Origin of the sequence: Streptomyces roseirectus (assembly GCF_014489635.1) — a bacterium.
Classification (GTDB): Bacteria; Actinomycetota; Actinomycetes; order Streptomycetales; family Streptomycetaceae; genus Streptomyces; species Streptomyces roseirectus.
The window spans coordinates 515,370-630,712 of record NZ_CP060828.1; the positions used below are offsets into that span (position 1 = coordinate 515,370).

At 72.3% G+C, this 115,343-nt stretch carries 77 protein-coding genes and 2 pseudogenes (2 of these 79 cut by a window edge); 43 read left to right on the forward strand and 36 right to left on the reverse strand.

Annotated features, from left to right (window positions below; genetic code table 11):
• On the forward strand, positions 1 to 96 hold the end of the coding sequence (locus tag IAG44_RS01985) for a winged helix-turn-helix transcriptional regulator (RefSeq protein WP_246561377.1). Its footprint begins 252 nt before the window's first position; the window shows 96 of its 348 coding nt (coding positions 253-348); the start codon falls outside the window, past its left edge; the stop codon is at positions 94 to 96.
• Between the two features lie 32 nt (positions 97 to 128).
• On the opposite strand, the gene IAG44_RS01990 is transcribed toward IAG44_RS01985, so the two are convergent.
• The 6 genes and pseudogenes from IAG44_RS01990 to IAG44_RS02015 all read right to left on the reverse strand — a co-directional run bounded on the left by IAG44_RS01990 (position 129) and on the right by IAG44_RS02015 (position 26,080).
• Positions 129 to 509 carry a hypothetical protein gene (locus tag IAG44_RS01990; protein WP_187745404.1) on the reverse strand — a complete coding sequence of 127 codons (381 nt, stop codon included), beginning with the start codon at positions 507 to 509 and terminating at the stop codon, positions 129 to 131.
• Positions 510 to 593: 84 nt separating this feature from the next.
• Positions 594 to 1,433, reverse strand: coding sequence for a carboxymuconolactone decarboxylase family protein (locus IAG44_RS01995; RefSeq protein ID WP_246561379.1), 840 nt, complete (start codon positions 1,431 to 1,433; stop codon positions 594 to 596).
• Positions 1,434 to 1,509: 76 nt separating this feature from the next.
• Complete coding sequence (locus IAG44_RS02000) at positions 1,510 to 1,677, reverse strand: MerR family transcriptional regulator (RefSeq protein WP_187745405.1); 168 nt, start codon at positions 1,675 to 1,677, stop codon at positions 1,510 to 1,512.
• Between the two features lie 85 nt (positions 1,678 to 1,762).
• A pseudogene (locus IAG44_RS44665) lies at positions 1,763 to 1,906 on the reverse strand (IS5/IS1182 family transposase); the annotation flags it as partial.
• 112 nt (positions 1,907 to 2,018) lie between these two features.
• Positions 2,019 to 5,513: an ACP S-malonyltransferase gene (gene fabD, locus IAG44_RS02010; protein WP_187745406.1), complete on the reverse strand. Its 3,495-nt coding sequence runs from the start codon at positions 5,511 to 5,513 to the stop codon at positions 2,019 to 2,021.
• Positions 5,510 to 26,080: a non-ribosomal peptide synthetase gene (locus IAG44_RS02015; RefSeq protein WP_187745407.1), complete on the reverse strand. Its 20,571-nt coding sequence runs from the start codon at positions 26,078 to 26,080 to the stop codon at positions 5,510 to 5,512. Before IAG44_RS02015 ends, fabD begins: the two co-directional genes overlap by 4 nt.
• 727 nt (positions 26,081 to 26,807) lie before the next feature.
• Between IAG44_RS02015 and IAG44_RS02020 the strand changes: the two genes are divergently transcribed.
• The 7 genes from IAG44_RS02020 (at position 26,808) to IAG44_RS02050 (ending at position 39,158) form a co-directional block, all read left to right on the forward strand.
• Positions 26,808 to 29,147 carry a helix-turn-helix transcriptional regulator gene (locus tag IAG44_RS02020; protein ID WP_281404265.1) on the forward strand — a complete coding sequence of 780 codons (2,340 nt, stop codon included), beginning with the start codon at positions 26,808 to 26,810 and terminating at the stop codon, positions 29,145 to 29,147.
• 68 nt (positions 29,148 to 29,215) lie between these two features.
• A complete protein-coding gene (gene car, locus IAG44_RS02025) occupies positions 29,216 to 32,713 on the forward strand; it encodes a carboxylic acid reductase (protein ID WP_187745409.1) in 3,498 nt (1,165 codons plus the stop codon).
• A 465-nt stretch (positions 32,714 to 33,178) separates the two neighbouring features.
• Positions 33,179 to 34,015, forward strand: a complete 837-nt coding sequence (locus tag IAG44_RS02030; protein ID WP_246561381.1) for a 2-keto-4-pentenoate hydratase — start codon at positions 33,179 to 33,181, stop codon at positions 34,013 to 34,015.
• The gene (locus tag IAG44_RS02035) at positions 34,012 to 34,950 is read left to right on the forward strand and encodes an acetaldehyde dehydrogenase (acetylating) (RefSeq protein WP_187745410.1); all 939 of its coding nucleotides are present in this window, start codon (positions 34,012 to 34,014) and stop codon (positions 34,948 to 34,950) included. The genes IAG44_RS02030 and IAG44_RS02035 overlap by 4 nt, the downstream gene beginning before the upstream one ends.
• Positions 34,951 to 34,952: 2 nt before the next feature.
• Positions 34,953 to 35,972 (forward strand): 4-hydroxy-2-oxovalerate aldolase, encoded by a 1,020-nt coding sequence (dmpG, locus tag IAG44_RS02040; RefSeq protein WP_187745411.1) that lies wholly within the window; start codon positions 34,953 to 34,955, stop codon positions 35,970 to 35,972.
• Positions 35,973 to 36,215: 243 nt separating this feature from the next.
• Positions 36,216 to 38,291 (forward strand): GMC family oxidoreductase, encoded by a 2,076-nt coding sequence (locus IAG44_RS02045; RefSeq protein WP_187745412.1) that lies wholly within the window; start codon positions 36,216 to 36,218, stop codon positions 38,289 to 38,291.
• A gap of 54 nt (positions 38,292 to 38,345) precedes the next feature.
• Positions 38,346 to 39,158, forward strand: a complete 813-nt coding sequence (locus tag IAG44_RS02050; RefSeq protein WP_187745413.1) for an MBL fold metallo-hydrolase — start codon at positions 38,346 to 38,348, stop codon at positions 39,156 to 39,158.
• 121 nt (positions 39,159 to 39,279) lie between these two features.
• Here the strand turns inward: IAG44_RS02050 and IAG44_RS02055 are convergent, their stop codons facing one another.
• Positions 39,280 to 39,768 (reverse strand): MarR family winged helix-turn-helix transcriptional regulator, encoded by a 489-nt coding sequence (locus IAG44_RS02055; protein ID WP_246561383.1) that lies wholly within the window; start codon positions 39,766 to 39,768, stop codon positions 39,280 to 39,282.
• Between the two features lie 155 nt (positions 39,769 to 39,923).
• Between IAG44_RS02055 and IAG44_RS02060 the strand changes: the two genes are divergently transcribed.
• The 3 genes from IAG44_RS02060 to IAG44_RS02070 all read left to right on the forward strand — a co-directional run bounded on the left by IAG44_RS02060 (position 39,924) and on the right by IAG44_RS02070 (position 41,835).
• Entirely contained in the window at positions 39,924 to 40,565 is a 642-nt protein-coding gene (locus IAG44_RS02060) for an FMN-dependent NADH-azoreductase (RefSeq protein WP_187745414.1), read from the forward strand.
• A 100-nt stretch (positions 40,566 to 40,665) separates the two neighbouring features.
• Positions 40,666 to 41,430, forward strand: coding sequence for an IclR family transcriptional regulator (locus IAG44_RS02065; protein ID WP_187745415.1), 765 nt, complete (start codon positions 40,666 to 40,668; stop codon positions 41,428 to 41,430).
• 144 nt (positions 41,431 to 41,574) lie between these two features.
• A complete protein-coding gene (locus IAG44_RS02070; protein WP_187745416.1) occupies positions 41,575 to 41,835 on the forward strand; it encodes a hypothetical protein in 261 nt (86 codons plus the stop codon).
• A gap of 228 nt (positions 41,836 to 42,063) precedes the next feature.
• On the opposite strand, the gene IAG44_RS02075 is transcribed toward IAG44_RS02070, so the two are convergent.
• Positions 42,064 to 43,149 carry an amidohydrolase family protein gene (locus tag IAG44_RS02075; RefSeq protein WP_187745417.1) on the reverse strand — a complete coding sequence of 362 codons (1,086 nt, stop codon included), beginning with the start codon at positions 43,147 to 43,149 and terminating at the stop codon, positions 42,064 to 42,066.
• A gap of 59 nt (positions 43,150 to 43,208) precedes the next feature.
• Here IAG44_RS02075 and IAG44_RS02080 point away from each other — a divergent pair, with 59 nt between their 5' ends.
• From IAG44_RS02080 to IAG44_RS02100, 5 genes are all read left to right on the forward strand, one after another.
• Entirely contained in the window at positions 43,209 to 44,387 is a 1,179-nt protein-coding gene (locus IAG44_RS02080; RefSeq protein ID WP_187745418.1) for an FAD-dependent monooxygenase, read from the forward strand.
• Positions 44,384 to 44,614 carry an aromatic-ring hydroxylase C-terminal domain-containing protein gene (locus IAG44_RS02085; RefSeq protein WP_187745419.1) on the forward strand — a complete coding sequence of 77 codons (231 nt, stop codon included), beginning with the start codon at positions 44,384 to 44,386 and terminating at the stop codon, positions 44,612 to 44,614. The genes IAG44_RS02080 and IAG44_RS02085 overlap by 4 nt, the downstream gene beginning before the upstream one ends.
• 29 nt (positions 44,615 to 44,643) lie before the next feature.
• The gene (locus IAG44_RS02090; RefSeq protein WP_187745420.1) at positions 44,644 to 45,531 is read left to right on the forward strand and encodes a VOC family protein; all 888 of its coding nucleotides are present in this window, start codon (positions 44,644 to 44,646) and stop codon (positions 45,529 to 45,531) included.
• A 27-nt stretch (positions 45,532 to 45,558) separates the two neighbouring features.
• Positions 45,559 to 46,425, forward strand: coding sequence for an alpha/beta fold hydrolase (locus IAG44_RS02095; protein ID WP_187745421.1), 867 nt, complete (start codon positions 45,559 to 45,561; stop codon positions 46,423 to 46,425).
• A 180-nt stretch (positions 46,426 to 46,605) separates the two neighbouring features.
• Entirely contained in the window at positions 46,606 to 47,589 is a 984-nt protein-coding gene (locus tag IAG44_RS02100) for an aldo/keto reductase (RefSeq protein WP_187745422.1), read from the forward strand.
• A 101-nt stretch (positions 47,590 to 47,690) separates the two neighbouring features.
• Here IAG44_RS02100 and IAG44_RS02105 read toward each other — a convergent pair whose 3' ends face one another.
• Complete coding sequence (locus IAG44_RS02105; RefSeq protein WP_187745423.1) at positions 47,691 to 49,058, reverse strand: L-serine ammonia-lyase; 1,368 nt, start codon at positions 49,056 to 49,058, stop codon at positions 47,691 to 47,693.
• Positions 49,059 to 49,257: 199 nt separating this feature from the next.
• Between IAG44_RS02105 and IAG44_RS02110 the strand changes: the two genes are divergently transcribed.
• Positions 49,258 to 50,004: an IclR family transcriptional regulator gene (locus tag IAG44_RS02110; RefSeq protein WP_187752456.1), complete on the forward strand. Its 747-nt coding sequence runs from the start codon at positions 49,258 to 49,260 to the stop codon at positions 50,002 to 50,004.
• A gap of 29 nt (positions 50,005 to 50,033) precedes the next feature.
• Here IAG44_RS02110 and IAG44_RS02115 read toward each other — a convergent pair.
• Both IAG44_RS02115 and IAG44_RS02120 read right to left on the reverse strand, forming a co-directional pair.
• Positions 50,034 to 50,805, reverse strand: a pseudogene (locus IAG44_RS02115) (molybdopterin dinucleotide binding domain-containing protein); the annotation flags it as partial.
• A 52-nt stretch (positions 50,806 to 50,857) separates the two neighbouring features.
• Positions 50,858 to 51,025 (reverse strand): hypothetical protein, encoded by a 168-nt coding sequence (locus IAG44_RS02120; RefSeq protein ID WP_187745424.1) that lies wholly within the window; start codon positions 51,023 to 51,025, stop codon positions 50,858 to 50,860.
• Between the two features lie 99 nt (positions 51,026 to 51,124).
• Between IAG44_RS02120 and IAG44_RS02125 the strand changes: the two genes are divergently transcribed.
• Entirely contained in the window at positions 51,125 to 51,760 is a 636-nt protein-coding gene (locus tag IAG44_RS02125) for a histidine phosphatase family protein (protein ID WP_187745425.1), read from the forward strand.
• Between the two features lie 69 nt (positions 51,761 to 51,829).
• Here IAG44_RS02125 and IAG44_RS02130 read toward each other — a convergent pair whose 3' ends face one another.
• Both IAG44_RS02130 and IAG44_RS02135 read right to left on the reverse strand, forming a co-directional pair.
• Positions 51,830 to 52,705 (reverse strand): S1 family peptidase, encoded by an 876-nt coding sequence (locus tag IAG44_RS02130; RefSeq protein WP_187745426.1) that lies wholly within the window; start codon positions 52,703 to 52,705, stop codon positions 51,830 to 51,832.
• A gap of 332 nt (positions 52,706 to 53,037) precedes the next feature.
• Entirely contained in the window at positions 53,038 to 54,153 is a 1,116-nt protein-coding gene (locus IAG44_RS02135) for an FAD-dependent monooxygenase (protein WP_187745427.1), read from the reverse strand.
• Positions 54,154 to 54,234: 81 nt separating this feature from the next.
• Here IAG44_RS02135 and IAG44_RS02140 point away from each other — a divergent pair, with 81 nt between their 5' ends.
• Positions 54,235 to 54,792, forward strand: a complete 558-nt coding sequence (locus IAG44_RS02140; protein WP_187745428.1) for a TetR/AcrR family transcriptional regulator — start codon at positions 54,235 to 54,237, stop codon at positions 54,790 to 54,792.
• Positions 54,793 to 54,817: 25 nt separating this feature from the next.
• Here IAG44_RS02140 and IAG44_RS02145 read toward each other — a convergent pair whose 3' ends face one another.
• On the reverse strand, positions 54,818 to 55,630 hold the full coding sequence (locus tag IAG44_RS02145; protein WP_187745429.1) for an MHYT domain-containing protein: 813 nt from the start codon (positions 55,628 to 55,630) through the stop codon (positions 54,818 to 54,820).
• A gap of 120 nt (positions 55,631 to 55,750) precedes the next feature.
• Complete coding sequence (locus IAG44_RS02150; protein ID WP_187745430.1) at positions 55,751 to 56,740, reverse strand: LacI family DNA-binding transcriptional regulator; 990 nt, start codon at positions 56,738 to 56,740, stop codon at positions 55,751 to 55,753.
• Positions 56,741 to 57,046: 306 nt separating this feature from the next.
• Between IAG44_RS02150 and IAG44_RS02155 the strand changes: the two genes are divergently transcribed.
• The 5 genes from IAG44_RS02155 to IAG44_RS02175 all read left to right on the forward strand — a co-directional run bounded on the left by IAG44_RS02155 (position 57,047) and on the right by IAG44_RS02175 (position 64,600).
• Positions 57,047 to 57,973: a carbohydrate ABC transporter permease gene (locus IAG44_RS02155; protein WP_187745431.1), complete on the forward strand. Its 927-nt coding sequence runs from the start codon at positions 57,047 to 57,049 to the stop codon at positions 57,971 to 57,973.
• Positions 57,974 to 57,979: 6 nt separating this feature from the next.
• Positions 57,980 to 58,903, forward strand: a complete 924-nt coding sequence (locus IAG44_RS02160) for a carbohydrate ABC transporter permease (RefSeq protein ID WP_187745432.1) — start codon at positions 57,980 to 57,982, stop codon at positions 58,901 to 58,903.
• Between the two features lie 80 nt (positions 58,904 to 58,983).
• Complete coding sequence (locus IAG44_RS02165) at positions 58,984 to 60,321, forward strand: ABC transporter substrate-binding protein (RefSeq protein ID WP_187745433.1); 1,338 nt, start codon at positions 58,984 to 58,986, stop codon at positions 60,319 to 60,321.
• Positions 60,322 to 60,406: 85 nt separating this feature from the next.
• A complete protein-coding gene (locus tag IAG44_RS02170) occupies positions 60,407 to 62,434 on the forward strand; it encodes a beta-galactosidase (RefSeq protein WP_187745434.1) in 2,028 nt (675 codons plus the stop codon).
• Positions 62,435 to 62,563: 129 nt separating this feature from the next.
• The gene (locus tag IAG44_RS02175; RefSeq protein ID WP_187745435.1) at positions 62,564 to 64,600 is read left to right on the forward strand and encodes an RICIN domain-containing protein; all 2,037 of its coding nucleotides are present in this window, start codon (positions 62,564 to 62,566) and stop codon (positions 64,598 to 64,600) included.
• Positions 64,601 to 64,652: 52 nt separating this feature from the next.
• On the opposite strand, the gene IAG44_RS02180 is transcribed toward IAG44_RS02175, so the two are convergent.
• The 5 genes from IAG44_RS02180 to IAG44_RS02200 form a co-directional block, all read right to left on the reverse strand.
• Entirely contained in the window at positions 64,653 to 65,093 is a 441-nt protein-coding gene (locus tag IAG44_RS02180) for a hypothetical protein (protein WP_187745436.1), read from the reverse strand.
• Positions 65,094 to 65,416: 323 nt separating this feature from the next.
• A complete protein-coding gene (locus tag IAG44_RS02185; protein WP_187745437.1) occupies positions 65,417 to 65,695 on the reverse strand; it encodes a DUF3040 domain-containing protein in 279 nt (92 codons plus the stop codon).
• Positions 65,696 to 65,742: 47 nt separating this feature from the next.
• Positions 65,743 to 67,002 carry a cation:proton antiporter gene (locus IAG44_RS02190; protein WP_187745438.1) on the reverse strand — a complete coding sequence of 420 codons (1,260 nt, stop codon included), beginning with the start codon at positions 67,000 to 67,002 and terminating at the stop codon, positions 65,743 to 65,745.
• A 193-nt stretch (positions 67,003 to 67,195) separates the two neighbouring features.
• Positions 67,196 to 68,836 carry a phosphoglucomutase (alpha-D-glucose-1,6-bisphosphate-dependent) gene (pgm, locus tag IAG44_RS02195; protein ID WP_187745439.1) on the reverse strand — a complete coding sequence of 547 codons (1,641 nt, stop codon included), beginning with the start codon at positions 68,834 to 68,836 and terminating at the stop codon, positions 67,196 to 67,198.
• Positions 68,837 to 69,001: 165 nt separating this feature from the next.
• Positions 69,002 to 72,376 carry a pyruvate carboxylase gene (locus tag IAG44_RS02200; RefSeq protein WP_187745440.1) on the reverse strand — a complete coding sequence of 1,125 codons (3,375 nt, stop codon included), beginning with the start codon at positions 72,374 to 72,376 and terminating at the stop codon, positions 69,002 to 69,004.
• A gap of 122 nt (positions 72,377 to 72,498) precedes the next feature.
• Between IAG44_RS02200 and IAG44_RS02205 the strand changes: the two genes are divergently transcribed.
• Both IAG44_RS02205 and IAG44_RS02210 read left to right on the forward strand, forming a co-directional pair.
• The gene (locus tag IAG44_RS02205; RefSeq protein ID WP_187745441.1) at positions 72,499 to 74,025 is read left to right on the forward strand and encodes a serine/threonine-protein kinase; all 1,527 of its coding nucleotides are present in this window, start codon (positions 72,499 to 72,501) and stop codon (positions 74,023 to 74,025) included.
• 20 nt (positions 74,026 to 74,045) lie between these two features.
• The gene (locus tag IAG44_RS02210) at positions 74,046 to 74,693 is read left to right on the forward strand and encodes an HAD family hydrolase (RefSeq protein ID WP_187745442.1); all 648 of its coding nucleotides are present in this window, start codon (positions 74,046 to 74,048) and stop codon (positions 74,691 to 74,693) included.
• Here IAG44_RS02210 and IAG44_RS02215 read toward each other — a convergent pair.
• The gene (locus IAG44_RS02215; RefSeq protein ID WP_187745443.1) at positions 74,666 to 75,658 is read right to left on the reverse strand and encodes an MASE1 domain-containing protein; all 993 of its coding nucleotides are present in this window, start codon (positions 75,656 to 75,658) and stop codon (positions 74,666 to 74,668) included. The genes IAG44_RS02210 and IAG44_RS02215 overlap by 28 nt on opposite strands.
• 103 nt (positions 75,659 to 75,761) lie before the next feature.
• The gene (locus IAG44_RS02220) at positions 75,762 to 76,562 is read right to left on the reverse strand and encodes a PP2C family protein-serine/threonine phosphatase (RefSeq protein WP_187745444.1); all 801 of its coding nucleotides are present in this window, start codon (positions 76,560 to 76,562) and stop codon (positions 75,762 to 75,764) included.
• Between the two features lie 264 nt (positions 76,563 to 76,826).
• Here IAG44_RS02220 and IAG44_RS02225 point away from each other — a divergent pair, with 264 nt between their 5' ends.
• Positions 76,827 to 81,947 carry a family 43 glycosylhydrolase gene (locus tag IAG44_RS02225; RefSeq protein WP_187745445.1) on the forward strand — a complete coding sequence of 1,707 codons (5,121 nt, stop codon included), beginning with the start codon at positions 76,827 to 76,829 and terminating at the stop codon, positions 81,945 to 81,947.
• 226 nt (positions 81,948 to 82,173) lie between these two features.
• Here IAG44_RS02225 and IAG44_RS02230 read toward each other — a convergent pair whose 3' ends face one another.
• Positions 82,174 to 83,166, reverse strand: a complete 993-nt coding sequence (locus tag IAG44_RS02230; protein WP_187745446.1) for a helix-turn-helix domain-containing protein — start codon at positions 83,164 to 83,166, stop codon at positions 82,174 to 82,176.
• An 8-nt stretch (positions 83,167 to 83,174) separates the two neighbouring features.
• Entirely contained in the window at positions 83,175 to 85,223 is a 2,049-nt protein-coding gene (locus IAG44_RS02235) for an MFS transporter (protein ID WP_187745447.1), read from the reverse strand.
• A gap of 56 nt (positions 85,224 to 85,279) precedes the next feature.
• On the opposite strand from IAG44_RS02235, the gene IAG44_RS02240 reads away from it, so the two are divergent.
• From IAG44_RS02240 to IAG44_RS02250, 3 genes are read left to right on the forward strand one after another with little or no spacing between them, the layout of a single operon-like run.
• A complete protein-coding gene (locus IAG44_RS02240) occupies positions 85,280 to 85,858 on the forward strand; it encodes a CGNR zinc finger domain-containing protein (RefSeq protein WP_187745448.1) in 579 nt (192 codons plus the stop codon).
• 10 nt (positions 85,859 to 85,868) lie between these two features.
• Complete coding sequence (locus tag IAG44_RS02245) at positions 85,869 to 86,618, forward strand: class I SAM-dependent methyltransferase (RefSeq protein WP_187745449.1); 750 nt, start codon at positions 85,869 to 85,871, stop codon at positions 86,616 to 86,618.
• A 34-nt stretch (positions 86,619 to 86,652) separates the two neighbouring features.
• Entirely contained in the window at positions 86,653 to 87,066 is a 414-nt protein-coding gene (locus tag IAG44_RS02250) for a hypothetical protein (RefSeq protein ID WP_187745450.1), read from the forward strand.
• Here the strand turns inward: IAG44_RS02250 and IAG44_RS02255 are convergent.
• The 7 genes from IAG44_RS02255 to IAG44_RS02285 all read right to left on the reverse strand — a co-directional run bounded on the left by IAG44_RS02255 (position 87,063) and on the right by IAG44_RS02285 (position 95,871).
• Positions 87,063 to 87,659: a GTP-binding protein gene (locus IAG44_RS02255; RefSeq protein WP_112476885.1), complete on the reverse strand. Its 597-nt coding sequence runs from the start codon at positions 87,657 to 87,659 to the stop codon at positions 87,063 to 87,065. The two genes, IAG44_RS02250 and IAG44_RS02255, sit on opposite strands and share 4 nt — an antisense overlap.
• A complete protein-coding gene (locus tag IAG44_RS02260) occupies positions 87,640 to 88,014 on the reverse strand; it encodes a DUF742 domain-containing protein (RefSeq protein ID WP_187745451.1) in 375 nt (124 codons plus the stop codon). The genes IAG44_RS02255 and IAG44_RS02260 overlap by 20 nt, the downstream gene beginning before the upstream one ends.
• Positions 88,007 to 88,441, reverse strand: a complete 435-nt coding sequence (locus IAG44_RS02265; RefSeq protein WP_187745452.1) for a roadblock/LC7 domain-containing protein — start codon at positions 88,439 to 88,441, stop codon at positions 88,007 to 88,009. Before IAG44_RS02265 ends, IAG44_RS02260 begins: the two co-directional genes overlap by 8 nt.
• A 30-nt stretch (positions 88,442 to 88,471) precedes the next feature.
• Complete coding sequence (locus IAG44_RS44160; protein WP_187745453.1) at positions 88,472 to 90,919, reverse strand: sensor histidine kinase; 2,448 nt, start codon at positions 90,917 to 90,919, stop codon at positions 88,472 to 88,474.
• 228 nt (positions 90,920 to 91,147) lie between these two features.
• Positions 91,148 to 92,332 (reverse strand): FAD-dependent oxidoreductase, encoded by a 1,185-nt coding sequence (locus IAG44_RS02275; RefSeq protein ID WP_187745454.1) that lies wholly within the window; start codon positions 92,330 to 92,332, stop codon positions 91,148 to 91,150.
• A gap of 75 nt (positions 92,333 to 92,407) precedes the next feature.
• Positions 92,408 to 93,925 (reverse strand): amino acid adenylation domain-containing protein, encoded by a 1,518-nt coding sequence (locus tag IAG44_RS02280; RefSeq protein ID WP_187745455.1) that lies wholly within the window; start codon positions 93,923 to 93,925, stop codon positions 92,408 to 92,410.
• Positions 93,922 to 95,871, reverse strand: coding sequence for a beta-ketoacyl synthase N-terminal-like domain-containing protein (locus IAG44_RS02285; RefSeq protein ID WP_187745456.1), 1,950 nt, complete (start codon positions 95,869 to 95,871; stop codon positions 93,922 to 93,924). Before IAG44_RS02285 ends, IAG44_RS02280 begins: the two co-directional genes overlap by 4 nt.
• A 673-nt stretch (positions 95,872 to 96,544) precedes the next feature.
• On the opposite strand from IAG44_RS02285, the gene IAG44_RS02290 reads away from it, so the two are divergent.
• Complete coding sequence (locus tag IAG44_RS02290) at positions 96,545 to 97,585, forward strand: GAF domain-containing protein (RefSeq protein ID WP_187745457.1); 1,041 nt, start codon at positions 96,545 to 96,547, stop codon at positions 97,583 to 97,585.
• 49 nt (positions 97,586 to 97,634) lie between these two features.
• Here the strand turns inward: IAG44_RS02290 and IAG44_RS02295 are convergent, their stop codons facing one another.
• A complete protein-coding gene (locus IAG44_RS02295) occupies positions 97,635 to 98,087 on the reverse strand; it encodes a flavodoxin family protein (protein ID WP_187745458.1) in 453 nt (150 codons plus the stop codon).
• A gap of 62 nt (positions 98,088 to 98,149) precedes the next feature.
• Entirely contained in the window at positions 98,150 to 100,672 is a 2,523-nt protein-coding gene (locus IAG44_RS02300; RefSeq protein WP_187745459.1) for a glycoside hydrolase family 127 protein, read from the reverse strand.
• A 404-nt stretch (positions 100,673 to 101,076) separates the two neighbouring features.
• On the opposite strand from IAG44_RS02300, the gene IAG44_RS02305 reads away from it, so the two are divergent.
• The 6 genes from IAG44_RS02305 to IAG44_RS02330 are packed head-to-tail and all read left to right on the forward strand — an operon-like array spanning position 101,077 to position 106,914.
• Positions 101,077 to 103,116 carry an ATP-binding protein gene (locus IAG44_RS02305; protein ID WP_187745460.1) on the forward strand — a complete coding sequence of 680 codons (2,040 nt, stop codon included), beginning with the start codon at positions 101,077 to 101,079 and terminating at the stop codon, positions 103,114 to 103,116.
• Positions 103,113 to 103,538, forward strand: coding sequence for a roadblock/LC7 domain-containing protein (locus IAG44_RS02310; protein WP_187745461.1), 426 nt, complete (start codon positions 103,113 to 103,115; stop codon positions 103,536 to 103,538). The genes IAG44_RS02305 and IAG44_RS02310 overlap by 4 nt, the downstream gene beginning before the upstream one ends.
• Positions 103,535 to 103,897 carry a DUF742 domain-containing protein gene (locus tag IAG44_RS02315; RefSeq protein ID WP_187745462.1) on the forward strand — a complete coding sequence of 121 codons (363 nt, stop codon included), beginning with the start codon at positions 103,535 to 103,537 and terminating at the stop codon, positions 103,895 to 103,897. Before IAG44_RS02310 ends, IAG44_RS02315 begins: the two co-directional genes overlap by 4 nt.
• Positions 103,872 to 104,468 (forward strand): GTP-binding protein, encoded by a 597-nt coding sequence (locus IAG44_RS02320; RefSeq protein WP_187745463.1) that lies wholly within the window; start codon positions 103,872 to 103,874, stop codon positions 104,466 to 104,468. The genes IAG44_RS02315 and IAG44_RS02320 overlap by 26 nt, the downstream gene beginning before the upstream one ends.
• Positions 104,465 to 105,703 (forward strand): cytochrome P450, encoded by a 1,239-nt coding sequence (locus tag IAG44_RS02325; protein ID WP_187745464.1) that lies wholly within the window; start codon positions 104,465 to 104,467, stop codon positions 105,701 to 105,703. The genes IAG44_RS02320 and IAG44_RS02325 overlap by 4 nt, the downstream gene beginning before the upstream one ends.
• Positions 105,700 to 106,914 (forward strand): cytochrome P450 family protein, encoded by a 1,215-nt coding sequence (locus IAG44_RS02330; RefSeq protein ID WP_187745465.1) that lies wholly within the window; start codon positions 105,700 to 105,702, stop codon positions 106,912 to 106,914. Before IAG44_RS02325 ends, IAG44_RS02330 begins: the two co-directional genes overlap by 4 nt.
• Before the next feature lie 108 nt (positions 106,915 to 107,022).
• Here the strand turns inward: IAG44_RS02330 and IAG44_RS02335 are convergent, their stop codons facing one another.
• On the reverse strand, positions 107,023 to 108,492 hold the full coding sequence (locus tag IAG44_RS02335) for a helix-turn-helix domain-containing protein (protein WP_187745466.1): 1,470 nt from the start codon (positions 108,490 to 108,492) through the stop codon (positions 107,023 to 107,025).
• Between the two features lie 114 nt (positions 108,493 to 108,606).
• Here IAG44_RS02335 and IAG44_RS02340 point away from each other — a divergent pair, with 114 nt between their 5' ends.
• The 3 genes from IAG44_RS02340 (at position 108,607) to IAG44_RS02350 (ending at position 111,082) form a co-directional block, all read left to right on the forward strand.
• Positions 108,607 to 109,227, forward strand: a complete 621-nt coding sequence (locus tag IAG44_RS02340; RefSeq protein ID WP_187745467.1) for an L-threonylcarbamoyladenylate synthase — start codon at positions 108,607 to 108,609, stop codon at positions 109,225 to 109,227.
• 65 nt (positions 109,228 to 109,292) lie between these two features.
• Positions 109,293 to 110,048 carry a dienelactone hydrolase family protein gene (locus tag IAG44_RS02345; protein ID WP_187745468.1) on the forward strand — a complete coding sequence of 252 codons (756 nt, stop codon included), beginning with the start codon at positions 109,293 to 109,295 and terminating at the stop codon, positions 110,046 to 110,048.
• A gap of 197 nt (positions 110,049 to 110,245) precedes the next feature.
• Positions 110,246 to 111,082: an MHYT domain-containing protein gene (locus tag IAG44_RS02350; protein ID WP_187745469.1), complete on the forward strand. Its 837-nt coding sequence runs from the start codon at positions 110,246 to 110,248 to the stop codon at positions 111,080 to 111,082.
• A gap of 546 nt (positions 111,083 to 111,628) precedes the next feature.
• Here the strand turns inward: IAG44_RS02350 and IAG44_RS44165 are convergent.
• Positions 111,629 to 111,751, reverse strand: a complete 123-nt coding sequence (locus tag IAG44_RS44165) for a hypothetical protein (RefSeq protein ID WP_281404266.1) — start codon at positions 111,749 to 111,751, stop codon at positions 111,629 to 111,631.
• Positions 111,752 to 111,938: 187 nt separating this feature from the next.
• Here IAG44_RS44165 and IAG44_RS02355 point away from each other — a divergent pair, with 187 nt between their 5' ends.
• The 3 genes from IAG44_RS02355 to IAG44_RS02365 all read left to right on the forward strand — a co-directional run bounded on the left by IAG44_RS02355 (position 111,939) and on the right by IAG44_RS02365 (position 115,143).
• A complete protein-coding gene (locus IAG44_RS02355) occupies positions 111,939 to 112,496 on the forward strand; it encodes a M15 family metallopeptidase (RefSeq protein ID WP_187745470.1) in 558 nt (185 codons plus the stop codon).
• Positions 112,497 to 112,560: 64 nt separating this feature from the next.
• On the forward strand, positions 112,561 to 114,066 hold the full coding sequence (locus IAG44_RS02360) for a metallophosphoesterase family protein (RefSeq protein WP_187745471.1): 1,506 nt from the start codon (positions 112,561 to 112,563) through the stop codon (positions 114,064 to 114,066).
• Between the two features lie 51 nt (positions 114,067 to 114,117).
• Complete coding sequence (locus tag IAG44_RS02365) at positions 114,118 to 115,143, forward strand: LLM class flavin-dependent oxidoreductase (protein WP_187745472.1); 1,026 nt, start codon at positions 114,118 to 114,120, stop codon at positions 115,141 to 115,143.
• A 41-nt stretch (positions 115,144 to 115,184) separates the two neighbouring features.
• Here the strand turns inward: IAG44_RS02365 and IAG44_RS02370 are convergent, their stop codons facing one another.
• A protein-coding gene (locus tag IAG44_RS02370) for a TauD/TfdA dioxygenase family protein (protein WP_187745473.1) crosses the window boundary here: on the reverse strand, positions 115,185 to 115,343 show its final stretch. Its footprint extends 768 nt past the window's final position; only the last 159 of its 927 coding nucleotides appear in the window; its start codon lies beyond the right edge, outside the window; the stop codon is at positions 115,185 to 115,187.

A 115,343-nucleotide genomic window follows, 5' to 3' on the forward strand; every position in this document is an offset into this window, starting at 1 on the left:
TACGCCCTCACTCCAGAGGCCGAAGAGCTGATCGCCGCCCTTCGGCCTCTGTCGCACTGGAGCGAACGCAATCTCCCCGCGCACAGCGAGGAGTGACGAGGCCGTTCCGCCGGCCTACGCACCCGGCCTCAGCAGGTGATCGACTTGGTGGGGCCGGTCCTGCTGTCGGTCTTCTCCCCGTCCAGCCACACCCGCCAGGTGTGCGTACCGCTGCACCTGGCCGGCAGGGAAATGTTGCCGGAGCTGTCGCCGCTGGCGTTCCAGCCGTCGTCGTTCACGGTGTCCCAGATCCCCAGGACCTTGCGCTGAATCTTGATCTTCATGTAGCCGCAGCCGCTGCCGGTCCAGGCACCGTATCCGGTGACCTGGCCGCCGCCGGTCTTGAGCACATTGCCGGCCGTGATGCTGCAGGAGGCCGCCGCAGCCGGTGACCCTCCCGCGACGAGGAGCCCTCCGGCCATGACACCACCGAGCACAACGGACACAGTCCTGTTCTTGAAGTTACGCATGGTGGCAGTCTGCGAAGCTTCCGGCCCAGGGGGTACCTGCAACGTTCCAGGTTGTGGCGTGACGGATCTCAGCCGGGCGCCCCGTCAGACGGGGCGGATTCCGCGTTCCTCGAAGACCTCGCGCAGGACACCGACGGCGTTGAGCGCGCGGGGGAAGCCCGTGTACGGGACGGCCTGGATGACCGTCTCGATCACCTGCCGGGGTGCGAGTCCCACTCTGAGCGCGGCGTTGAAGTGGACCTTCTGCTGGGGTGCCGTGTCACCGAGGGCGATCAGTCCGCCCAGGGTGACGAGTTGCCGTTGCCGCAGGTCGAGCCCCGGTCGCGGGTAGATGTCCCCGAAGGCGAACTCGACGATGTACCGGCCGAGATCCGGCGCCACGTCGTTCAGGGACTCGATCACCTCGATGCCGTGCTCGCCGTCGACCTCGCGGAGTTTGTCCTCGCCCCGTGCGTAACGGTTCCCGCCGGGCTCCACCTCGATCGGCTCGACGCGCACCCCTCGTTCCTCGAAGACGGCGCGTGCGGCGGTCAGCGCGTTGAGCGTCCGCGGGAACCCCGCGAAGGGGACCAGGTGGATCAGCGCCTCCACCACCTGCGCCGCGTCCAGTCCGACATGCAGCGCCGCGCCGATGTGGAACCGTAGCTGAGGGGCGGTGTCCCCGGCGGCGGTCAGTGCGCCGATGGTCACCAACTGCCGCTGCCGCACGTCGAGTCCGGGCCGTGCGTGCACGTCCCCGTACGCGAACTCGACCACGAAGCGCCCCAGATCCGGGGCGATGTCCTCCAGCGCCTCCACCGTGGCGAGGGCGTCCTCGCCGGCGATCTCCTTCATCCGGGCGGCGCCCCGCGCGTACCGCTCGGACGGGCCGCGCTCCGCGCTGTCGGCCACCGCCACGCCCGGCCTCGTCAGGGGTGCCGCCATCGCGCCGACCCCTCCCACGGCTCCGTACCGCAGCAGGGCCCGCCTGCCCCTGCCCGCCTCGCCCCTCCGCCGCGCGTCACGCCTGTCGTCCGCCGTCCCCATCCCGTTCCTCCAGCAGTCCCTCGTAGTGCGCGATCTTCTTGTCGATGGCGTCGAGGCTGCGCATGACGGCCTCGTACCGCCTGCTGACCTGTTCCTGGTGTCTCCGCAGCAGGAACGCCGTCGATCCGCTCGGTCGCCACACGACGACCGTACGAGTTGAAGCGCGCTTCAACGCAAGGGAGTCGGAACCGGGAGACGGTCCCGCTGGATGTGAATGCCTCGGTGCGCAGCCGTCGGTGCAGGTGGCCGTAGTCGGAGCCGTTGTCCGTGTAGGGCTTGGCGGGCCGTCGTCCGCGCGGTCCGTGGCGGGAGCGGATCGGCGGGATGCCGCGCACGGGCGGTTCGAGTGCCCGGCTGTCGTGCGGCTTCGCCCGGACCCGCGCGGCGCTCCGCTCGGTGAAGCGCCGGTGCGCGGTCGGTCCCGACGGACCGAACACCGGCGGCGACTCAGGACGTGCGCCGCATGTTACGGGGGCGTAGGCCCTAGCTTTTGAAGGCCCCGCAGCGTTCCTCGATCAGTTGGGCGGTGGCGGTCATGAGGCGGTCGGCGACGGTGTCGACGTTGCGGGCCTGCCAGGGTTCGAGGCTGGTGCCCTTGACCCAGTGGTTGAAGGCGCCCATCGCGGGGCCGGAGTGGACGAGGTAGTCAACTCGGCGTCCGGGGGCGCCCGTTCGGGCCAGGGTGAAGCCGTCGGCGAGGTAGGTGCGGAACGCCAGCGCCAACTTCCGCTTCGCGTCGGGTTCCTGGGTGCCGTGGTGGGCCGTGCGCCATGCCTCCTCGAAGGGGCGGCACAGGTAGGTGTCCTCGATCTGGCGGCGGGTGGCGGCGTCGATCTCGTCGAACGAGGCGTGGGTGCGCCAGAGTTGGTAGAGGCGGTCGGCGCGGGCCGGGAGGAAGACGCCGCGTTTGACCGCCCTCGCGCGGACGCCTAGTTCGAACTGCTCGGCCCAGGGGGCGGGCTCGGTGTCATGGACGTCCGACGCCTGGAGGAGGTCCTTGGCCTCGGGGCTGGTCCCGGCCTCCACCGTGCACTGGTTCACGGACCCGGTGACGAGGAATTCCGCGCCGAGCACCAGGGCCGCCGTCGCCGCCTCCGGTGTGCCGATGCCGCCGGCCGCGCCGACGTGGACGCGGGCCCCGCCGCTCGCCAGGGTGTCGCGCAGGCGGACGACGGTCGGCAGCAGCGTCGCCAGGTCCGCCGCGCCGTCGAGCCAGCCACCGCCCGCCTCGACGCACAGGTCGTCCGCCATGGGGACGCCGGCGGCGCGCGCCGCCTCCTCCTCGGTGACATCGCCGCACGCGACAAGGCTGCGGACGACGTCGGCGGGGGCCGGGCGCAGGAACGCCTCGGCGGTGTCCGTGCGGGAGACCTTGGCGATGATCCGGCCGCCCTTCAGGCGGTACTTGACCAGCGCCGGGGTGAGCCGCAGGAACCCGGACGCCTCGACCGTGCCGACCCCGAGCCGGAGCAGGAGGTCCACGAGAGCGCGTTCCTCCTCCGGGTCGGCGTGCCGGTGCAGGAGGTTCGCGCCGAAGGGTCCGTCGGGCCCCAGCGCGCCCCGCACACCCCGGATCCCGGCCTCGACGTCCGCGAGCGACAGCCCGCCGGTCCCGAGGAACCCCATCGCCCCGGCCTTGGCGATCCGCACGACCAGCGCCTCGGAGGAGATGCCGCCGTACATGCCGCCCGCGAGGTAGGCGAGGCGCAGGCCGTAACGGGCGCGGAAGGTGTCGGCCCCGAGGTCTTCGGCGGAGAGGGGACGGCGGGGGACGGGGGTGGGGGCGGGAAGGGGGGACGGCTCGACGCGGGCCGTGGGCGGTTGGACGACGGCCGGTTCCGTGACGGGGGCGGCCTGGGCCATCGTGCGAGCCGGGGCCGGCGTGACTGCCGGCGTGCGGGGCTCGGCCGGGGTCCCGACCACACCGCGCTCACCGATGAGTTCGGTCACCCGCTCCGATGCCGGAACCTCGGCACGGTCCGCCACAGGCAGGCCCGACGTGCCTGGCGCGGACGGCGTGGCGGCCCCGGCCGGAGCCGACGGGGCAGCAGGCGAAGCCACGACGGCAACGTCCGCCACCCCCGCGACTCCCAGCGCCACAGCCCGCCCAGCGCCCCGCCCCGTCTCCTCCCCCTCCCCGTCCCGCCCCGCCAACTCCTCCCCCGACATCGGCTCAACCGCCGCGCGAATCTTCGTCACCATCTTCTGAAGCGTCCGCCCCGGCCCCAGCTCGACGAACTCGAAATCACCGAGGGCCATCAGCCGCCGCACGGTGTCGACCCAGCACACCTGGCCGGTGATCTGGGCGGCGAGGGTGTCGCGGATGCGGCCGGGAGCGTAGGGGCGGGCGTCGACGTTGGCGATGACGGGGATGCGGGGCGGCCGGAACTCGGTGGCGTCGAGGAGTTCGCGGAACTCGTCGGCGGCGGCGCGCATGTAGCGGGAGTGGAAGGGCGCGCTGACGTTGAGGACGACGACCTGGGCGCCCCGGTCCTCGAAGACGGCGCGGACGCGGTCGACGTCGGCTTCGGGGCCGGCGACGACGATCTGTTCGGGCCCGTTGTGGTTGGCGATGTCGATGCCGGTGAGCCCGGCGTCGGCGAGGCCCGCCTCGACGGTGGCGCGGTCGAGGCCGAGGACGGCGGCCATGCGGCCCCCGCTCGCGCGGCCCATGAGCGCCCCGCGCCGGGCGACGAGGCGCAGCCCGGTGGCGAAGTCGAAGACGCCGGCGGCGAAGAGGGCCGCGTACTCACCGAGGCTGTGGCCGACGAGGCAGTCCGGCGGGGTGGGGTCCTCGCGGGTGCGCCGGAGGTAGGTGAGCGCTTCGACGGCGTACAGCGCGGGCTGGGTGAACTCGGTGAGTTTCAGGCGGCCTTCGGGGTTGGTGAGGCACAGCTCGCGCAGGGAGTAGCCAAGGATCTCGTCGGCCTGGGCGACGAGGTCGGGGTACTCGTCGAAGAGGTCGGCGCCCATGCCCTTGACCTGGGAGCCCTGCCCGGGGAAGCCGAACACTTTCACGTTGCTGCCGCCTTTCGCTGGGGCGCGGTCCCTCACGAGGGCCAACTGCCGGGTGTCGCGGGTGAACGGGGTGAGCAGCGCCATCGACTCGGAGCCCGTGCCGGGGCGGGCCGCGAGGTGGGCGCGGACGAAGTTGTGGAGCGTGCCGGAGGGCCCGGCGTCGAGATAGAGGCACGGCCCGCCCCTCTCCAACTCCCCTACGGTGGCCGCGAATTCGATGGGTTCGCGGGCGACGCGCCACAGGTGTCCGGCGGTGACCTCGGTGAGCGGCCCGGCGGTGGCGCTGGAGACCAGCGGGATACGGGGCGCCCGGAACTCGGCGTCCGCCCACACCGCGTCGAAGGCGTCCCGGGAGGGGTCCATCAGGCGGGAGTGGAAGGCGTGGGCGACCGGGACGCGCTGGTGGGCGATGTCCCGTGCGGCCAGCAGCGCTTGGGTGCGGTCGAGGGCGTGCAGGGGTCCGGAGACGACGTAGTGGGCGTCGTAGTTGTGCGCCGCCAGCTCCAACTCGCGGTGCAGTTCGGGGTCTTGGTGGAAGAGGTCGGGTGCGGTGAGGACGGCCAGCATGCCGCCGGGCGCGGACGCGTCCGCCGTGCGGGCCATCCGGACGAGCCTGCGCAGGCAGTCGCCGGGTTCGAGGACGCCGGCGAGCACGGCGGCCGTGAACTCGCCGAGGCTGGCGCCGAGGAGGACGTCGGGGGTGACGCCGTGCGCCAAGAGGGTTTCGGCGAGGGCGAATTCGACCATGACGATCGCCGGGTGGGTGACGGCGGTGTCGGTGAACGGTTCGGAGACGCGGCGGGCGGGGTCGTAGAGGCGGGCGAGGACGGAGGTGTCCAGTTCGGCGTCGAGCCGGTGCAGGGCGTTTTTGAACACCGGTTCGTGGTCGTACAGTTCGCGGCCCATCTGGTAGGTCTGCGAGCCCTGGCCGGAGAACATGAAGACGGTCCGCACGGTCATCGGCCTCCGTCCACGCCGGGGTGCCAGTGGCGGTCGCGGGCGAACGGGTACGTCGGCAGCGGCACCCGGCGCGGTCGCGGGCCGGGCCACAGGCGCCGCCAGTCGAGGGCGCCGCCCGCCGCCCAGTGGCCGGCCAGCTCGGTCAACCGGCGTTCTTCCAGCCAGAGTTCGACGGTCTCGGCGCTCGCGGTCGTGGCCCCGCCGAAGGCCCAGGGGTCCACGGGTGCGGTGAGGTACTTCGCCAGCGCGTCCCGCAGTTCCCCGAGGTCCCCGGCGACGAACGCGACCCGGGCGGCCATCTCGACGCGCCCGGTCTGCAAGGTGTGGGCCAACTCGGCGAGATCCGGCGTCCGTTCGGCGCCGAGGAAACCGAGCAAGCGCTCGACCGCCTCCCTCAGCCGGTCGTCGTCCCGCGCGGAGAGCGGCACGATCTGCGGCCCGCTCACCGCGACCCCCTCGGGCGGCGTGTACTCCTCCAGCACCACATGGGCGTGGGACCCGGTGGCCCCGTAGGAGCTGAGCCCCGCCCGGCGCGGGGTGCCCGGCTCCGGTGCGGGCCAGGGCCGCAGGTCGTGCTGGAGCCGGAAGGGCGTGTTCTCCAGGTCGAGGAGCGGGTTGACGGTGCCGGAGTGCAGGGTGGGGACGAGGGTGCGGTGGTGGAGTTGCAGGACCGCCTTGGTGAGCCCGGCGACGCCGCCCGCCGACTCGGCGTGCCCGATGTTGGACTTCACCGAGCCGAGCGCGCAGAACCCGGTGTCGTCGGTGTCCCTGCGGAACGCCCGTACGAGGCCCTGGAGTTCGATCGGGTCGCCGAGTTTCGTGCCCGTGCCGTGCGCCTCGACGCTGCCGATGGTCCGCGCGTCGACCCCGGCCTTCGCCAGCGCCTCGGTGACGACGGCGGCCTGCGCGACCGGGCTCGGCACGGTGAGGGCGCTGCCCGCGCCGACGTGGCTGACGGCCGTCGCGCGGATCACGGCGTAGATGTGGTCGCCGTCGCGCTCGGCGGCGTCCAGCGGTTTGAGGACGACGGCGCCGACGCCCTCGGCGGAGACCCAGCCGTCGGCGTCCGCGCCGAACGAGCGGGAGCGGCCGGTGGTGGAGTGCATGTCGACGGCGCCGTAGGTGTGGTACTTCGCGGGGTGCAGCGACAGGTTGACGCCGCCCGCGAGCGCCACCTCGCTCTCGCCCCGGGCCAGGCTCTCGACCGCGAGGTGCACGGTCGTCAGCGAGGAGGAGCACAGGGAGTCGACGGCCATGCTGGGGCCGTGGAAGTCGCAGAAGTAGGAGACCCGGTTGGCGATCATGCCCTGGTTGAGGCCGACCGGCAGCGGACGGCCGTCCACCGGGGCGGCCTGGGCGCCGATCAGGGAGTAGTCCTTGTGCATCGCCCCCGCGAACACGCCCACCGCGCGCCGCCGTTCGGGTCCCCGGGGTTCGACCAGGGTGGCGGGCGTGTAGCCGGCGTCCTCGATGGCCTCCCAGCACGTCTGGAGGAACAGCCGCTCCTGCGGGTCGGTGATCTCCGCCTCGGCGCGGGGGATCCGGAAGAACTCCGCGTCGAACCGGTCGGCGTCCGCCACGAACCCGCCCCACCGCGACGGCGTGGGCTCCGCCCGCCACTCCCAGCGCCCGGCCGGGATCTCGGTGACGGCGTCGTGCCCGTCGACCAGGTTGCGCCAGAACGCGGTCACGTCCTCGGCGCCGGGGTAGCGGCCGGCGAGCCCGATGACGGCGACGGGGCTCGCCGGGGCGGTGTCGCGGCGCCCGGGATCGTCGTCACGGCGTCGAAGGGCCTCCGGCGTCCCGAGCGTGCGCCGCGCCAGCTCCGGCCGTCGCAACGCCGCCCGCCCCTCCCCCGTCCCGCCCGTCCCGTTCCAGCCCTCCACCACCGCATGCGCGTTGGTCCCGCCGTCCGCGAAGCAGCTCACCGCCGCGACGAGCGGGGCGTCCGGCCACGGTGTCGTCTCGCGTGCGAAGGTGAACGGCGTGGCCGCCAGGTCGAAGTGGTCCGGCGGCTCCTGCCCGGACAGGAACGGCACCACCTGCCGTTCCCGCAGCATGAGAACGACCTTGATGAATCCGGCGATGCCCTCCGCGCACTGCGGGTGCCCGATGTTGGGCTTCACCGAGCCGAGACTGCACGGCACGTGCGAGCCGTCCCGGTACACGGCCTGGATCGCCTTGAGTTCGACGAGGTCGTGGACGGCGGATCCGGCCGCGTTGGTCTCGATGTGCGTGACGTCCCCGGGCCCGCGCCCGCTGCGCGCGAGCGCCTTCGCCATCACCGCCCGCTGCGCGACCGGATTCGGCGACGCGGGCCCGGCCGTCCGCCCGTCGTTGTTGACGGCGATCCCCTTCAGCACCGCCTGCACCCGGTCCCCGTCGGCGAGCGCCCGCTCCAGCGGTTTGAGGACGACTACCCCGGCGCCCTCCGCGAGGACGGTCCCCCGGGCGCGCCGGTCGAACGCGTGGAACGCGGGTTCGGGGCTCAGCACCCCGCGCTGCTCGAACAGCCGGTGCCCGGCGTCGTCCGCGAGCAGGGTGATCCCGCCGACGACGGCCGCCTCGGCGTCGCCGTCCCGCAGCGCCTGCGCGGCGGAGTGCAGGGCGACGAGCGCGGAGGAGCACGCCGTGTCGACGACGACGCTGGGGCCGCGCAGGTCGAAGAAGCGGGAGACGTTCGCGGCGAGGTAGTTCTGGCCGACGGCCATGATCGGGTTCCTGGTGCGGCTCAGCGTCTCGTCGTCGGGGAGGTGCCGGCTGCGCGCGCCGACGTACACGCCGACGTCCCGCCCCTTGACGTCGTCCGGCCCGTACCCGGCGTCGGCCAGCGCGAACAGGGTCTCCTCCAGGAGCACCAGCGCCTGCGGGTCCATGGCCCGCGCGTCCTCGTCGGACAGCAGGAAGCGGGCGGGGTCGAAGCCGCCCCGGTCGAGGAGACCGGCGACGAGTCCGCCGTCGCCGCCCCAGCGGTCCGGCGGGACGGGGGCGATGGCCGAGCGGCCCTCGATGAGCAGGGTCCAGTAGGCGTCGAGGTCGGGGGCGCCGGGGAAACGGCAGGACATGCCGATGACGGCGATGTCGTGGGGCTTGGCGGGGGGAGGCGGGGTGTGCTGCTCGGCGGGGGCTGCCACGTCGGCGGAACGGTCCGGCGCCGAAGTGCCCTCAGGGCCGTCCGCGCCAGCGCCGTCCGCCCCGGCCGTCCCGCTCCCGAACGCCGCCGCGAACTCCCCCGGATGCTCCGCCGCCAGCCACGCCACGAACCCCTCGACCGTCGGGTGCTCGATGAACGCGGTCGGATCGGGCTCCACCCCCAGCCGGCTCCCGACCTTCCGCAGCAGTTGCACCATCACGATCGAGTCCGTCCCGAAGTCCTCGACCGGGACGTCGACGGCGAGCTTGGCGGCGTCGAAGTGGAGCTGGTCGGCGATGAGGCCGAGGAGCCAGGCGGCGGCGTCCGCTCGCGCGGTGTCGGCAGCCGCTGTCGGCAGGGCCCCGGCAGGCTCACTCACGGGCGCCCGCCCGGGATCGCCCGGTGTCCGCGCCGCCGTCTCCCCCGGGCCCGCGTCGATCCGCCGCCGGATCAGCGGCTCGGGGCTCCACCCGGCGTCATGGACGATCGCCGGCAGGACGACGGGCCCCGCCCCCGTCCGCAGCAGGTGGTCCAGCAGCGCCGTCCCCTCGGCCTCCGTCACGCTGCCGAGGCCGGTGCGCAGGTAGCCGGGGCCGGGGCGCTCGTCGCCCATCCCGACCCCGCTCCACGACGGCCACTGCACGCTCAGCAGCGGCAGCCCGTGCGGGCGGACGGCGGCCACGTAGTCGGCGTAGGCGTTGGCCATGGCGTAGTCGCTCTGCCCGACGGCCGCGCTCGGCACGGCGGCGGCGACGGACGAGCAGATCGCGAAGAACCTGAGGGGGTGCCCGGCGAACGCGTCCACGAGCGCGTCGAGCCCGCCGACCTTCGGATCGACGACGGCCCGCACGGCGTCGGCCGGCTTGCCGACGAAGGCGAGGTTGTCCCGGTCGGCGACCCCGGCGCAGTGCAGCACCCCGCCGACCGGCCCCGACTCCCGTACCTCGCGCACGAGTTGCCCCAGCGCGGAGTCGTCCAGGGGCAGCGCCAGCACCCGCACCCGCGCCCCGGCCCGCTCCAGGTCGATCAGCGCGTCCAGCGTGGGGTCCTCGGCGCGCCGGGACTCCCACTCGGTGCGGTCGGGCAGCCTGCGGCGGCCGGTGAGGACGAGCCGGCGGACTCCCCAGTGCCGGACGGCGTGCCGGGCGAAGGCGAGCCCGAGGCCGCCGGTGCCGCCGGTGATCCACAGTGTCTCGTCGGCGGCGAACTCGCCGGTGAACGGCGGGAGTTCACCAGCGCCGGGGCTCTCCTTGAGTACCGCCCGCTGCCGCTGTCCGCCGTGGTGGCGGACCTCGGACTCCTCGCCGCCGTCGGCGAGTTCGGCCAGGAGCTGCCGGGCGGCGGTCCGGTCGTCGTCGAGCGGGTCGAGGTCCACGTGGCGGGAGCGGACGTTCGTGTACTCGCTCTGCAGCATCCGGTACAGGCCGACGCGGTCGGCGCCCGCGAGCTGGGTGCGCCCCTCGCTCTCCAGGCCACGGGTGACGCCGAGCAGGACGACCGGCTCGGCGGCCAAGGCGCCGGCCACCAGGCGCTGGATCCAGGGCAGCCACTCGTACAGACCGGCGTGCGTGCCGGGTCCGGCGTAGGCGCAGCCGGTGAGGTCGACGCAGGCCCGGTAGCGGTCGGGGCGTCCGGACAGGTCGGTGACGACGTCGGCGTCCGGGAGTTCACGGGCGAGGCGGGCGGCCAGGTCGAGGGTGTCCGGGGTGGCCAGCACGGCGACGGGCGTGGGGAGTTCGCCGGGGATCGCCGGGGCCGGTGCCCAGTCCTTGGTGAGGAGCCGGGTGCCGCGCGGGGCGCGTATGCCGGGGTGTCGCTCGTCCAGGTGGGCGGCCAGGTCGCGGATCGTCGTGTACTCGAAGAGCAGCGTGGGCGGGAGGCTCGTGCCCAGTTCCGCCTCCAACGTGCCGACGAGGTCGAGGACGTTGACGGAGTCGATGCCCAACTCGTAGTAGCCGACGGTGGGATCGAGGCCGTCGGCGTCGCGGTTCAGGGCGTCCGCGATGAGGCGGCGTACGCGGTCCTCGGTGGCCGTCAGCGAGGGGCCGGCCTGGAGCGAGGTGCCGCCCCGGGACGCGGGCGCCACGCGGGTCGCGGGTGTCTCGGGCCGGATCAACTTGCTGGCCATCCCCCGCAGTTCGGCCAGTACACGGCCGTCCCGGGACAGGAACTCCACGGTCAGCCGGGCGATCTCGTCGCGCCGACCCACCGACGACCGCGCCACCCGCGCCGTGCACGGCCCGTTCAGCGGGGCCGCCGCGCGGAACGACTCCACGTACATCGGCAGGAAGAACCCGTCCTCGTCCCCGGCGACGTCCGCCAGCAGCGTGCCCGCCGCGACCGCGCCGCCGAGCATCAGCCCGGGATGGAAGAGGTGCCCGCTGCTCGCGGCGCCGGGCGGCGGGGTGAGTTCGGCGATCACCTGCTCGGCGTCCCGCCAGACGTGCCCGGCGGCGCGCACGGCACCGCTGTAGACCTGGCCGAGGTCGCCGTCCCGGTCGTACACCGCGTCGAGGTCTTCGCCGACGGCCGAGGGCGCGGGGGCGGCGGGCCGGCGGGGCGGGTCGAACCGGACGGGGTCCGTCGTCACCAACTCGGCGGTGGCGTAGGGCTGTCCGTCGAGGCCGGCGACACGGATCGACCAGCGGTCCTCGGCGACCGGGTCGGCGTCCAGAGTGATCCGGACGGGGGTCTCGGGGGTGACCGCGAGGGGGCGCAGGGCGGTGAGGTCACGCAGTTCTAGGCCGTCGTGGGCGTGTCCCCGCTTGCGGAACGCCTGGTGGACGAGGTCGATGTAGGCGAGGGCGGGGAGCAGGAGGCGGCCCGCGACGCGGTGGCCCGCGATGACGGGGGTGTCGGAGGTTAGGGTCAACTCCTCGTGGATACGCGGTACTTCGGGCGCTTCGGTGACCGCCGGTGACTCGGGCGCTTCGGTCGCTTTGGTCGATTCGGTGACCGCCGGTGCCTCGGCGCTCCGGTACCAGCACCGCTCCCCCGCGAACGGATACCCCGGCAACTCGGCCCGCTGCGGCGGGACGTCGTACAGCACACGCCAGTCGACCGGCTCCCCGGCGACCCAGGCGGCGGCGAGCTCACGCGGATCCGTGGCCGCCTCGCCCGGCGCCCGCGATCCACGGCGTACGACTCCGGTCCACACCCCCGGCGCCTCACCCCGCCCGTGCGCCTCCAGTCGCGCCAGCAGTTCGGCGTGGTCCTCGTACACGACGGCCACCCGATGCGCCATCGCCTCGCGCCCCGTCTGGAGCGTGTACGCGAGCGACGCAGGATGGACGTCCGCGCCCTCGGCACGGAGAAAGTCCGCCAACTGACGAACCTGCGACCCGAGTTGGTCCGCGTCACGCGCCGACAGAGTCGCCACGTACGGAGTGCGTCCGCGCGGAGCCGGATGGGGCCGCCCCGGCACGTACTCCTCCAGCAGAACATGGGCGTTGGCCCCGCCCGCACCGAACGCGCTGACCGCTGCGGTGAGCGGCAGTGCCTCACCCCCGGCGTCCAACCGGGGTGTCCACGCCGCGAGTTCACGCTGCACCCGCAGCGGAGCGGTCTCGAAGTCGATGTGGGGATTGAGCGTGTCGGCGTGCAGCGAGGGCGCCAGCTCGCGGTGCCGGAACTGGAGCAGCACCTTGGTGACGGCGGCCATGCCCGCCGCCGACTCGGCGTGTCCGATGTTGGACTTCACGGACCCGATCGGGATCTTCCGTCCGCCTTCCAGCGACTGCCCGCCGAACGCCCGGACGAGCCCGGTGACTTCGATGGGGTCGCCGAGGGACGTCCCGGTGCCGTGGGCCTCGATGTAGTCGAGGTCGGCGGCCGTCCACCCGGCGCGCTGGAGCGCGGTGGCGATGAGGTCGCCCTGTGCGCGGGCGTTGGGCACGCTGAACCCCTTGCCCGCGCCGCCGTGGTTGACGGCGGACGCCTTGACGACGGCGAGGATCCGGTCCCCGTCCCGCTCGGCGGCCGACCGGCGTTTCAGCAGGACCGCGCCGGAGCCCTCGGCGGGCACGTACCCGTCGCCGTCCGCGCCGAAGCTGCGGCAGCGGCCGTCGGTGGAGAGGAAGCCGCCCCGGCTGAGCTGGAGGTACTTCAGCGGGTGGCTGGAGATGTTGACGCCGCCGGCCACCGCCGTGTCGCAGTCCCCGGCGCGGATCGCCTGCGCGGCCAGGTGGATCGCCGTCAGCGACGACGAGCACATGGTGTCCAGGCCGACGCTGGGCCCGTCGAGGTCGAAGAAGTAGGAGACGCGGTTGGCGACGGACGCGTACGAGGAGGAGGTCGCGGCGCCCTCGCCGCGCAGGGTCTCCTCGACGCCGTGGAGCTGGTAGTGGCCGTACATCATGCCGACGAACACGCCGGTGCGGCTGCCGGCCATCGTCTCGCGGGTGACGCCCGCGTCCTCCAGGAGGTGCCAGACGGTCTCCAGGAAGATCCGCTCCTGCGGGTCGATGTGTTCGGCCTCCACCTGGGACATGCGGAAGAACAGCGGGTCGAACCGGTCGACGTCCTTGAGGAAGCCGCCCCATTTCGCGTACGCCTTGCCGGTGGCGTCGCGGTCGGGGTCGAACCAGCGTGTGTGGTCCCAGCGTTCGGCGGGGATCTCCTCGACGGAGTCGACGCCGTCGCGGAGGTTGCGCCAGAACGCGCGGGGGTCGTCGGCGCCGGGGTAGCGGCCGCTGACGCCGATGATGACGATGTCGTCGTCGGGAACGGGGAGTTGGGGCGCCGTCGAGACGCCGGGTGCCTCGGTGGCGGGCCTGGACTCCCTGGACTCCTGAGGGCCGGCGCCTGTCAACTCCGCCAGTTTCGCCCCGTGTTGCTCGACGAAGTACCCGGCCAGCTCCGACACGGTGAAGTACTCGAAGAACAGCGTCTTCGACAACTCCCCGAACTGTGCCTCCAGTTCCCGCGTGAGGCTCAGGACGAGCAGCGAGTCGATCCCGTACCGGTCGAACTGCTCCTCCGGGTCGATGTCCGCCACCGGCATCTTCAGCTCGGCGGAGAGGAGTTCGCGCAGATACCGCTCGGCCGCCTCCCGTAGACCGGGCGACGCCGGAGCCGCCTCAGCAGCGGGCGACGCGGCTCGTGGCGTCATGTGCTCGGCGTCCAGGGCCCGTTGGATGAGTCCGGCGTCCCCGGTGGCGAGCAGCAGCCGGGGCGCGGAGCCGGTGAGGGCCCGCTCAAGTCCGTCCAGCGCGACGCCGGTAGGCAGCGGTCCGAACCCCAACTCCCGGCGCATCGCCTGCTGCGTGGCGGGGTCCATGGTCATCCCGCCGCCTTGCCACAGCGGCCAGTTGACGGCGAGGCTGTGCCCGGACCGGCGTCCCTGTTCGCGCAGTCGCTCGCGGCGCAGCACGAAGTGGTCCAAGTAGGCGTTGGCGTAAGCGTAGTCGGACTGGCCGACGCTGCCGAGCGCGGCGGCCGTGGAGGAGAACGCGGCGAAGTAGGCGAGCTGTTCGTCGCGCGTCTCCTCGTCGAGCCAGCGTGCGCCGAGCACCTTGGGGGCGAGGACCGCGTCGGCCTCGGCGCGGGACTTGCGCAGGACGAAGCCGTCCCGCAGGATCCCGGCGGCGTGCAGCACTCCCGCGATCCGCCCGGAGTGCTCACGGGCGGTGTTCACCAGGGCGGCGACGTCCTCGCGGCGGGTGACGTCGGCGCGGACGTGCAGGACGCGCGCGCCCGTGTCCGCGAGCCGTGCGATGCGGTCGACGGCCTCGGGTGTGGGCGCGGTCCGGGAGGCGAGGACGATGTCGGCGCCGTGCGCGGCGAGGCGTTCGGTGAGGTGGAGCCCGATGCCTCCGGTGCCCCCGGTGACGAGGTGCGCGCCGGGCAGCGCGAACGGCGACGTGGGCGCCACAGCGGGCAGTTCGGCCGGTTTCCAGGCGCCGGCCAGCCTCCGCGTCCCGTCCGTCCACACCTCGACAGGGCTGTCGGTGAAGGCGAGTTCGGCCGAGGCGGCGTCGGCGGGGGCGGTGTGTGCCGGGTGGGCCACGGTCGTCATCCGCAGCCCCGGGTACTCCGCCCGCACCGCGCGCGCCAGCCCGCTGACGGCCGCGTGCTCGGGCTCGCCCTCGGGGTGGACGTACAGGTAGCGGGCCTCCCCGGCGCTGCGGGCGATCCAGTCGCGGCAGAAGGCGAGCGCGGTGTGGAACCCGTCGCGTTCGCCGGGGAGTTGGACGACGGCGACGGGAGCGGTCAGGCCGGAGAGGTCGAGTTCGGCGCCGGGGTCCACGGTGACGATCCGCGCGCCGGTGCATGAGGCGAGCCGGGCGCCGATCTCCCGACGGGCCCCGTCGAGCAGCACCAGCGTTTTCACCGGGTGCGCGGCGGGGCTCGCGCTCTCCCGCCAGTAGGGCTCGAAGGCGACCAGCGGTTCGTCGCCCTGCGGGGATCCGGGCAGCGCGCGCAGCGTGAACCGCTCGATCCGCGCGACCACCGCCCCCTCGTCGTCGGTCAGTTGGATGTCGAAGACCTTCACGCCGGGCGTCGAGCCGTCGTCGGTGCGCCGCGCGTGGGCGTGGCAGGTGTCCGGCAGCCGGTCGGCGGTCAGTTCCACCACGCCGACGGAGTAGGGGAGGTGAGCGGGGGCGTGCGGGTCGTCGCCGGTGGCGACAGCTCCGGCGGTCTGGAGCGCGGCGTCCATCAGCGCGGGGTGGAACCGGTAGCCGTCGCCCAGGTCGGCGGGTGTCACCAGGCGTGCCAGTGCCTCTCCGGTACCGGTGGCGATCCATTCGACGGCGCGGAAGGACGGCCCGTAGTGGAAGCCGGTCGCCTCCACGCGCCGGTAGTAGTCGGTGCCCGAACTCCGGTCGGGGCAGCGGTCGTTGAGGGCGGCGAGGTCGAGGGTGCGCCGTTCGCCCCGGGTTCCGGCGACGGCCGTCCCGGTCGCGTGCGGCCGTCCGGTGCCGGTGAGCACTTCGAAGGCGGTGCGTCCGGCCTGCCGGTCCAGCCGGATCCGTACGGTGACGTCGCCGTTCGCGGTCTGCACGGGCGCGGCCCAGGTGACGTCCTCGACGCGGTTCACCGGCCGGCCGTCGCCGCGTCCGAGTTCGTCGGCGGCGCGGGCCATCTCCAGGAGGACGACGCCGGGCAGGATCGGGGTGCCGTCGGCGACGTGGTCGCGGAGGTAGAACTCCCGGCCGGTGAGGCGTTTGGTGGACTCGTGGGGGCCGATGGTGTCGAGCAGGGGGTGGGCGGGGCTCTCGACCCAGTGCCGGGTGCGGTCGAAGGGGTAGGTGGGGATGCGGACGCGGCGGGCGTCGCCGGTGAGGCCGTGCCAGTCGAACTCCTCGCCCTCGGCCCAGAGTTCGGCGAGTTCCGCGAGGGCGCGGTCGCCGATCAGGGAGTCGAGGTGGCGCTGCCAGGAGGCGCTGCGGGGGCGCCCCTTGCCGGCGCGTCCGCTGTGTGTGCCGGACGGCTGCGCGCCTGCGGCGAACGCGTCGAGCACGGTCAGCGCGTGCTGCCGGTCGGTGGCGACGAACGCGAGGCGGTGCGGCATGGGTTCGCGGGCGACGCGCAGGGTGTGGGCGACGTCGGTGAGGGCGGTGCGGCCTGCGCGGAGGTGGGTGGCGAGTCGTCCGGCACAGGCGGTGAGGGCGGTCCTGCTGCGGGCGGAGAGTACGAGCAGGTGCGGCCCGCTTCCGTCGGACACCGTGCCGCCGTCGTCCTGCGGCGCCTCCTCAAGGACCAGGTGCGCGCCCGCCCCGCCGAACCCGAACGAGCTGAGCCCGGCCCGCCGGGGCAGGTCCCCGGCGCGTTCCCACGGGGTCGCCTCGGTGACGATCCTGAACGGGCCGCCGTCCAGGTCGAGATAGCGGTTCTCCTCGACGACGTGCAGGCTCGCCGGGATCGTCGCGTGGCGCATCGCGAGGACGACCTTGAAGAGGCCCGCCATGCCGGCGGCGGCCTCCAGGTGGCCCACGTTGCTCTTGACCGAACCGAGCCCGACGGCCGGTGAGTCGGGCACCGGGCGTCCCGCTTCCTCGTACAACTGGGTGAAGGCGGTGCGCAGTCCGGTCACCTCGATCGGGTCGCCGAGGGCGGTGCCGGTGCCGTGGGCCTCGATGTAGCCGACGGCGGCGGGGTCGGTGCCGGCGGCGCGGTGGGCGCGGGCGATGACCTCGGCCTGCGCGTCGGGGCTGGGCGCGGTGAGGGAGTTGGTGCGCCCGCCGTGGTTGACGGCGGAGCCCCGGATCACGGCGTGCACGGGGTCGCCGTCGCGCCGGGCGGCGTCAAGTCCCTTGAGGACGACGGCTCCCACGCCCTCGCCGCGTACGTAGCCGTTGGCGCGGCTGTCGAACGCCTTGCAGCGGCCGTCCTCGCTCAGCATCTCGTTCCGGCTGAGGGCGACGTACAGGGCGGGGTCGAGGATGAGGCTGACGCCGCCCGCGATCGCGAGGTCGCAGGAGCCGTCGCGCAGGGCGGTGAGGGCCTGGTGGATCGCGGTGAGGGAGCTGGAGCAGGCGGTGTCGAGGGCAAGGCTCGGGCCGCGCAGGTCGAGGAGGTAGGAGACGCGGTTGGGGATGATCGACAGGGCGGCGCCGGTGATGGTGTGGGGTCCGGTCTCCTGGCCGGCCGTCCGCTGGACCTCCAGGTAGTCGGAGTTGGTGACGCCGAGGAAGACGCCGACCCTGCGTCCGGCGAGTTCGGACGGCCGGATCCCGGCGTCCTCCAGGGCCGTCCACACCGTTTCGAGGACCAACCGCTGCTGGGGGTCCATGAGTTCGGCCTCGCGGGGGGAGATCCCGAAGAACGCGGCGTCGAAGCGGTCGACGTCCGGGACGAAGCCGCCCCAGCGGGAGCGGGCGGGCACCGAGCGCCAGTCCCAGCGGTCGGCGGGGATCTCCTGGATCAGGTCGTCGCCGTCGGCGAGGTGCTGCCAGAAGGCGTCCAGGTCGGGCGACTGCGGGAGGCGGCCCGCCATGCCGACGACGGCGACACCGGTGTCCGCGCCGGGGCGGGCGGTCTCTGCCTCCGGGCGCGCGGCGGCCGTGGTCCGGGTGCCGTAGCGGGTCCTCAACTCCGGGTGGGTGTGCAGGAGATGGGCGGCCATGCCGGTGACGGTCGGGTACTGGTAGAAGGCGGTCGGGTAGACCTCGACGCCGAGGAGTGTGCCGATGCGGGTGCTGAGGGTGGTGAACCCGACGGAGTTCAGGCCGAGTTCGCCGAGCGGCCGGTCCCTGGGCACGCGGTCTTCGGTCACTTCCGCGACCTCGGCGACGAGGCGGGCGAGTTCGTCGGCGAGGGGGTCGGGGCCGTGCTCGTCGGGCGCGGGGCCCATCTCGCCGTACGCGGCGCGCAGTTCGTCGAGCGGCGCCGAACCGAGCCGCACCCGGTCGGTCTTGGCGTTGAGGGTCTGCGGGAACTCCCGCAGCGGGACCAGGACGTCCGGGACCATGTACGCGGGCAGCCAGGCGTGCAGCGGCGCCGGGTCGACGGGTTCGCCGGTGCCGGTGTAGAAGCCGCGCAGCATGACGCCGTCGACGGCTGTCGCGGGGACGACGACGGCCTCGGTGACCCCGGCCAGGCGGCGCAGCGCGGCCTCGACCTCGCCGGTCTCGACGCGGTGGCCGCGCACCTTGACCTGGGTGTCGGCGCGCCCGAGGTAGACGAGGGCGCCGTCGGGCAGGGCGCGGACGAGGTCGCCGGTGCGGTAGAGGCGGGCGGAGAGTTCGGGGGCGACGGGGTTGGGGACGAAGCGTTCGGCGGTGAGGTCGGGGCGGTTCACGTAGCCGGTGGCGAGCCCGTCGCCCCCGATGTGGAGTTCGCCGGTGACGCCGGGCGGGACCGGCCGGCCGTGCGCGTCGAGGACGAGGAGCTGGGTGTTGGCGACGGCCCGGCCGAGGGTGACCCGGCCGCCGGGGGTGAGGCGGGCGACGGCGGACCAGATGGTCGTCTCCGTCGGGCCGTACAGGTTCCAGGCGGCGCGGGTGCGCTCGACCAGGGCGTCGGCGGTGTCCTGGTCGAGCGCCTCTCCCCCGCACAGGGCCGTCAGCGCCGGGTCGCCCGGCCAGCCCGTCGCGAGGAGCATCTTCCATGTGCTCGGCGTGGCCTGCATGACGGTTGCGCCGCGACTCGCCAGGTGGCGGCGGAGTTTGACGCCGTCCTTGGCGACGTCGGCGGGCGCGATGTCCACCCGGCCGCCGGTGATCAGCGGCAGGTACAGCTCCAGGGCGGCGATGTCGAAGCAGACGGTCGTCAGGGCGAGCAGCGTGTCGTCCTCGCCGAAGCCGGGCTCGTCCTTCATCGAGGTGAGGAAGTTGACGAGGGCCCGGTGCGGGACGGCCACGCCCTTGGGGCGGCCGGTCGAGCCGGAGGTGTAGATGACGTACGCGGTGTCGTCGGGGCCGGCTGCCGGGCCGTCGGGACGTGTGGGGCCCGCGAGTTGGTCGAGCCTCAGCCTCGGGACGGTCATGCCGCCGAGGGCGCTCTCGGCGGTGCCGGTGGTGAGGACGAGGTGCAGTCCGGCGTCGTCGGCCATGTAGGTGAGCCGGTCGACGGGGAACGTCGGGTCCAGCGGGACGTAGCTCCCGCCCGCCTTGAGGACGGCGAGCAGGGCGACGGGGAGGTGTCCGCGCTCGACGAGGACGCCGACAGCACGGCCGGGGCGGACGCCCTCCGCGCGCAGGTGTCCGGCCAACGTGTCGATGCGCTCGGCGAGTTGACGGTATGTCAGGGACCCGGTGTCGCTGGTGACGGCGAGTGCGTCGGGGCGGCGGGCGGCCTGTTCCTCGACGAGGTCGGGGAGGGTCCGTTCGCGCGGGTAGGGGCGGCGGGCGTCCTGCCAGCGCTGCTCCATCCGGCGGCGTTCGGCGTCGGTCAGCAGGGGCAACCCGCCTACGGGGCTGGTGGGTTGGGTGAGGGCGGACCTCAACAGGGCCTGGAAGTGGTCGCCGAGGCGGCGGACGGTCGTCTCGTCGAAGAGGTCGGGGTCGTACTTGAGGGTGTACGCGCAGTCGGTGGCGCCCTCGACGATCTCCAGGGTGACGTCGAACTCGCCTTCCTGGTGCACCCCGTGGAACACCTCGCGGACCGGGTCGCGGTCGCCGGGCTCCACCCAGTTCTGGAAGTAGAACGCGGTGCGGAACAGGTCGGCGGTGTCGGCGCGGCCCGCCTGGCGCAGGGCGTCGGTGAGGGTGATCAGCGGCAGATGGGCGTGTTCGAGGGCGTCCAGGACCGTGCGGTGCACCTGTGCGGCCAGCGCGGCGAAGTCCTTCCCGGGGTCGACGTCGGCCTCCAGGACGACCATGTTCATGAAGTAGCCGAGGGTGTCCTCGAATTTCACGGCCGGGCGTCCGGCGGCCGGGGTGCCGACCCTGATGCCGCGCTGCTGGGTGTAGCGCTGGAGCAGGGTGAAGTAGCCGCCGAGCAGGACGGCGAACAGCGAGGTCCGCTGCTCGGCCGCGAACTGGCGTGCCAGGCTGACGAGTTCGGCGTCCATGCGGCCCTCGACGGCGGCGCCCCGGTGGCCCGGGACCCGGGGGCGCGGGCGGTCGTAGGGCAGGGCGAGGGGTTCGGTCCCGGCGTCGAGGCGGCGCAGCCAGTAGGCGCGCAGCCTCTCGCCCTCGGGGCTGGCGAGGAGTTCGCGCTGCCAGGCGGTGAAGTCGGCGAAGGTCGCCTCGACGGGGGCGGTGTCGGGAACGCGTCCGGCGCGCAACTCGCGGTACGCGGTGGCCATTTCACGCAGGAACGCGGCGATGGACACGCCGTCGAAGACGATGTGGTGGAAGGCGAGGAGCAGGACCTGTCCGCCGTCGCCCTGGGTGAAGAGGGTGACACGCAGGAGGGGGCCGTGCTCCAGGTCGAAGGGGCGGCGGGCCTCCTCGCGGACGCGGTCACGGACCGCCGTCTCCTCGGTGACCGCCAAGTGGCGCTGCTGGAAGTGGAGTTCCTGCCAGGCGGCGACCGTGCGGACGGGGCCGTCGTCGGTGGTGCGGATCGCGGAGCGGAGGCTGTCGTGGCGGTCGACGAGGTGCTGGAGGGCCAGACGCAGGGCGCCGACGTCGGTGGCGGGGTCGAGACGGAAGGCGAGGGGGAGGTTGTAGGCGTAGGTGCCGGGGTTCATCCGCTCGATGACCCACAGGGCGCGCTGGCCTTCGGAGAGGGGGCGGTCGACGGAGGGGCCGTCCGCGATGACGACCGGGGGCAACGGCGCCCTGACGGGTACCGGCGCGGGCGCCTGTTCCCCTTCGACCGCCCCCAGCGTCCCCGACTCCGCGTAGTACAGGGCGAGTTCACGCAGCGTCGGATGGTCGTAGAAGTCCCCCAGCGACACGGTCACGCCGAACGCGTCGGCGATCCCGGCCACGATCTTCATGCCGGTGAGGGAGTCGAACCCGTACGACGCGAGCGGCTGGTCGGGGTCGATGTCCTCGTCGAGCTTCAGGCACCGGGCGACGATCTCCGCGAGCCGGGTCTGCAACTCCCCGGAGGGCGCCGCGTGCACGGCGGCGGGTTCCTCCTCCGGCGCGGCGGCGGCCTGAATCGTGAGGGGTCGTAGTCCGTCGCTCTCGCCGATGATGACGTGCTGCCCGCGCGCCCGCCCGTCCGCGCCGGCGCCCCCGGTGACGGTGACGTCGCCGAAGCCCTGTTCCCGCAGCAGCCTGCGCCAGGTCTCCGGGTGCGCCAACGGCGAGTCGGGCAGGCGGAGTTCGCCGTCGTCGAAGAGCCACCAGCCGTCGAGGACGCCGCCCACGACGGTCGTCGAGTCGCGGACCTCGGTCAGTTCGTTGAGGACGAGCCAGCCGCCCGGCCGCAGCAGGTCCTTCGCCTTGCCGAGGGTGGCGCGCAGGTCGGCGGTGGCGTGGACGACGTTGGTGGCGAGGACGATGTCGAAGGTGCCGGGCTCGAACCCCTGCTCCTGGTGGCCGCGTTCGAGGTCCAGGACCCGGAAGTTCAGGAACCCGGGAGTGCTGTACCGGGGGCGCAGGCGGGCCTCGGCGTGGTCGAGGAAGTGCGGGGAGATGTCGGTGAACCAGTAGGAGACGCGGTCGGCGTGGGGCGCGAGGACCGGCAGGACCGCGTCCGTGGTGGCGCCGGTGCCGGCGCCGAACTCGACGACGCGCAGCCGTTCGCCGGGCGCGAGGCGGGCGACGCGCTGTTCGAGGTGGACGCTGACGGCGTCGCGCACCAGTTCGTTGAACGAGTCGGTGAGCGGGTTGGCCTTGTAGAAGTCGGCGACCAGGGCCATCGAGGAGCCCGGGAACATGATCTCGGTGGCGCGGATCTCGCCGCGCAGGATCTCGGCGTAGGCGCGCAGGAACAGCCGGGTCAGGGTGACGGTCGGCGCGAGGTCGGGGTGGTCGGCGGCGATCCGGTCGAAGCGGGGTTCCAGCGCCTCGGCCGAGTACGCGCCGGCCGGGCCCGCCGTGTGCGGGAGGCGGACGCGGGCGCCGTCGAACTCGACGTACCCGTTGTCCCGGAGGATGTTGAGCAGCGCCTCGTACAGGCGGCGGAACTTGGGCAGGACGCCGAGCCGGTCGGCGAGTTCGTCCCGGTCGTGGCTCTCGCCCGGGACGGTGAGGACGCCCATGCCCTGGAGGACGCCGAGGACGGCCGGGCGGCAGACCTCGGTGAGCTGTTCGTAGCCGGTGATGACGCTGTGGACGCCGGGGGCGTCGTCGGCGCGCGGGCGCAGCAGGAGCGGGGCGGCGTCGCGGAGGGTGGCGGGAGCGGCGGTCTCGGTCTGCCGGGCGGGCGGGGCCACGGCGGCGCCGAGCGCGGTGAGGGCGGTGTCGTCCGCGTTGATCGGCAGGAGCCGCGGCAGCCGTCCGGCGAGGGCCGCGCCGATGGCGGACAGGCCGTCGGCGATGGTGAGTTCGCCGATGCCGAGGCCCTGGAAGATCTCCCGCAGCCCGGGGCGGGCCCCGGAGCCGACGGGGCCCCAGTAGCCCCAGTCGATGACCCGCACGGGGTAGGGGCGGCGGTGGGCCAGGTGGAGCGCGTAGGCGTCCTGGAGGGCGGCGGCGCAACTGTAGGCGCCGTTCCCGGCGGTGCCGACGAGGGCGCCGACGGACGAGAAGAACGCGAGGAAGTCGAGGGGTTCGGCGCCGAACGCCTCGTCGGTGGCGACGCTGCCCTCGGCCTTCACGGCGAGCGCGGCCGCGAACTCCCGTTCCCCGAGCGCCGCCAGCGGGCCGGGGTCGAAGGTCATCGCCGCGTGGACGACGCCGTGGATCGCCCCGAACCTCGCCCTCGCCTCCCGCGCGGCCCCCTTCAGCGCCTCGGCGTCGCGGCAGTCGGCGCGCAGGTGCAGCACCTCTCCCCCGAGCGCCCTCGCCCGCTCGGCGCAGGCCCGCTGCTCCTCGTCGAGCGGGCTCCGGCTGATCCACACGACCTTCGCGCGATGGTGTTCGGCGAGGTGCAGGGTGAGTTCGCGGCCGATGCCGCCGGTTCCGCCGACGATGACGTACACGCCGTGCTCGCGGTAGGGCGCCTCGGCCGGGGGCGGGAGTTCGAGGGGTTGCAGCGCCGGGGTGTAGCGGGTGCCGTGGCGCAGGAGGACCGTCTTGCCGGTGGAGTCGCAGGGTTCGTCGAGGACGGCGGTGATGAGGGCGTCCGGGGTGGGTTCGGTGTGCGTGAAGTCCAGGCAGACGGCCCTGATGTCGGGGTGTTCCTTGACCAGCACCCGGGTCAGGCCGTGGAGTCCGGCGGCGAAGGGGTTGGTGACGGGGGCGCCGAAGGCGTCGGTGGCGTCGTTCGTGACGACCGTGAGGTGGGGGCGGGTCCGCTGGGCGGCGAGGTGCCGGGCGGTCGTGAACAGGGCGAGGACGCCTCGGTGGTGACTGGTCGTCAGGTCGCCGGGGTCGCTCTCGTCGGCTGCGGGGCGGATGCCGCCGAGGTGGTAGACGCGGTCGACCTGGCCGGCTTCGGTGAGGGCCGCGGTCAGGTCGTCGTGGTCCAGGTCGACGATGCGGGTGGTGCCGTGGCGGTGGTGGTGGGCGATGCCGTGCGCGAGGGGGGTGGCGTCGGAGGTGGTGAGGATGAGGACGTTGCCGAAGCGGGTGGGGGTCGCTGCCGGGCGGGGGGCGGGGAGCCAGGTGGGGCGGTAGTAGGCCATGCCCTGGCGGGCCATACCTTGGTGAGCCATATCTTGGGCGGGCTCAACTCGCTGTTCCGCGCGTCCAGTTGGGGCGATCGCCTTGGCGCTGGGGGTCGGCAGCCAGTACCGCTTGCGGGCGAACGGGTAGGTCGGCAGGCCCACTCGGCGGGCGCCGCTCGCGGGGAGCCTGGTCCAGTCGACGTCGGTGCCGCGCACCCAGTGTTCGGCCACCACGCGCAGGTCGCCCTGCTCCAGGGCGCGTTGGAGCGTGGCGTCCGGTGCGACGCGGTGGGCCGGGGCCGTGCCGGTCAGCAGCGCGGCGGCCGGCTCGCCATCGGCGTACGCGCGCAGGAGTTCGCGGGCCTCGGTCATGTCCCGCGCGGGGAAGGCGAGTCGGGCGGGAAGTTCCTCGCGGCCGGTCTGGAGGGTGTGGGCCAGGTCGGCGAGGGTGACGGCCGGGGTCGCGGACGGGGGCGGCGGGGTGAGGTCGCGCGGGGTGCCGGCGCCGGTGAGGTCGCGCGGAACGCCGGCGTCCGCGAGGTCGCGCAGGGTGCTGGCGCCCGTGATGACGTGCGGGGTGCCGGCGCCCGTGGGGCGGACGTCCGCCCCGAACTCCGCGTCGAGTTCTTCCGCCAGCCGCGTCAACTCGGCGGCTCCGCAGCCGTATTCGTGCAGCGGGGTGACCAGGTCGAGGTCGTCGACGCGGACGCCCAGCACCTCGGCGGCGAGGCGCAGGCAGGTCGCCTCGGCCGTCGTCGGGTCGTGGTCCGGGGTGGCGGCGCCCAGCGTGGCGGCGTCCGGGATGGCGTCCGGCGTGGCGGCGTCCAGGAAGTCCGCGAGGCGTCCCGCGTACGCGCGCAGCCGTTCCTCGTCCCGCGCCGACAGCACGACGAGACGTGGACCGGTCGCGGGCGGCGGGGCCGTATCGGCGACGTACTCCTCCACGACGACGTGGGCGTTCGCCCCGCCCCCGCCGAAGGAGCTGACCGCCCCGCGCCGGGGCAGTTCGGCGCGCCGTCCGTCGACGTGCACGGCGAGGGGCCGTTCCCACGCCACCGCCTCCTGCGGGACGAAGAACGGCGTGCCGGTGAGGTCGATGTCCGGGTTGAGTTCGCCGGAGTCCAGGGACGGCGCGATGGTGCCGTGCTTCAGCTGCATCAGCATCTTGGTCAGGCCCGCGATGCCGGCGGCGGACTCCAGGTGCCCGATGTTGGACTTGACCGAGCCGACGGCGCAGCGGTCCACGGCGTGGGCGAGGGTGTCGTCGAGGTGGTCGGCGAACGCCTCGCGCAGGCCGGCGATCTCGATGGGGTCGCCGAGGGGGGTGCCGGTGCCGTGGGCCTCGACGCAGCCGATGGTGCGGGGGTCGATCGCGGCCTTGCGCAGGCTCGCGCGGATGACGTCGGCCTGGGCCTGAGGGCTGGGGACGGTGTAACCGCCGGTCTTGCCACCGGAGTTGACGGCGGAGGCGCGGATGACGCCGTAGATCCGGTCGCCGTCGGCTTCAGCCTGTGCCAGGGGTTTGAGGAGGACGGCGCCGACGCCCTCGCCGTCGACGAATCCGTCGGCGCCCTTGCCGAAGCTGCGGCAGCGGTCGCCGGGCGAGGTCATGCCGTTGTCGGCGAGGGTGCGCAGGTGGGACTCGTGGAGGATGAGGTTGACGCCGCCGGCGACGGCGATCGCGCAGTCCCCGGCGCGCAGGGACTCGCAGGCGAGGTGGACGGCGGTGAGGGAGGCGGAGCAGGCGGTGTTGACGGTGAGGCTGGGGCCGCGCAGGTCGAGGGTGTAGGAGACGCGGTTGGCGATGGACCAGTGGCTGGACCGGGCGGCGTTGGGGGCGCCGAGGGCAGTGGCTGAGCCACTCATCCACTCGTAGTCGCTGTTCATGACCCCGGCGAAGACGCCGACGGGGTTGTGTTCGCGCGCGAGGCGGCGCGGCGGGTAGCCGGCGTCCTCCAGAGTGGCCCAGACGGTTTCGAGGAAGACGCGTTCCTGGGGGTCGATGCTGTCGGCGTCGACGGGGGCGATGCCGAAGAAGAGGGGGTCGAAGGCGTCGGCGTCGTCGATGAGTCCGGCCCAGCGGGGGGTCGCGGAGGGTTCGCCGCCGGGGAAGCGGTCGTCGGGGACACGGCTGACGCAGTGTTCGCCGTCGCGGGTGCGGGCCCAGAGTTCGTCGGGGGTCGCGGCGCGCGGGTAGCGTCCGGCGAGACCGATCACGGCGATACCGGCCGGCGGGGCCGGCTGTCCGGCGCCGCGCTCCGCGTCTTTCGCCTGTGCCTCGCGCAGGAGTCGCAGCAGTGCCGTGCGCTTGTGGTCCATGTCCCTGCCCTTGCCTGCCGTCCCGGGCCGTGCGCCGGCCGCGTCCGCTGTGGTCGTCATTCCGTCACCGTCCGGCCGTGGGGGCTGTGGGCCGAGAACTCCGTCAAATCGGCGGCCGGGAAATTGACGGAGCCGTGCACCGAAAGGGGGACTACGGATTTCCGTAGTCCTGTGTGCGGATCCAAGCGTGCCGAACCGGGCCAGGACGGACTTCCCACGCGGTGAAGCCTGTGACCCAGGTCATGATCGCGGAATATGCGTTCACCGAACTCGGCGCCAATCTGAGCATCGCTCAGGATTGTCGAACTGTGAGTCACGACACCATTCAGGAATGCCGGGTACGGTGTCGCTTCGCACGGACTTCGCCCTCTCGAAGATCGAATACTCGGCGGTGGACCCTGGAGGGGCGCCGCTTCCCCGGCATCCACCTTCACGGCCGGATCCGGCCAGTGTCACCACCTGAGCAGGTAGGTTTGCCCAGCCAGGCCACTCCGGGGGCTACTCAAGCGGGTAGGACCGTGCGGGAGTCGGCTCCGGCCGGGGTGACGGCGGTCCGCCCCCGGCACCTTCTGACACCCTGTCCGCCGTTTCCGTCCATTCACGGAGTTTTCGCTTCCCGAGGGTAACGGTCAGGCCAAAAAGGCGTGTTAATCTTCAAGGGACCGTATTAACCTTCAAGAACTCCCCCCGCACCCTTTTTGAAGGATCGTCAGCCCCCACGATTCCTCAGGTACGGGACCCACTTTCGTTCGATTCTCTGCCCCGGACATGAACTACGTGAGGTCACGTGTCACACAGCCCCCTGCGCGGCCGGTCACCGGAAATGAGTCTCATCCTCCAGACATTCGCCGAAGCGGAGTCCAGCCGCGGCGGCGTGATATTGGTCTCAGGCGAGGAGGGATTCGGTAAATCCCGGCTCGTCCACGAGGTCAGCCGCATCGCCGAGGAGCACGAATTCGCCCTCGTCCGCGCCGACGACGAGACCCGTCCGCCCCGGGCCGACGACCGTCCGACACTGACCGTCCTCGACGACTTGCACGTGTACACCGACAGGTCGTTGCTGCGCCGCCTCACCGCCGACCTGCCCTCCCTGCGCACCCGCCCGCACGTGTGGCTCCTGACCCTGCGCGACCAGACGTACGGCCTGGACGTGCACCGTTTCGTCAGGGCGCTCGACGAGTGGGGGTGCACGCGCGTCGCCCTGGGCCGGCTCTCCCCGGACGCGGTGCGGGAACTCCTGACCGACGTGCTGGGCGCGGTGCCGGACGCCGGTCTGCTGGCGCTCGCCGGCGAGGCCGCCGGCCACCCCCTGCTGACGACGGCTCTGGCGACGGGCCTGCGTGAGGAGGGCCAGGTGCGGGTCGTGGGCCGCCGGGCCACGCTGACCTCCCGCACCGTGCCCGCGCGCCTGCGTTCCACCGTCAACTGCCTGCTCCAGGAGCACGGCGAGCAGGTCCAGCGCGTCCTGCGGACCGCCGCCGTCCTGGGCCCGGAGTTCGGGCTCGCGGACCTGCGCGCCGTCCTCGTCGACGTCTCCCCCGTCACGCTCGCCGCCCACGTCCAGCGGGCCGTCGACGCGGGGATCCTGGACTGCGACGACGACGGCCGGCTCGGCTTCCGGTACGAGCTGCTGCGCCGCACGATCGTCGACGGCACCGCGCCGGGCGTGCGCCAGGTGCTGCTGGACGCCGCCTGCCCGACCGCTCCCCCGGCGCCGGCGCCCGCCGCACGGGAGGAGAACGTGATGCTGCTGTACGCGCGCGCCGTCTCCTACCTCAACGAGGGCCGCACGGACCGCGCCCGCCAGTCGGCGACCGCCCTGTTCCACCATCGCGCGCACGCGGGCGACACGTCGGGGCAGGCGTTCGCGCTGATGCTCCGCTCGTCCTGTGCTCGGATCGAGGGACGGCCCGCCGAGGCGCTGCGGCTGAGCCGGGAGGCGGCGACGCACGTCCCGCCCGGCAAGTCGGACTGCGTCGAGGAGCTGATCACCCACGGGGTGGCGCTCGAACTGACGCTGCTGGGCGAGCCGGACGAGGCGGAGCGGCTGCTGCGCCGGGCCGAATGCTGGTCGGGGCCCGGCGGCACGCCGCCCGGCGGGCTCGCGATGTCGATGGCCGCCGCGCGGGTCCTGAGCGCGAAGGGCCGGCACCGGCGGGCCGCCCAGTGGGTCGACGCGGCGCTGTCGGTCGTCCACCGGCCCGACCGGACCCTGCTGCCACTGGCCACCGCCGTCCAGGCGCTCGCCGCGCTGCGGGGCGGTGACCTCCCGGCGGCGGAACGGCTCGTGGCCCGCTCCGACGCCGAGCGTGAGGCGTGCCTGTTCCTGCACTGCGCGCAGCCCGACTGGGTCGCGCTCCAGGTGGCGGCCGAGCGGCACGGCGCACAGCACACCGTGCGGCTGCTGGCCGACCGGTACGCCGAGCTGATCACCGGGCCGCTGCTGTTCATCGAGGAGCCGGGCGCCGCGCCCTGGCTGGTGCGCACGGCGCTCGCCGGGCACGCGCCGCACCTGGCCGAGCAGGTCGTGCGGACGGTCCGCGCGCTCGCCCGTGACAACGCGGACTTCCAGCCGCTCGCCGTCTCCGCCGTCCACGCGGAGGGGCTGCTGAGCCAGGACGAGGGTGCGCTGGCCCGTGCGCGCCGGGAGCACCGGGACACGTGGGCCGCCGCCGGGGCCGCCGAGGACCTGGGGCTGCTGCTCGGCCGGGCCGGCGGACAGGGCTTGGCGCACCGGCAGTTCGCCACGGCGCGGGAGCTGTACGAGGAGGCCGGTTCGGTGCGGGACGCCGGCCGGCTCGCGGCGCGGCTCGACGTGCCGCCGGTGCCTTCGACGCCGCCCTCGGAAAACCGACCGGTTGGTCCGGAACAGGAGTTGACGCACTCGGAGCGGGCGGTCGCGGAGCTGGTCGTGCTGGGCATGACCAACCGGCAGGTCGCCGGGAAGCTGCACCTGTCCTCGTACACCGTCAACTACCACCTGCGGAACATCTTCCGGAAGTTCGGCATCAAGTCCCGGGTGGAGCTGGCGCGTTGCTACCAGGACGGCGCCTCGGCGACGGAGCTGGTGGTGCGCGTGGGCTCCCGCCCGGCGCCCTCGTTACGCCCGAGCGCCCGCCCGGCGTAACCCCCCTTTCCGGCGTAACAGCACCTCACCCCCTTTTTCCGCCCCGCACTCCGAAGCAGGTGACGGTCATGCCCGCGAAGCCCTCCACCGACGTCTCCCCCGGCGACCGGGCAGCCCGCCTCGTCGCCCACCTGTCCGCGCACGATCCGCAGTACCGCGCGGCGATGCCGCTGCCCTCGGTCCGCGAGGCGGTCCGACTGGCCGCGCGCGAGCAGGTGTTGTCGCGGACCGTGGCGACGGTCATGGAGGGGTACGCGGACCGTCCGGCCCTGGCCCGGCGTGCGACGGAGCCGGTCACCGACCCGGCCACGGGGCGGACGTCGCTGCGGCCGCTGCCCGCGTTCACGACCGTCAGCTACGGCGAGCTGTGGGAGCGGGCCGGCGCGGTCACGGCCGAGTGGGCGGCGGACGTGCGCGCGGGGGACTTCGTCGCGCTCTACGGCTTCACCAGCGGCGACCATGTGACCCTCGACCTGGCGTGTCTGCGGCACGGCGTGGTCACCGTGCCGCTCCAGACCGGGGCGCCGGTCGCCACGCTCACGCCGATCCTCGCGGAGACCGCGCCGAAGGTCCTCGCGTCGAGCCTCGAACTCCTGGACCGGGCCGTCGAGTTGGCGCTGTCCGCCGAACCGGCGCCGCGTCTGGTGGTGTTCGACTTCCACCCGGCGGACGACGCGCACCGCGAGGCGTTCGACGCGGCGTCCGCACGGCTGACGGCGGCCGGTCACGCCGCCCCGCTGTCGCTGGAGGCGGTGATCGAGCGCGGGCGCGCCCTGCCGCCGGCCCCGCTGTTCGTGCCGGGGCCCGACGAGGACCCGGTCCGGCTGCTGATCTACACCTCCGGCAGCACGGGCACGCCCAAGGGGGCGATCCAGACGGAGCGGATGCTGCACCGGGCGTGGGCGGGCGCGGTGCCCATCCCGGACGGTGTGGCCTCGATCGTCGTCAACTACCTGCCGCTGAGCCATGTCGCGGGCCGCTCCTCGCTCGTGGAGACGCTGCGCCGGGGCGGGATCTCCTACTTCACGGCGCGCAGCGACCTGTCGGCCCTCTTCGAGGACATCGCCCTCGCCCGGCCGACGGCGCTGCTGTTCGTGCCCCGCGTCTGCGACACCCTGTTCCAGGAGTACCAGTCCGAACGGGCGCGCCGCGCGGGCGAGTTCACCGACCCGCAGGCGCTGGACGCGGCCGTGAAGGCGGACCTGCGGGAGCGGCTGATCGGCGGCCGGCTCATCCAGGCCCTGTACGGCAGCGCGCCCCTCTCCGCCGAGCTGCGGGAGTTCATGCGCACCTGCCTCGACCTGCCCGTCCTCGACGGGTACGGCTCCACCGAGACCGGCTCCGTCCTGCTCAACACCCGCGTCCAACGCCCGCCCGTCCTCGACGTGAAGCTCGTCGACGTCCCCGAACTCGGCTACTTCCGCACCGACTTGCCGCACCCGCGCGGCGAACTGGTCCTCAAGTCAGCGACCCTCACGCCCGGTTACTACAAACGCCCCGAGGAGACGGCGGCCGCCTTCGACGTGGACGGCTTCTACCGCACCGGCGACATCATGGCCGAGGTCGGCCCCGACCAGTACGTGTACGTGGACCGCCGCAACAACGTCGTCAAGCTCGCCCAGGGCGAGTTCGTCGCCCTGTCGCGGCTCGAAGGGGTCTATGTCACGCATCCACTGATCCGGCAGATCTACGTCTACGGCAACAGCGAGCGCGCCCACCTCCTCGCGGTGATCGTGCCGACCGAGGAGGCGCTGACCCGCCCGGACGTCCACGGCGCGCTCACCGAGGCGCTGCGAGAGGCCGCGCGGGACGCCGAGTTGAACGCGTACGAGATACCGCGCGCCTTCCTGATCGAGACCGAGCCGTTCTCCCTGGCGAACGGGCTGCTGTCCGACACCCGCAAGAACCTGCCGCCGCGCCTGCGCGCCCGGTACGGGGAGCGGCTGGAGGAGCTGTACGGGCAGCTCGCGCGGGCGCGGGAGGAGGCGGTGCGCGCGGTGCGTGAGGAGAGCGCCGGGCGGCCGGTGCTCGAGACGGTCGGACGGGCCGTCCAGGCCCTGCTGGGGAGTGCGGCACAGCCCGGGGCGCGGTTCACGGAGCTGGGCGGTGACTCGCTGTCGGCACTGTCGTTCTCGACGCTGCTCACGGAGGTCTTCGGGGTGGAGGTGCCGGTCGGCACGGTGCTGAGCCCGGCGCACGATCTGCGCGGGCTCGCGGGGCACATCGAGGCGCGGCTCGCGTCGGGGGCGGGCCGTCCGTCGTTCGCCTCCGTGCACGGGGCGGGCGCCACGGTCGTCCGCGCGGCCGATCTGACGCTGGACCGGTTCCTCGACGCCGGGACGCTCGCCGCCGCCGCTGAACTCCCCGCGCCGGACGGGGCGTTGCCGCGCCATGTGCTGCTCACCGGGGCGAACGGCTACCTCGGCCGGTTCATGTGCCTGGACTGGCTGGAGCGGCTGGCCGGGGGCGGGGGCCGGCTCGTGTGTGTCGTGCGCGGGACGGACGACGCGGACGCGCGGGCCCGGCTGGACGCCGCGTTCGACACCGGTGACGCGGACCTCCTGCACCGGTACCGGGAGTTGGCCGACGGGCGGCTCGACGTGCTGGCCGGGGACATCGGGGCGGAGCGGCTGGGGCTGGCCGAGGAGACGTGGCTGCACCTCGCCGCCGAGACCGACCTCGTCGCGCACCCCGCCGCGCTGGTCAACCATGTCCTGCCCTACGAGCAGTTGTTCGGGCCGAACGTGGCGGGCACGGCCGAGCTGATCCGCCTCGCCGTCACGACGCGCATCAAACGGTTCGTCCACGTCTCCACCACGGCGATCTCCCCCGCCCTCGACGAGACGACGGACCTCGCCGAGCTGATCCCCGAGCGCGCCCTGAGCGACGCGTACGCCTCGGGGTACGCGACGAGCAAGTGGGCGAGCGAGATCCTGCTGCGCGAGGCCCACGCCCGCTTCGGCGTCCCCGTGACCGTCTTCCGCTCGGACCTGATCCTCGCCCACCCCCACCACACCGGCCAGCTGAACCCGGCGGACGTCCTCACCCGGCTCCTCTTCAGCGTCCTGCGCACCGGCCTCGCGCCGGAGTCCTTCTACGCGGGCCCCGGCCGCGCCCACTTCGACGGCCTCCCGGTCGACTTCACGGCGGAGGCAGTCAACGCCCTTGGTTCGCAGGCGAGTTCGGGTGGGGCGCAGGCGAGTTCGGACCACCGCACCTACAACGCGGTCAACCCCCATGACGACGGCATCTCCCTGGACACATTCATCACCTGGCTGGAAGAAGCGGGCCACCGCTTCCAACGCCTCCCCCACGCAGACTGGTCCCCCCGCCTCGCCACCGCCCTCCGCGCGCTCCCCGAACATCACCGCACCCACTCCCTCCTCCCCCTCCTCCACGCCTTCACCACTCCCCAACCCCCCACCCCCACCTCACCAGTTACCGCCGACCGCTTCCGCGCCGCCGTCCGCGAAGCGGGCCTCGGCCCGGACAAGGACATCCCCCACCTGTCCCGCGACCTGATCGTGAAGTACGCGAACGACCTGCGCGCCCGGGGCCTGTTGTAGGCGGCGTTCGGTGACACGTCCCGTCAGCACGCGATGACGTCGACGGCGAGCCCGCCGCGCGCCGTCTCCTTGCAGAGCAGGGACTTCTCAGGGACATCGCATCGGGTTCAGGCGGCTGCCGTGAAGCGTTCGTGTTCCGGCACCGCTGCTCCGCGGCGGTTTCGGCGGGTGAGGCGGCGGGCCATGAGGGTGATGAACGCCCACGAACCCCGGTGACAACACCCTCGCGTGCCGTCAACTCACCTTGGAAACCCTCCACTTCGCACCATCCGACCGCCTCGCCCCACGCCGCTACCCGCGGAAAGAGGATGTGACACAGGCTCCCGGCTTGGTCCCGCATCGGCGGCGACAGCCGTCGTCACCGCCCCTGGTGTTCCGCGTCCCGGAACAAAAAGTGGCCCGTCACGGCGGTGATGTCTAAACCGGTGTGCAACCGCCGCTCCCGTTTCCCTCTGGAGGTAACCCGTGTCGACCAGGCTCGACAACGCAAGCCCGGACACCGTGCCACCAGCGGTGGCCGAGGCAGCCGACCTGCTGGCGGAAGCCGCCCGTACCGGGGCCGCTTGTCCGCCGGTGCGCACGCTGTTCGACGAAGGGGGCGATCTGGAGACCGCGTACGCCGTGCAGCAGCTGAACGTCCGGCGCGCCCAGGCCGTCGGCCGCCGGATCGTGGGCCGCAAGATCGGCCTCACCTCGATGGCCGTGCAGCGCCAACTGGGCGTGGACCAGCCCGATTTCGGCGCGCTGTTCGCCGACATGGCGGTGACCGACGGCGGCCGGGTGCCGGCCGGACGGTTGCTGCAGCCCAAGGTGGAGGCCGAGGTCGCGCTGGTGCTCGGCCGCGATCTGCCGCAGCGCGAGTGCACCGTGGTGGACGTGCTGCGCGCGGTCGACTTCGCACTCCCCGCTCTGGAGATCGTGGACAGCCGGGTACAGGGGTGGGACATCACCCTCGTCGACACGGTCGCCGACAACGCCTCCAGCGGTCTGTACGTCCTCGGCGGCGCCCCGCTGTCGCTCACCGGCGTCGACCTGCGCGCCGTGACGATGACCATGACCCGGAACGGCGAAACCGTCTCGGAGGGCACCGGTGCCGACTGTCTCGGCAGCCCGCTGAACGCAGCCGTCTGGCTCGCGTCCGCCCTGGCCGAGCGGGGCGACCCGCTGCGCGCCGGAGATCTGGTGCTCACGGGGGCCCTGGGGCCGGTCGCTCCCGCCGTCCCCGGTGACCGGTTCGAGGCGTCCATCAGCCACCTGGGCACCGCAGGTGTCGAGTTCACGAGTGAGAAGAACGCGGCATGAGTACACGGACCAAGGTCGCCGTCATCGGCTCGGGCAACATCGGCACCGACCTGATGATCAAGGTGCTGCGGCTGTCGGAGACCCTTGACATCGCGGCGATGGCAGGCATCGACCCGGACTCCGACGGCCTGGCCCGCGCCCGCCGGCTGAAGGTGGCCACGACTCACGAGGGCGTCGAAGGACTCGTCCGGCTGGACGAGTTCGCGGACGTCGAGATCGTCTTCGACGCCACGTCGGCCGGCGCACACCGGCACCACGAGGACAGGCTGCGCCCGCTCGGCCGCACCCTCGTCGACCTCACTCCGGCCGCGATCGGCCCGTACGTGGTGCCGCCCGTCAACGGCGACGTCCACCTCGACGCACCGAACGTCAACATGGTCACCTGCGGCGGCCAGGCCACCGTCCCGGTCGTCGCCGCCGTCGGCGCGGTCACCCCCGTGCACTACGGCGAGATCGTCGCCTCCCTCTCCTCCCGCTCCGCCGGACCCGGCACCCGGGCGAACATCGACGAGTTCACCGAGACCACCGCCTCGGCCATCGAGCGGGTCGGCGGCGCCCGGCGCGGCAAGGCGATCATCATCCTCAACCCGGCGGAACCTCCGCTGATCATGCGGGACACGGTGCACTGCCTGGTCTCCGACTGCGCCACCGAGTCCGTCGCGGCATCGGTCGAGGAGATGGTCGCGCGTGTGCGGGAGTACGTGCCCGGCTATCGGCTCAAGCAGAAGGTGCAGTTCGCGAAGGTGGCGGCCGACGACCCACTGCGCACCCTCGCCCCCGACGCGGGCGAGGTCCTCAAGGTCTCGGTCTTCCTGGAGGTCGAGGGCGCCGCCGACTACCTCCCGGCCTACGCAGGAAACCTCGACATCATGACCTCGGCCGCGCTGCGCACCGCGGAACGCATGGCCGCTCACCGTGCCACGGAGGTGGCCTGAAGATGACCCGCCTGTACGTCCAGGACGTCACCCTGCGGGACGGCATGCACGCTGTCCGGCACCGCTACACCGTCGGCCAGGCCGCCACGATCGCCGCCGCCCTGGACACCGCCGGGGTGACCGCCGTCGAGATCGCCCACGGCGACGGTCTGGCCGGCTCCAGCGTCAACTACGGCGTCGGCGCCCACACGGACTGGGAGTGGATCGAGGCGGTGGTGGGCGCCGTGCGCCGAGCCGTCCCCACGACTCTTCTCCTGCCCGGCATCGGAACGGTCCACGACCTCAAGCAGGCGCACTCCCTGGGCATCCGCTCGGTGCGCGTCGCCACGCACTGCACCGAGGCCGACATCTCCGCCCAGCACATCGCCGCCGCGCGGGAGCTGGGGATGGACGTCGCCGGGTTCCTGATGATGTCCCACCTGGCCGAACCGGCCGAACTCGCCCGCCAGGCGCGGCTCATGGAGTCGTACGGCGCGACGTGCGTCTACGTCACGGACTCCGGCGGCCGGCTCACCATGGACGGTGTCCGCGACCGCTTCCGCGCCTACCGTGACGTCCTCGACCCGGCCACGGAGCTGGGCGTCCACGCCCATCACAACCTCGCCCTGGGCGTGGCGAACACCGTCGTCGCCGTCGAGAGCGGTGCCGTGCGCGTCGACGCCTCGCTCGCCGGGCAGGGGGCGGGCGCGGGCAACTGCCCCCTGGAGGCGTTCATCGCGGTCGCCGACCTGATGGGCTTCGAGCACGGATGCGAGCTGTTCCCGCTGATGGACGCCGCCGACGATCTCGTACGTCCGCTGCAGGACCGCGAGGTGCGGGTGGACCGCGAGACGCTCAGCCTCGGCTACGCGGGCGTGTACTCCAGCTTCCTGCGCCACGCCGAGACCGCCGCCGCGCGCTACGGCCTGGACACCCGCGGCATCCTCGTCGAGGCCGGCAGACGGCGCATGGTCGGCGGCCAGGAAGACATGATCACCGACATCGCGCTGGACCTGGCCGCGCGGGCGGAGACCGCTGCCTGACGTGCGGAGTCGAGGAGGAGCCGGTGCGCCGTCGCCGCACCGGCCGCTCCTGTATGCGAGGCGTCCGAGCACGCTGCGCGGGGTCCATTGCCAGGGGCCCCAGGTAGGCGCGCGATCCTCCGGGGGGGCGTCTTCGTGGCCTCGGCCGCCCGGGCCAGGTCGTTGTCCAAGGCAAGACACTCGGGGGCGCTCTCGCTCCGCAATGGCGCAGGTGCCCCCTGTTCACCGAAAGCTTGTTTCCCCATGACTTCCAAGTCCATCGAAGCCGATTTCATCGTGATCGGCGGCGGGTCCGCGGGCTGCGTCCTGGCCAATCGTCTGAGTGAAGACTCGACGAGCCGTGTTCTTGTTCTCGAGGCAGGTGACGACTGGCGCCCCGGCGAAGCCCCGAGGGCCGTCCGGAGCGCCAATGGATGGCGTCCCCTTGAGGATCTTGAGGCGGCGCGTTTCCAGTGGGCGGATCTGCAGGCGCGCAGAACGCGTGTCCAGCCTCCGCGACCATACATTCGCGGTCGTGGCCTGGGCGGTTCATCGCTGATCAACGGGTTGGCGGCCATGCGCGCCATGCCGGATGACTACGATCGCTGGGCGGAAGCAGGGTGCGTCGGCTGGTCCTACGACGAGATGCTCCCCTACCTCCGCCGCCTGGAGAACGACGCCGACTTCGGCGCAGAGCCCCATCACGGCGACAACGGTCCGATTCCGGTGGCTCGCCTCCCTCGCGGCGAGTGGAGCAGCCTCGACGAGGCGTTCGCCGAGACAGTGCTGGGACGCGGGCAGCCGTGGTGCGAGGACTGCAACTCGCCCAACGGCACGGGTCTTTCGCCGACGCCGCTCAACATCCGCGACGGCCGACGAGTGACGACCAATGACGCTTACCTGGAGCCGGCGCGTGAGCGCTCGAACGTCGAGGTCATCTGTGGAGCGACGGTGGACCGCGTCCTGATGGAGGAGGACCGGGCTGTGGGAGTGCGGTTCCATCGTGAGGGCGTCGCTGTCAATGCCTACGCGAACGGCGTCGTTCTCGCAGCCGGGGCCCTGCACTCGCCGGCGATCTTGATTCGCTCGGGCATCGGTCCCACAGCACCACGCTTTCGGCTTCCCGTCGGCGAGGGACTACAGGACCACCCACTTGCCACCGTCTGGCTGCGTCACCGAACCGACGCGCTGAGGAGCCCAGTAGACGGGCGCCACGTCAACACCTGTTTGCGTTACTCGTCGGGACACGAGGAAGCAGGCGAGAACGACATGCTGATGTCAGTGACCAACCAGGCGCCGCGCTTGTCTCGCGAAGTGAAGAACACCATGGTGAAAGAACGCGCGACCGGTACGTGGGGCGGGGGTGGCCTGAGCCAGGGCAACCTCGGCCAAGGCCCGATGGAGAACCCGTTCGGCCTGGCGATCGTCTGGGCGAACCAAGTCTTCTCGCGAGGCGCACTCACGCTCTCATCAATGGACCCCTTCGCGGCGCCGCGGATCGAGCACCGGCAACTGGAAGAGCGCGCGGACCTCGTTCGTCTGCGCGACGGGATTCATCGAGTGCGCGAGTATCTCGCGACGGGACCCATGCGCAGAGTCGTGGAAAGCGCTGCTGTCGACCCGGCGGGGACGGATATCTCCACGCTGGAGAACGACGAGGCGATCGAGCGATGGCTGCTCGAATCGGTGGGAGACATGTCCCATATCTGCGGGACCGCCCGCATGGGTTCACCTGAGGACCCTCGCTCGGTGGTGGACCCCCAGGCGCGGGTGCTCGGGGTCGAAGGGCTCTGGGTCGGGGACGCGTCCATCTTCCCCACCATCCCCCGCGGCCTGGTAGCGCTTGGTACGGCGGCCGCGCCCAGCTGGTCAGGGCGCTCGCTCATACGGTGGAAGCGCGGTGACGTGTGTGCGTTGGGCCTGCCTTTTTCAGGGGGTCGGGTGGGTGGTGTGGGTGTGTCGGTGGTGGGCGTAGTCGCTGGTGTGTTCTTCGGCCCAGTTCTGCAGGTGTCGCAGTGCGGTGGTGGCGCCGCGGGCGAGGTCGGTCAGGGCGTACTGCACCGCCGGTGGGCGGCTGGTGTGCACGGTGCGGGTGATCAGTCCGCCGGTTTCGAGGTCGCGCAGGGTCTGCGCGAGCATCTTGTCGCTGACGCCGCCGGCCCGTCGGCGCAGCTCGGACCAGCGTTGCGGGCCGTCCATGAGATCCACCAGGACCAGGGCGGCCCATCGGGCGGTGACCAGGTCGAAGAGCTGCCTGCCGGGGCAGGCGGGATTGCGGACGTTGCCTCGCGTGCTTTCCTGCACGTGCTCACCTCACCTGAAGGTATGTACTTCCCCTGAGAAAGTAACTCGGTCAGAGTGAGGGGACCACCCCCTGATCGTCAAGGAGTACCCGTGGCAACCGACGATGCCGTGACCCGTGAAGCGAACACCGTGACGGTGCTCGGCGGCCCCACCGCGCTGATCCGCCTGGCCGGCTGGACGCTGCTGACCGACCCGACCTTCGACGCCGCCGGCACCGAATACCGGGACGGCCCGGTCCCGGTGCGCAAGACCGCCGACCCGGCGCTGAAGCCCGGGGAACTGCCCGCCCTCGACGCGGTCCTGGTCAGCCACACCGGGCATCTGGACAACCTCGACACCGCCGGGCGTGCGGTGGCCTCCGGCGCCTCGCAGGTGTTCACCACCGTCGCCGGCGCCACCGATCTCGGGGGAGCGGCCGTCGGCCTGGAGCCCTGGCAGACCCGGACCCTGTCGATACCGGGCCGCACACCGCTGAACATCACCGCGGTCCCCGCCCGCCACGGTCCCGTCGGCACCGAGGCCATCACCGGTCCGGTCACCGGCTTCCTCCTGCACACCGACGACGCCTCCACACCGAGCGTGTACGTCTCCGGTGACACCGTCGACCTGGACGCGATGAGCGCCCTGGCCGGCCGGTACCGCATCGACGTGGCACTGCTGCACCTGGGCGCGGCCGGCTTCGAGGAGCTCGGTGACATACGACTGTCACTGACCGCAATCCAGGCCGTCGAGGCCCGCCGCCTGCTCGGCGACCCCCTCGTGGTCGCCGTGCACGCCGAGGGCTGGGCCCACTACACCGAAGACCGCAACCACATCCAGCAGACCTTCGCCGCCACCGGCACCCCCCTGCAGTGGCCCACCCCGGGCGAGCCCATCACACTGCCCGCCCCACACACCCACTGACACCTCAACACCACTTGGCTCACAGAACCGGCGACCCGCCACCCACCACAACGCGGACAAGACCACGAAACGATCAGAAAGCATCACGGAACGAAACCGACTCGGAGGACAAATGTCAAGCTCAGCCCTTGGCAGTGCTCCGCTGGGCGGTGAGCGCGACGCGGGTCAGGAGGTCTCGGAACTGGGTCCGCTGTGCGTCGTCCAGTTCCGCGAGCAGGTGTTCTTCGGCGGCTGCGACGTCGGTTCGCATGCGCAGCAGTTGGGATCGGCCTTCGCCGGAGAGGATCACGTGGCGGGCCCGCCGGTCCTTCGGGTTCGGGCGCCGTGACAGGAGGCCCTGTTTTTCCAGGTCGTCGAGGAGGTAGGTCATCACGGTCCGGTCGAGGCCGACCTGGCCGGCGAGTTCGAGTTGGGTGGGGGGTGTGTCCCCGGCCTCGGCCAGTGCCACGAGCACCAGGTAGGCGCGTGATCCGCCGGGCAGGGTCTCGGAGGCGTCGGCCGCGGCGCGCCGGAGGGCTCCCGAGATCATGCGGATGGCCCAGACCAGGTCGTTGTCCAGGGCGAGGCACTCGGTGCTGCTGTTCGCTCGGTCGCGGGGTGCGGAGGGCATCCCGTCACCGTAGCACTTTCCCACACCACGGCAGATGGTCTGACATCCAGAACATCTCTCCCGCATGGCGTTGCCCGGAGGTTCTTTCTTGTCAGTAGATGTTCTGCTGTGCATACTATCTGCATCACGGCAGAACTACCGGAGGTACCCGCACCATGAAGCTGTTCCGTCTCGACGCGAGCATCCGCACCGAAGGCTCGATGAGCCGCGCCCTCGCCGACACCGCCGAACAGGCGTGGCTCACCCAGCACCCGCACGGCACCGTGATCCGGCGCGACCTCGGCGTCCAGCCGCTGCCCGGCGACACATGGACCCTGCTCGCCCACGAAGTCGTCAACCCGGACGCACCCGCCCCGCGCGAGGCGCACGAACTCCTCGACCGGCTCGGCACGGAACTCCTCGAAGCCGACGCGTTCCTGTTCGCGGTACCGATGTACAACTGGAACGTCCCGGAACAGGTCAAGACCTGGATCGACCTGATCCTGAAGCACCCCGTGGCAGGGGTGCACGGCAACTGGCCCCTCACGGGCAAGCCCGCGATCCTCACGCTCAGCCGGGGCGGCGGCTACGGCCCCGGCACCCCGAAAGAGGGCTGGGACCACGCCACCCCCTACCTGCGCCGGATCCTGGCCGACGTCCTCGGCCTCGACCTGCACATCGCCGAGGCAGAACTGACCCACGCGTTCTGGGACCCGAAGATGGAGTCCCTGCGAGAACTGGCCGAACAGTCGATGAAGACAGGCCACGAACAGGCCGCCGAACACGGGACACGAGCCGCCCAACTGACCGGGGCCTGACCACCCCCGGGCCCGTCCCGCAGATCACCGCACCCCCGCACCGATCTGCGGGACAGACCCGAGAACAGTCGTTCCCGAGGCGTTCTGGAAAGGACTGCACATGGTCGAGGGAGCCGCAGTGCGGGAGACGGCCGGTCCGTCGTCGGTCATGCAGAAGGCGTTCGACCTGCTGAACGTGTTCCGTAACGGCCGCGTGCTGACGCTGAGTGAGGTGGCGCGCCGCGCCGGGCTGCCGAAGTCGACGGCCTACCGCGTCCTCGGGATGCTCGTCCGGGTGGGGGCGGTCGAACACGAGGGCACCGGGTACCGGGTCGCGTTCCGGATGATGGCCCTCGGTGCGGCGTCGCCCGAAGGAGCGGTCCGCCACGTCGCGCTTCCGTACCTGCTGGATCTGCACCGGGCCGTCGGGCACACCATCCATCTGTGCGTCCTGCGCGGCCCGGAGGTCGTCTACGTGGAGAAGCTGTACACGCCGCGGGCGCGGTTGTTCGCCACGGAGGTCGGGATGGCTCTGCCCGCTCACTGCACGAGTGTGGGCAAGGCTCTGCTGGCCCATACGGACCCCGACCTGGTCGAGTCGACCACCACGGGCCGGCTGCGCGCGCTCACCGCGGCCTCGGTACGGGATCCGGCGCTGCTCCGTCGTGAGTTGCGGCGGGTCCGGCAGCGTGGGGTCGCCACCGACGTCGAGGAGGCGGTGCCCGGACGGTCGTGTGTGGCCATGCCGATCGTCCTCGGCGGCGAGGCGGTGGCGGCGGTGTCGATCGGTTTCCCCACAGAACACGGGCCGAATGATGTGTTCGTGCCACCCCTGCGGCGGACGGTGTCGTCGATCGCCAAGGCACTGCCCGGTGCCCTGACCTGACAGCGGATCAACGTTGGGGCGTACGACCCGGTGTGTCGACAGGGAGTCCACTCCCTGCCCGCCAAGCCGCAGTCCGGACGGCGCGTGCTTGCAAGCCGTGCTCGTCGCACGACAGCTGACGAGCCACTTCGAGAGGAATACCCCATGTATATGTCACGCATCCGCTCCAGGGTGGTCGCCCTGGGCGTCATAGCGACGGGCGTCGTCGCGCTCAGCGCTGCGACGGCTCTCCCCGCCGACGCGGCAACCAGGTACTGGACGGTCCAGGGGACCGGACATACGCCGGCCGCGGCCAAGAAGGACGCCGACAACAAGTGCACCAGGGCCGGGGGTCACCCGGACCCGTGGGCAGGCTATGTGCAGAAGTCCGGCGGCTGGACCGCGATTGAGCAGTGCTCCGCGTAGGAGCGCGGTTGACATCGGTCCGCGGGGTTCTGTAGCCCGCGCGCCCCGCGCTTCCTCACGCGCGCTGGTCGCATGCGGAATCCACACACAGAGCGGCACTGGACTCACGAAAGCGCGGGTCCAGTGCCGTTTTGTCAGTTCTCGAACTTGAGCGGTGCGGTGCGCGGGTGGGCCTGACTCGCCGTCACTGTCTGTACGCCTCTCGCCCCGCCACCCGCACGACCCCTCTCACGAGACCGCCTGCTCGGTCGGAGCCAGCCGGGCGGCGGCGCGCGGGAAGACCGCATGCGCGTGGCGTCCCACACCGGCCGCGACATCGGGGGCGAGCACGCCACCGGTCAGCAACGAGGTCATCGTCTGCCGCAGCACAGGCTCGCTCGCGCAGGGGGCGCCGAAGTCCGAGCCGTACACGATGTGGTCGGGGGAGGTGACGGCCAGGGCGGGGCCGAGCGCGTTCGGCGTGCCCGCCATCGCGGTGTCGTAGTAGAGACCGGCGAGGGCTTCGCGCACCGTCTCCGGGGTGACTCCTTCGTGGGGTACCCAGTCGGCGTCGGACAGCAGTGCTACCCGCCCGGCGAGCGCGGGCAGGGCGCCGCCCGCGTGCGCGAGGACGACGCGGACGTGGGGAGCGGTCCGCGTGACGCCGCGCCACACCATGTCCACCACGGTCCGCGCGGTGTCGAAGGTGACCTCGAAGAAGGGCCGCGGCAGGTCGAGAGCCGCTGCCCCGAACGGCGAGGGGTGTATGAAGACTCCGGCCCCGATCGCGTCGAGCGCCCGCCATACCGGGCGGAACCGTTCGGCGCCGAGGAAGTCGCCGTCGTAGGTGGCGCACAGCGCGAACCCATCGGCGTCCAGGTGCTCGTGCGCGTAGTCGATCTCGGCCAGTGCGGCGTCCACATCGGACAGCGGAAGGGCCGCGAGAAGACCGAAACGGGACGGATACCGCCGGACGACGGAGGCGCCGTGTTCGTTGGAGGCGCGGACGTCGGCGGGAGCGGTGACCGTGACATCGGACAGCAACTGCATGTCGATGCCCAGCCGGTCCGTGTGGTCCAGCGCGGACAGGGGGTCCCAGGCCGTCGGGGCGCCGGGAAGTGCGAAATGGGCGTGGACGTCGATCCAACCGATCCGGTGCGTGGAAGGGCCCTCTCCATAGTCGTTGAGGTGGCGGGGAGAGAGTAGGTCGCGGTCCGGCTCACGGCGGAACGGTTGTGCCGGTTCCCGGAACACGCGCAGGGCCGGCAGAAACGCTGTGCCGGTTCCCGGAACACTCGCTTCGTCGGTGCGGCCCCCCGCCCTAGCGTCTCCCATGCCACCAGCTCAGTCGGCGCCCTTGAATCGATCGGCGCGCCGCTCGACGAGGAGACGAGATGGCCACTGACGCCTTTCCCTCCCCTGCCCAAGCTCCGGAACGAGCCCCCGTACTGATCGTCCTCACCCGGCACCCGGGGCTCGCGCACACACCGCGCGCCCACATCACCGACCAGCGCACGCTGGAGTTCCTCCTGACGATGGAGGGCCCGGAGGTCGCCCGTACGACCGCCTGGGGTGCGGGTCTGAAGGACCAGACCCGGTACCGGCGGGCGAGCCGGCGCCTGCCGCTGAACCTCTTCCAGCACGAGCTGGAGCCGGTCCTGGCACAGGCCGCGCTCGCCACGGGCATGGTCGACCTGCCCCATGGCCACGAGTTCCTGGACCTCACACAGGACGACGGCGGCGTCGACGCCACGGTTGTCGAACGGCGGTCGGGACACGAGTACACCGTCCGCGCGGACTACCTGGTCGGCGCCGACGGAGCGAACAGCCGGGTGCTGAGCCGGATCGGCCTGTCGGTGCGCGGCGAAATGGACCTGGTCCCCCAGGTGTCCGCGTGGATCAAGGCGAACCTGACCCGCTACGTGGCCCACCGCCCCGGCGCGCTCTACTGGGCCGTCGACCCCGACTACGCGATGTGGACCGTGGTCAACGGCTTCGACGAATGGGTGGCCGGATGGTCGGTGCCGCGTGGCCACGTGCCGGACCACGACGAGGTCGTGGCCAAGATCCGGCACTCCGTCGGCGATCCGCGTCTCGCCGTCGAGATCAAGGCGGTGAGCACCTGGTCGATGAGCCACGCCGCGGCGGACCAGTACTCCGTGGGCCGGGTCTTCTGCATGGGCGACGCCGTCCACCGGCACCCGCCGGCGAACGCGCTGGGCAGCAACACCTCGATCGCCGACGGCTACGACCTCGCCTGGAAACCGCGTCTGGTGCTGACCGGAGTGGCCGACGCCTCGCTGCTCGACACGTGCTCCGCCGAACGCGCTCCGGCCGGGCGTCAGGTCGTCGACCGTGCGTTCACCTCCGTGGGCCAGTTCCAGAGCATCGGTGCCACCATCGGGCTCCGGCCGGAGACGACTCAGGCCGAGAAGTGGGCCACGGTACGCGCGCTCGACGACGCCACGGACGACCGCGGCACCGTCGACGACCTGGAATACCGGCCCTCCACGGCGCGGAGGCCGCGGACCGCGCGTCGGCGCTGTACGGCCTGCTCGTCGTCGCCCGTGTGATCGGGTCTGACCGCGCCTACCGGGATCCGCTCGGTGAATGGGCGAGCGTGCGCGGCATCGAGGACGACGGCTGCCCGCTCGTCCGCCCCGACGGACACATCGCGTGGCGCGCCCGCTCCGGCTCCGATCCGGACGCCCTTCTCGACGCCGTCGCCCGCACGCTCGGGATACCCGCCCCCAAGGGCGGCCGGGCCGCCGGAAAAACCTTCGCCACCGCACCTCACTGACCATCCCCGACACCCTGAGGAGAAAGCACATGAACGTCTTCACATCGCTGGGCTACGTCGTGGTCCGCGGTTCACTCGACGACTGGTCCCGCTTCGCCACCAAGACCATCGGCGCACAACCCGAGCCGTCCGCCGCGGGCGAACTGCGCCTGCGACTCGACGAGTACGCGTACCGCATCCTCATCGAGGACGGCGAGCCCGCGGGCCCCGCGTCCCTGGTGGCACTGGGCTTCACCGTCCCGGACGCGGCAGCGCTCGCCGACCTGGAAACCCACCTCGCATCCCGTGGCGTCCCGGTCCGCGAGGACGAGGACCTGCGAGCCCGCCGGGGCGTCGAGGGACTGCGGGTCTTCTCCGACCCCGAAGGCAACACGATCGAGGCCGTCCACGGCCTGCCGCTCGCCGGCACCCCGTTCACGTCCCCGCTGGGCGTCCGTTTCGTCACCGGTGATCTGGGGGTCGGGCACGCCTTCATGAACAGTTCGGGTGACGCGCGCGAGGCCGCCGAGTTCTACCAGCGTGAGCTGGGATTCAAGCTGAGCGACACGATCTCGATGGCCGAGCTCGGAGTGGACGGGGACGGCTACTTCCTGCACTGCAACCCCCGGCATCACTCCGTCGGCTTCGGCCGCGGCATCGGCCCCACCCCGGGCATCGATCACCTCATGCTCGAAGTCTCCGACCTCACCACCGTCGGCCGCGTCATGGACACGATCAACGATGATCCCGACCACATCATCGTCACGCTGGGCGAGCACACGAACGACCACATGACCTCGTTCTACGTGACCACGCCGTCGGGTTTCCAGATCGAGTACGGCTGCGACGGCCTGGTGGTCGACGACGACACCTGGCAGGTCGCCCACTACGAGGCGATCAGCACCTGGGGCCACAAGTACATCGCGGCCGACGCCTGAACCACCGCCCGGGACGAGAGGAAAGCCATGCCCACGACCGAGGCCCTGACCGAATCGGCGACCAGCAAGTACGTCCGGACGGCCAAGTGGAAGCTGCACTACAACGAGGCCGGTGACGGTCACCCACTGATCCTGCTGCACGGCGGGGGAGCCGGCGCCAGTGGCTGGAGCAACTTCTCGAGCAACATCGGCTTCTTCGCGCGCCACTACCGTGTGTTCGCCTTCGACATGCCCGGCTGGGGCAAGAGCGACACGGCCGTGCCGGGCGACCGCGACCACGTGGAGGCGCTGGAACTGGCACTGGACGCCCTCGAACTGGACCAGGTCGCCATCGTCGGCAACTCGCTGGGCGGAAGGACGGCGCTCCGGTTCGCGGCGCACCATCCCGAGCGCGTCAGCCACCTGATCCCGATGGGCGCCCCTGCCCCAGGGGTCAACGTGCTCGGCCCGCCCAACGACAAGACGGACGGAATCCTCCCCTTGGTACGCGCCTATTTCGACCCGTCGCCGGAGAACTTCCAGGCGATGGTCGCGGCGTTCGCGTACGACCCGGCGCTCGCCGAGGACGCCGACCTCGCCCGCCGGCGGTCGGAGGCCGCGCTCGCCCGCCCCGACCATCTGGAGAACATGAGGCTCTCGCTACCCAGCGGAGATCTCAATGGCCCGCCGCAGCTGTTCCAGGCCCTTCCGCCGTTGCTGGCCGAGCTCACCGTGCCCACGCTCATCGTGCAAGGGCGGAACGACCGCGCCGTCCACTTCGAGAACGCGCTGCGGCTGATGGCGATGATTCCGTCCTCCCGGCTGTACCTCATCAACAACTGCGGCCACTGGGCGCAGATGGAACACCCCGAGGAGTTCAACCGCGTCGTGCACGAGTTCATCTCCGCGCACTGACCCCCTCGGAACGGGCGGTCCGCACGAGCGTGCGCGCCGCCCGTTCCTGCTGGAACGCGCCCGGCTCCACAACCGAGCCTGCCATCCCCGTCACGCCGAGCCGTACGTCGTCGGCCACGTCAACGGCCCGCACCCCGACCGGACCTGAACCCGTACCTCCGTACCGAAGGTAGACCCTCCGTGAAAACAAGGACCATCGGACAACTCCGAGTCTCCGCCGTCGGACTGGGAACCATGGGCTTCAGCCATGGTTTCGGCCCGGCAACGAGCGAACCTGAGGCCGTCGGCGTGATCCGCAAGGCGTTCGACCTGGGCTGCACCTTCTTCGACACCGCGGAGGTCTATGCCGACGGTGCCAACGAACGCCTCGTCGGCCGCGCGCTGGCGCCCATCCGCGACCAGGTCGTCCTCGCGACCAAGTTCTACCTGGACGGCTCTCATACCCGCCCTGAGCTGGGCCGGCTGATCCGCGCCCACCTGGAGGCGTCCCTGTCCCGGCTCGGCGCCGACCATGTCGAGCTGTACTACCAGCACCGGGTGCCCGACTCGATCCCCGTGGAGGACGTCGCGGCCGTCATGGGCGAACTGATCGCCGAGGGCAAGATCCTCGGCTGGGGCCAGTCCCAGGCCACCGAGGAACAGATCCGCCGCGCCCACGCCGTCACGCCGCTGACGGCCGTGCAGAGCGAGTACTCGATCATGGAGCGGATGTGGGAGCGGGACGTCATCCCCGCCTGCGAGGAACTCGGCATCGGTTTCGTCCCCTTCAGCCCCCTCGCCTACGGCTTCCTCGCCGGCAAGGTCTCGGCCGACGACACCTACACCGGGGACGACGCCCGCAGGGTCATCACCCGCTTCCACAAGGACAACGTTCGCGCCAACCAGCCCCTCGTGGACCTCCTCACCGGCTTCGCGGACCAGAAGGGATCCACTCCGGCACAGATCTCGCTGGCCTGGATGCTGCACAAGAAGGACTTCATCGTGCCCATCCCCGGTTCCCGCAAGCTCCACCGCGTCCAGGAGAACTTGGACGCCGCCGAACTCGACCTCACCGACGAAGAGTTCGCCCGGATCGAGAACGAGCTGGCGAAGATCGAGATCCACGGCAACCGGACCGACGAGGACGTCATGAGCCTCAAAAAGCTCCTTGAGACCGATCAATGAGCGACAGGCACATCGACTCACTCGGGGGGACGTGTAAGCGCTGCGATGAAGGCGACGAAGGCAGCGCCGGGTAGTGGACGTGCTGGTCAGGGCCATTTTCCTCAGCACTCGATGACGTTGACGGCGAGGCCGCCGCGCGCCGTCTCCTTGTACTTGACCTTCATGTCGGCGCCGGTCTCCTTCATCGTCTTGATGACCTTGTCGAGCGACACGTGGTGGCGGCCGTCCCCGCGCAGCGCCATCCGTGCGGCGGTGACGGCCTTGACGGCGGCCATGCCGTTGCGTTCGATGCAGGGGATCTGGACGAGCCCGCCGACGGGGTCGCAGGTGAGGCCGAGGTTGTGTTCCATGCCGATCTCGGCGGCGTTCTCGACCTGCTCGGGGGAGCCGCCGAGGACTTCGGCGAGGGCGCCGGCGGCCATGGAGCAGGCGGAGCCGACCTCGCCCTGGCAGCCGACCTCGGCGCCGGAGATGGACGCGTTCTCCTTGAACAGCATCCCGATGGCGCCGGCGGCGAGCAGGAAGCGGACGACGCCGTCCTCGTCGGCGCCGGGCACGAAGTTGATGTAGTAGTGCAGGACGGCCGGGATGATGCCGGCGGCGCCGTTCGTGGGGGCCGTGACCACGCGCCCGCCCGCCGCGTTCTCCTCGTTCACCGCCATCGCGTACAGCGTGATCCACTCCATCGAGCGGGCCAACGGATCGCCCTCGGCACGGAGTTGACGGGCCGTCATGGCGGCGCGGCGCCGCACGCGCAGTCCGCCCGGCAGGATGCCCTCGACGGACATGCCCCGCGCGACGCACGCCTGCATGACCCGCCAGATGCCGAGCAGCCCGGCGCGGACCTCGGGCTCGCCGCGCCAGGACAGCTCGTTCTCCAGCATCAGCGAGGACACGGACAGTCCCGTCTCCCTGGTCAGCCGCAGCAGTTCGTCGCCCGTGCTGAAGGGGTACTTGAGGACGGTGTCGTCGAGTTTGACGCGGTCGGCGCCCGCGGCCTCCTCGTCGACGACGAAACCGCCGCCCACCGAGTAGTACGTCCGGCACAGCACCTCGGCGCCCCCGGCGCCGTACGCCCACAGGGTCATGCCGTTGGCGTGGTACGGAAGTGCCTTGCGGCGGTGGAGGATCAGGTCGTCGTCGAAGGAGAACGGGATCGCGCGCTCGCCCGACAGGCGCAGGGAACCGGTGGACTTGATGTTCTCGACGCGCTGGTCGGCCGTCTCGACGTCGACCGTGTGCGGTTCGTCGCCCTCAAGTCCGAGGAGGACGGCCTTCGGAGTGCCGTGCCCGTGTCCGGTCGCGCCGAGGGAGCCGTACAACTCGGCGCGGACGGCGGTGACTTCGCCGAGCAGGTCGGCGTCGCGCAGGCGGTGGACGAACATGCGGGAGGCGCGCATCGGGCCGACGGTGTGGGAGCTGGAGGGGCCGATGCCGACGGAGAACAGGTCGAAGACGCTGATGGCCACGGTTACCGTCTCCCGACCTTGTTCCCTGTAACGCAACAACATGCGTGATGTGCAACATGGTTTCGCCACCTCGGCGCCTTGTCAAGAAGTGCGGGCTTCCTGCGGGCCTTCTCGCGGACCGGGCGGCGCGACTTTCCCAGTCCGCCCCTATAGTTGCGCTATGGGCAACCACTCAGCGGACAACGCAACAACGGGCGGGGTGCAGTCGGTCGACCGTGCCGTCACCGTCCTGGAAACCCTCGCCCAGCGCGGGGACGCGGGCGTCAGCGAGATCGCCGTCGTGCTCGACGTCCACAAGTCCACCGCGTTCCGGCTGCTCGGGGCGCTGGAGTCGCGCGGGCTCGTCGAGCAGACCGCCGACCGGGGCAAGTACCGGCTCGGTTTCGGGCTCGTGCGCCTCGCGGGCGCCGTCACCAGCCGCCTCGACATCACCCAGCAGGGCAGACCGGTGTGCGAACGGCTCGCCGAGGAGTTCGGCGAGACCGTCAACATCGCCGTCCTCCAGGAGCACTACGCCGTCAACCTCTGCCAGGTGCGCGGCCCCGGCGCCGTCGGCGCGCACAACTGGGTCGGCCGGCTCACCCCGCCGTACGCGACCTCCAGCGGCAAGGTCCTGCTGGCCCACCTGAGCCGCCGGGAGCGGGCCGCCGTCCTCGAATCGGCCCGGCTGAAACCGCTCACCGCGCACACGCTGACCAGCGTCGCGGGGCTGGAGCGCGACCTCGACCAGGTGCGCGGGCGCGGGTACGCCGTGACGCTGGAGGAGCTTGAGGTCGGGCTGCACGCCATGGCGGCGCCGGTCCGTTCGCACAGCGGCGAGGTCATCGCGGCGCTCAGCGCGTCCGGCCCGGCCTACCGCTTCACCGAGGCGCGCATCCATGAGCTCGCGCCGGTGCTGGTGGAGGGGGCGGCGGAGATCAGCAGCCGTATGGGGCACGCCGGTTGAGGCACGCCGGCCGGGTCACGTCCGCCGTGTCACCCGGCCGGCTCCAGCCGCACCACGATGCTCTTGGACGTCGGCGTGTTGGACGTGTCGGCCGTCGAGTCGAGCGGGACGAGGACGTTCGTCTCCGGGAAGTAGGCCGCGCAGCAGCCCCGCCCACTCGCTGACCAGGTTCACCGAGTCCCCGTCGGACAGGCCGCGTTCGGCCAGGTCGTCGGGGTGCACGAAGATCACGCGGCGGCCCTGGCTGATGCCCCGGGTAGCGGTCGTCGAGGCCGTAGATCGTGGTGTTGTACCGGTCGTGGCTGCGCAGGGTCTGGAGCAGCAGCCGGCCTCGCGGAACCCTGGGCGCCTCAAGGCGGTTGACGGTGGAGTTGGCCTTGCCGGTCGCCGTGGGGAAGCGGCGTTCGTCGCGGGGCGCGTGCGGCAGGGTGAAGCCGCCGGGGCGCCGTACGCGGGCGTTGAAGTCCTCGAAGTCCGGGACGACCCGGGCGATGCCGTCGCGGACCGCGTCGTAGTCCGCCTCGAACTCCGCCCAGGGCACGACGTCCTCGTCGCCGAACAGCGCGCCGCCGAGGCGGCAGACCAGGGACGGTTCGGACAGCAGGTGCGCGGACGCGGGCGGCAGGTACGGCCGAGGAGAGGGAGGGTCAGCGCCTCGCGTCCGCAGACGGCGTGCGAGCGGTTGAGCTTGGTGGACACTTGGACGGTCAACCGGCAGCCCCGCAGGGCCTGTTCGGTCACGTCGGCGCCGGGGGCGGCCGAGGCGAAGAACTCCCTTGTCGCCCGGCGGACGGTGGCCTCCTCCGCCACCGCCTTCGCCCCGTTCTCGCGGAACTCCGCCGGACTGCGGTGCTCACCCTCCGGCCACGCGCACCCCGGGCAGTCGAACCCCGTTCTGGTTCACCTTCAGCAGCGTCAACGCGGTACGCCGCACGCCCATCTGCTCCTGCCCCATCCTCAGCACATGCGTCACCGCCGGAATCCCGGCATCCCACTGCTTGGGCTCACCGACCTTGAGCACTCAAGTCGCGCATTACGACTCTCATCGCACTGAATGCAACGTCAATGCGAAACGGGCGCTACCCCTTGTCAAGAACGCGCGATCGGTCCAAGGTCAGCCATGCGCACCCTGCACGTGATCACCCACCCCGAAGCCACCCACCACGTCGCCCGCACCGTCGGCGGCTGGCACGACTCCGCCCTCACCCCCGACGGCCTGCGCGACGCACGCCACATCGCGCGGGCGCTGAGGCGAGCGATCCCTGAGGACACGGACGTCGAACTGTTCACGTCGGACCTGCTGAGGACGAGGCAGACGACCACCCCCATCGCCGAAGTACTCGGCGTGCAGCCGGAGTTGAACAGCAGGCTCAGGGAGAAGTCGTACGGCGAGGCGGAGGGGCGACCAAAGGCTTGGCTCGCCGAGAGATTCGCAGTCCCGCCCGCCGAAGGCGAACGCCTGTGGCACGACGAGGGGGTCAAGGGGGCGGAGATGAAGGGGGATTGGGCGCGCAGGGTGTACGCCGCGATGGCGGAGATCACGCAACGCCCGTGCGCACAGCAGGTCGTGGTGACCCACGGCGGCACCCTGACGTTCGTGGTGGCGGCCTGGATCGGCATGCCGGTCGAGAGCGTGGGCAGAGTCAGCTTCCCCGTTCCGGCGGGAAGCATCACGACCCTCACGGAGGACGACTACTTCCACAACCGTCAGGTCACTTCCCTGGGCGACACCCGGCACCTGCTCCGGCGGAACTGAACGCCCCGGGTGCAAGCACGCACCCGGGGCGTTCAGTTGACGAGACGTCAGAAAACACTCACGCAGGCGTCAGAACACGCTCACGCCATACGCGTTGAGCGCTTCCGTAACCGGCTGGAAGAACGTCACCCCGCCGGTGGTGCAGTTGCCGCTCCCGCCGGAGGTGAGCCCGAGGGCGGTGGTGCCGGCGAAGAGGGAGCCGCCGCTGTCGCCGCGTTCGGCGCAGACGTTGGTCTGGATGAGCCCGCTGACGCTGCCCTCGGCGTAGTTGACGGTGGCGTTGAGGCCGGTGACGGAGCCGCTGCGCAGCCCGGTCGTGGAGCCGCTGCGCTGGACGGACTGCCCGACGGTCGCGTTGCCCGCGGAGGTGATGTCGCGGTAGCTGCCGTTGTAGAGGTAGACGCGCCCGTCGGCGGCCGACGCGTTCGCGTGGCGGACGATGCCGTAGTCGTTGCCGGGGAAGCTGGACCCGGTACGGGTGCCGAGGACGGTGGACTGCCCGGAGTTGGTGTACCAGGTGCTGCCGATGGCGGTGCAGTGCCCGGCGGTCAGCGCGTAGTACGTGTTGCCGCTGCGGACGTTGAACCCGAGCGAGCAGCGCCCGCCGGAGTAGATCGCGTCGCCGCCGGCGATGAGCTTGCTGAACGTGCCCGGCGTGCGCTTGATCTCCAGCCCGCCCGCGCGGGAGCCGGCGGCGTCCTTGATCTCGGCGATCTCGGCGTCGGAGACGCTGGCGTCGGCGGTGACGACGACCTTGCCGGTGGCGGGGTCGGTGTACCAGGCGGTGCCGACGACGTCGGCGGCCGAGACCGCCTCGCTGACCTGGGCGAGCTGGGCACCGCTCAGTTTCGCGGGGGCCGTGTCGGCGACGGCCGCCGGCACGGTCAGCGCGGACGCGGCGACCAGCGCCGAGGCCACCGCGGCGATGCGGGCTCTCTTCGACAACCTGACTCTCACTGCGACCTCCGAAGTGGGGTTTCGGGCCCGTTGGGGTGGCGGGCCCGCGGGGTGCACGGTCATACGCCGGACCCTGCTTTGGTCATGGGCGCGTCAAGATTTGACATAGGAATCCTCAACTCCGCCCAGGAGACGGAACAAGGTCGAATTCCGGACGGCCCCACGCCGACGCGCCCCGCACCCCGCTCCCCCAGCACCCGCACGCCGAAGTGCGCCGACCCCCGCACCCCGAGCCGTCGCTTACCTCCCCTCACGCCCCCTACGTCACACACTCCCCATTGGCCGATTCGCGCCCTGGTCCCAACCCCTCCGCCATGGCATCAGCCCGTCGGCGGCGTCCACTCCGCGTGCCGCAGGATCGCCCGCACGGTCACCCCGGACGGCGCCAGCCGCATCGCCGCGTCACGCAACGCCACCGCCACGGGGCTCCTCAGCCCCTGCCCCATCCGCCCCGCCCGGCGCGCCGCCCGCGCCACCGCCTGGGCGCGGGGCCGCCGTTCGGCGTCGTAGCGGGCCAACGCCGGGGCGAGCGTGGGCTCGACGGTGAGCGCCGCGACGAGCGTGGCCGCGTCCTCCAGCGCCTGGCACGCGCCCTGCCCGAGATGCGGGGTCATCGCGTGCGCCGCGTCACCCAGCAGCGCCACCCGCCCCTTGACGAACGCCGGGAGGGGCGTGGCGAGTTCATGGATGTCGTGGTGGAGCACGGCGTCCGCGTCGGTCGCCTCCAGCAGCTCCGGCACCGGTCCGTGCCAGTGCCCGAACCGGCGGCGCACCTCCGCGAGCGGGTCCGGGTACCGCACGCCCGCCGGCGCGGTGTGGACGGCGTGCCACTCGGCCCGTCCGTCCCGGAACGCGATGTGCCCGAACTCGGCGCCGGGGCCCCAGGTCAGCTCGAAGTCGGTGTCGAGGCGCAGGGGTTGCCGGGTGATGCCCCGCAGCACCGTCGAACCGCCGTACACGGCGCCGGGGTGACCGGGGAACAGCTCCCGGCGCAGGCGGCTGTGCACCCCGTCGGCCGCGACGACCAACTCGGCGTCCACCTCCCCCGCCGACGACACCTCCGCAGACACCAGGCGCCCGGCGGGCAGCGCGGCCCGCAGCAACCCGTGCAGTTCGGCGCGCGGGATGCCCATCACGGGTGTGCCCAGGGCGCGTTCGAGCGCCGCGCCGTCCATGCGGGCGAGCCGGCGCCCGGACGGGGTGCGGGTGCCCCCGGTGTACTGCGGACGCGACGCCGCCCGCACGCCCTGCCCGACGGCCGGCGCGAGGGCGTCGAGGGCCCGCAGTCCGTTGGCGTGCAGGGAGATCCCGGCGCCCGCGTCGGCCAGGACGGGCGCGCGTTCGAGGACCGTCACCTCCCAGCCGCGCCCGCACAGCCCGACCGCCGTCGCCAGCCCGCCGATCCCGCCTCCGACGACCACCGCCGTACGTCCCACATCCAACCCCCTTCTACAGATGTAGAAGGACCGTACCGCAGCCTTCTACACCTGTAGAACCCGGGGATGCGAAAATGCGGCGTGTCCACCGACCGCCGCACCCTCCTCGCCGACGCCGCCATCGCCGTACTCGCCGACAGCGGCGTACGCGGCCTCACCCACCGCGCCGTGGACCGCGAGGCCGGCCTGCCGCCCGGCACCACCTCGGCCTACTTCCGCACCCGGCAGTCCCTGCTCACGGCGCTGGTCAGCCGTCTGGTCGCCCTGGACCAGGCGGAACTGCGCGCCGTCGGCGACACGCTCCCCGCCTTGCGCGACGCCGAGGAGATGATCGCCGGCCTCCTCGCCCTCACCACCCGCCGCCTCACCGGCGAGGGCCGGCGCCGCTCCCTCGCCCGCTACGCCTGCGCCATCGAGAGCGTCCACCACCCCGAACTGCGCGACATCCTCCGCCCCCGCGAGAACCCCGCCCGCCAGGCGGCGCGAGACTTCCTCGCCGCCCAGGGCGTCACGGACCCGGAGGACCGCACGATCACCTTGCTGACCTGCGTCGACGGCCTCGTCTTCGACCGCCTCGTCAGCGGCGGGGACGTATACGAGGACGAGGTCCGCGGCCTGGTCGAAGCGGCACTCCGCTGACCACCCGGCGCCGATCGCCGACCGCTCACCGCCAGTCGAACGCCCCCGCGCTCCCCACCGACTCCCGCGAAACCGACGTCCGCTCCTCGTCCCACTCCGTCCGCCCCATCACGACCTCGGGATCGAACATCACGATCACCCCGGCGATCAGCAGCAGCACCAGCGGCCCGGCGAGCATCACGAGCATGAAGGACAGCAGATCGGCCGACGACTGCCCGCCCACGGCCCCGTGGCCGACATGCACGCTGACGGCCGACATCCCGGTGTAGTGCATGACGGACACGGCGGCCCCCATGACGAGACTCGCCCCCATCGTCGCCCACACGGCGCTGATGGAGACGGCCGCCCAGAGCGCGGCGGTCGCGGCGACGACGGCGATGGCGACGGACAGCGCCACGATCCCGGTGTCATAGCGCAGCTCCCCGTTGAGCCGCAGCGCCCCCATGCCCATGTAGTGCATCACGGCGACACCGAACCCGGTCACGGTGCCCGCGAGGGCGAGATTGACGGCACCGGAACCCCGGTAGCCGACGAGGAAGACACCGACGGCGACGACGGCGATCGCGACGAGGAGGCTGAGGATCGTGAGCGCGGCGTCGTAGCGCATGAGGGCACCGTTGACGGTGAAGCCGATCATGGCGATGAAGTGCATGGTCCAGATCCCGCACCCGAGCGAGACCGCCCCGAGGGCGAGCCAGCCCCAGCGACGCTCACCGCCGGTGCGGCGCAGCGAGCGGGTGGTGCACCGCAGCGCCAGGACCGAGCCGACGCACGCCATGACATAGGCGGCGACGGGGGTCACGAGGCCGTAGTGGAACTCCGACAGGGTGGCGGTCACGGTGCCGACGCCTCTCTCCATGGGTCTGAAACAAGCCACTTGACCAGTTCTTCACCATTCAACCACGCCGTGCACACATGATCATCACATCATCGCCTCATATGCCCCCCATACCGACTTTCACCGCCCCGGCGGCGGAGCCGTACTCTCCCGCACCACGAGCCGCGTCGGTACCAGCGTCGTCCCGTGCGCAGGCCCGTCATGCCGCATCTTCCGCAGCACCGCCCGCACGCACAGCCGCCCCACCTCGGCGAAGTCCTGATGCAGCGTGGTCAGCGGAGGCAGGAACGAGGACGCCTCCGGGATGTCGTCGAACCCGATGACGCTGACGTCCTCCGGCACCCGCCGCCCGCGTTCGTGCAGCGCCCGCAGCAGCCCCAGCGCCATCTGGTCGTTGGCCGCGAAGACGGCCGTGCAGTCGTCGCGCTCGGCGAGTTCGAGCCCCGCCCGGTACCCGGACTCGGCGGACCAGTCCCCGCTGACCAGCGGCGGCACCGGCCGCCCCGCCTTGGTGAGCGTGTCCCGCCAGGCGTCGGTCCGGCGCTGCGCGGCGTAGGAGTCCTCGGGCCCGGCGAGGTGCCATACGGTTTCATGTCCGAGCCCGAGCAGATGCTGGACGGCGGTCCTGGTCCCCCCGGCCTGGTCGGTGTCGACGACGGTGTACCGCTCCCCGGCATCGGAGTCGGCGACCACGACCTGGACGTACGGCGGCAGGTTGATCGTCGCCGCGTCGAGGAGGTGCACCTCCATGATGACGATCACCGCGTCGACGGCGAGTTCCTCGAGCCGGGTGAAGGCGCCGCGCACCTCGTCCTGGGTCGGGACGGCCACCGGGAGCAGGGTCACCGCGTACCCTTCGGCGGCGGCCGAGTTGGCGATCGCCTCCAGGGTGCGGACGTTCCCGGTCGAGGCGAGGGAGAAGGTGATGACGCCGAGCGTGCGGAACTCGCCACGCTTCAGGGCGCGCGCGGCACTGTTCGGCCGGTAGCCCAACTCGCGCATGGCGTCGAGGACTTGCCGGCGCGTCTCCTCGGTGACGCCCGCGTAGCCGTTGGAGACGCGGGAGACAGTCTGGGAGGACACCCCGGCGACGCGGGCGACGTCGGCCATCGACACGCTGGTACGCCTGCTGCCCCTAGTCCCGGCAGGCGCGGAACCCTGTGCCGGGATGCTGTGTGTCGTGTCCATTTTCAACCCCCGACCTCTTCTCTCACCACGTCGACCACGATCTCCCCCGAAGACCCTTGACCTGCGTCATCCGAGGAGTGTAGACATGCCGCCATCAGATGTTTACGTAAACATAACAGCTCAGGTCTCTTTTTTTGCTGGCTGATGTTTACGTAAACATCGAGGCGGCGCAGCACAGGGAACCGTGAGGCGTCGCGGGTTCCATGAGTGGACGAGCGAGGATCGATCATGAAGACGCTGCAACCGCCGGCCGCCGCCGAGCCGCGGCCGGCACCGCCACCGGCGAAGAAGGACCGCCGTTCCTGGACCGGCTGGGGGTTCATCGGTCCGTTCGTGGCCGTGTTCGCTCTCGTCTTCCTGGCACCGATCGCGTACTCGATCTACCTGAGTCTCTTCCGTGACCAGCTCATCGGCGGGAACCACTTCGTCGGCCTCGACAACTACACCCAGGCGCTCCAGGACTCCCAGTTCTGGGACTCCCTGGCCCGGGTCGGGCTCTTCCTGCTGATCCAGGTGCCGATCATGCTCGGCATCGCCCTGCTGGTCGCCCTCGCGCTGGACAGCGGCCGGCTGTACGGCAAGAGCTTCTTCCGGATCACGATCTTCCTGCCGTACGCGGTCCCCGCGGTGGTCGCCACCCTGATGTGGGGCTTCATGTACGGCACGAAGTACGGCCTGGTCCGGGACATCAACGACGCGTTCGGCGTAACGCTGCCGAACCTCCTCTCCCCCGACTGGGTGCTGGCCTCCATCGGCAACATCGTGACCTGGGAGTTCGTCGGCTACAACATGCTGATCTTCTACTCGGCGCTGCGGGTCATCCCGACCTCGCTGTACGAGGCGGCGGAGATCGACGGCGCGAGCCAGTGGCGGATCGTCCGCTCGATCAAGCTGCCCGCGATCCGGGGCTCGATCGTCATCGCGACGATCTTCTCGATCATCGGCAGCTTCCAGCTCTTCAACGAGCCGAGCATCCTGCGTCCGCTCGCGCCGAACGCGCTGACGACGGACTACACGCCGAACTTCTACACGTACTCGCTGTCGTTCAACGGCCAGCAGCACAACTACTCCGCGACGGTCGCGATCATCATGGGTCTCATCACCATGGTCGTCGCCTACGTCGTCCAGCTGCGCGGCATGCGCAAGGGAGCGTGACAAGCGATGACCACCTCTGTCACCACCCCCGCCCCCGCGAAGAGCGCGCCGAAGCTGCGCACCCCGCGCAAGGCGTACGTGCCCGGCAAGCCGCGCCGCAGCAAGCTGCTGACCGGCCTGATGGCCCTGATGGTGCTCTACACCGTCGTCCCGCTGATCTGGCTGATCATCAGCGCCACCAAGACCCAGGACGGGCTGGCCGACTCCAACGGCCTGTGGTTCGCGAAGCACTTCGCGCTGTGGAGCAACATCAGCGACACGTTCACCTACCACGACGGCATCTTCGGCCGCTGGCTGCTGAACACCCTGCTGTACGTGGTGCTCGGCGCGGGCGGGGCGACACTGCTCGCGGTGCTCGGCGGGTACGCGCTGGCGAAGTTCGACTTCCCCGGCAAGAAGGGCATCTTCGCCGTCGTGATCGGCGCGGTCGCGGTGCCGGGGACGGCGCTCGCGGTCCCGACGTTCCTCATGTTCAGCAAGATGGGCCTGACCGACACGCCCTGGGCGGTGATCATCCCGTCGCTGGTGTCGCCGTTCGGCCTCTACCTGATGTGGGTGTTCGCGGCCGAGGCGATCCCGACGGAGCTGCTGGAAGCGGCCCGCATGGACGGGGCCGGGGAGGTGCGGACCTTCTTCCAGGTCGCGCTGCCGCTGCTGGCGCCGGGCATCGTGACGGTGCTGCTGTTCACGACGGTCGCCACGTGGAACAACTACTTCCTGCCCCTGATCATGCTGAAGGACCCGGACTGGTACCCGCTCACGCTGGGGCTCAGTTCCTGGAGCGCGCAGGCGCAGACGATCGGCGGTGACGTGATCTTCAACCTGGTGATCACCGGTTCGCTGCTGACGATCCTGCCGCTGATCGCCGTGTTCCTCCTCCTCCAGAAGTACTGGCAGTCCGGCCTCTCGGCCGGAAGCGTCAAGGAATAACCCCCCTAAGACCCCACGCAACACGCACCACGCACCACCCCCACCCTCACCTGTCCCACCCACGAAGAAGTGGAAGCACCATGCGCAGAACAACGAGCCGTGTCCTTCGCGGCGTCGCCCTCGTCTCCGTCCTGGCCGTCGGCGCCACCGCCTGCGGCAGCTCGGACGGCGACTCGGAGCAGAAGGCCGTCTCCGCCGGGGACCTCCAGGCGGCCCTGGACAAGGGCGGCGACATCACGGTCTGGGCCTGGGAGCCCACGCTGAAGACCGTGGCCGCCGACTTCCAGAAGAAGTACCCGAAGGTCAAGGTCAACCTGGTCGGCGAGCGCTCCGGCGACAAGCACTACACGGCGCTGTCGAACGCGATCTCGGCCGGCAAGGGCGTCCCGGACGTCGCCCAGGTCGAGTACTTCGCCGTCGGCCAGTACTCGCTCACCAAGGGCCTCACCGACCTGTCGAAGTTCGGCGCCGACAAGCTCGCGTCGAAGTACACGCCGGGCCCGTGGAACGCCGTCAGCGACGACTCCAAGGTCTGGGGTCTGCCGATGGACTCGGGCCCGATGGCCCTGTTCTACAACAAGCAGGTCTTCGACAAGTACAAGATCGCCGTCCCGACCACGTGGGACGAGTACCTGGACGCGGCCCGCAAGCTGCACAAGGCCGACCCGAAGGCGTACATCGCCAACGACACGGGCGACGCGGGCTTCACCACGTCGATGCTGTGGCAGGCCGGCTCGCGCCCGTACAAGGTCGACGGCACCAAGGTCGGCATCAACTTCGACGACGCGGGCGCGAAGAAGTTCGAGACGGTCTGGCAGACGCTGATCAACGAGAAGCTGCTCGCCCCGGTCACCGGCTGGACCGACGACTGGTACAAGGGCCTCGGCGACGGCACCATCGCGACCCTCGCGACGGGCGCCTGGATGCCCGCGAACTTCGTCACCGGTGTCCCCGGCGCGAAGGGCCAGTGGCGTGCCGCGGCCATGCCGGCGTGGACCAAGGGTGACAAGGCGAGCGCGGAGAACGGCGGCAGCTCGCTGACCGTTCCGTCGCTGGCGAAGAACAAGGAGCTGGCGTACGCGTTCGTCGAGTACGCGAACTCCGGCGCCGGTGTCGCCACCCGTGTCTCCGAGGGCGCCTTCCCCGCCACCAAGGCGGAGCTGGAGTCCCCGGCGTTCCAGGCGAAGAAGTTCGACTACTTCGGCGGCCAGGAGGCCAACAAGATCTTCGCCGAGTCCGCGGCGAACGTGGCGAGCGACTGGAAGTACCTTCCGTTCCAGCCGTACGCCAACTCGATCTTCAACGACACCGTCGGCAAGGCGTACGTCTCCTCGACGACGCTGGCGCAGGGCCTGAAGGCGTGGCAGGACGCCTCGGTGAAGTACGGCAACGAGCAGGGCTTCACGATCGAGAAGTAGCTCACGCCGAGCAGTACCCGAACGACCGGGCGGCGCGGCCCTGTTGCCGCGCCGCCCCCGTGCACCACCCTTGGGAAGGACCGCCATGATCTCCACCCTCCACACCCGCGCCGTCCGCGGGGCGGACGGTGACCTCGCCCCCCGCTTCGGCTACGGCGCCGACTACAACCCCGAGCAGTGGCCCCGGGAGGTGTGGGAGGAGGACATCCGCCTGATGCGGGAGGCGGGCGTCAACGTCGTCTCCGTGGCGATCTTCTCCTGGGCGCGCCTGCAGCCCGGCCCCGACAGCTGGGACTTCGGCTGGCTGGACGAGGTCATGGACCTGCTGCACGCGGGCGGCATAGGCGTCGACCTCGCCACCGCGACGGCGTCCCCGCCGCCGTGGCTGACGACGGCCCACCCGGAGATCCTGCCGGTCACGCAGACCGGCGAGACCCTGTGGCCGGGCGCCCGCCAGCACTGGCGGCCCACCTCCCCCGTCTTCCGCGAGCACGCCCTGCGCCTGGTGCGCGCGATGGCCGACCGCTACAAGGACCACCCGGCGCTGGTCGCCTGGCACGTCTCCAACGAGCTGGGCTGCCACAACGTCTACGACTACTCGGACGACGCCGCGCGCGCCTTCCGGGACTGGCTGCGCGCCCGCTACGGCACGCTGGACGCCCTCAACCACGCGTGGGGCACGGCGTTCTGGTCGCAGCGCTACACCGACTGGGAGCAGATCCTGCCGCCGCGTCTGGCGGCCTCGCACCCGAACCCGACGCAGCAGCTCGACTTCAAGCGGTTCTCCTCCGACGTCCTGAAGGACTACCTGCGCGCCGAGCGCGACATCCTGAAGGAGATCACCCCGGACGTCCCCGTCACCACGAACTTCATGGTGATGGGCGAGACGAAGGGCATGGACTACGCGGACTGGGCGGCGGAGATCGACTTCGTCTCCAACGACCACTACGTGCACCCCGGCCCGCAGTCGCGCGACGAGCTGTCGTTCTCCGCGAACCTGACGAGCGGCATCGCGGGCGGCAAGCCGTGGTTCCTGATGGAGCACTCCACGAGCGCCGTGAACTGGCAGCCCGTGAACGTCGCCAAGCGCCCCGGCGAGCTGGCGCGCGACGCGCTGCTGCACGTGGCGCACGGCGCGGACGCCGTCTGCTACTTCCAGTGGCGGCAGTCGGCGGCGGGCGCCGAGAAGTACCACTCGGCGATGGTCCCGCACGCGGGTGCGGACAGCGAGGTCTTCCGGGCGGTCGCCGCGCTCGGCGCGACCCTCAAGGCCCTGGCCCCGGTGGCCGGTTCGGACCGTGAGTCCGCGCGCGTCGGCATCGTCTTCGACTGGGACTCGTGGTGGGCGAGCGAGCAGGACTCGCACCCCACCGAGCTCCTGAAGTACCGCCAGGAGGGCCTGGACTGGTACTCGGCGCTCCTCGCGCTCGGCGTGCGCGCCGACCTGATCACCAAGCGCGCCGACTTCTCCCGCTACGACGTGCTGATCACCCCGGTCCTGCACGTCATGCCGGCCGAGCTGGCGAAGGAGCTGACCCGGTACGCCGAGCAGGGCGGCCACCTGATCGCCACGTACTTCTCGGCGGTCGTCGACGAGAACGACCACATCTGGCTGGGCGGTTACCCCGGCGCGCTGCGCGATCTGCTCGGCATCCGCGTCGAGGAGTTCGGCCCGCTGCTCGCGGGCGAGTCGGTCGCGCTGGACGACGGCACGACCGGCACCCTGTGGACCGACCGCATCACCCTGGCCGACGACTCCACCGAGGTCCTGGCCCGCTACGAGTCCGGCAACCAGTCCGGGCGCCCAGCGGTCACCCGCCGTGCGGCGGGCGGGGGTTCGGCGGCGTACGTGTCGACGCGGCTCGGCGTGCAGGGGCTGACGGCGCTGCTGCCGAAGCTGCTCGCGCCCGCCGGCGTGGAGAGCGAACTGCCCGAGCAGGCGCGCGGGCGCGTGGAGCTGACCGTGCGCAAGGGTGCCACGGAGAAGTTCCTGTTCCTCGTGAACCGCACGGACGACACGGTCGACGTGAGCGGGTTCGCCGGTGAGGTGCTGTACGGCGACCTGGTGCTCGGTCCGCGTGAAGTGACCGTCGTCCGCCGCCCGTTGGCCTGACCCCCCGATATCCCCCCACATCCTCGACTCCCCGGGCGGCGTGTGTCCGTCCGCCCGGGGTCACCCCCTCCTGCCCGTCCGGCGGGAGGGCCACCGCAGCGTTTCCACCTATGAAGCTGGGAGCACACGATGGCACGACTCACCCGCGGCAGACGGTCGCTCGCGACCGCGTCGATGACGGCGCTGGCGACCGGAGCGGCACTGCTCACGATCCCGGCGCCGCTCGCGCAGGCCGACACGGTCACCCCGACCGTCACCGTCCAGCCGGATCCGTCGTACAAGCACGACTCGTTCGAGGGCTGGGGCACCAGCCTGGTGTGGTTCGCGAACGCGACCGGCGACTACCCGAAGGAGATCCGCGAGAAGCTCGCGAAGCTCCTGTTCGGCGACGACGGTCTCGCGCTGAACATCGCGCGTTACAACATCGGCGGCGGCAACGCCCCCGATGTGAAGGACTACTTGAGGGCCGGCGGCGCGGTCGAGGGCTGGTGGAAGGCCCCGGCGGGCACCACCCGTACCGACACCGACTGGTGGAGCGCGGACGACCCGGCCGACTGGAACGACAAGGCCGACCAGACGCAGCGCTGGTGGGTCGACCGGATCAAGAAGGACATCACCCACTGGGAGGCGTTCTCCAACTCGCCGCCGTGGTTCATGACGGTCAGCGGCTACGTGTCGGGCGGTTTCAACGCCAACGACGAGCAGCTGAAGGAGAGTTCGGTCAACGACTTCGCCGCCTACCTCGCGGGGGCGACGAAGCGACTGGAGAAGTCCTCCGGGATCAAGGTCGACACGGTCGACCCGTTCAACGAGCCCAACACCGGCTACTGGGGCACGCGTCTGGACGCGAACGGCCAGCCGGTGGGCGGCCGTCAGGAGGGCGCGCACATCGGGCCCGCCATGCAGGAGAAGGTCCTCGCGGCGCTCGCCCCCGCGCTGAAGAAGGCCAAGGTCGGCGCCGAGATATCGGCGATGGACGAGACCAACCCCGGTCTGTTCGCGACGAACTGGAACTCCTACTCGCAGGCGTCCAAGGACCTCGTCGGGCAGCTGAACGTCCACACCTACGGCACCGGGCAGCGCACGACGGCGCGTGACCTCGCCAAGGCGGCCGACAAGCCGCTGTGGATGAGCGAGGTCGAGGGCGACTGGGGCGACGGGCAGAGCTTCACGGACATGCGTCCGGGTCTCGGTCTGGCCCAGCAGATCGTCAACGACCTGCGCGAACTGGAGCCCAAGGCGTGGGTGTTCTGGCAGCCGGTCGAGGACTACGACAACATGAAGCCGGGCGGCGAGTCCGCCAAGGGCGGCAACTGGGGTTCGATCCAGCTGCCGTTCAGCTGCACCTCGAAGGACACGCTGAAGTCGTGCCCGATCTACACGAACACCAAGTTCGACACGGCGCGCAACTTCACGCACTTCATCAAGCCCGGTGACAGCCTGATCAAGGTGGACGACACGTCCAGCGCCGCCGCGGTGACCAAGGACGGCAAGGGCGCCTCGCTCGTCCACGTCAACTCGACGACCGCGCCGCGTACCGTCGTCATCGACCTGTCGCGCTTCGGCAAGATCGACCGCCGGGCGACGGTCACGCCGACCGTCACCGACGCGGCGGGCAAGCTGGTCAAGCAGGCCGCGGTGAAGGTCGTCGACGGCAAGGCGTCGTTCACGGTGCCCGCGCAGTCGGTGACGTCGTTCGCCGTCAAGGGCGTCTCCGGGGTCGCGAAGGACGCGAGCCTGTTCAGCAAGGGCAAGGCGTACACGCTGACCGGCGTGCAGTCCAACAAGGCGGTGACGGTCGCCGCGAACGGCACCGGACTGACCATCAACTCGGCGAGCGGGGCGGTCGCCCAGCAGTGGCGTCTTGAGCAGGTGTACGGCACGACGGGCAACCGTCTGCGGTACGTCTTCGCCAACCCGGCCGAGGGCAAGCGCCTGGCCGTCCGGAACAACGTGCCGGTGATCGAGCCCGACACCGGCAGGCGTGACCCGGCGACCGAGTGGATCCTGTCCACCACGGGCGACGGCACGTGGACCCTGGTCAACGCCGAGACGGGCCGTCTTCTGGAGGTCGGCGGGCAGTCGACCGAGGAGGGTGCCGCCGTCACCACCTGGCTCGCCAACTCCGGTGCCAACCAGCGCTGGCGCATCGCCCGCGTGAGCTGACCCGGACACGGTGAAGGGGCCCCTGGGATTCGTCGTCCCGGGGCCCCTTTCCTCATGTCCCGGTGGGTACCGGGCTCGGCCCGCTCCCGGTGAGCTTCACCAGCTCGCCGCCGATCGACGGCTGAAGCCTCTTCAGGACCTCGGCCTTCCCGCCGACGGCCCACTGGGGGCCGACGAGGTAGGTCCCCCCGTAGACGGCCGCCGCGTCCAGCCAGGTGTCCTTCAGCGTCTCCTTGGGGAACGTCGTGATGATGTAGTCCCCCTGCGCCGTCCGGCAGCTCCCCTCCCGCAACTCGGCCGCCTGGATGCGGAGGGCGGCCGTGCACCCCGTCAGCCCCGCGATGACCTCGACCTTGGCGGGCGCGACGACCTGCACGGCGGCCGGTCCGGCCGTCTCGGACGCCTGCGCGGCGGGCTCGCCCTCCCCTCCCCCGCAGGCGGTCAGCAGGAACAGCAGGGCGACAGCGGCGACGCCTCGGACGGTGTGGGGCACGGCGATGGCTCCGGGCTCGAACGGGGTTGCGTACACGGGGTGGTACGCACGGACAAGCCCGGACGTTCAGCCCGCGAACGCCCCGCCACAGCGCCCACCCGGCAGGACCGCCGGCCCCGCGCTCCCTCGCCCGGCCGTCCCGAGCCCGGCGGACGCCGCCCGCACGCCCCGGCCGCGCGGACGTGTTCTCGGCGCCGCCGTATTCCCCCGGGACGTCCCCGGCCGGCGTGAACGGCCGCCTTGCGCAGGCCCGTTCACCGCGGGCCGCACGAGCCCACGCGCCAGGCACCGCCTTTCCCCGACGGGCCGCCCCGTGCCCCCGCTCACCGTCCTCTGTCCCCCGGATGTCTCCGGTGCGGATCGAACAGGGTCGCCGCCATCCCCGCCGCCACCAGCCCCGTCGCCAGCAGCAGCCCGTCGGGCAGGACGATGCCGGCGAGGAGCAGGGCGCCGGCCCCGCCGAGGGCCCACCAGGCGCGTGCGCGGCGGTACTCGCGGGGGCGTTCCGGCTGGCCCTCGGCGAGGGCGCGGGCGAAGCGGGCGTCGTCGCGTTCGGTCGCGGACGACAGGGCTCGGAGGCGGTCGTTGTCGGTGTCGGACACGGGTCCTCCCGTCCGGGCCCGTGCGGGGCCCTTCCTGTGCGGGGCCGTCACCGGTCGGGGGCGGTGACGGGGGCCCTCACCTCTTCCTTGCGTTCCTCGCTCTGCTTGAGTTCTTCCGCCGGTGCACGATCGTCAGTCGTCGCGGCGCCCTTCTCCTCAGGTTCGCCACCACTGTGCACACGTCCCGCCGCGAGCGGCCCGAGCACGGCCAGCACGAGGACGTACCCGGCGATGAACGGCGAGAGCCTGCTGTCGAGTCCGGCGTTCGCGGCCATCGCGGCGAGGATCAGCGCGAACTCGCCGCGCGCGAGCAGCGTCGTCGCGATGAGCAGCGCCTCACGGACCCGGTAGCCGTACAGCCGCGCCACGACGAGCCCGGCGGCGATGTTCATGGCGAGCGTGAGGACCACGGCGACGGCGACGGGCAGCGCGACGGCCGCGAAGTCGCCGGGGTCGATGGCGAGTCCGAACGCGAAGAAGAAGATCGCGGCGAACGCGTCCCGCAGCGGATGCACGAGCCGGCGGATCCGGGGCCCGGAGGGCGTCGCGCCGAGGATGAGGCCGACCATGAACGCGCCGATCGCGTCGGCGACCCCCAGGTACTCGGAGACCCCGGCGACGAAGACGGCGGCCCCGAGGAAGCTGATGACGAGGAGTTCGTCGTCCCGGACGTGGATCAGCCGGGCGACCAGGCGGGTGCCGTAGCGCGCGGCGGTGGCCAGCAGCAGGAGGAACCCGAACGCCTTGGCGACCTGCCAGGCGATCTCCAGCCCGCCCTGCGCGCCGCTGATGACGGGCTGCAGGACGGCCAGGTACAGCGCGAGGAAGATGTCCTCGACGACGATGACGCCGAGCACGATCTTCGTCCCGGGCCGTCCGATGCGCCCGAGGTCGATGAGGATCTTCGTGACGATCGCGGACGACGAGATCCCGAGGACCCCCGCGAGCACCAGCGCCTCCCGCGCGCCCCAGCCGAGCCCGAACCCGAAGGCGAGTCCCGCGCCGACGTTCAGCACGAGGTAGCTGCCGCCCGCGAGGAGCAGCCGCCGGCCGCCGTTCTTGAGGTCGTCGACGTGGAATTCGAGGCCGAGGTAGAAGAGCAGGAGGACGAGTCCGAGGGCGGAGAGCATCTCGAAGTCGTGCGAGTCCCGCACGAGCACCAGCCCCGGTGTGTGCGGGCCGAGCAGGATTCCGGCGAGGGTGAAGAGCGGGATGGTGGGCAGCCCGAACCTGTTGCCGAGCCGGGCGAGGACGGCGGCGGCGAGGAAGGCTCCGCCGAGGGCCAGCAGCGAGTCAGCGTGTCCCATGGGTCACCTCCCGCCGGCGTGCGTGGGGACGGGGGCGTACTGCGCGTGGGGAGTGGATGGGCTGTCCTCCTTGAACGGCAGGGGTGGACGACCCGGGTCCGGTCTCCCCGGGCCTTCCGTCACCCTGCCATTCCGGAGGCGGCCCCCGGTATCGGGGGCGACACCCATATCGGGCGCCAGCCGCTCTCGGGTGCTAGCCGCCGAGCGCACCCCGCACGACCGTCCGCGCCTCCTCCTGGACCTGGGCGAGGTGGTCGGGCCCGTGGAAGGACTCGGCGTAGATCTTGTAGACGTCCTCGGTGCCCGAAGGGCGGGCCGCGAACCAGGCGTTGGCGGTGGACACCTTGATGCCGCCGAGCGCGGCCCCGTTGCCGGGCGCCTCGGTGAGGACGCTCGTGACGTCCTCACCGGCGAGGGTGCGCGCGGTCACCTGGGCCGGCGACAGCTTCGCCAGCAGCGCCTTCTCCTCGCGGGAGGCGGGCGCGTCGATGCGGGCGTAGGCGGGGGCGCCGAACTTCTCGGTGAGCCCCGCGTACAGCTGCGAGGGCGTCTTCCCGGTGACGGCGGTGATCTCGGAGGCGAGCAGCGCGAGGATGATGCCGTCCTTGTCTGTGGTCCACACCGAGCCGTCGCGGCGCAGGAAGGACGCGCCGGCCGACTCCTCACCGCCGAAGCCGAGGGTCGCGCCGACCAGGCCGTCCACGAACCACTTGAAGCCGACGGGGACTTCGACGAGGGTGCGGCCGAGGCCGGCCGCGACGCGGTCGATCATCGACGAGGAGACCAGGGTCTTGCCGATCCCGGCGCCGGCGGGCCAGTCGGCGCGGTGGCGGTAGAGGTGGTCGATGGCGACGGCGAGGTAGTGGTTGGGGTTCATCAGCCCGGCGTCGGGGGTGACGATGCCGTGCCGGTCGGAGTCGGCGTCGTTGCCGGTCGCGATGTCGAAGCGGTCGCGCTGCGCGATGAGGGAGGCCATCGCGTCCGGGGAGGAGCAGTCCATGCGGATCTGGCCGTCCCAGTCCAGCGTCATGAACCGCCAGGTCGGGTCCGTGTGCGGGTTGACGACCGTCAGGTCCAGCCGGTGCTGTTCGGCGATGCGCCCCCAGTAGGCGACGGACGCCCCGCCGAGCGGGTCGGCCCCGATGCGCACCCCGGCCGCGCGGATCGCGTCCAGGTCGAGAACACTCGGCAGGTCGGCGACGTACGTGCCGAGGAAGTCGTACCGCCCGGTCGTCTCGGCGGCCAGCGCCCGCGTGTACGGGAGGCGGCGGACGTCCTTCAGGCCGGCCGCGATGATCTCGTTGGCCCGGTCCTGGATCCACGAGGTGGCGTCGGAGGCGGCGGGGCCGCCGGACGGGGGGTTGTACTTGAAGCCGCCGTCGGCGGGCGGGTTGTGCGAGGGGGTGACGACGACACCGTCCGCGAGGCCGGTCGTACGGCCCTTGTTGTGGGCGAGGATCGCGTGGGAGACGGCCGGGGTGGGGGTGTAGCCGTCGGCACTGTCGATCAGGACGGTGACGCCGTTCGCGGCGAACACCTCCAGGGCGGTGACCTTGGCGGGCTCGGACAGGGCGTGGGTGTCGGCGCCGAGGAAGAGCGGGCCGTCGGTGCCCTGCGCGGTGCGGTACTCGACGATGGCCTGGCTGGTGGCGGCGATGTGGTCCTCGTTGAACGCCGTGTTCAGCGCCGAGCCCCGGTGCCCCGAGGTCCCGAAGGCGACCCGCTGCCCGACCTCCGCCGGATCCGGGTGCAGCGCGTAGTACGCGGTGACCAGCCGGGCCACGTCGACAAGGTCCTCGGCTCCGGCCGGCTTACCCGCTCGCTCGTGCCGCATGGATGGTTCCTCCGCATCGGTTCGTTCCCTGGTTGGGGGACATCCTCCCTCGTCAGGACGGTGGAGGGGAACCTGGGGTCGGTGCTGTCCGCGCCCTGTCCCCGCCCTGTGCCGGTGCGGGCCGGGGGCCGGGTCCGTCCCCGGCCCCCCGCTCGGCGACTGCGTTCAGCGCACCTCGACCAGCAGGTCGCCGCCCTCCACCTGCTGGATCCGGTTGATCGCGAGCCGGGTCACGCGGCCCGCGGCCGGTGCGGTGATCGTCGCCTCCATCTTCATCGCCTCGATGGTGGCGACGGTCGCCCCGGCGGTCACCTCGTCGCCCTCCGAGACGGCCAGCGTGACCACTCCGGCGAACGGCGCCGCGACGTGCCCGGGGTCGGAGCGGTCGGCCTTCTCCGTGGCCGGGACGTCCGAGGCGGCGGAGCGGTCGCGGACCTGGATCGGGCGGAGCTGCCCGTTGAGGCCGGCCATGACCGTCCGCATGCCGCGTTCGTCGGCCTCGCCGATCGCCTGGAGCTCGATGAGGAGCCGCACGCCCGGTTCCAGGTCGACGGCGTACTCCTGGCCGGGCCGCAGCCCGTAGAAGAAGTCCTTGCTGTCGAGGACGCTGGTGTCGCCGTACGCCTGCCGGTGGGTCTCGAAGTCGCGGGTCGGGCCGGGGAACAGGAGCCGGTTGAGGGTGGCCCGGCGGTGCTTCTCCAGCCCCTCGCGGTCCTCGACGGTCAGCTCCTGGACGGGCCGCGCGGCCGGCCGGCCCTGGAGGGCGCGCGTGCGGAACGGCTCGGGCCAGCCGCCGGGCGGCGTGCCGAGTTCACCGCGCAGGAACCCGATCACCGAGTCGGGGATGTCGAACCGGTCCGGCGTCTCCTCGAAGTCCTCGGGCGCGACCCCGGCGCCGACGAGGTGCAGGGCGAGGTCGCCGACCACCTTCGACGACGGCGTGACCTTGACCAGCCGCCCCAGGATCCGGTCGGCGGCGGCGTACATCGACTCGATCTCCTCGAACCGGTCCCCGAGCCCCAGCGCGACGGCCTGCGTGCGCAGGTTGGAGAGCTGCCCGCCGGGGATCTCGTGGTGGTAGACCCGCCCGGTCGGCGCGGCGAGCCCCGCCTCGAACGGCGCGTACACCCGCCGCACGCTCTCCCAGTACGGCTCCAGGTCGCCGACGGCCTGGAGGTCGAGCCCGGTCGTGCGCTCCGCGTGGTCGGTCGCGGCGACGATCGCGGACAGCGACGGCTGCGACGTCGTCCCGGCCATGGACGCCACCGCCCCGTCGACCGCGTCGACCCCGGCCCCGATCGCCGCGAGGTACGTCGCGAGCTGGCCGCCCGCCGTGTCGTGCGTGTGCAGGTGCACCGGCAGCCCGAACTCCCGGCGCAGCGCGCCGACCAGGGTCGCGGCGGCCGGCGCCCGCAGCAGCCCCGCCATGTCCTTCACGGCGAGGACGTGCGCCCCCGCGTCGACGATCTTCTCGGCGAGCCGCAGGTAGTAGTCGAGGGTGTAGAGCCGTTCGCCGGGGTCGGACAAGTCGGCGGTGTAGCAGAGGGCGACCTCGGCGACGGCGGTGCCGGTGCGGCGCACGGCGTCGATGGCGGGCCGCATCTGGTCGACGTCGTTGAGGGCGTCGAAGATGCGGAAGATGTCGATGCCGGTGGCGGCGGCCTCCTCCACGAACGCGTCGGTGACCTCGGTCGGGTAGGGCGTGTAGCCGACGGTGTTGCGGCCCCGCAGCAGCATCTGGAGGCAGATGTTCGGCACGGCCTCCCTGAGGGCCGCCAGCCGCTCCCACGGGTCCTCGGCGAGGAACCTGAGCGCCACGTCGTAGGTCGCGCCGCCCCAGCACTCCAGGGACAGCAGGTCGGGCAGGGTGCGGGCGACGAGCGGCGCGGAGGCGAGGAGGTCCTTGGTGCGCACGCGGGTGGCCAGCAGGGACTGGTGGGCGTCGCGGAACGTCGTGTCGGTGACGCCCAGGCGCGGGTTCTCGCGCATCCAGCGGGCGAAGCCTTCCGGGCCCAGCTCGATCAGCCGCTGCCGGGAACCGGCCGGGGGCTCTCCCTCGGGCGTGCGCGGCAGCTTCGCCAACGGGTCGAGGAGGGCGGGGCGTTCGCCGTGCGGCTTGTTGACGGTGACGTCGGCGAGGTAGGTGAGGAGCTTGGTGCCCCGGTCGGCGGAGGTGCGCGCGGTCAGCAGGTGGGGGCGCTGCTCGATGAACGACGTGGTGACGCGGCCCGCCTGGAAGTCGGCGTCGTCCAGGACCGCTTGCAGGAACGGGATGTTGGTGGCGACGCCCCGGATGCGGAACTCGGCGACCGCGCGCCGGGCGCGGCCGATCGCCGACCTGAAGTCCCGTCCCCGGCAGGTGAGTTTGACGAGCATCGAGTCGAAGTGGGCGCTGATCTCCGTACCGGCGTGGGTCGTCCCGCCGTCCAGCCGGATGCCTGAACCACCCGGTGAACGGTAGGCGCTGATGCGGCCGGTGTCGGGGCGGAAGCCGTTGGCGGGGTCCTCGGTGGTGATCCGGCACTGGAGGGCCGCGCCGCGCAGCTTCACCGTGTCCTGGGAGAGCCCGAGATCGGCCAGCGACTCCCCGGCGGCGATGCGGAGCTGGGACTGCACGAGGTCGACGTCGGTGACCTCCTCGGTGACCGTGTGCTCGACCTGGATGCGCGGGTTCATCTCGATGAAGACGTGGTTGCCGTCCCGGTCGAGCAGGAACTCGACGGTGCCCGCGTTGCGGTAGCCGATCTCGCGGGCGAACCGGACGGCGTCGGCGCAGATCCGGTCCCGCAGCTCCGGGTCCAGGTTCGGGGCGGGGGCCAGCTCGATGACCTTCTGGTGGCGCCGCTGCACCGAACAGTCGCGTTCGTACAGGTGGATGACACCGCCCTGCCCGTCGGCGAGGATCTGCACCTCGATGTGGCGGGGGTCGACGACGGCCTTCTCCAGGAAGACGGTCGGGTCGCCGAACGCGGACGCCGCCTCGCGGGAGGCCGCCTCGATGGACTCGCGCAGCGCCGCCGGGTCCTCGACGCGCCGCATGCCGCGCCCGCCGCCGCCCGCGACGGCCTTCACGAACACCGGGAAGCCGATCTCCCCGGCCGCCGCCACCAGTTCGTCGACGTCGTTCGAGGGCTGGGACGAGCCGAGGACCGGGACGCCGGCCGCGCGGGCGGCGGCCACCGCGCTCGCCTTGTTGCCGGTCAGCTCCAGGGTGCGGGCGTCGGGGCCGACGAACGTGATCCCGGCCTCCTCGCACGCGCGCGCCAGCTCCGGGTTCTCCGAGAGGAAGCCGTACCCGGGGTAGACGGCGTCGGCTCCCGCGCGCCGGGCGGCGGCGACGATCTCCTCGACCGACAGGTACGCGCGCACCGGGTGGCCGGGTTCGCCGATCTCGTACGCCTCGTCGGCCTTGAGGCGGTGCAGCGAGTTGCGGTCCTCGTGCGGGAACACGGCGACCGTCCGCGCGCCCAGCTCGTACCCGGCGCGGAACGCCCGGATCGCGATCTCGCCTCGGTTGGCGACCAGCACCTTGCGGAACATCCTGGATCCCTTCAGCCTGCCGGTGTCGGCACCCATGGTGTCGGCGCCGACCGCACAGGTCCATGTGACCCGGGCCACCCCGCGCGCGGGGCACACGATCGGCGGTGTCCTATGCTCCGCGCATGAACGACGCGGTCAGACGGGTGGTCGACGGGCGCTTCCGGCTGGAGGCGCGGCTCGGCGGGGGCGGCATGGGGCTCGTGTGGCGGGCGACCGACCTCGTGCTGCGGCGCGAGGTCGCGGTGAAGGAGGTCCGGCCCTCGGACCCCGACCTCGCCGAGTACGACCCCGAGGCCGCGCACCACCTCAGGCAGCGGGTGCTGCGCGAGGCGCGGGCGCTGGCCCGGCTCGACCACCCCGGCGTCGTCACGATCCACCACATCGTCGACGAGGGCGACGGCACCTACCCCTGGATCGTCATGGAACTGGTGCCCGGCGGCTCCCTCGCCGACCGGCTCGCCGAGGGGCCGATGGACCCGGCGCGGGCCGCGCGGCTCGGGCTCGGCGTGCTGTCCGCGCTGCGCGCCGCGCACGACGCCGGGATCCAGCACCGCGACGTCAAGCCCGCCAACGTCCTCCTGCGCCCCGACGGGCGGCCCGTCCTCACCGACTTCGGCATCGCCGCGATCCGCGAGGCGACCGCGCTCACCGCGACCGGCTCCCTCATCGGCACGCCCGACTACATGGCGCCCGAGCGGGTCTCCGGCCAGTCCGGCGGCCCCGCCTCCGACCTGTGGTCCCTCGGCATGATGCTCTACACGGCCGTCGAGGGCCACCACCCGCTCCGCAGGGGGACGACGCTGGCGACGCTCGCGGCGGTCCTCAGCGAGGACATACCGCCCCCGGCCCACGCCGGCCCCCTCACGGGACTCCTGGTCCGCCTCCTCGACCGCGACCCGTCCGCCCGGCCGACGGCACAGGCGGTGGAACGGCTCCTGACGGAGGCGGCGGAGGGCCAGCACCGGCCGACGACGACGTCCTACCGCCTCCAGCCACCCGCACCACTCCCGGCGACGACCGTCCCCGACGCGCCCGTACGGCGGCAGCGCCGGTGGCCCGCCGTGGTCCTGCCGGGGGCGGGGGTGGCACTCGCCGGGGTGCTGGCATGGAACTTCCTGCCGCTGCGGGGCGACACCGGGACGGCCGGACCGTCCGCGACACCGACACCGTCGGTCTCCGCCTCAGCGGAGAGCGGCAGTCTGCTCACCCCGCAGGGCATCAAGACAGCGCTCGCGGCGATCGAGGAGAAGACGGGGCGCGACCGCTTCGGTTCGATCGGGGTGTACCCGGACTACGTCACGGCAGAGGTGATGGTGAACGGCAGCGACACCAAGACCGAGTCGTACACGTACCGGCCGGGCCAGGGGGCGAAGGAAGGCGTCATCAAGCGGAACATCTTCCCCAACTCCACGCCCTTCACCACGGACGGGTTCGCCTGGGACAAGGTGCCCGCGCTGTTCGCCGAGGCCGACCGGAAACTGAACGTCCCCGAGCCCGAACTCCGCTACCTGCTGGTGAGCGCGCCCAACAAGGTCTTCGACACGCCCGTCACCTTCAACGCCTACCTCTCCGACGCGTACGGCGGTTCCGGACACCTCGTCGCCGACTCCCAGGGCAAGATCACGAAACTCTATCCCGCCGCCAACTGACCTGCGGTTAAGGTCGTTTCATGCGTCTCGCCCTCTTCGATCTCGACGGCACCCTCGTCGACCGTGCCGCCGCCCTCTCCGCCACCGTCGCCGGGCTGTGCCGGGACCACGGGTACCGGCCGGAGGTGGCGGAGTGGCTGCTCGCGGAACTGGCGGAGCACGGCGGCAGGGACGTGCTGGGCCGGCTGCCGGAGCGGTTCGGGGTGACGGAGTCGGCCGAGCACCTGTGGCGGGTGTACGTGGACCGGATGGCGGCGTCGGTGGTGTGCCGTCCGGCGGTGCTGGAGAGCCTGGGCCGGCTGCGGGAGCGGGGCTGGAGCGTGGGCGTCGTGACGAACGGCTCGTCGGACCTCCAGCGCGCGAAGATCCGCTCGGCGGGCCTCGCGGACCTCGTGGACGGCATCGCGGCGTCCGGGGACATCGACGTGCGCAAGCCGGACGCACGCCTGTTCGAGCTGGCGGCGGCGCGGTGCGGGACGCAGCTGACCGCCGGGGACTGGATGACCGGGGACGATCCGGTGAAGGACATCGCGGGCGGCCGTGGGGCAGGGCTGCGGGCGATCTGGGTGCGGGGGCGGGCGTGGCCGGACGGCCTGGACGTGCCGCACCACAGCGTGGCGGACGTCGTGGAGGCCGTGGATCACTTGCTGGAGCGGTCGGGCGGGTAGGTGCGGTCGGACGCCGTGAGGTGTTCCAGGACCTCGGCCAGCTCCTCGCAGGCGCGTTCCACGGAGCGCCGGGTGTTGCGCTGCTCGGTGATGACGGCGGACAGCAGGAGCGCGGTGAGGGCGGTGGCCCCGTTGAACGCCTGGAGTTTGAGCATGACCTCGACGTGGGTGAGCCCGTCGAAGGGGCCGACCCCGTTCGTCGCGGCGACCGTCGCCAGCACGGACGCGAACAGCACGCACAGCATGCTCCCGGCCAGCTCGAACCTGAGCGCCGCCCAGATCAGCACCGGGTAGGTCAGGAACAGCATGTTGACGTGGTTGTGGGTGGCCACGGGGACGATGACGCAGGCGGTCCCCGCGAGCGCGACGGCCTCCTTCCAGCGGGCGCGCGCCAGGAAGGGCCGGCGGGCGCGGTAGAGGGTGAGCAGCAGCGGCGTGACGATCAGTACGCCCATCGCGTCGCCGACCCACCAGGCGACCCACACCGGCCAGAAGCCGTCGGCGGGGAGGGCGCCGGTGAGGACGGCGGTGCCGGCGCCGGTGGTGGAGCTGATCAGCATCGCGGTGAGGGCGGCGAGGAAGACGAGGGCGACGCCGTCGCGCAGGCGGGTGAGGTCGGTGCGGAAGCCGACGCGGCGCAGCAGGAGGTAGGCGCAGACGGGGGCGAGGGTGTTGCCGGCGAGGTTGGCGAGCATCGAGGGGTGCAGGCCGTCGCCGGAGAGGTGGAGGATCACGAAGAAGCAGCCCAGCGCGATGCCGGCCCAGGCTCGTAGGCCGACGATCAGCAGGCAGGTCAGAGCGACGCCGGTCGGGGGCCAGACGGGCGTGAAGACCGTGTCCTCGACGGTGAGGCGGCGCAGCAGGCCCAGCCGTCCGGCCCCGTAGTAGCAGGCGGCGACGGCCACCGTCCGGAGGGCGAGGACAGCCGCCCTGCGCAACGTCGAGGAGGCCACCACAGGTGCCATCAGACACCGGGCGGGACGGGTCGGCCAGGTGAGGGGGCCGGGGGCGGGCCTTTCGGCTGAATTCCGGCGCCGGGGGTTTGCGCGTGACGCAAGGCCGCGCGCCTCACTCCTCGTCGAGGGCGACCACGAGCACCGCCGCGTCGTCCTCGTGCCCGACCCTCGTCGCGCCCTTGATGACGGCGGCGGCCAGGGCCTCGGTGCTCATGCCGGCCACGGCGGCGACGCCGGCGAGGCGCACGACGTGGTCCAGGCCCTCGTCGAGGGGCAGGGCGGGGCCTTCGACGACGCCGTCGGTGAGGAGGACGAAGACGCCGCCGCTGGTGAGGTGGTGGCGGGAGACGGGGTACGCGGCGCCGGGCTGGATGCCGAGCGGTGGGCCGGGGTCGTCGTCGGCGATGCCGGAGCGGCCGTCGGCGGTGGCGCGGACGAAGGGGGTGTGGCCGGCGCGGGCGCTCTCCAGGACGCCGGTCGCGGGGTCGAGGCGCAGGAAGGTGCAGGTCGCGAAGAGGTCGCTGCCGAGGGAGAAGAGGAGGTCGTTGGTGCGGGCGAGGAGGTCGCCGGGGTCGCTGGTGACGGAGGCGAGGGCGCGCAGGCCGACCCTGACCTGGCCCATGAACGCGGCGGCCTCGATGTTGTGGCCCTGGACGTCGCCGATGGACAGGGCGAGCCGCCCGTCGGGCAGCAGGAACGCGTCGTACCAGTCGCCGCCGACGTTGAGGCCGTAGCAGGCGGGTTCGTAGCGGACGGCGAGGCGGACGCGTGGCGGGCGGGGCAGGTCGCGGGGCAGCATGCCGCGCTGGAGGGCGATGGCCAGCTCCACCTGGGAGCGCTGCACCTCGGCCCGCGCCCGCGCCTGGGCGGTCAGCGACCGCAGCCGCGCCAGGAGCTCGTCGTCCGTCGTCACACCTGGATTTTCACGAACGAACACCCGTTCCGCACCCCGGCCCGTGGGCCCGCGCCGCTCGTACCGGCCAACTCTCCCGCCGCATCTCGTCGTTCGACGGGTCGGACATTGTTCGAGACCTCTTGACGCCGCTCCTCGCCCCGGCTGACACTCTCGCCACACGACGTCACACAGATGTAACCGCGCGGCCTTCTGGATGAAAGGCCGGGCGGCTGTGCCACGTCCACCCCCGTCCCTTCGTGTCCTCCGACAGGGAATCAAGACATGCCGCACATCGCACCCCCGGGCAGCCGCAGCCGGGCGAGACACCTGGTGGGCCGGCTCGCCGGGCTGACCGCCGCCTCGCTGGTCATCGGCCTCGCCGCGCCGGTCGTCTCCGCGCGGGCCGCGGACGCAGACTCGCTCACCGAGGGCCTGGCCCTCTGGTACAAACTGGACGCCTCCTCGGGGACGGCCACCGTGCCGGACGCCTCGGGGCACGGCCGTGACGGTGTCCTGAACGGCACCGGCGCCTTCGCGGACGGCCTCGCCTTCAACGGCACCGACACCTACGTCAAGGTCCCGGACGACGTCATGAAGGGCATGGACGCGATCAGCGTCTCCTTCGACGTGCGGATGGACGCCTCCCAGCAGGCCCCGTACTTCCTGTACGGCTTCGGCAACACCAGCGGCACCGCCGGCGACGGCTACCTGTTCACGACGGGCAACGCGCTGCGCACCTCGATCGCGTCGGGCAACTGGTCCACGGAGCAGAACACGCGCGCCGACGACGGCCACAACCTCGCGCGCGGCGTCTGGAAGCACCTCACCTACACCCAGTCGGGCACGACGGGCATCCTCTACGAGGACGGCGCCGAGGTCGGCCGCAACACCTCGCTCTCCCTCACCCCGGGGTCGATCGGCGGCGGCAGGACGACCGCGAACTACCTCGGCAAGTCGGTGTACCCCGGCGACAAGCTCTTCCAGGGCAAGATCCGCGACTTCCGCGTGTACGACCGCGCCCTGACGAACTCCGAGGTCGAGACGCTGTCCCTGCCGGTCGCGACCGAGGGCGTGGCGGCCGACAAGGCGGCCCTGACCCTCGGCGACACCACCGGCGTCACCCAGAACCTGACGCTCCCGAAGTCCGGCCCGGCGGGCGGCTCGGCGATCACCTGGTCCAGCGACAACCCGGACGCCGTCTCGGCGACCGGCGCCGTCACGCGCCCGGCGGCCGGTCAGCCCGACGGCAGGGCCACCCTGACGGCGACGATCCGCAAGGGCCCGGTCAGCGACACGAAGACCTTCGAGGTGACGGTCCTGCCCATGTTCGACGACGCGACGGCCGTCGAGCAGGCCGCCGGCTCCCTCACCGTCCACAACCTCGACGACGCGCGCGGCAACCTCACCCTGCCCGCCACCGGCGACTTCGGCACGAAGGTCACCTGGACCTCGTCCGACCCGGCCGTCGTCTCGGCGGACGGCATCGTCCACCGCCCGGCGCACGGCGCGGGCGCGACCACCGCCGACCTGACGGCGACGGTCACGAAGGGTTCGGCGCGCACGACGCGCACGCTGACCGCGAAGGTTCCCGAACTCCCCGCCGCGCAGAAGCCCGAGGGCTACCTGTTCAGCTACTTCACGGGCGAGGGCACCTCGGACGGCGAGCAGTTGTACTTCGGTCTGAGCAAGGGCAACGACCCGCTGCACTGGCGGGAGCTGAACGACGGCCGCCCGGTGCTGACCTCGTCGCTCGGCGAGCAGGGCCTGCGCGACCCGTTCATCATCCGCTCCCCCGAGGGCGACAAGTTCTACCAGATCGCCACCGACCTCAAGATCTACGGCAACGGCGACTGGGACGCCTCCCAGCGCACCGGCAGCAAGTCCATCATGGTGTGGGAGTCGACCGACCTCACCCACTGGACGAACCAGCGCCTGGTGCGGGTCTCCCCGGACAGCGCGGGCAACACCTGGGCGCCGGAGGCGTACTACGACGCGAAGCTCGGCGAGTACGTCGTGTTCTGGGCGTCGAAGCTGTACGACAACGAGGCGCACTCCGGCGACACGTACAACCGCATGATGTACGCGACGACGCGTGACTTCTACACGTTCAGCGAGCCGAAGGTGTGGATCGACCGGGGCTACTCGGTCATCGACTCGACGGTGATCCGCGAGGGCGGCACCTACTACCGGCTCTCCAAGGACGAGCGCAACAACTCCTCGTCGACGCCCAACAGCAAGTTCATCTTCGAGGAGAAGAGCGACTCGCTGCTCAGCACCTCGTGGACGCCGGTCGCCGAGGGCATCGGCAAGGGCGCGATGAGCGCGGCCGAGGGTCCGCTGGTGTTCAAGTCGAACACCGAGGACAAGTGGTACGCGTTCCTCGACGAGTTCGGCGGCCGGGGCTACATCCCGTTCGAGACGACCGACCTCGACAAGGGTGTGTGGACGCCGTCCACGGACTACGACCTCCCGGCCCGCCCCCGCCACGGCACGGTCCTGCCGGTCACCAAGGCCGAGTACGACCGCCTCCTGCGCGCCTACCAGCCCGACCAGCTGATCGAGAGCGTCCAGAACGTCTCGGTGAAGACGCGGACCGGTCAGGCCCCGGTGCTTCCGGCGACGGTCCTCGCCCGGTACGCCGACGGCGTGGAGCGCCCGGAAGCGGTCACCTGGGACGCGGTCCCGGCGGACGCCTACGGGCGGCCCGGCACCTTCGAGGTCAAGGGCAAGCTGGCGGACGGCACGTCGGTGACGGCGGCGGTGACCGTCTCGGCGGAGGGCCCCGACGTCCCGGCGGACCTCCTCGTCCACTACAAGTTCGACGAGGCCAAGGGCGACATCGCCGTCGACTCCAGCGGCCACGGCGGCCACGGCGGCCACGGCACGTACGTCGGCTCGCCGTCCTTCGGCACCGGGGTGCACGGCGGTTCGGTGAAGCTGTCCGGCGGCTCGTACGTGAGGATCCCCAACGGCGTGCTGAAGGACGCGAGTTCGGTCACCGTCTCGACGTACGCGAAGTGGCAGGGCGGCGCCAACTTCCAGTGGCTGTTCGGCCTCGGCCCCAACAGCGACAAGTACCTCTTCGCGACGCCCTCCAACGGCGGCTCGACGCTCTACTCGGCGATCACCAAGGCGAGTTGGTCGGCGGAGTCGAAGCTGACGGGCAACGCGGCGCTCACGCCGGGCACGTGGCAGCACGTGACGGTCACGCTGGACGGGGCGACCGGGACGCTGGTCCTGTACGCCGACGGCGTCGAGGTGGCCCGCACGACGACCACCGTCAAGCCGTCCGAGCTGTACGACGCGGCCAAGGACTACTCCGGTTACATCGGCAAGTCCCTGTACGCGGCGGACCCGGCGTTCGCCGGTGAGGTGGACGACTTCCGGATCTACGGGCGGGCGCTGACGGCCGCCGAGGTGATGGAGATCAGCGGCAACACGACGGGCGTCGCCCGCGTGACGCTGCCGCAGCTGAAGACCGACGCGATCGTCTCCGACGGCAAGGTCACCCTGCCGGTGAAGCCGGGCACCGATCTGCGGCGCCTGGCACCGGAGTTCACCCTCGCCCGCGGCGCCGCGATCAGCCCCGCCTCGGGCAGCGTCCAGGACTTCACCAGGCCGGTGACGTACACGGTGACCGGCGGCGACGGCCAGAAGCGCGCCTGGACCGTGTCGGCCGTCGTCATGAAGAGCCCGGTTCTGCCGGGGCTCAACGCCGACCCGAACATCGTCCGCTTCGGCGACACCTTCTACCTCTACCCGACGACGGACGGCTTCGAGGGCTGGAGCGGTACGCGGTTCAAGGCGTACTCGTCGAAGGACCTCGTGCACTGGACGGACCACGGCGTGATCCTGGACCTCGGTCCGGACGTCTCCTGGGCGGACAGCAGGGCGTGGGCACCGACGATCGCGGAGCGGGACGGGAAGTACTACTTCTACTACAGCGCCGACGCGAACATCGGTGTCGCCGTCTCCGACTCCCCGACCGGCCCGTTCAAGGACCCCCTGGGCAAACCCCTCCTGAAGGCGGGGCAGTTGCCGGGCCAGATGATCGACCCGGCGGCGTTCACGGACGACGACGGCACGACCTACCTGTACTGGGGCAACGGGCACGCGTACGTGGCGAAGCTGAACGCGGACATGACGTCCCTCGACATGTCGACGTTCAAGGAGATCACTCCGAGCGGCTACAACGAGGGCACGTTCGTCGTGAAGCGCAAGGGCACGTACTACTTCATGTGGTCGGAGAACGACACGCGGGACGTCGACTACCGCGTCGCGTACGCCACCGGGCCCTCCCCGACGGGTCCGTGGACCAAGCGGGGCCTGATCCTGGAGAAGGACCTCTCCCTCGGCATCAAGGGTCCGGGGCACCACTCGGTCGTCCAGGTCCCGAACTCCGACGACTGGTACATCGCCTACCACCGCTTCGCGATCCCCGGCGGCGACGGCACGCACCGCGAAACGACCCTCGACAAGCTGGAGTTCGACGCGGATGGCCTGATCAAGAAGGTCGTGCCGACCCTCTCCAGCATCGACCCGGTGACGGTCGTGCACGCGGGGGCGGACGTCTCCGGCACCGAGGGCGCGCCGATCGCGCTGACCGGCACCGTCTCCGGCGCGCCGGGCGCGAAGTGGTCCGTCGAGGGCGGCGCGCCGTGCAAGGTCGCCGACCCCGCCCAGGCCCGGACGACGGTGACGTGCGCCGACAACGGCACGTTCCAGCTCGCCCTCGCGGGCGGCGGCAGCCGGGACACGCTGAAGGTGACGGTCGCCAACGCGGCGCCGGTCATCACCAAGGCGTCGGGCTCGTCCCCGGTGTCGGTCGGCCGGCCGGCGTCGGTGACGGCCGCGTTCACCGACGCGGGCGCCCGTGACACGCACACCTGCACCATCGACTGGGCCGACGGCAGCACGCCGTACACCGGCCCCGTGTGCAAGGCCGAGCACCGGTACACGTCGGCGGGCGTCCGCCGTCCGGTCGTCACCGTGAAGGACGACGACGGCGGCAGCGCGCGGACGGTCCTGCCGGAGGTGGTCGTGTACGACCGTGCGGCGGGCGGCGCGTCGGGCGCGGGCATGGTGCTCTCGCCGCAGGGCCGCTCGACGTTCTCCTTCTCGGCCGCGTACGGCGCGAAGGCGACCGTCCCGGCGAGCCGTGTCACGTTCGCCGCGCCCGGTGTGGCGCTGCGCGGCACCGGCTCCGACTGGCTGGTGGTAACCGGCAAGCAGGCCGTCCACCAGGGTTCCGGCACGGTGAACAAGGCGTCCGGCTACGCCTTCCGGATCACCGTCGTGGACGGCCCCGACACCTTCCGGATCAAGGTCTGGCAGAAGTCGACGGGCAAGGTCGTGTACGACGGCGGCGGCAAGGCCGGCGGGAAGATCACCGTGGGCCGCTGAGCCCGGACGGCACGCGAGGCGGGTCCGTACCCCGGGGGGCTCCACCCCTGGTGTACGGGCCCGCCTTTTTCAGGGCGCCCCGGTGCGTGCCAGGACTCCCCAGTGATCCTGGACCGGCTTCCGGGGCAGGTGTGCCCTGCGCGGCGGTCACCAGCATGCGGCACACGTCGGGCGCGTGTCGTTGGCACACGGTCCACAGGCGTGACGCACTGCGTCCACCGGCCGTCTACAGCGCGTCGGCCGTCGACAATTCCGCCCGGCCGGCGTGGGCGCGCACGTCGCTCGGCGTGTCGCCGTACGCGGCGCGGAAGGCGCGGGTGAACTCGGCGGCGCGCGGGAAGCCCCAGCGGGCGGCGACCGCGTGGATGGGGAGGTCGCGCAGCGCCGGGTCGGCGAGGTCGCGGCGGGCGTTCTTCAGGCGCTGCTCGCGCAGGTAGGAGGCGACCGTCAGGCCCTCCTCCTGGAACAGGCGGTACAGGTAGCTGCGGGAGACGTGGTGGGCCGCCGCGATCGCCGCCGGGGTGAGGTCGGGGTCGGCGAGGTTGCGCCGCACGAACTCCTTGATCCGCAGGGTCAGCGCACGCGCCCGTGTCTCCGGCGGCACCGCCCGCTCGGCGTCCAGCAGGTGCGCGAACAGGGCGGTGACGAGGTCGATGACGACCGTGCCGAGGCGGGCGGCGTCCGTCGGGCGGTAGGGGCTGGTGTCGTCGGCGAGCTGGATCAGGAACTGGGTGAGCAGCGCGCCGAGACCGGCGTCGCCGGGGACCCTGCCGAGGACCTTGTCCTCCGCGCGGCGGCCGGGCAGGACGACGGCGCTGCGGGGTATCTCGACGCCGACGATCGACACCGGGTCGGGGCCCGTGGACACCTCGAACGCCTTCGACGAGTGGCTGACGTGCAGGTCCTTGACGCGGTAGGCGGCCCTGCGCTCGCCCCAGTCGGCGGCGCCCTCGCCGCGCAGCAGCAGGGACAGGTGGTAGACCTCGGGGTCCGACTGGCGCATCAGGCGCGGGGTGCGGTGGAAGACGAGGTGATCGAAGGTGGCCGGCCAGATCGTCACCTCGCCCAGTCCGATGAGGCGTTGGACGCCGTGGTAGTCGGCCGCGCGGGTGCTGTGCAGCCGCATGGGCGCGTGGGTGCGGCCGAGCCGTTCCGTCCATGCCTCGAACCGGTCGGCGGGGGGCAGATCCTTCGTTCTCAGCACCGATTCGTGGAGCATCCGGGTAGTCAACCACACGTCCCCGTAAAGGTTTTCGGCCGGTCGGCGCGCCTCGTGAGCGTGAGGAACCCGGCCACCGCAAGCGCCTGACAGCCCGCCGCCACCAGCAACGCGCCCTGCGTCGAGCAGACCACCGCCGCACCCGCGCCGAGCGCGTACCCACTCGTCTTCAGGCTGGCCCCCGTGGTGAAGATCTGCCCCCTCAGCCGCTCGGGCGCCTCCCTGTTCCGCACCCCGAACAACGCGACGAGCTGCGGCCCCGTCCCGAGCCCGGCGACCAGAGCACCGGCAAGCGGCCAGGCACCCGCGAGAAGAAACGCGACACCGAGCACGACGGTACTCCCGAGGAGCACGGCATCAGGGCTCGCCTTCGGCGGGCGGTGCGCCAGAGCGAGGTTCGCCGCGAGGGACGCTCCCGCGAGGACTGCGAGCAGGAACGCCCCCGCCCCCTCGCTCCCGAAGGCCCGCGCCCCCAGGACCGGGGTGACAGCCGTGAAAGCGCCGAGGCCGGCGTGGGAGACGGTGGAGGTGAAGGTGGCCCGGGCGAGGGGGCGGATCCGGACGAGGGCGGCGCATCCGGCACGGAGGTCGGTGAGGAGGGGGTGCCGGGTGGTGGAGGGCGCCGGGGTTGAGGAGGCGCGGGGTCGGCGCGGAGCTGAGAGGGCCGGGGGCCGGCGCGGGGACCGCAGGGCCAGGGAGCGGCGCGGGATAGAGAGGGCCAGGGGTAGACGCAGGGGCCACAGAGCCAAGGGGCGACGCGGGATGGAGACGGCCAGGGGCCTGCGCGGGACCCAACGGGCCGAGAGCCGGCCCAGCGTCCGCAGGGCCAGGGAGCGGTGCGAGGTCCGGAGGGTCGTGGGGTGGTGTGGGGCGGCCGGCATCGGGGGGCGGCTCGGGGTCGGGTGGGCCGGAGGCCGACGCGGGGCGACGGGTGTCGAGGGCCGGGTCCGCGCCTCGGCTCCCCGCCCGCCGAGGCTTCCGCTCCGCGCCGACTCCACACCACCCTCCGGCTCCGGCCACACACCCACACCTCCGCGCGGGGTCCGGACGGCCGGAGGCCGGCGCGGAGTGACAGACGTCGAGGGCCGGTTCTGCGCCTCGGCGCCCAGCCCGCCAAAGCTTCCGCGCAGCGTCGGCTCAACACCGCGCTCCGGCTCCGGCCACGCGCCCGCACCTCCGCGCGGGGTCGGTAGGGCCAGAGGTCGGCGCGGGGCGACGGGCGTCGAGGGCCGGGTCTGCGCCTCGGCGCCCAGCCCACCGAGACTTCCGCTCCGCGCCGGCTCAACACCGCACTCCGGCTCCGGCCACGCACCTCCGCGCGACGTCCCTCCCTCGCCACCCGTCGGTCCCGCGATCGCCGGCGGAACAGGACCCGCCTCCGGCCCCGGAAGCCCGCACGCCCTCGGCTCGGGAGTCCCAGTCCCCGCCGCCCTCGTGGAGGTTCCCTCAGCCCGCCCCGCCCCGTGACCGCTACCCCGGCCCATCCCGTGACCGCTCCCCCTCCCCGGCAAAGTCCACGCCGCCGGCAACGCCGCCACGATGAGCCCGACAGCCGTCAGCAGCGCAGCCTCCGGCCCCGCCACCAGTGCTGCTCCCCCGGCCAGCGCGGGCCCCGCGAGTGCCGCGAACTCGTAGGACGCGGCGTCGAGGGCGGTGGCGCGGGGGAGGCGGTCCGGGGTGGTGAGGTGGGGGAGGCGGGAGGTCCAGCCGGAGGCCAGGGCGGGGGCGAAGACGCCGGCGAGGAGGGCGAGGGAGAGGGCGGCGGGGAGGGGTGGGCCGTCGAGGGCGGAGCGGAGCAGGAGCAGGGTGGTCGCGTATGCGGCCAGGGACACGGCGAGGAGGCGGCCCGGGTGTGGTGTGCGGTCCAGGAGGGCGCCGAGGAACGGGCCCCCGAGGGCCGCCGAGGCTGTGAGCGCCGCGAGGAGGGCCGAGCCGGTCGCGGCGGAGCCGGTGAGTGCTGTGCCGGTGAGGAGGAGGGCGGGGCCGGACATCTCGTCGCCGGTGCGCGCGGCGCCCGCGCCGAGGAGGTACCGGGCGAGCCCGTAACGTCTTTTCATGCGACCTACGTTACGAAGTAACTCTATGTCGAGCCAAGGCCGTTACACTCGCCCGCATGGATCCCGACGACTGGTTCAGCCGCCACTCCCCCGCCCGCACCGCCCACCGCACGGTCGCCCTCGTCAACGTCCTCACGACCGGCGAGGCCGGACCGGAGGCGGTCGCGGCGGTCCTGCGGGAGTACGGCGAGGCGGATCCGCTGGACCTGGACGCGGCGGACGTCGCCGGGATGCGCGCGGCGGCCCGGCGACTGCGCGAAGTGTTCGCGGCGGGGAACGTCGACGAGGCCGCAGGCCGCCTCAACCACCTCCTCGCGGACGCCTGCGGACCCGTGCGCCTCACCTCCCACGGCGGGCACACGCCCTGGCACCTCCACCTCGACCGCCACGACGAGGCGCCCTGGGCCGAGTGGTTCCTCGCGTCGTCCTGCATGACCCTGGCCGTCCTGCTGTGGGACCGCCAGCGCCCGCCGGGCGGCGTCTGCGCGTCCACGTCCTGCGCGAACGTCTTCCTCACCGGGACCAGCGGCACCCCCCGCCGCTACTGCGCCCCGCGCTGCGCGACCCGCGAACGCGTGGCCGCCCACCGCAAGGCCGCCCGCAATCCGGATGCGGACGGCACCGCGGCCTTCTAGCCTGACCCGCATGCCGGACGAGCAGTTCACGAACCCGAGCCTGGCCGCCCTCTACGACCCCCTCCACACCGACCGCCCCGACCTCGGCGCCTACCTGGACATCGCCCGGGAGTTCAGCGCCCGTCAGATCCTGGACGTCGGCTGCGGCACCGGCACCCTCGCCCTGCTGCTCGCCGCCCAGGGCCACGACGTCACGGGCGTCGACCCGGCCCGCGCTTCGGTGGACGTCGCACGCGCCAAACCCGGCGCGGAAAGGGTCCGCTGGCTGGACGGCGACGCGACCACCCTGCCGGACGACGTGCACGTGGACCTCGCCCTCATGACCGGGAACGCCGCGCAGGCCGTCGTCGACGAGGACGTCTGGGAGGGCACCCTGCGCGGGGTGCGCGCGGCGCTGCGGCCCGGCGGCCGGTTCGTGTTCGAGACGCGGGATCCGGCGCGGCGGGCATGGGAGGAGTGGACCCCCGAGGAGTCGAGCCGCAGGGTCGAGGTGCCCGGCGTGGGGGCGGTGGAGACCTGGTACGAGGTGACGGAGGTCGCGCTGCCGCTGGTGACGTTCCGGACGACGTTCGTGGTGGCCGGGGAGGTGCTGACGTCGATGTCGACGCTGCGGTTCCGGGAGCGGGACGAGGTGGCGGCGGGCCTCGAACGGCACGGCTTCGGCGTCGAGGAGGTCAGGGGCGCCCCCGACCGGCCCGGCAGGGAGTTCGTGTTCTTCGCGCGGGCCCGCGCGGTGGTGGCGTCCGGCGGGGAGTCGTAGCGTCGGAGGGAGAGCGCCGGCGCAGGGAGCGGACATGCCCAGGTACATGACGAGGACCGCCCTGGCGGTGTGCGCGGTGGCGTCGCTGGCGGCGGCCGGCACGACGACGCCCCACCCCGGCACGGCCTTGCCGGACTGCGCGGGCCGGGCGCTGACCCGTCCCGCCGACTACGTCCTGGCCTGCGGCGACGGCAACAGCCGGCTGACCTCCCTGCGCTGGACCCGCTGGGACTCCAGCGAGGCCCGGGGCCACGGCGTGAACGTCGTCAACGACTGCGTCCCCTACTGCGCGGCCGGGACCTTCCGCGCCTACCCGGTCACCGTCCGCCTGCACGCCCCGAAGGCCCGGCACTACACCGAGGTGACCCTCACGTTCACCGCCGGCGCACCGGACCGGACCCCGCGCACGGTGACGTACCCGCTGCCCGGCCCTGGCGCCCGCGGCTAGCCGTGGCCCAGTCTGCTCAGCCGGGCGGCAGCCCGCATACGGGCCACCTGGAGGACCGACAGGAGTACTTCGCGGCTGGAGTTGCGGTCGCGTACGTCGCACAGGACGACCGGGATGCCGGGGTCGAGGTCGAGGGCGGCGCGGACCTGTTCGGCGGATGCCTCGCGGCGTCCGTGGAAGCAGTTGACGCCGACCGCGAAGGGGATCTCCCGCGACTCGAAGAAGTCGATCGAGGCGAAGGACGCGTCGAGGCGGCGGGTGTCGGCGAGGACGATCGCGCCGAGCGCCCCGTTGGCGAGGTCGTCCCACATGAACCAGAACCGGTCCTGGCCCGGGGTGCCGAAGAGGTACACGACGAGGTCGGAGGCGACGGTGATCCGGCCGAAGTCCATGGCGACCGTGGTGGCCACCTTGTTCTCCACGCCGGAGAGGTCGTCGACCCCCCGGCTGACCTCGGTCATGCGCTCCTCGGTCTCCAGCGGCGGCACCTCGCTCACCGAGCCCACCATCGTGGTCTTGCCGACGCCGAATCCGCCCGCGACGAGGATCTTCAGTGCCGTCGGCAGGACGGGTTCAGAGTTGACGGATGGCATCCATCACCCTTTCGATGAGTTCGACGTCCGGCTGGCTTTCCTTGCCGGGCGGCGACTGGACTAGGATCAGCGAGGTATTGAGGAGATCTCCGCACAGGATCTTCACCACGCTCACGGGCAGGTCCATCAGGGCGGCGATCTCGGCGATCGCCACCGCGCGGTCCCGGCACAGCTCCAGGATCTTGGCCGCCTCGGGCTCCAGCGCCTCGTGGTCCGCCTCCTCGACGGACCGCGAGACGATCTGGGTGATCAGCGTGAAGGCGTGCTGCGAGTGGCGGGTCCTGCCGCCCGTGATCGCATACGGCCGTAAGTAACGCCCCCCGCCCGACGCGTCCGACCAGCGGGACTCAGACATCCTGGCCCAGGCCGCCGCCGGGAGGGCCCTGCACCCGCGGCGGCGCGCTCAGATAGGTGCCGACGCGCTTGACGAGGGTGCCCATCTCGTACGCCATCATGCCGATGTCCACGGAGTCCGAGGCGAACGCCGCGAGACGCGCGCCCTGGCCCGCCGCCGTGATGAAGAGGTACGCCTTCTCCATCTGGATCACCGTCTGCTGGACGGGCCCGCCGTGGAAGTGGCGTGCGGCGCCCCGCGCGAGGCTGTGCACGCCGGAGCCGACGGCCGACAGGTGCTCGGCGTCGTCGCGGCGGATGTCCTTCGACTTTCCGATGAGAAGGCCGTCCCCCGACAGCACGACAGCACAGCGAATCTCAGGGATCCGGTCCACCAGGTCGTCCAGCAGCCAGTCCAGCTGCGGACCGGGGTGTACCTGCTCACTCATTCCTTAACGTTCCTTCACAATTGGTGTGCATCAGGGCCCTTCGTCGTCGTACCGCCCGGGAGGCGGAGGGTCCGTCTCGGGCGACTGCGCTCGTTTCAGGCCCCGCTGGATGGCGCTCAGCGCGCGGGCCGACACGTCGGGGGAGATGACGCTCTCGTCGGATTCCCCGCCCCCGCCGAACTGGGCGGCCTCCTTGCGCAGTTGCTGCGCGAGCGCGGCCCCACGGGTGCGCCGTGGCAGCACGTCGGGGGTGGTCAGCGGGGAGTTGCCGGCCGGGGGCGTGGCCGCCGGGGGTGCCGTGGGACGGGTCTGCTGCGGGTACTGCTCCGCCGCCGGGGTGCCGGCGGGGTCGTGGCCGTACTGCGGGGGTGCGGGTGACTCCTGGTGGGGCGGAGCATACGGCTGCTCCGTGAACAGTCCGTTGCCGCCCGGCCCGTAGGGTCCGGGGACCTGGGGCTGCTGCGGGGGGTACGCCTCGTAGGCCGGGACGGATGCCTCGTAGGCCGGGGCCTGGGGTTCGGCGGGGCCTCCGTAGGCGGGGGTGTCGTACACCGGGGTGTCGTAGGCCGGAGTCTCGTACGCCGGGGTGCCGTGGGCCGGGGTGCCGTACGCCTGGGTGTCGTAGGCCGCCTGTGGTTCGGCGGGGGCGCCGTAGCCGTAGGGGGCCGGGGGTTCGGTGTGTCCGGGGTGGCCGGCGACCGGCGGGAGGAGGCCCGCGCCCGCGTACTCGGGGAAGCCGTCGTAGTCGGACAGGCGGGTGTGGGTCGGCAGGTCGAAGCCGCTGGAGGTGACCGCGCCCGCGCCGACGAGGATCTGCTCGACGGGCGCCCCGGCCTGCTCGGTGCCCCCGGCGGCCAGCCCCGCGCGTTCGGGCGCGGCGAGGGCGTCGACGGTCGCCGCGGCGGCGGCCTGGAGCTGGTCGAGGACCGGCGAGCCGACCTCTTCGAGCAGGTCGACGGGGATGAGGACGATGCTGAGGGTGCCGCCGTAGACCGACTCGCGCAGCTCGACCTTGACGCCGTGGCGTTCGGCGAGCCGGGCGACGACGAAGTGGCCGAGGCGGGGGTCCTCGCCGAGCGCGGTGAGGTCCAGGCGCGGCGGGTTGGCCAGCAGCTGGTTGGCCTGGTGGCGCTGGGCGGGCGGGATGCCGAGGCCGTGGTCCTCGACGTGGATGGCGAGGCCCTTGGCGACGCGGATCGCGCTGACGGCGACCTGGGTCTCCGGCGGGGAGAAGCTGGTGCCGTTCTCGATCAGCTCGGCGAGCAGGTGGGTGACGTCGGAGACGGCGCGCGCGGAGAGCGCGGTGCGCCGGTCGGCGGGCGAGTTCTTGACCTTGACCCGGGTGTACGCCTCGGTCTCGGCGACGGAGGCGCGCATCACGTCGGTGATGGGGACGGCGGCGTTGGTGCGGCGGCCGGTGGGCGTGCCGCTGAGGATCATCAGGTTCTCGGCGTGCCGGCGGGCGCGGGTGGCGAGGTGGTCGACCTTGAAGATGTCGTGCAGGAGGTCGGAGTCCTCGTGCTTGCGCTCCAGGTCGTCCAGGAGGGCGATGAGGCGGTGCAGCAGGATCTGGGTGCGCCGGATGAGCTGGGCGACGACCTTCTCGGTGCCCTCGCGGCCCATGTGCTGGCGTATCGCCGTGTCGGCGGCGACGAGGCCGATGCGGTCGACGACGGCGGCGAGGCGGGCGACCTCCTCGCTGCCGCGCCGCCGGCTGCCGAGGCCCAGCGCGCTCGCCGGGTCGGGGCGCTCGCCTTTGTCGATCCGGGCGAGGACGTCGGGGAGCCGGCGGCTCGCCAGTTCCTCGGCGTAGGTGTGCAGGTCGCGCAGTTCGGCCTCGGCGGCGCGGCGGCGCCTGCGGCCGACGAGCCAGGCGGCGAGGACGGGCGCGAGCGCCGCGACGGCCCCGGTGACGGCGCCGAGCAGCAGCGCGTCGGCGCGGACGCCGATGACGGCGGCGAGGTCGGTGCCGTGAGCGTTCCCGCCGGTGGGCGCCGGGTCCGTGGCGGCGGCGGAAAAGGCGGTGGTGGAGAAGTCGGCGGTGGAGACGGCGGGCTGACGGAACGTCGCCGGGACGGCGTGGGCCGTGCGCGCGAGGTGTGCCGCCGTCTCCTGGCGTATCGCCAGGTACTCCTGGAACAGCGCGCGGTGGTCGTCGCCGAGGCGGCCGGAGGCGAGGGCGGCGCTGACCACGGCGTCCGGCGTGTCGGGGTGGGCGATCGGCTCGCCGGAGGTGGAACCGGAGGGCGCGGTGTGCGCGTCCAGTCCTTCGGGGGTGGCGGTGAGGTCCGGGTGGAAGGCGGAGACGGCCTCGTCGGTGCGGGCGTGGCTCGGCTCGTCGGCCGGTTCGGCCGCCGTGTATCCCCACAGGCAGGTGAGACAGACCGCGGGGACCACGAAGGGAACGACGAACGAGGAGCGCAGCGGACTGCGGTGGGCGGAGCGGTTACGGGTCCGCCGGTCGCGGATGCCTGGCATCTGATTCCTCGTACAGCAGCGACACACCTGGACCGGCGGGCGGTGGACTCCGGTGCGGGGTCTTCCCGTCCGACCGGTTCGGTCGGCGTGTTCGAATGTCGGCGATGAGCTGCACCGTATCAGGATCATGGCGCAGCGTCAGCATACGCCTGAGGCAACTTCCGCACGTCACGGCACAGTTGGCACCGGCACAAGCCCGCCGAAGGGCGGGCAGGTACGGGCAAGGGGTCACAGGAGGGCGAGGAGCGCGGGTGTGAAGAGCGCGCTCGCCGGGGCGATTCCGGCAACGGTGTCGAAATAGATCGAGGTCAGTTCCTCGTCCTGCTGGACGGCGCGCAGCAGGGACAGCTTCTGTTCGTGGGGGTCGAGGCGGGCGACGCCGAGGGTGGCCTCGTAGCCGCCCATGAGGGCCTGGTCGCGGTCCTCGCCGAAGTCCTTGAGGGCCGTGTCGAGGAGGGCGGGGTCGTCGCCGAGGGCGTCGGCGAGGCGGCCGGTGAGGAGTTCGACCTGCTGGTAGCCGTCGCTGATGCCGCGGGCGGTGATGGAGTCCTTGTGGTGTCCGGCGTCCCCGACGAGGGTCCAGCCGGGGCCGCTGGCCTTGCGGAAGAAGTTCTGCTGGCGGCCGGTGCCGCGCAGTTTCTCCCGGGCCTCGGTGCCCGCGATCCGGTCGTACAGGTCGGGCGCGGTGCCTTGGACCTGGGCGAGGAAGGCGGTCTGGGCGTCGGCGCGGACCTCGGCGTAGCGGTCCTGGGGGAAGTAGGCGAGGACGAGGGTGGTGTCGTCATGGGTGGGGACGGCGGCGACCCAGCTGCGGGGCTTTTCGTAGAGTTCGAGGGCGTCGGTCACCTTCGGGTAGTAGGCGTAGTAGGCGCAGGTGAGGCGGGGGTGCTCCACGGTGTAGGGGGCGCCGACGAGGGCGCCGACGGTGGAGCGCATGCCGTCCGCGCCGATCACGAGGCGGGCGGTTTCGGTGAAGGTGTGTCCCCCGGATCTTCCCCGTACCCCCACGACCCGTCCGGTGTCGTCGTGCACCAGGCCGTTCACTTCGTACCGTTCGCGGTATTCGGCGCCGTCCGCCACGGCGGCGTCGATGAGGAGCGGGTCGAGGATGTGGCGGCGCGGCGAGTAGGCCGCGCGCTGGCCGTCCACTCCCCGGGCGCAGCCCTCCAGCAGGACGTCGCCGACCTCGTAGCGCACCCGCTCGATCGGGGGGCATCCGGTGTCGCGCAGGGCGTCCAGCAGACCCCAGCGCTCCAGCGCGGCGACGCCGGGCTGGTGCAGGAGGTGGGTGGAGAGGGTGTCCGTGCCGTAGGCCGTCTTGTCCAGCAACAGGACCCGGAACCCGGCTCGGGAGAGCAGCATGGCGGTGGGTGCACCGGCGCAGCGCGCCCCCACCACGATGGCGTCGAACATGTCGGAGCCTTACATGTCGGCAACTAGGGGACAGGTGTGGGGGGTTGAGGTGGGAGGCGAGGGCGCCTCGGGACGTCAGCCGTCCCGCCCCAGAGCGGTGAGGAGAGCGCGCCGGTCGGTCTTGCCGTTCGCGTTGAGCGGGAGTGCGTCGAGCACGGTGATGCGCCGGGGCATCATGTGCGGCGGCAGTTCGGCGCCCAGGGCCTCGTAGAGAGCGTCCGGGGTGCGGTCGGTGCCGCTGACGGCGGCGAGCAGTTCCGGTTCCCCGTCGGGGGCCTTCGCGGCGACGACGGCGGCCTCGCGGACGCCGCCCGCGCGGCGCAGGGCGGCCTCGATCGCGCCGAGTTCGACGCGGTGGCCGCGGATCTTGACCTGCTGGTCGTCGCGGCCGAGGTGGACGAGGGCGCCGTCGAGGCGGGTGACCCGGTCGCCGGTGCGGTACCAGTGGCGCTCGCCGGGGGGTCCGTCGGCGGGGCGCAGGTCCTCGTCGAGGAAGCGGCCGGTGTTCTCGGCGGGGTCGAGGTAGCCGGCGAAGCGCAGGGCGCCGCGCACGCACAGTTCGCCGGTGTCGGCCGGGCGGCCGTCCTCGTCGAGCACGACCGCCTCCGCGCTGGGGTGGGGAGTCCCGATGGGGGCGGTGCCGTTGGGGGTGTCGGGCCAGGCGGCGGGGTCGTCGGGCAGGAGGTGGGCGGTGCAGGAGATGGTGAGCTCGGTGGGGCCGTACAGGACGTCGACGCGGCTGTGCGGGGCGGCCTCGCGCCATTCCCGGGCGGCTTTGAGGGTGAGGGGTTCGCCGCCGAAGACGCTCCAGCGCAGGGTCGGCATCGCTCCTGGGGTGAGGGTGCCGAGCCGGGAGGCGAAGGAGATGAGGGAGGGGACGGAGAACCAGTGGGTCAGACGCAGGGTGTTGACCATCCGGACGGGGGACATGAGCTGGGTTCGCCGGGGCACCACGAGCGTCCCGCCGGAGGACCAGGTCACGAAGAGGTCGTGCACCGACCCGTCGAAGGTCAGCTCGAAGCACTGGGAGAGCCGGCTGCCGGGGCCGATGCCGTAGCGGCCGTCGAGGTCGGTGAGGTAGGCGCAGATGCCGCGGTGGGTGACGGGGACGCCCTTGGGGCGGCCGGTGGAGCCGGAGGTGAAGATGAGGTAGGCGGTGGAGTCCGGCGCGGCGGGCCGGCGCTCCTTGACGGGCGCGGGTAACCCGGCCCACGTCGTGATGTCGTCGGCGGTGACGGCGAGGACGGGCACGCCGATGTCGCCGGGGCCCTCCTCGGCCGCGTCGGCGAGGATCAGGTCGAGGCCGGCGGAGGCGCCGATCTCGGCGGTGCGGGCGACGGGGTGTTCGGGGTTGAGCGGGACGACGGCGGCTCCGGCGCGCAGCGCGGCGAGCCAGCCGGCGTAGATCGGCAGGGTGCGGGAGACAAGGAGGCCGACCCGTTTCGCCTGGCCGATTTTTTCGGCCAACTCTTCGGCTGCGGAACGGAGTTGACGGTACGTCAGAATCTCGCCGGCGACTTCGAGGGCCGTTTCGTCCGGGTATCGTTCGGCCGCTTCGGCGAACCGGCCGTACAGGTCGAGTGGTCGGCTCATCGGGTGGCCGCCTGGAGGGACCGCGTCCACGCGCGCAGCTCGCCGACCGTGCGGAGCCCGCCCAGCTCCTCCGGGTCGACGTCCTGGCCGGTGCGTTTGGCGAGGTCGACGACGATGCGGAGTTTGGCGAGGGAGTCGATGCCGATGTCGGTGAGGGTGGAGCCGTCCTCGAAGGAAGTGCGGGCGTGCTCGGTCAGCACCCACTGCGCGAGGTCGTCGGCGGGCTCCGCGGCGCGCTCGCCGGCCCAGTAGCGCCTGGTCCGCCAGGGGTTGCCGGGCACGGGGACGTAGCGGGCGCCCTTGCCGAGCGCGGCCTCCCAGTCGACGTCCTCCCCGGCCGTGTACGCGGCGGCGAGGTCGGCGAGCGGGCCCTCGGCGGGCGGCGTGCGCGCCATCAGGGCGGCGGCCAGCTCCGCGTGGGTCTCGCCGGCCACGGCGAGGCGGTGACCGGTGTGGTGGTCGCGGCGCAGGGCGGCGCTGTGGCAGATGTCCCGCACGGAGTGCGCGGCGCCGGCGCCGTCGGGGGCCAGGTATCGGACGTAGGCGGCGGCGAGGTCGGCCAGGGCCTCGGCGCTACGCGCGGAGAGCGCCAGTACGCAGGGGCCGGCGGCGGTCCCGGTGTCCTCGGCGGGGGCGGGCGGGGCGGCCTCGGCGAGGACGACGTGCGCGTTGAGCGCGGCCGAGCCCTGCGCGGAGACGCCGGCGAGGGCGCGGCGGCCGGTGCGCTCGGGCAGGTCGTGGACCTCGCCGGGGATGCGCAGCGGGAGGGCGTCCCAGTCGAGGTCGGGGCGGGGGGTGCTCAGGTTGATGCTGGCCGGCACGCGGCCGTGCTCCAGGCAGAGCACCGTCTTGATCAGGCCGGCGATGCCGCCGCCCGCCTCGCCGTGGCCGATGTTGGTCTTCACGGAGCCGACCAGCAGCGGCCGGTCTGCGGGGCGTCCGGCGCCCAGGACCTCGCCGAGGGCGGTGAGTTCCAGCGGGTCGAGGGCGGGCGACCCCGAGCCGTGCGCCTCGACGTAGTCGACGTCGGCCGGGTCGACGCCGGCGTCCTCGTAGGCCCAGCGCAGGACGTCCAACTGGCCCTGGAGGGAGGGGTTCAGGACGCTGTCGCTGGTGCGGCCGTCGTTGCCGACCGCGCTGCCCCGGATCACGGCGCGGATCCGGTCGCCGTCGGCGATCGCCTGGTCGAGGCGTTTGAGGACGACGACACCGACCGCGTCGGCGGGCGCGTGGCCGTCGGCGGCGGCGTCGCCGAACCGGCTGCGCCCGTCGTGGGAGTGGCCGCCGGCCTGGCTCATCACGATGGCCTCGTCGGGCCGCAGCACCAGGTTGACGCCGGCCGCGAGCGCGAGGGGGCTCTCACCGGCGCGCAGGCTCTGCACGGCCTGGTGGACGGCGACGAGGGAGGAGGAGCAGGCGGTGTCGACGACGACGCTGGGGCCGCGCAGGTCGAAGAAGTGCGAGACGCGGGCGGGCAGCAGGGAGCGGAAGTTGCCCAGCTGGGCGGCGTCGGCGCCGTCCGCGCCCTGGCGCAGGGCGTTCTCCAGGTAGTCCGAGCGGGCGTTGCCGACGAAGACGCCGGTGCGGGTGCCGGCCAGCCGGGACGGGGGCAGGCCCGCGTCCTCCAGCGCCTCCCAGGCGGTCGTCAGCAGGAGGCGCTGCTGCGGGTCCAGTTGAGCCGCTTCTGCCTCGGACATGCCAAAAAAGGCGGCGTCGAACTCCCCGGCTCCCGCGACGTAGCCCGCGCGGCGGGCGGTGATCCCGCCGGGGGCGCCCTGGGCGGAGTGCAGCGCGCCCGCGTCATAACGCTCCGCGGGGGTCTCCCCGGTGGCGTCCGCTCCGTCGAGCAGCAGCTCCCACAGTTCACCGGCCCCACTGGCGCCGGGCAGCCGGCAGGCCATGCCGATCACCGCCACGCAGCGGGCGTCCGCCTCGCAGCTGTTCATGAGCTGACTCCATTTCATACTCGGCTCACCATCGTTACGCGGCAGTAGTGTTGATCTTGCCCGCAGGACGGCGAAAAGACGACGAGATCTCGGCAACACCTCACGGCCCACGGCGCGTTCGCCATGACCGTCGACCGTCGCCAGGGCACGGTGGCGCCCGGCGCGGCCCGCAAGAGTCGAAGGGACGGACCCGCGTCCGACAGACGCGTGTCTAGGGTCTGTTCAGCCGCCGCGGACCCCCCGCTCCGCGTACCGGCCCCCCGCCTGACTGGCTCTCCCCCCGGCGCCGGGCGCGTTCCCCCTGGAAAGGAACGCCGCACATCCGGCTCGACACCCCATTTTCGGACACACTTTCGATTCCTCGATGTCATGGCGAGTCGAACACGCTAGCGTCGAAAACACGCCCGTCGCACGATTGTCGTATGTCTCAACCGCATCGCGCGACGGCCGCCGCAAGGAATGACGGGAAGTGATCGGCGCCGGTTGAAACGCGGCGCTTTTTGGACAGAATCAGAAGTTGAGCACCCGTCAACCACCCCTCCACACCGCCTTGGCAAGATCTTCTTCCGCCAACCACCTCAGGTGACAAGGTGGTTACGCCCGGGGCTGAAGTGACCGGGATCGCCGGGGCAGGCGACTCACGGCACACGGAGTTCTGCTTTGATCTGATCTCATGGACTCCCTCTCACCTGAAGAACTCCGTCTCGCGGGCGAGCAGCGCCGGCTGCGACTGCAGATTCTCGGCCTCAATTCGGTCGGCGCGGAGGCCACCTTCGACCGGGTGGCGCGGCTCGCGGCCGGGTTCACCCAGTCGCCCCTGGCCATGGTCAACTTCATCAGCGACGAACAGCAGATGTTCCGCGGCATGTACACGCCCCCCGGCGATCCGGGCGAGCGGACCGACGCGGCGGGCAACGCGGTCACCTTCGACCTCAGCAACCTCACCCGCGAGGCCCCCGGCGACTACGGCTTCTGCCCGCACGCCGTCGCGATGGGCTCCCAGCTCGCGCTGGACGACGTGTTCGACTACCCGCGCTTCAAGGGCAACGCCCTCGTCAACGACCTCGGTGTGCGCTCCTACCTCGGCACCCCGCTGCGCGACAACACCGGCATGATCCTCGGCACGGTCTGCGTCGCCGACTTCAAGCCGCGCACCTGGGACGCGCAGACCCGGGAGGGCATGAAGGAGCTGGCCGACACGCTGCTGTCGGAGTTCCGGCTGCGCGACAGCCTGCTGGCCCAGCAGCAGGAGCTGTTCGCGGTGTTCGACGGGGCGCCCTTCCCGATCATGCTGACCGAGGGCCCCGAGCACCTGCTGCGCTACGCCAACGGCAAGCAGGGCCAGGCGTTCGGCATGGTCCCGCAGTTCAGCCGGGGCCGGCACGTCCTGCCGGGCCTGGAGGCGATCGGCGTGTTCAACGCGATGGACGACGCCTTCCGCAACGGCCAGACCACCACGCTCAGCGGCGGCCGCATCAAGACCTACGACTCGCCGTCGCCGCAGGAGTTCGACTTCCTGTGCACCCCGGTGCGCACCTCCCCCACCGCGCCCGTCAGCGGGATCCTCACCGTCGCCATGAACGCGGGCGGCCAGAACTCGGCCACCCAGTCCCACGCGTTCGCCGCCAACGTCCAGCAGCGGTTCGAGCAGATGGGCAACGGCGCCCTCGCCGGCTCGAACACCCCGGTGGACTTCTTCGGCCCCCGCCACTGAGCCCCCACCGCCTACGGCTGACCCACCGCACAGGTCAGCCGTACCCCGCTCACTCCATCAGCCCCGCCGCCAGCGCCGCCCCCAGCTCCCAGCACGCCTCAGTGTCCCCCTTCGCCGGCTCCCCCGTCACCGTCACCGGCTCCACCGCCCGGCGCCACCCGAGCCCCGTGGTGATCGTGTCCAGCGCCCGCAGCGCGCCGGTCGTGTCGCTGCCGCCGTGGACGTAGGCGCCCCAGGGGCGGCCCCGGGTGGTGTCGAGGCAGGGGTAGTAGATCTGGTCGAAGAAATGCTTGAGGGCGCCGGAGAGGTAGCCGAGGTTCGCCGGGGTGCCCAGGAGGTAGGCGTCGGCGGCCAGGACGTCGGAGGCGGTGGCCGCGAGCGCGGCCCGGCGGACGACGCGCACGCCCTCGATCCCGGGCGCGCTCGCGCCGGCGACGGCGGCCTCGAACAGGGCCTGGCAGTTCGGGGAGGGGGTGTGGTGGACGATCAGCAAGGTGCGCACGGTCCGTACCGTGCCCGTGCGGGAGGGGCACCCGCAAGTCGGCGTGCGCGTGCCCCTCGTGTTCAGCGGGCCAGGTCCGCGATCTCCGTCGCGTCCAGGGTCCGCCCGTACACGCGGACGTCGTCCAGGGCGGCTTTCAGGTAGGGGTCGTTGTACTGGGAGCGGCCGAGCCAGGCGGTGCGGATGTGGTTGCCGAAGTGGCGGGGTTCGACGGTGACGGCGGTGTTGCGGCCCGCTTCGGTGCCGTCGACGTAGAGGACGGCGGTGCCGGTGCCGTAGGTCACGGCGACGTGGGTCCAGCGGTCCGGGGTCAACTGGGGTGCGTCGATGCGCTGTTCGGCGCCCCCGCCGCCGGCGGTGATGGCGAAGCGCAGGGTGTCGGCGGAGCTGCGGGGGGTGAGGAAGAGGTTGGCGGTGACGCCGGTGCCGAGGTCGAAGATCCGGGTCCAGGGGGCGGGTTCGCCGGTGAGGCGGACCCAGGCGGCGAGGGTGTAGGCGGAGGCGCCCGCCAACAGGTCGGCGGCGAGGGCGACATGGCCGTCCGTCCCGTCGAGGGCGACCGCGCCGCCGGTGCGCCCCCGGGTCCACGTCGCCCCGCCCGCGAGGGTCGCGGTCTTTCCGTTGCCGGTGGCGTCGGACGCGCTGGTGCCGGTCGTCTCGTCGAAGGGGTGCCAGGCGACGAACTCCGGGGGCGGGGGCGGGGGTTCACCGGTCCGCCAGTACACGGAGTAGTGCTGGTGGTGGACGCGGGCGATCGGCAGGAGGGTGACCTGTTCACCGTCGGCCCGCGCTGTGAACCGCAGCGGATCGGCGGACTCCCGGCGCACGCTCGCCACGTCGAGGCGCGGCATCCAGGGGTTCGCGCGGTCGCCGTACGCGCCGGCGAGGACGACGGGCCCGTGCAGGACGGCCTGGACCTCGGGGTCGTCGGGGGTCGCCTCGACGGTGGTGCGCAGCGGGAGGGTGACGTCGACGCGGTCGCCCCGGCGCCAGGCGCGGTCGAGGGTGAACCAGGTGCCGGGCGCCGGACGGTCGGGCAGGGCACGGCCGTTGAGCCGGACCCGGGCGCCCCGCGCCCAGCCGGGGATACGGACGACGAGGGCGTGCCGGGCCCGTCCCGCGGTGACCGTCAGGGTGGTCGTGTCCTGGTCGGGGAGGCGGGTCGTCTGGCGCCAGCGGATGCCCTTGGCACGCCAGTTGACCTCCGAGGGGATGAACAGGTTGACCAGGAGGCGCTGTTCGTCGTGGCTGTAGATGGTGTCGGCGAACTTGGCGTGGGTCTCCATGCCGGTGCCGTGGTCGCAGGAGAAGTTGGTGTAGTCGGTGGAGTAGGCGTCCTCGGGGCTCATGAAGGACGGCTGGCGTTTGGCGGAGCCCGGGGCGAGACCGGTGTAGTAGATGTTGAAGCCGTGCGCGGAGTCGGGGTCCTGCTCGCCGAGCATCTGGTTGAACAGGGCGCGCTCGTAGTGGTCGAGGAGGTCGGTGCGTCCGGGGGCGTGGAAGTGCAGCAGCCGGGTCAGCTTGAGCATGTTGTAGCTGTTGCAGTTCTCACACGTGCTGTCCGACAACTGGCCCGCGATGACGTCGGGTTCGTGGAACACCTCGCCGTTGCTGTTGCCGCCGATGACGTACGTGTGGTGGCCGGTGACGATCCGCCAGAAGTTCTCCCCGATCGTCCGGTACCGGTCGTCGAGCCCTTCCTCCCACATCCGGACGGCGCCGACCGCCTTCGGGATCTGCGTGTTGGCGTGCAGTCCGGCGAGCTTGTCCTCGCCGCGCGCGAGGGGGTCGAACACGCGGGCGTGGGCGAAGCGTTCGGCGACGGCGAGCCAGCGGGCGTCACCGGTGATCGCGTGCAGGTCGGCGAGGACGTCGTTCATGCCGCCGAACTCGGTGTCCAGGACGCGCTGCATCCGCTCGTACGACAGGCCGGCCGTCCGCCGGTCCACCCAGTCGCCCTTGCGCAGCACGACGTCGAGGGCCTGTTCGTTGCCGGAGAGCCGGTACTGGTCGACGAGGCCGGCCATGATCTTGTGCAGGGTGTAGTAGGGCGCCCAGACCCCGGTGCCCGCCTCCAGGCGGTCGAAGAAGCTCTCCGGGAACGCGGACAGGTACCCGGGGTGGAAGCCGGCGGCCGGCGAGGCGGCCTGGCACTCGGCGAGCGCGGCGACCAGCCGGCGTCCCTTGTCGCGCAGTGCGGTGTCGCCGGTGTTCGCGTGGGTGAGGGCGAGGCCGGACAGGAGGTGCCCGGTGGAGTGGCCGCGCAGTTCGACGTCCGGGCCTTCCCAGCCGGCGCAGGGCTGGGCCGTGCTGGGCAGGCCGACGTTGAGCCGGAAGGTGTGCAGCAGCCGGTCGAGGTCCACGAAGCGCAGGTAGGCGGTGTTGCGGCGCTGGTTGTCGCGGAACGGGCCGTCGAGGAGGGCGACGTCGGTGAGCAGGAAGGGGGCGGTGGGGGCGGCCGTGGGGCGGGGTGTCGCACGGGCCGGGAGCGCGGGGACACCGGTGAGGGTGAGGGTGGTCGCCGCGGCGAGGAACGGGCGTCTGCCTAGGGGGGTCAACAAAGCCTCCGCCGTACGGTTCGACATATCGAATATCGGGCGTTTCGCCGTGCGGGGTCCACCGTAGGCATCGGGCCAGTGGTGTCAACGGGGTCAGGGAGGCATGGGTGATTTCCGGTCTCCGGGGTCGGCGAACGGTGGCTGGGCACCCGTCGGTACGGGCGCGGGGCGGCCCGCGTTCAACGCCAACTGCGGTTTCCTGTACGGAATTTCCGACACTCGGGGGCAGAAGCGCACAGATGGCGGAGCGTTTCGCCGGGAAGTGGCACTCGACCGTGCGAGAGCGGCCGATGACGGTGTGTACTGTGCTGCGAGTGCCCCACCGGGGCGCCCGTGCCACCCACCCCTCCCCTGCCCTCTGCCCTCCTGCCCCTGTCCTCGTCCGCCCGTGTGTTCCCGTCGAGCGCCCGGCCCACCCTGGAACCGAATCGATGATCGAACTCCCGGACCTGGCCGTCGGCGGTCTCGCCGCCGGCACGCTGTCCGCGCTCGCCCTCGGCGGCGGCCTGCTGCGCGCCCGGCGCAGACAGGCCAGACAGCAGGCCGAGATCGCCGCGCTGCGCACCCAACTCGACGGGTCCGTACGGGCGTTCACCGCCGAGATCGAGCACCTGGCGGGGCGGCGGGTACCCGCCGCCGCGCGCCGGATCGCCCATCCGCACCTGGAGATACCCGGCCCGCTCCAGCCGCTCACGGCGGGCACCCCGCTCGGGGTCGCGCTGGAGAAGGTCCTGGAGTCGCTGCGCGTCGAGGTGACCGCGCAGCGCGGCAGCGTCGACGCGGCGGCGCAGGCCGGGATGCGGGGCGCCACGCGCGAGATCCAGGCGGCCCTCTACCGGCTCCAGGACGCCCTGCGCGGACTCCAGCAGCAGTACGACGAACCGGAGTTGGCGCAGACGCTGTTCCGGCTCGACCACGAGAACGAGCAGTCGCTGCGCCGGGCCCAGGTGACGGCGGTGGTGTGCGGGGCGTGGGTGGGGCTCGCGCGGGAGGAGTCGCACCTCGTCGACGCGGTGACCGGTGGCCAGGCCCGGCTCGCCGGGTACCAGCGCGTCAAGGTCCACAACCACCTCGAACCCGGCACCGCGCTCGTCTCGCACGCCGTCGAGCCCGTCGCGATCATCGTCGCCGAGTTGCTGGACAACGCGCTGCGCCACTCGGCGCCGGACACGGACGTCATCGTCGGCCTGGAGCACGTCCACCACGGGGTGTGCGTGACCGTCGACGACGCGGGCGTCGGCATGACCCTCGACGAGCGTGAGCGGGCGCAGCGCATGGTCGCCGGGGACGAGCCGATCCAGCTGACCGACCTCGGGGATCCGCCGCGTATGGGGCACGCCGCGATCGGGCGCCTGACCCGGCAGTTCGAGTTGGCCGTCGACCTGACGTCGGCGTCGCCGTACGGCGGGGTCCGCGCGGTGCTGCGCATCGGCACGCACCTGCTGACCAGGCTCGATCCCGCGCGCAGGCCCCCGTCGGCGAGCGCCCCGCGCACGACCCGCAAACCGTCCGAGGTCCCCTGCCCGCAGCCCACGCCCCCGGTCCCCCCGACGCCTCCCGCCCCGCCGACGCCTCCGGCTCCCCCGGCACCGCCCACGCCTCCGCCCCCGCCGCCCGTGCCGGCACCCCCGTACTCAGCCGAAGCGTCCCCCGCGTACGCCCCCGAGCCCCCGTCGCCGGGCCCCGCCTTCCACGGCGCCACCGCCCCCGCCGCAGGCCCCTCCGCAAGCCCCGCCCCCGACGACGACTTCGACTTCGACGAACTCCCCCAGCGCCGCCGCCGCAACCGCACCGCGCGCCCCTCCCCCAGCGGCAGTACCCCGCTGGGCCCGGTGCCGGGGCAGGAGTGGTCCTCGCCCCGGCGTCCGGCCCGTACCCCGGAGGAGTCGGCGGCGGCGCTCGGCGCCCTGCAGTCCGGCACGGCGGCGGCCCGCGACGGCTCCACGACCGAGACTCTCCGCCTCACCCCCACCCCCCAGTGGGACCCCGCCCCCGCGCCCACTCCACGCCCCCCGGTCACCCCGGACCCGGCGGACGACTGGAACCACGCCGGCGCCCCGCCCGAACCGGCCCCCGAACCCCGACAGCCCCCGGACGACCGGCCCGACGCGCCCGAACGCCGCGCGCTGGACGACACCCACGAGTGGCCCCGCGTCCCCGCCCCCGCCGAGGCCCCGCCGGACGCGCAGCCGTGCCCCGACGACACGGTCCACCAGTGGCTCCAGGGCCCGGCCGACGACCCTGAGCCGACCCCGGACGCGGGAGCCGAGGAGTGGCCCGCCGCCACCCACGAGCGCCCGCCCTCCCACGGCGACGACACCTCGTACGACTGGTCCCGCTTCGCCACCCCGCACACGGCGGCCGAGCCCGAGCCCACCCCCGATCGTGGCCGCGAGCGCGAGCGCTCCCGCCCCGACGACACCCCCCGAGACTTCGAGCGCACCGAACACCAAGGAGGCCCCACGCGATGACCACTCCCGAGACGGGTGACAACACGGCCTGGGTGCTGGAGCCGATCCTGGAGGTGCCGCAGGTGATCGCGGCCGTGATGCTGACCCGCGACGGCCTGGTCACCGGGTACACGGACGCGCTCAGCCGGCCGTCCGCCGAGCGCGTCGCGGCGATCACCAGCACCGTGCAGGGCGCCTGCCGTACGGCCGCCGCCGCGTTCGCGGACGCCGAGCGTGCCGTCGTCCGGCAGGTGGTGATCGAGTCGGACCACGGGTACGTGCTGATCGTGCCGACGGACCACGGCACGTGCGTGGCCGCGTACGGGAGCGCGGACGTGCGTCTTGACCTGCTGGCGCACCGCGTGCACTCGCAGGTCGCGCGGCTCGGCGAGAAGGCCATGGCGGCCGTGCCCCGAGGAGCCGACGACGCCGGACCCGCGTGACGGGGCGCCCGGCCGGCCGGCCGCTGGTGCCGGCGTACCTCTCCACGGGCGGGGTCGCCCGCCCGAGCCGGCCGCGCCTCGAGCGGCTGACCGTCCTCGCCCGCGATCCCGCCGTCCCCGTGCCCCCGGGGCTGCCCGCGGCCGAACTCGCCGTCCTCGACGCGCTGTCGGGGGGCGCGCTCGCGCTGGTGGAGGTGGCGGCGGTGCTCCGGCTGCCGGTGTCGGCGGTGCGGGTGCTGATCGCCGCCCTGCTGGACAAGGAGCTGCTGCTCGCCCGTGCCCCGATGGCGTCCGCCGCGCACTACGACCCCGACCTGCTGAAGAGAGTGGCCGATGGCCTCCGCGCCCTCAAGCGTTAGCCCCCCGCATCTCCCGGACACCGCGCGGGAGTTGGTGAAGATCCTGGTCGCGGGCCCGTTCGGGGTCGGCAAGACCACGCTGATCGACTCGGTCTCCGAGATCACCCCGCTGCACACGGAGGAGCGGCTGACCCAGGCGTCCGCCCACGTCGACGATCTGGCGGGGGTGCGGGAGAAGTCGACGACGACGGTCGCGATCGACTTCGGCCGTATCAGCCTGCCGGGCGGGGTGGTGCTGTACCTGTTCGGGACGCCGGGGCAGGAGCGGTTCCGGGAGCTGTGGGAGGACATCTCGTACGGGGCGCTGGGCGCCCTGGTGCTGGTGGACAGCCGCCGGCTCGGGGCGTCGTTCGACGTGCTGGAGCTGGTGGAGGACAGCGGGCTGCCGTACGCGGTGGCGGTCAACGCGTTCCCGGACTCGCCCCGCCACCACACGGACGCGCAGGTGCGCCGCGCGCTGGACCTGGAGGCGGACACGCCGATGGTGACGTGCGACGCGCGCGACGCCCACTCGTCGATCGACGCGCTGTTGGCGCTCGTCGACCATCTCATCCTCAGGGAGGCCAGGTGACCACGTACCCCCCGGACCAGCGGGACTTCTCGCGGTCGGCGCCGGTGCGGCTGTGGGAGGAGGGTTTCGCGGCCGATCCGCACCGCTACTACGCGGCGCTGCGGGCGCAGGGCCCGGTGGGCTGGGCGGAACTGGCGCCGGGGATCACGGCGTTCGTGGTGACGGACCGGCGGGCGGCGCTCGAAGTGCTGCACGACGACACCCGGTTCTCGCACGACCCGCGGGCCTGGGAGACGACCGTGCCGGTGGACTCGCCGGTGCTGGGGATGATGCGGTGGCGGCCGAACGCGCTGTTCTCGGACGGCGCGGCGCACCTGCGCTACCGTCGGACGCTGATCGACGTGTTCGACCTGGTGGAGCCGCACGACCTGCGGGCGCGGGTGCACCGGGCGGTGCGCACGGTGGTGGGCCGGATCGGGCCGCGCGGTGAGGCCGACCTCGTCGAGGAGTTCGCGCGGCCGCTGATGGCGCTGGTCTTCAACGACCTGTTCGGGCTGCCCGACAGCCAGGGCGACCGGCTGCACCGGGGCCTGGCCCGGATGATGGAGGGCGGCCCGGAGGCGGCGGCCGGTGAGGCGGAGTACGCGGGGTACGTGCTGGACCTGGTGGCCGCGAAGGCGGAGCAGCCGGGCGAGGACCTGCCGAGCCGGCTCCTCGATCATCCGCTGGGGCTGACCGAGGAGGAAGTCACCTGGCAGGTGTTCCTCACGCTGGGCGCGGGCCTCGAACCGACGGCGAACCTCGTCTCCAACACCCTGTCGCGGATCCTCGGCAACGACCTGTACTACTCGACGCTGACCAGCGGCGCGCGTCCGGTGACGGACGCGGTGGTGGAGGTGCTGCACCACGAGACGCCGCTCGCCAACTACGGGATCTACTACGCGCGTGAGCCGGTCGCGTTCCGGGGGGTGTGGCTGCCGGAGACGGTGCCGGTGGTGGTGTCGTACGGGGCGCTCGGGGTGTTCGCGGAGCGTGAGGTGACCGGCGGGCGGCATCCGTCGGACGCCTCGCACCTGTCGTGGGGCGCGGGCCCGCACGCCTGTCCGGTGCGCCGGCACACGCTGCTCATCGTCACCGAGGCCATCGAGCGGCTGACGCAGTGGCTGCCCGACCTGCGTCCGGTGCTGCCGCGCGACCGGCTCGCCTGGCGTCCCGGCCCCTTCCACCGTTCCCTCAAGGCCCTGCCCGTCCGTTTCACCCCGCGCACTCCCGACCAGCCTGGAGACCCGACGTGACCGTGACCGACCGCATCTCGATCGACCCGCTCGGCGCCGACATCCCCGCCGAGTCCGCGCGGTTACGCGCGCTCGGCCCGATCGTGCCGGTGGAGCTGCCCGGCGGAATCCCGGCGTGGGCGCCGACCGGGTACGACACGCTGAAGGAGCTGATCCTCGACCCGAGGGTCAGCAAGGACCCGCGCCGGCACTGGCGGCTGTGGTCCGAGGTGCCCGGGCACCCGTCCTGGGGCTGGGTGCTCGGCTGGGTCGGCGTCGTCAACATGCTCTCGACGTACGGCGAGGACCACACGCGGCTGCGCCGGCTGGTCGCGCCCAGCTTCACGGCGCGGCGCACGGAGTCGCTGCGCCCGCGCGTCGAGGCGGTCACCACCGAGTTGCTGGACGCCCTGGAGGGGGCGGAGACGGCGGATCTGCGGGCGGCGCTCGCGCATCCGCTGCCGATGCGGATCATCTGCGAACTGTTCGGTGTGCCCGAGGAGTTGCGGGACGCGACGGGCCGGCTGATCGCGGCGATCATGGACACCTCGGACCCGTCCCCGCAGCACGCGGCGTTCGTACAGGAGCAGATCGGCGCGGTCCTCGGCACACTCATCGCCCGCAAGCGCGAGGAGCCGGGCGACGACATGACGACCGACCTGATCCGGGTGCGCGACGAGGGCGGCGACCGGCTCAGCGACGAGGAACTGCTCCACACGCTGCTGCTGGTGATCGGCGCGGGCTTCGAGACGACCGTGAACCTGATCGGCAACGCGGTCGTCGCCCTGCTGCGCCGCCCGGACCAGCTCGCGGCGGTGCGTGCCGGGGAGATCTCCTGGGACGCGGTCATCGACGAGACGCTGCGCGCGCACCCGTCGATCGCCTCGCTGCCCCTGCGGTTCGCGGTCGAGGACCTGACCGTCGGCGACGTGACGGTGCCCGCCGGGGACGCGATCCTGACGACGTACGCGGCGGCCGGCGTCGACCCCGCGCGCTACGGCGGCGACGCGGACGTCTTCGACGCGACACGCGGCGCCGACGACCACCTGGCGTTCGGGATCGGCGTCCACCGGTGCATCGGGGCGCCCCTGGCCCGCCTGGAGGCGTCGCACGCGCTGGCCGCGCTCTTCGAGCGGTTCCCCGGACTGACGCTGGAGAGCGGCGAGTTGACGCAGGTTCCGTCGTTCATCGCGTTCGGGTGGCAGGAGATCCCGGTGCGGCTGCGGGGCTGAGACGCCGGCGGGGTGCGACCGGTCCCCCGTCCTGGTCGCACCCCGAGCTGCCCCGAAGGTACGTGAACGGTAAGGCGGGTGTGAATCGCACGGGTGCGCGGGCGGGGCTCACCTGTGCACAGGGCCGTCCGGTTCGCCCCCGTTCGCCGGGTCGGGGGCGGGGCGTCCGACGTCACCTGTGACCAGATGGGCGAGGACGACTTCGTACAGGTCGCCGCCGGGGGCGAGGAGCTGGCGTTCCAGGACGGGTTCGGCGCTGCGGACGTGGTCGCGGACCGTCTGGGGGTGGATGCCGAGGGCGTCGGCGGCGCGTTCCGCGTTGCCCTGGGCGGCGATCCAGGCGCGCAGGGTGCCGCGCAGGTCGCGGGGGTCGGCGTCGAGGCGGGCGAGGAGGGTGTGGGCCCAGGTGCGCAGGGCGGGGGCGGTGAGGAGGTCGTCGAGGGTGGCCGGGGGCGCGTCCTCGGCGGGTGAGTCGCGCTGGGCGAGGGCGAGGTGGAGGGCGGCGCGGGCGGTCAGGTCGGAGAGGTCGGTGCCGATCAGGGACTCGACGCGTTCCATGCGGGCGCGCACGGTGTTGCGGCTGACGCCGAGGATGCGGGCGGCGCGCACGGCGGTGAACTCCAGGCCGAGGCGGGTGGTGGCGATGAGTTCGGCGCGCACGTGGTGCGGGAGCCGGTCGAGGGGGCTGAGCAGGTCGAGGGCCCACGCGTTCAGGTCGTGCGGGTCCATCAGGCGGCGCGGGTTGGTGCGTTCGGTGTAGATGGCGGTGCGTTCGGGGTGGAAGCGGGCCACCGCGAGGGCGCTGGCGGCCTGCCCGTAGGCGGTGGCGGTGCGGGCGAGGTCGTGCGGGACGCTGCCGCCGAGGTAGGTGCCGGGGCGCAGCGGGGGCAGGGCGCGCAGCCGCGCGTCGGCCGTCTCGTCGGGGACGACGACGATGACCTGCGGGTCCATCGCCGGGCAGCGGACGACGAGGGCCGCGTCGCGGGTCGCGGCGAGGATGTCCTCGGCGAGCTGGTCGCGGTCCTCGACGGTGGACTCGGCGATGTAGACGCGCGCGGTGTCGACGTCCAGGAGTCCGGGCCACAGCCCCGAGGCGACGCGGCGGGCGGCGACGGTGTCCTCGACCATCAGCAGCTGGAGGATCGCGAGCCGCAGGTCGGCGGCGGCCCGGCGCAGGCGGCGTTCGGTGGCGTCGGCCTCGCGGGCGCGCAGCACGGCTTCGAGGACGGCGGCGGTGTGGGCGACGACGTCGGAGGCGCGCGCGTCGAAGGGGGCGGTGCGGGCGACGGCGAGCAGCCAGGGGTGCGCGGGGCCGGGGCGGACGACTCTGACGAGCCGCAGATACCGGCCGTCCCCCTCCCAGGAGGCGGCGGCGATGCGGCCGGCGAGGACGTCGGCGGCCGGGGTGCCCTCCAGGGGCCGGGGGTGTCCGGCGACGGGGGTGCCGGTGTCGTCGTGCAGACAGACCTCGGCGTCCAGGGTGCGGGCCAGCCAGTTCACGGCGCCGTCGACACCCTGTCTGAGCAGCGCGAGGAGTTCCTGGGCCCACCTCGTGCCGCCCTCGTCCCGGGCCGTCATCGCCTCGCCCTCCTTGTCCTCCCCCTCAGGTCGCTGACCGGGGAGGTTACACGGATCCGGGCGTCGGCGGGTCCCGGGCCTGGGGTGGGGCGGGCGGCGGCATAGGCTCGCCCCATGGCGAAGTACTACGACGTGCACCCCGACAACCCGCAGGCGCGGACCGTCTCGCAGATCGCGCAGGCCGTCCGGGACGGCGCCCTCATCGCGTACCCGACGGACTCGTGCTACGCGCTGGGCTGCAAGCTCGGCAGCAAGGACGGCATCGAGCGGATCCGGTCCATCCGCAAGCTGGACGACCGGCACCATTTCACGCTGGTGTGCCAGGACTTCGCGCAGCTCGGCCAGTTCGTGCAGATCGACAACAACGTGTTCCGGGCGATCAAGGCGTCCACGCCCGGGAGTTACACCTTCATCCTGCCGGCGACCCGCGAGGTGCCCCGGATGCTCCAGCACCCGAAGAAGAAGACGGTGGGGGTGCGCATCCCGGACCACACGGTCACCCAGGCGCTCCTGGCGGAGCTGGGCGAGCCGCTGCTGTCCAGCACGCTGCTGCTGCCGGGCGAGGAGGAGCCGATGACGCAGGGCTGGCAGATCAAGGACGAGCTGGACCACGTCCTGGACGGGGTGCTGGACTCCGGGGAGTGCGGGACCGAGCCGACGACGGTGGTGGACTTCTCGGAGGGCGAGGCGACGATCGTGCGGTACGGGGCGGGGGACGCGTCGCGGTTCGAGTAAAGGGCGGTTCATGAGGGGTGGGCCGCCACCCGGGGCGTTGGTTGAAACATGTAACGATGGCGGTCATGACCTCAGTTCAGGGAACCTCTGTCGACATCACCACCGAGGACGGCGTCGCCGACGCCTACTTCGTCCACCCGGCCGACGGCGGCCCGCACCCCGGCGTGCTGTTCTACCAGGACGCGTTCGGGCTGCGTCCGCACCTGCGGGCGATGGCGGACCGGATCGCCGGCGAGGGCTACGCCGTGCTGGTGCCGAACGTGTTCTACCGGCACGGCCGCACCCCCGTCTTCGACCTCCCCGAGTACATCGACCCGCAGGCCCGGCCGGAGATCTTCGAGAAGATCTGGCCGGTGATGCAGTCGCTCACCAACGACCTGGCGATGCGTGACGCGGACGCCTACCTCGGCTGGCTGGCCGGCAGCCCGGCGGTCACCGGGGGCCCGGTGGGTCTCACCGGCTACTGCATGGGCGCGCGGCTGTCCCTGCTGACGGCGGGCACCCACCCGGACCGGGTCGCGGCGGCGGCCGGCTTCCACGGCGGCGGCCTGGTCACCGACGGCCCCGACAGCCCGCACCTGGTCGCCGGGAACATCACGGCCGAGGTGTACTTCGGCCACGCGGACCAGGACCAGTCGATGCCCCCGGAGGCCGTCCGCACCCTGGAGGACGCGCTGACCGAGGCCGGCGTCCGGCACGTCACCGAGGTCTACGAGGGTGCCCTGCACGGCTACACACAGGCCGACATGGCGTCGTACGACAAGGCGGGGGACGAGCGGCACTGGGCGGCGCTCCTGGACCTCCTCGGCCGTACTTTCTGACACCGCCTTCCGACGCCGCACAGGGGCGCTCGCGGGACCTTCCCCCGCGAGCGCCCTTCTTTATTGCCGACTGAATATGCCAATCGGAATAAAGAGGGCCAAGCCCTGAACATCTGTGCCCAGAATTGCGTACCGGCACGTGAGAGACGCACAAGTATTGACTCGTACAAGCTATTGACTCTGGGGGGAGTTGGCCTATGGAAGGCACGGTGGACGGGTTCCGCTACGGGGCCGTCACTCCGATCGCGGCTTATGTGATGGCGTGCCTCGGAGGCGCCCTCGGACTGCGCTGCATCGTCCGCTCGCTGCTCAACACCCAGTCCTGGAAACCCGGCTGGCTCGCGCTCGGCGCGGCCTCCATCGGGTGCGGGATCTGGACGATGCACTTCATCGCGATGATCGGGTTCCGGGTCGTGGAGACCCGCGTCGGCTACCACGTCGGACTGACCGTGCTGAGCCTCGTCGTCGCCGTCCTCGTGGTCGGCGTCGGCGTGTTCATCGTCGGCTACCGGGGCGCGAGCGCGCGCACCCTGCTGTTCGCGGGCGTCGTGACCGGGCTCGGGGTGGCGGCGATGCACTACCTCGGGATGGCGGCGATGCACCTCAACGGGCGCATCGGCTACGACCCGCTGGTCGTCGTCCTGTCCGTCCTGATCGCGATCGGGGCGGCGACCGCCGCGCTGTGGGCGGCGGTCACCATCCGGGGCTTCCTGCCCAGCCTCGGCGCGAGCCTCGTGATGGGCGTCGCCGTCTCCGGCATGCACTACACCGGGATGGCGGCGGTCAGCGTCCACGTCCACGGGACGACCGCGTCGTGGGCCGGGGACTCGCCGACCTCGCTGCTGCTGCCGATGCTGATCGGGCCGGTCATCTTCCTGCTCCTCGCGGGCGTCGTCGTGATGTTCGACCCGCTGCTGGTGCTCGGGGACGGCGAGTGGAACCGGCCGGTCGAGGACCGCCGGGCCCCCGCCGTCCCCGAGGCGTTCAGCCGGCCCGCGGCGTGGGAGCGGGAGCGGACACGGAGCGGCGGGTGAGGGGAGCTCCGGGACCAGCAGGCCGACGATGTCGTCGAGGCCGTCCGGGATCAGGTACGGGGTGATGTCGAAGCCGTCGACGGCGCCGTGGCGGACCCAGTGGGCGAACCTGCCGGCGAGTCCCGAGGGGGTGCCGACGTGGCCGCGCTGCGGGCCGAGCGCGACCACCGCCTCCCGCAAGGACCAGCCGTTCGCCTCCGCCTCCTGCCGCCACTCGGCGGCCACGGCGCGCGGGTCGGCGACACGGCGGGCGCCGAAGGAGCCGTCGTTCTCCGCGCCGACGGGGTCCTCCCGCGGGAGCGGGCCGTCCGCGTCGCGGTCGCTCAGGTCCCGGTTCCAGAGCCGGCCCGCGATGCTCAACGCCGTTGCCGGGGTGGCCTGTTGGCGCACCGATGACGATCTCCGTGCCGGGCAGGATCCGCAGGTCGCCCTCAGCCCGCGCGAACGCCGGCGCGTCCTCGAAGTCGTCGCCGTGCGCGGAGAAGATGACGTCCGCGTTGCGCGCCGCGAAGTTCCGGCCCTCACTCGAATCGCCGGCCTGGAAGATCACCGGGTGGCCCTGGGGGCTGCGTGGAGGTCCTTGAGGAGGCGGACGAGGCCCGAGGCCGAGCCGATGTGGCGCAGGCGGCCTTCGTCGCGCCAGGCAGAGGCGCGCTGATCGGCCGTCAAGTCCTCGGTGTCCAGGGCGACGTCCCCTCGACCGCCGGCCGCCCCCAGACGCGGGCCGCCTCGGGGAAAGACACACCGCGGAAGCGGTACGGCAGTGATGGGGCCTCCACCCGTCCCGGACAGGCCACTTCAACCTACGTCGCCCGTCCGACCCCCTGTCAAGACCGACTCCGGGCATGATCGCCCCATGCCCGAACCCATCCTCATGTCGGACCCGAGGGTCACGACGATCCCCGTCACCGACTGCGGCGAGCCCCTGACCGACGTCCGCGCCGCCCTCCGCACGACCTCCCGCGAGGACGACGGAACAGGCGCCTTCGCCCACCTCCGCGAGGGCGTCCTCACCCGTCTCACCGCCGCCGAACAGCACCTCCCGGCCGGCCTGCGCCTGCTGTTCATCGAGGGCTACCGTCCGCCCGCGCTCCAGCGCCGCTACTTCGAGAACTACTCCGCGACCTTGCGGGCCGCGCACCCGGACTGGACGCCGGAGGCCGTCCACGTCGCCGCGACCCCCGAGGACAGCGACGGCGCCTGCTACACGCATGCCGCGAACATCGGGGCCGAGGCTCGGGCCAACCGGCGGCTGCTGATCGATGCGCTCGGGGCGGTCGGGCTCGTCAACTACCCCACGGAGTGGTGGCACTGGTCCTACGGTGACCGGTACTGGGCGATGGTGACGGGGGCGGCGTGCGCGCTCTACGGTCCCGTCGGGGGTGTGGCCGGCGGGACGGTCCCGTTGCGTTGACGGGGTTTCCCTTGCGGCCGGACCCAACTCACCGTCACCCTCTGGCCATTGCTACGGTGCCCCCGTGTCTGACTCCTCACGTGATACCGCCACCGGCGCCGGCTGGGGCGAGTCCGTTCCGGGTGCCTACCGTGATCTGATGCCGGAGCGGACGGAGAAGGTCTCGTGGCTGAATCCGCGTACCTTGTGGGCGGCCCGGAACGGGGTGGTCGCCTCGTGGCTGGGTGACCCGACGGGCCGGACACGGGGGCGGTGGGTGGCGCAGCGGGCGGCGGCCGGGGCGCCCGGGGACAAGGTGATCCGGCGGGACGACCCCGAGCGGTTCTCGTTCATGGTCATCGGGGACACCGGCGAGGGCGACGACCCGCAGTACGCCGTCGTCCCCGGCTTCCTCAAGGAGAGCGAGGGCACCCGTTTCGCGGTCGTCGCGAGCGACGTCATCTACCCCGTGGGCAGCGCCGACGACTACGGCACCAAGTTCTTCCGCCCGTACGCGGACTACCCGGCGCCGATCTACGCGATACCGGGCAACCACGACTGGTACGAGGGCCTGGGCGCGTTCATGCGGGTGTTCTGCGACGACGCCCCGCCGCTGCCCGCCGAGCCGAGGCCCCGCGCGCTGTCGAAGGCGTGGCTGCGGGACCTGCTGTGGCACCGGCCGCGCCCCGGCGACGGTCAACACCTGGACGAGGTACGGGCGTTGCGCCGCGCCCACGCCGTGCAGCCGGGCCCGTACTGGGCGATCGACAGCGGGCCGGTGCGGATCATCGGCATCGACACCGGACTGCTCGGGACGGTCGACGCCGAGCAGGGCGCGTGGCTGCGCGAGGTGTCCCGGGGGCCGCGTCCCAAGATCCTCGTCACCGGGTCGCCGCTGTACGTCGACGGTGAGCACCACCCGTGCGCGATCGAGGGCGGCGGGACGGTCGACGAGATCGTGCGGGCGCCGGAGCACCACTATGTCGCGGCGATCGGCGGCGACATCCACAACTACCAGCGTTATCCGGTGCGTCTCGCGGACGGACGCACACTCCAGTACGTCGTCTCGGGCGGCGGGGGCGCGTTCACGCACGCCACGCACACGATCCCGCGCGTCTCGGTCGCCGGGGTCACCGAGGCGGACTTCCGGTGCTATCCGCTGCGCGGCGACTCACTGGCGTTCTACGCGGCGCTGTACGGGCGCCGGCTGCGGCTGTGGCGCCTCTTCCGGCTGAGCGAGGAGGAGGCGACGGCGGTGATCGCGGAGCGGCTGGGGATCCCGGCGACGCGGACGCCCGGACCTCAGGTGCGGATCACCCGGCGGATCCGGCTGGTGGCGGCGCTGCTCGGGGTCGCGTCGAAGCCGGAACGCCGCAAGCGGCTCAGGCTGCCGGTGCGGAAGATCTACACGCAGCTCTTCTCGCCCGGTTCCGCGACGTACAGTCCGCCGTTCTTCAAGAGCTTCCTGCGGCTCGACGTCACCCCGGAGTCGGTCCGTATCCGCTGCTTCGCCGCGACCGGGAACCTGGCCCAGGAGATCCAGCCGCCGGTCGAGGACGAGGTGATCGTCCCGCTGGGCCGGAATGCGTGACGGGCGGCGGGGGTTGGCACGGTCGTACATACCGTGACCGTTGGAGCGCCCATGCCGTCCACGCCCCGCCCCCTGCGCAAGCTCGGCTTCCTCACCATCGGCCTGTTCGACGGGGACGATCCCCGCGCGGGCCACGAGTCCACCCTGGAGATCATCGAGCTGGGCGAACGGCTCGGCTTCGACAGCGCGTGGCTGCGCCACCGGCACCTCCAGTACGGCATCTCCTCCCCGGTCGCGGTCCTCGCCGCCGCGACGCAGCGCACGAGCCGGATCGAGCTCGGGACGGCCGTGACGCCGCTCGGCTGGGAGAACCCGCTGCGGCTCGCGGAGGACTGGGCGACCGTCGACATCCTCTCCGGCGGGCGGCTCAACCCCGGTGTCAGCGTGGGGCCGCCGATGCAGTGGGAGCAGGTCAAGTCGGCGCTCTACCCCGACACCGCCGACGCCGAGGACTTCTCCTACGACCGGGTGTCCCGGCTCCTCGACCTCGTGCGCGGCAAGCCCGCGAGCGACTTCAGCGGCGTCCAGGGCTTCGAGGTCTTCTCCGACCGGGTCCAGCCGCACTCCCCCGGTCTCGCCAAACGCATGTGGTACGGCGGCGGCAGCCTGCGCTCCGCCCAGTGGGCCGGGGAACACGGCATGAACTTCCTCACGAGCAGCGTCGTCAAGGCGGAGAACTCCGAGGACTTCGCCGAGATCCAGCTCTCCCACATCCGCGCCTTCCGCGCCGCCCACCCCGACGGCGACGCCGCCCGCGTCTCCCAGGGCCTGGTCGTCATCCCCACCGACTCCGCGACTCCCTCCCAACGCGCCCGCTACGAGGAATACGCCGCCAAGCGCCTCCCCCGCACCACCTCCCCCCAAGGCCCCGCCCGCATGATGTTCGCCCCCGACTACGTAGGCACCTCCACCGAACTGGCCGCCCGCCTCCAATCCCACCCCGCCCACCGCGAAATCGACGAAGTAGCCTTCGCCCTCCCCTTCACCTTCCACCACGACGACTACGTCCAGATCCTCACCGACATGGCAACAAAACTGGGCCCGGCTTTGGGCTGGAAGCCGAACACGACAGTCTGACCGCCGGACCAACACCGCGCGAGGCTTTGAACACCGGCGCCTCACCACCGCCCCACCTCCGTCCCCGTCACCGCCACCGACTCCCGGCCGTCCACCCCCACCGGCACCTCTCCGGCCAGCATCACTCGATGCATTGTGCGGGGAAAGTCGAGGTGGGCGTTGTCGCTGGGGGCGAGGTGGATGGTCGCGCGGTTGTCCCA

Bases quoted from the DNA above. Each gene is read 5' to 3' on its own strand.
- IAG44_RS02215 (WP_187745443.1), bottom strand. From the start codon at position 75,658: ATGGCACCTGTGGTGGCCTCCTCGACGTTGCGCAGGGCGGCTGTCCTC.
- IAG44_RS02310 (WP_187745461.1), top strand. From the start codon at position 103,113: ATGACCACTCCCGAGACGGGTGACAACACGGCCTGGGTGCTGGAGCCG.
- IAG44_RS02265 (WP_187745452.1), bottom strand. From the start codon at position 88,441: ATGAGTGAGCAGGTACACCCCGGTCCGCAGCTGGACTGGCTGCTGGAC.
- IAG44_RS02345 (WP_187745468.1), top strand. From the start codon at position 109,293: ATGACCTCAGTTCAGGGAACCTCTGTCGACATCACCACCGAGGACGGC.
- IAG44_RS02305 (WP_187745460.1), top strand. From the start codon at position 101,077: ATGATCGAACTCCCGGACCTGGCCGTCGGCGGTCTCGCCGCCGGCACG.
- IAG44_RS01995 (WP_246561379.1), bottom strand. From the start codon at position 1,433: ATGGCGGCACCCCTGACGAGGCCGGGCGTGGCGGTGGCCGACAGCGCG.
- IAG44_RS02075 (WP_187745417.1), bottom strand. From the start codon at position 43,149: ATGGGAGACGCTAGGGCGGGGGGCCGCACCGACGAAGCGAGTGTTCCG.
- IAG44_RS02070 (WP_187745416.1), top strand. From the start codon at position 41,575: ATGTATATGTCACGCATCCGCTCCAGGGTGGTCGCCCTGGGCGTCATA.
- IAG44_RS02080 (WP_187745418.1), top strand. From the start codon at position 43,209: ATGGCCACTGACGCCTTTCCCTCCCCTGCCCAAGCTCCGGAACGAGCC.
- IAG44_RS02170 (WP_187745434.1), top strand. From the start codon at position 60,407: ATGATCTCCACCCTCCACACCCGCGCCGTCCGCGGGGCGGACGGTGAC.
- fabD (WP_187745406.1), bottom strand. From the start codon at position 5,513: ATGACCGTGCGGACCGTCTTCATGTTCTCCGGCCAGGGCTCGCAGACC.
- dmpG (WP_187745411.1), top strand. From the start codon at position 34,953: ATGACCCGCCTGTACGTCCAGGACGTCACCCTGCGGGACGGCATGCAC.
- IAG44_RS02255 (WP_112476885.1), bottom strand. From the start codon at position 87,659: ATGCCATCCGTCAACTCTGAACCCGTCCTGCCGACGGCACTGAAGATC.
- IAG44_RS02060 (WP_187745414.1), top strand. From the start codon at position 39,924: ATGAAGCTGTTCCGTCTCGACGCGAGCATCCGCACCGAAGGCTCGATG.
- IAG44_RS02015 (WP_187745407.1), bottom strand. From the start codon at position 26,080: ATGACGACCACAGCGGACGCGGCCGGCGCACGGCCCGGGACGGCAGGC.
- IAG44_RS02055 (WP_246561383.1), bottom strand. From the start codon at position 39,768: ATGCCCTCCGCACCCCGCGACCGAGCGAACAGCAGCACCGAGTGCCTC.
- IAG44_RS02150 (WP_187745430.1), bottom strand. From the start codon at position 56,740: ATGGCCGACGTCGCCCGCGTCGCCGGGGTGTCCTCCCAGACTGTCTCC.
- IAG44_RS02200 (WP_187745440.1), bottom strand. From the start codon at position 72,376: ATGTTCCGCAAGGTGCTGGTCGCCAACCGAGGCGAGATCGCGATCCGG.
- IAG44_RS02250 (WP_187745450.1), top strand. From the start codon at position 86,653: ATGCCCAGGTACATGACGAGGACCGCCCTGGCGGTGTGCGCGGTGGCG.
- pgm (WP_187745439.1), bottom strand. From the start codon at position 68,836: ATGCGGCACGAGCGAGCGGGTAAGCCGGCCGGAGCCGAGGACCTTGTC.
- IAG44_RS02165 (WP_187745433.1), top strand. From the start codon at position 58,984: ATGCGCAGAACAACGAGCCGTGTCCTTCGCGGCGTCGCCCTCGTCTCC.
- IAG44_RS02290 (WP_187745457.1), top strand. From the start codon at position 96,545: ATGGACTCCCTCTCACCTGAAGAACTCCGTCTCGCGGGCGAGCAGCGC.
- IAG44_RS02190 (WP_187745438.1), bottom strand. From the start codon at position 67,002: ATGGGACACGCTGACTCGCTGCTGGCCCTCGGCGGAGCCTTCCTCGCC.
- IAG44_RS02155 (WP_187745431.1), top strand. From the start codon at position 57,047: ATGAAGACGCTGCAACCGCCGGCCGCCGCCGAGCCGCGGCCGGCACCG.
- IAG44_RS02065 (WP_187745415.1), top strand. From the start codon at position 40,666: ATGGTCGAGGGAGCCGCAGTGCGGGAGACGGCCGGTCCGTCGTCGGTC.
- IAG44_RS02175 (WP_187745435.1), top strand. From the start codon at position 62,564: ATGGCACGACTCACCCGCGGCAGACGGTCGCTCGCGACCGCGTCGATG.
- IAG44_RS02260 (WP_187745451.1), bottom strand. From the start codon at position 88,014: ATGTCTGAGTCCCGCTGGTCGGACGCGTCGGGCGGGGGGCGTTACTTA.
- IAG44_RS02275 (WP_187745454.1), bottom strand. From the start codon at position 92,332: ATGTTCGACGCCATCGTGGTGGGGGCGCGCTGCGCCGGTGCACCCACC.
- IAG44_RS02335 (WP_187745466.1), bottom strand. From the start codon at position 108,492: ATGACGGCCCGGGACGAGGGCGGCACGAGGTGGGCCCAGGAACTCCTC.
- IAG44_RS02355 (WP_187745470.1), top strand. From the start codon at position 111,939: ATGCCCGAACCCATCCTCATGTCGGACCCGAGGGTCACGACGATCCCC.
- IAG44_RS02280 (WP_187745455.1), bottom strand. From the start codon at position 93,925: ATGAGCCGACCACTCGACCTGTACGGCCGGTTCGCCGAAGCGGCCGAA.
- IAG44_RS02285 (WP_187745456.1), bottom strand. From the start codon at position 95,871: ATGAACAGCTGCGAGGCGGACGCCCGCTGCGTGGCGGTGATCGGCATG.
- IAG44_RS02230 (WP_187745446.1), bottom strand. From the start codon at position 83,166: ATGCTCCACGAATCGGTGCTGAGAACGAAGGATCTGCCCCCCGCCGAC.
- IAG44_RS02225 (WP_187745445.1), top strand. From the start codon at position 76,827: ATGCCGCACATCGCACCCCCGGGCAGCCGCAGCCGGGCGAGACACCTG.
- IAG44_RS02350 (WP_187745469.1), top strand. From the start codon at position 110,246: ATGGAAGGCACGGTGGACGGGTTCCGCTACGGGGCCGTCACTCCGATC.
- IAG44_RS44160 (WP_187745453.1), bottom strand. From the start codon at position 90,919: ATGCCAGGCATCCGCGACCGGCGGACCCGTAACCGCTCCGCCCACCGC.
- IAG44_RS02300 (WP_187745459.1), bottom strand. From the start codon at position 100,672: ATGTCGAACCGTACGGCGGAGGCTTTGTTGACCCCCCTAGGCAGACGC.
- IAG44_RS02365 (WP_187745472.1), top strand. From the start codon at position 114,118: ATGCCGTCCACGCCCCGCCCCCTGCGCAAGCTCGGCTTCCTCACCATC.
- IAG44_RS02340 (WP_187745467.1), top strand. From the start codon at position 108,607: ATGGCGAAGTACTACGACGTGCACCCCGACAACCCGCAGGCGCGGACC.
- IAG44_RS02235 (WP_187745447.1), bottom strand. From the start codon at position 85,223: ATGAAAAGACGTTACGGGCTCGCCCGGTACCTCCTCGGCGCGGGCGCC.
- IAG44_RS02035 (WP_187745410.1), top strand. From the start codon at position 34,012: ATGAGTACACGGACCAAGGTCGCCGTCATCGGCTCGGGCAACATCGGC.
- IAG44_RS01990 (WP_187745404.1), bottom strand. From the start codon at position 509: ATGCGTAACTTCAAGAACAGGACTGTGTCCGTTGTGCTCGGTGGTGTC.
- IAG44_RS02210 (WP_187745442.1), top strand. From the start codon at position 74,046: ATGCGTCTCGCCCTCTTCGATCTCGACGGCACCCTCGTCGACCGTGCC.
- IAG44_RS02095 (WP_187745421.1), top strand. From the start codon at position 45,559: ATGCCCACGACCGAGGCCCTGACCGAATCGGCGACCAGCAAGTACGTC.
- IAG44_RS02090 (WP_187745420.1), top strand. From the start codon at position 44,644: ATGAACGTCTTCACATCGCTGGGCTACGTCGTGGTCCGCGGTTCACTC.
- IAG44_RS02240 (WP_187745448.1), top strand. From the start codon at position 85,280: ATGGATCCCGACGACTGGTTCAGCCGCCACTCCCCCGCCCGCACCGCC.
- car (WP_187745409.1), top strand. From the start codon at position 29,216: ATGCCCGCGAAGCCCTCCACCGACGTCTCCCCCGGCGACCGGGCAGCC.
- IAG44_RS02045 (WP_187745412.1), top strand. From the start codon at position 36,216: ATGACTTCCAAGTCCATCGAAGCCGATTTCATCGTGATCGGCGGCGGG.
- IAG44_RS02125 (WP_187745425.1), top strand. From the start codon at position 51,125: ATGCGCACCCTGCACGTGATCACCCACCCCGAAGCCACCCACCACGTC.
- IAG44_RS02245 (WP_187745449.1), top strand. From the start codon at position 85,869: ATGCCGGACGAGCAGTTCACGAACCCGAGCCTGGCCGCCCTCTACGAC.
- IAG44_RS02205 (WP_187745441.1), top strand. From the start codon at position 72,499: ATGAACGACGCGGTCAGACGGGTGGTCGACGGGCGCTTCCGGCTGGAG.
- IAG44_RS02320 (WP_187745463.1), top strand. From the start codon at position 103,872: ATGGCCTCCGCGCCCTCAAGCGTTAGCCCCCCGCATCTCCCGGACACC.
- IAG44_RS02160 (WP_187745432.1), top strand. From the start codon at position 57,980: ATGACCACCTCTGTCACCACCCCCGCCCCCGCGAAGAGCGCGCCGAAG.